Origin of the sequence: Mesorhizobium maamorense, assembly GCF_044998965.1 — a bacterium.
Taxonomy (GTDB): domain Bacteria; phylum Pseudomonadota; class Alphaproteobacteria; order Rhizobiales; family Rhizobiaceae; genus Mesorhizobium.
The window spans coordinates 2158359-2270112 of the sequence record NZ_CP173356.1 but is presented as its reverse complement, the minus strand read 5'-3'; the positions used below and the strand labels follow the sequence as shown (position 1 = coordinate 2270112).

Below are 111754 nucleotides of genomic sequence, written 5' to 3'. Positions count from 1 at the left end.
TCCAATCGAAACTCGAACATTCCCTACTCGCTACTCACTATTCCCTACTCACTAGCCCGAAGGGCCACTCCATGCTTCTCGGCCGTACCGCCAACGGGCTCTACTGGATGAACCGCTATATCGAGCGTGCGGAAAACATGGCGCGCCTGGTCGATGCGGGCCTGCGCATGGCGCTGACGCGCACGCAGAGCGCGTCGGAAGAGTGGAATTCGGTGCTGCTCAGCGCCGGCTCCGACGTCGCCTACACGCAGAAGTATCAGGACTATACGGCGGCCGATGTAGCCGACTTCCTGTTGCGCGACACGTCGAACCCGTCGAGCACGATGTCGTCGATCGAGACGGCACGCCACAATGCCCGCATGGTGCGCACCGCGCTGACGCGCGAGACCTGGGAAAGCATCAACGAGGCTTGGATGGCGCTGAAACGCATGCTGGCAAGGCGGATCGACGAGCGTGACCTGCCAAACGTGCTCGATGCGATCAAGCGCGAAACGGCACTGATCCGCGGCTCGTTCTACGGCACCATGCTGCGCAACGAGATCTTCGATTTCTCGCAGCTCGGCACCTATGTCGAGCGCGCCGACAATACGGCGCGTATCCTCGACGTGAAGTACTACGTGCTCTTGCCGTCGATCTCCTGGGTCGGCTCGACGCTCGACAATTACCAGTGGGAATCGATCCTGCGCTCGGTATCGGCGCACCGTTCCTACCGCTGGGTCTACGACGCCGACTACAAGCCGACCAACATCGCCGACTACCTGATCCTCAATGTGCGCATGCCGCGATCGCTGACCTTCTGCTATCGCTTCCTGGCCGAGCACCTGAAGTTTCTCGGCGACGACTATGGCGAGCGCCATGCCTGCCATGCGACGGCGGAAAAAACCCAGGCCATGCTGCGGGCAGGCTCGATCAAGGATATTTTCGACGCCGGCCTGCATGAATTCCTTGCCGGCTTCATTCGCGACAACACCAGGCTCGGCGACGAGATCGCGCAGGATTACAGGTTCTATTGAGGAGGCCATGCGGCTCAAGATCACCCATCGGACCGAATACCGTTACGACGCACCGGTGCAGTACCTGCTGCAGCGGCTGCGGCTGCTTCCGGTGAGCGGGCGCACGCAGACCGTGCTGTCCTGGGCCCTGAAGGTAGAAGGCGCGCGCGAGGAAGTGCGATTTGCCGACCACTACGGCAATGACACCCGATTGTTGAGCGTCGAGGGTGAGCGTGATTTCATTACGGTCGAGGCGTCAGGCGAGGTGGTGACGCGCGATACATCGGGGGTTTGTGGGCCGCATCAGGGGTTCGCGCCGCTCTGGCTGTTCGCACAGGAGACGCCTTTGACCATGATCGGCGATGGCATTCGCGCACTCGCCGAGACAGTCGGCAAGGGCACCGATATCGAAAGACTGCACCGTCTGATGGCTATCATCTCCGAGCGGGTCGCCTATGCGCCGGGCACCACCAATGCGACGACCCCGGCTGAAGAGGCCCTCGCGCTGAAAAGCGGGGTCTGCCAGGATCATAGCCATATCTTTGCCGCCACCGCCCGCGCCATGGGTTTCCCGGCACGCTATGTCAGCGGCTATCTGATGATGGACGCTGCCATCGAGCAGGCGGCAAGCCATGCCTGGGCCGAAGCGCATGTTCAGGGCCTCGGCTGGGTTGCCTTCGACCCCTCCAACGGTATCTCTCCTGATGAGCGCTATGTGAGAGTGGCGACGGGGCGCGACTATCGCGATGCGTCGCCGGTTTCGGGGATTTTGCTGGGACAGGCGCAAGAGCGGCTTGCCGTCACCGTCACGGTGGAGCAGTAATCACCCGATGCATGTCGTCCAAAACGCCACCTTGGTTTGGGGTGACGATATGCATGAAAACAAAGACTAAGCGCGTCAAATGGATCCGTTCCGACGCGACGCGGTTTTTAGGGTTCGCTGCCGGAAGAGTAAACCATGACCTATTGCGTCGGCCTCAAGATCGATCGCGGGCTCGTGTTCATGTCGGACACGCGCACCAATGCCGGCATGGACTCGATCTCCATCTTCAAGAAGATGCATGTCTGGGAAGACCCCGGTGAGCGCGTCATCGTGCTGATGTCGGCCGGCAATCTGGCGACGACGCAAGCCGTGATCAGCGTGCTTGACGAGCGCACCAAGGCGGTTGGCGACCGGCACGCGGCAGTGCTCGAAACGCCGTCGATGTACCAGACGGTGCGGCTGGTCGGCGAAACCGTCAAGGACGTCATCGCCCATTCCTCGCCCGCCGGCGACAAGGCCGATTCCTACTTCAACGCCTCCTTCATCCTGGGCGGCCAGATAAAGGGCAGCGCCCCGCGCCTGTTCATGATCTATCCCGAGGGCAATTTCATCGAATCGACGGATGACACGCCCTTTTTCCAGATCGGCGAGACCAAATACGGCAAGCCGATCATCATCCGCGCCTATGAGCGGTCTATGAGTCTCGCGGAGACCGTGAAGCTGCTTCTGGTGTCGTTCGATTCCACGCTGAAGTCGAACCTGTCGGTCGGGCTGCCGCTGGATCTGCTTTTCCTGGAAAAGGATGCCTTCCAGGTCGGGTTGGAGAAACGGATCGGTCATGACGACCCGTACTACCGCACGATCTCCGAGGGATGGTCGAGCGCCTTGAAGACGGCGTTTGCCAGTCTGCCGGATTTTCCGGGATAAGGACGCGCCGGATTTCTCCGCTGGTTGCAAACGTTTAACAGTCGTTTTTGAAAACCGGGCGAAGGGCGCCGGTGAAGCGATCATGTCGGGAGGACAGGATGAACAGTGACGATTTCCGGCAATGGTCGCGGCGGGCCGCCGACTGGGGCGCCGACTACCGTGAAACGCTGCGCCAGCGCCCGGTGCGGCCGCTGGTCGAGCCCGGCGACATATTCAGGAGCATAGAAGCGTCGCCGCCCGAAGACGCGGAGCCGATGGACAGGATCTTCGCCGATTTCGAGGAGAAGATCGTGCCGGGCATGACGCATTGGCAGCATCCCCGCTTCTTCGCCTATTTTCCGGCCAACGCGGCACCAGTTTCTGTGGTGGCTGAGTATCTGGTCTCTGCGATGGCCGCGCAGTGCATGCTGTGGCAGACGTCGCCGGCGGCGACGGAGCTCGAAACGAGGACTGTCGATTGGATGCGCCAGGCACTCGGCCTGCCGGAAGGTTTTTCTGGCGTCATCCAGGATTCTGCCTCCTCGGCGACGCTGGCGGCGGTGCTGACGATGCGCGAACGCGCGCTCGACTGGCAAGGCAACAAAAGGGGCCTGACGGGGCAGGCGCGGTTGCGCATCTATTCGTCGGATCAGGTGCATACTTCGATCGACCGGGCGATCTGGGTGGCCGGCATCGGTGAGGACAATCTCGTGCGCATTCCGGTCGCCGGCCGCTTTCGCGCCATGGACATAGCGGCCCTCGAGGCGGCGATCGTCGCTGACAAGAAGGCAGGCTTGCTGCCCGCGGGTATCATCGCCTGCGTCGGTGGCACCAGCACCGGTGGCACCGACGAGATCGCCGGCGTCGCCGCGATCGCCAAACGCCACGGGGCCCATCTTCACGTGGATGCCGCCTGGGCGGGATCGGCGATGATCTGCCCGGAATACCGGCATTTCTGGGCCGGTGTGGAGCAGGCGGATTCTATCGTCTTCAACCCGCATAAATGGCTGGGCGCGCAGTTCGACTGCTCGATCCAGTTCCTGCGCGACCCCGAAAGCCATGTCAGGACGCTCGCCATCAAGCCGGATTATCTGAAGACGCACGGTCATGACGGCATCATCAACTATTCCGAATGGTCGGTGCCGCTCGGCCGCCGCTTCCGCGCGCTGAAACTGTGGTTCCTGCTGCGTGCCTATGGACTGGAAGGCCTGCGCACGATGATCCGCAACCACGTCGCCTGGAGCGAAGGCCTGGCAGCGCGCCTGGCCGACGAGCCGGATTTCGAGATCGTCACCGAGCCGATGCTGTCGCTGTTTTCGTTCCGGCACAAGGCGGAGGGAGCCGATGCCGACGAGCACAATCTCCGGCTTGTCAATGCGATCAATGATGACGGACGCATCTACCTGACACAGACCAGGGTGAACGGGCGCGTCGCCATCCGCTTCCAGGTCGGCCAGTTCGAGGCGACCGCGGCGGATGTCGATTCGGCTTTTGCCGCCATCACCGAAATCGCGCGCGGATTAACCTGAGGCTGCTGAGTCGGAACTGCGACCAAGTTTGCCTTTGCTATCATGCGGTTTCCATTAGCCGGCTTACGCCTTTTCATTGCTTTCGTTTTCGTCTATGATCAAGAAAAACGAAAGCAAAAGGTCTTCAGATGTATCTGTCGCCGCGCCATGCCGAAATCGTCCAAATGGCCAAGGATCACGGCCGCGTTCTGGTCGACGATCTGGCCACCCACTTCAACGTCACGCCGCAGACCATCCGCAAGGACCTCAACGATCTTTGCGACCAGCGGTTGCTGTCGCGCATCCATGGCGGCGCCTTGTTTCCTTCCGGCATCGAGAACATGGAATACGAAGCCAGGCGCAAGATCGCCGCCGAGGAGAAGGAGGCGATCGGCAGCGCGGCCGCCAGGCTGATTCCGGACAACGCCTCGTTGTTCATCAATATCGGCACCACGACGGAGTCGGTCAGCAAGGCGCTGCTGGATCACAGCGGCCTCATGGTCATCACCAATAACATCAATGTTGCCAACAGGATGCGCATCTATCCTTCGATCGAGGTGGTGATCGCGGGCGGGGTGGTTCGCGGCTCGGATGGCGGCGTCGTCGGCGAGGCGGCGGTGGATTTCATCAGGCAGTTCAAAGTCGACTACGCCGTCATCGGCGCCTCGGCGATCGACCATGACGGCGCCTTGCTCGATTTCGATTTCCGCGAGGTCAAGGTCGCGCAAGCCATTATCGCCAATGCCAGGCACGTCATCCTGGTCTCCGACCGGACCAAATTCGAGCGCACGGCACCGGTTCGCATCGGCCATCTGTCGCAGGTCAACACCTTCATCACCGACCGCTGCGATATCCCCTCGGTGCGCAAGATCTGCCAGGAGGCCGAGGTTCAACTGATCGAAACCTCGCTCGATTGAGGACGTTGCAGCGCTTTCACGAGCTTGTGATATTTCGTTTGACATTCGTTATGAGTTCGAAATAATTCCGCCACGGTTTCGCAAAAGAGCCAAATGGTGCAATGCGAAATCGCTGGAGGAATTGGTGGACGCATCTTCGATCCGTGACATTTTCGTCATAGGCGGTGGCATCAATGGCTGCGGCATTGCCCGTGATGCCGCCGGCCGCGGGTTTTCGGTATTTCTGGCCGAGATGGACGATCTCGCCAGCGGAACCTCCTCAGGCTCGACCAAGCTGATCCATGGTGGCCTGCGTTATCTCGAATTCTACGAATTCCGCCTGGTGCGCGAAGCGCTGATGGAACGGGAGGTACTGTGGAAGAACGCGCCGCACATCATCTGGCCGATGCGCTTCGTGCTGCCCTATGCCAAGGGCCTGCGTCCGGCCTGGCTGATCAGGCTCGGCCTTTTCCTTTACGATCATATTGGCGGGCGCAAATTGCTGCCGGCGACCAGGACCCTGGACATGGCCACCGACCCTGCCGGCAAGCCATTGAAACCATTGTTCAAGAAGGCCTTCGAATATTCCGACGGCTGGGTCAACGATGCGCGGCTGGTGACGCTGAACGCGCGTGACGCCGCCGACCGGGGCGCGACCATCCGCACCCGCACCAAGGTGGTCGGGGCGCGCCGCGAAGGCGGGCTGTGGACGATCAGGATCGAAAATCTGCGGACCGGCGAGACCGAAGAGGTCAAGGCGCGGCTGCTGGTCAATGCCGCCGGCCCCTGGGTCGATCATGTGCTTTCCGGCGTCGTCGGCCTCAACGATGTGCACAATGTCCGTCTCGTGCAGGGCAGTCACATCGTCATCGCGAAGAAATTCGACGATCCACGCGCCTATTTCTTCCAGAACAAGGATGGCCGCATCATCTTCGCCATTCCTTACGAGGACGAGTTCACGCTGATCGGCACCACCGACCAGGACTACCCCGGCGATCCGCACGACGTGAAGATCAGCGACACCGAGATCGACTATCTCTGCGCGGCGGCAAGCGAGTATTTCGCCCAACCCGTCAAGCGCTCGGATATCGTCTGGACCTATTCGGCCGTGCGTCCGCTCTATGACGATGGCGCTTCCAAGGCGCAGGAGGCGACACGCGACTATGTGCTGAAGGCCGATGGCGGCGAGGGCACAGCCCCGATCGTCAACACGTTCGGCGGCAAGATCACCACTTATCGCCGGCTGTCGGAATCTATGCTGGAGAAGATCGAAGGCTTTCTCGGCAGGCGCGGCAAGCCGTGGACGGCAAATGCGCCGCTGCCGGGCGGCGATTTCGCGGCGACCGGTTTTGATGCGCAAGTGGCGAGGCTGAAGAGCGCCTATCCCTTTCTCGACCAGCGTTTGGCACGTCGGCTCACGCGGCTCTACGGCACGCGCGCGCAGATGTTGCTTGGCCTTGCCAAATCGAATGCCGATCTCGGCCGCAATTTCGGCGCCGACCTTTACGAGGCCGAGGTGCGCTACCTCGTCGAGAACGAATGGGCCGTCACATCGCAAGATGTGCTGTGGCGCCGGACCAAGCGCGGCCTGCATTTCAGCCGCGAGCAGACGGCGGCGTTGGATGAATTCATGCGCGGCATAAGCCGCCGCCACGTCGCGGCCGCGGAATGAAGGGCTGCTGATGCACACGGCCTGGGAGGAGGCATCATGCTGGAACTGAGGAACGTCACCAAGACGGTCGGCGCGGTGGAGCATATCCGCGACGTGTCGCTGACGCTCCAGCATGGCTCGCTGAACGTGCTGCTCGGGCCGACGCTGTCCGGCAAGACCAGCCTGATGCGGCTGATGGCCGGCCTCGACGCGCCGACTTCCGGCTCGGTCTGGTTCGACGGCAAGGACGTCACCGGACAGCCTGTTCAAAAGCGCAAGATCGCCATGGTCTACCAGCAGTTCATCAACTACCCCGCGATGAGCGTCTACGAAAACATCGCTTCGCCATTGCGGGTAGCGGGCGTCGAGAAGGCCAGGATCGACAGTCAGGTGCGGGAAGCCGCTGCCCTGCTCAAGCTGACGCCCTATTTGGACCGCACGCCGCTCAGCCTGTCCGGTGGCCAGCAACAGCGCACCGCACTGGCGCGCGCCATCGTCAAGAATGCAAGCCTGGTGCTGCTCGATGAGCCGCTCGCCAATCTCGACTACAAGCTGCGCGAGGAATTGCGCGCAGAACTGCCGAGGATCTTCGCCGCCGCCGGTACCATCTTCGTCTATGCCACGACCGAACCGCACGAGGCGCTGCTGCTCGGCGGCAATACGGCGACGCTGTCGCAAGGCCGCATCACCCAGTTCGGCCCGACCATCGAGGTGTTCCGCAAACCGGTCGACCTGGTGACGGCCAGGACCTTCGCCGATCCGCCGCTCAACACGATCGTGCTGGCCAAGAACGGGCCCGATTTCCTCCTGGAGGGCGGCGTCAAGCTGCCGGTGCCGCCGGAACTTGTCGGCATTGCCGACGGCAATTACACGATCGGCTTCCAGCCGCACCATCTGTCGCTCGAGCGGCCGGATGCGAGTGCCGTGCCGGTGCGGGCAAAGGTCACCATCACCGAGATCACCGGCTCGGAAAGTTTCATCCATCTTGATTTCGCCGACGCGCGCTGGGTGATGCTGACCCATGGCATCCGCGATTTCGAGACCGACGAAGTGGTCGAAGTGTTCATCGACCCGCGTCACATCATGGTTTTCGACCAACACGGCGTCGCCGTGGCCGCGGCAAAGCTGGCGGCCTGAGGAGAAAACGATGGCGCGCATCGACGTCAACCATGTCAGGCACTCATATCTGCCGAACCCGCGTACCGATGCGGATTTCGCACTGCGGGAGGTGCACCACACTTTCGAGGACGGTGGCGCCTATGCGCTGCTAGGCCCATCCGGCTGCGGCAAGACCACGCTGCTCAACATCATTTCCGGCCTGCTCCACCCCTCGCACGGCCAATTGCTGTTCAACGGCAGGGATGTCACGAGACTGTCGACGCAGGAGCGCAACATCGCGCAGGTGTTCCAGTTCCCGGTCATCTACGACACGATGACCGTCTACGACAACCTAGCTTTCCCGCTGCGCAACCGCGGCGTTCCGGAGGCCGACGTCGACCGCAAGGTGCGCGAGACGCTCGACATGATCGACCTGGCAGACTGGGCCAGGAAGAAGGCGAGGGGCCTGACCGCCGACCAGAAGCAGAAGATCTCGCTCGGCCGCGGACTGGTGCGCTCGGATGTCAATGCGATCCTGTTCGACGAGCCGCTGACCGTCATCGACCCGCACATGAAGTGGGTGCTGCGCTCGCAGTTGAAGCAGCTTCACCGCCGCTTCGGCTACACCATGGTCTATGTTACGCACGACCAGACAGAGGCGCTGACCTTCGCCGACCAGGTGGTGGTCATGTATGATGGCGGTATCGTGCAGATCGGCACGCCGGCCGAGCTGTTCGAGCGGCCGCGCCACACCTTCGTCGGCTACTTCATCGGCTCGCCCGGCATGAACGTCATGCCGGTAGCGATCGATGGCAAGACAGCGACGCTTGGTTCCCAGCGCATCCAATTGCCAGGCGCGCCGAAGGCCGGAAGCGGCGTCGTCGAACTCGGCATCCGTCCTGAATATGTCAGGCTCGGCCGCGATGGCATGGCCGTCCACGTCAGCAAGGTCGAGGATGTGGGCCGCCACAAGGTCGTGCGCGCCAGTCTGGAAGGCCGCGAGATCGCCGCCGTCATCGGCGAGGACGAAACCGTTCCCGCCGATCCAAAAGTGCGGTTCGACCCAGCCGGCATCAACATCTATGCCGATTCCTGGCGTGTCGAGATGGGGGCGTAAATGGAAAAGCCCTGGAACAACAAGGCCTGGTTCCTCGTGCTGCCGATGCTCGTGCTGGTGGCGTTCTCGGCCGTTATCCCGCTGATGACCGTCGTCAACTACTCGGTACAGGACACGTTCGGCAATAACGTCTTCTTCTGGGCGGGGACCGAATGGTTCGAGGAGTTGCTGCATTCCGATCGCTTCTGGGAAGCCATGGTGCGCAACCTGATCTTCTCCTTCATCATCCTGGCGATCGAAGTGCCGCTCGGCATCTTCATTGCCCTCAACATGCCCAAAAAGGGCTGGGGCGTGCCGGTCTGCCTGGTGCTGATGGCGCTGCCGCTCTTGATCCCGTGGAATGTCGTCGGCACGATCTGGCAGGTGTTCGGCCGCAACGATATCGGCCTGCTCGGCTATTACGTCAACGCGCTCGGCATCGACTACAATTACGTGCAGGATCCGTTCGACGCCTGGGTCACCGTCATCATCATGGACGTCTGGCACTGGACCAGCCTCGTCGTGCTGCTCTGCTATGCCGGCCTGGTCTCGATCCCCGACGCCTTCTACCAGGCGGCCAAGATCGATGGCGCCTCGCGCTGGGCGGTGTTCCGCTACATCCAGTTGCCGAAGATGAAGCGCGTGCTTCTGATCGCGGTGCTGCTGCGTTTCATGGACAGTTTCATGATCTACACCGAGCCCTTCGTCGTCACCGGCGGCGGTCCGGGCAATTCGACGACCTTCCTGTCGATCGACCTCGTCAAGACCGCGCTCGGACAGTTCGACCTCGGTCCGGCGGCGGCGATGTCGCTGGTCTACTTCCTGATCATCCTGTTGTTGTCGTGGGTGTTCTACACCGTGATGACCAACTACGACGCGGAACGCTGATATGGCCGGCGCCAACGAACGTACCGAGCGCAACCTGGTGAACGGGACCGCCGCTTCGGAAAGACTCGCCAGTTCGCTGTCGCAGAGCGAGCTGGACAGGCGCATGCGCCGCCGTGGCGAGGAATCGCGCTGGTGGTGGATCGTGCCGACGCTCTACATCATCGTCCTGCTGCTGCCGATCTACTGGCTCATCAATATGAGCTTCAAGACCAATGCGGAGATCGTCAATTCGCTGACGCTCTATCCGCATGCGCCGACGCTGCGCAACTACACCATCATCTTCACCGATGCGTCGTGGTATTCGGGCTACATCAATTCGATCACCTATGTGGTGATGAACATGATGATCTCGGTCGCCGTGGCGCTGCCGGCGGCCTATGCCTTTTCGCGCTACCGGTTCCTCGGTGACAAGCATCTGTTCTTCTGGTTGTTGACCAACCGCATGGCGCCGCCGGCGGTATTCGCGCTGCCGTTCTTCCAGCTTTATTCGGCATTCGGCCTCATCGATACGCATATCGCGGTGGCGCTGGCGCACTGCCTGTTCAACGTGCCGCTGGCGGTGTGGATCCTTGAGGGCTTCATGTCCGGGGTGCCGAAGGAGATCGACGAAACGGCCTACATAGACGGCTATTCGTTTCCGCGTTTCTTCGTGAAGATATTCATGCCGCTGATCGCCAGCGGCATCGGCGTCGCCTGCTTCTTCTGCTTCATGTTCTCGTGGGTGGAACTGCTCATCGCCCGCACGCTGACCACCACCGATGCCAAGCCGATCGCCGCTACCATGACCCGCACCGTGTCGGCGTCGGGAATGGACTGGGGCCTGCTCGCAGCCGCCGGCGTGCTGACGCTGATCCCCGGGGCGCTCGTCATCTGGTTCGTCCGCAACTACATCGCCAAGGGCTTCGCCCTGGGGAGGGTGTGACCATGAACCTCGACTTCTCCTGGATGGCGTGGACCTGGCCGACGGCCGCCTTCTTCGCCGTCATAGCGCTGCTGCTGGTCGGCATGGGTGTCTGGGAATATGCCTCGCCCGGCGGCGATCCGCGCATCGGCGTGCTGCGTTTCAAGACGACGCGCGGCGATCGTCTCTTCGTTTCGCTGCTTGGCAGCGCCTTCATCCATCTCGCTTGGCTGGGTCTTGTCGGACCCAGCCTGTGGTGGGCTCTCGCTCTCTCCGTGGTCTACGCCATCGGCGTCTTCCGCTACGTATAGAGGGGGGAACTGTTGGAGCGGCCGCTTGTTGGCGGCCTCTCCAGATCGCACTTGAAGTCTTTTCAAACGTGGAGGAAACACAATGCGACGGCAATTATTGACATCTACGACCGCCCTTGTCCTCTTGCTCGGCGTGGGCAACGCCTATGCCGGCATGGACGAGGCAAAAGCCTTTCTTGACAAGGAGATAGGCGATCTGTCGACGCTTTCGCGCGCCGATCAGGAAAAGGAAATGCAGTGGTTCGTCGACGCCGCCAAGCCGTTCGCCGGCATGGATATCAAGGTCGTGTCGGAAACGCTGACGACGCATCAATACGAGTCGCAGGTTCTGGCTCCGGCCTTCACCGCCATCACCGGCATCAAGGTCACGCATGACGTCATCCAGGAAGGCGACGTCGTTGAAAAGATCCAGACCCAGATGCAGACCGGCCAGAACCTCTATGACGGCTGGGTCAACGATTCCGACCTGATCGGCACCCACTGGCGTTACCAGCAGGTGCGCAATTTGACCGACTGGATGGCGGGCGAAGGCAAGGATGTCACCAATCCGAACCTCGACGTGAAGGATTTCATCGGCACCTCCTTCACCACCGCTCCGGACAAGAAGCTCTATCAGCTTCCCGACCAGCAGTTCGCCAACCTCTACTGGTTCCGCTACGACTGGTTCAACGACGAGAAGAACAAGGCCGACTTCAAGGCCAAGTACGGCTACGATCTCGGCGTTCCCGTCAACTGGTCGGCCTATGAGGACATTGCCGAGTTCTTCACCGGCCGCGACGTCGACGGCAAGAAGGTCTACGGCCATATGGACTATGGGAAGAAGGACCCGTCGCTCGGCTGGCGCTTCACCGATGCCTGGCTGTCGATGGCCGGCAATGGGGACAAGGGTATCCCGAACGGCCTGCCGGTCGACGAATGGGGCATCAAGGTCAACGAGAAATCGCAGCCGGTCGGCTCCTGCACGGCGCGGGGCGGCGACACCAACGGCCCGGCCGCTGTCTACTCGATCCAGAAATATCTCGATTGGCTGAAGGCCTACGCACCGCAGGAAGCGCAGGGCATGACCTTCTCGGAATCCGGTCCGGTTCCCGCGCAGGGCAATGTTGCCCAGCAGATCTTCTGGTACACGGCCTTCACCGCCGACATGGTCAAGCCCGGCCTGCCCGTCATGAACGACGACGGCACGCCGAAATGGCGCATGGCTCCGTCGCCGCACGGTGTCTACTGGAAGGACGGCATGAAGCTCGGCTACCAGGATGTCGGTTCGTGGACGCTGATGAAGTCGACCCCGACCGACCGTGCCAAGGCCGCCTGGCTCTACGCCCAGTTCGTCACCTCGAAGACGGTGGACGTGAAGAAGAGCCATGTCGGCCTCACCTTCATCCGCGACTCCACCATTCACGACAAGAGCTTTACGGAGCGCGCGCCGAAGCTCGGCGGCCTGATCGAGTTCTATCGCTCGCCGGCCCGCGTGCAATGGTCGCCGACCGGCACCAACGTGCCGGACTATCCGAAGCTGGCACAGCTGTGGTGGCAGGCGATCGGCGATGCCTCGTCGGGCGCAAAGAGTGCGCAGGAAGCGATGGATTCGCTTTGCGCCGAGCAGGAGAAGGTCATGGGCCGCATCGAGAGGTCCGGCGTCCAGGGCGATATCGGGCCGAAGCTCGCCGAGGAACATGATCTCGCCTACTGGAATGCCGACGCGGTCAAGGCCGGCAATCTCGCTCCTCAGCTCAAGATCGAGAACGAGAAGGAGAAGCCCCAGACCATCAACTATGACGAGCTGGTCAAGAGCTGGCAGAAGTAGGACTGACCTATGCGGGCGTTCGCGCCCGTGTAAAATTCAGGGAGGCGGCACGTTGCCGTCTCCCTTCTTTGTGTCGTGACGGAGGAAGTGCGAATGAATGGCTTTGTCCTGGCAATCGACCAAGGCACGACATCGAGCCGGTCGATTCTGTTCGACGGCGACATGAAAGTCGTCGGCAGCAGCCAGCAAGAATTCACCCAGCACTATCCTGCTTCCGGCTGGGTCGAGCATGACCCGGAAGATATCTGGGCCAGCGTCGTGGCGACCGTGAAGGGCGCATTGAAGAATGCCGGGCGGGAGGCATCGGACGTCGCCGCACTCGGCATCACCAACCAGCGCGAGACCGTCGTTATCTGGGACAGGACGACCGGCAAGCCGATCCACAACGCCATCGTCTGGCAGGACCGGCGCACCGCGCCGCTATGCCGGAAGCTGAAGAAGCAGGGATTGGAAAAGACCTTCACCAGGAAGACCGGCCTGCTGCTCGATCCGTATTTCTCCGGCACGAAGATAGCCTGGATGCTGGACAAGGTAAAAGGCGCCAGGAGACGCGCCGAGAAAGGCGAATTGCTGGCCGGCACCATCGACAGTTTCCTGATCTGGCGCCTGACCGGCGGCAGGGTGCATGCCACCGACGCCACAAACGCCTCCCGCACGCTAGTCTACAACATCGAGAAGAATGCCTGGGACGACGAGCTGCTGGCCATCCTGAACATTCCGGCAAGGATGCTCCCCGAGGTGAAGGACTGCGCCGATGATTTTGGAATCACGCAGAAAAATCTCTTTGGCGCCGAGATAAGGATCCTCGGCGTTGCCGGCGATCAGCATGCCGCGACCATCGGCCAGGCCTGTTTCGAGCCCGGCATGATGAAATCGACCTACGGCACCGGCTGTTTCGCGCTGCTCAACACCGGCGCCGATCTGGTGCGCTCGAAGAACCGGCTGTTGACCACGATTGCCTATCGGCTGAACGGCAAGACCACCTATGCGCTGGAAGGATCGATCTTCATCGCCGGCGCCGCCGTGCAGTGGTTGCGCGACGGCATCAAGGTGATCGGCAAGGCCGAACAGAGCGGCAAGCTGGCGGCCGAGGCCGATCCGACCCAGGACGTGTATCTGGTGCCGGCCTTTGTCGGGCTCGGCGCGCCCCACTGGGATGCCGAGGCGCGGGGCGCGATCTTTGGCCTGACCCGCAATTCGGGGCCGGCGGAGTTGCCCGCGCCGCGCTCGAATCCGTGGCCTACCAGACGCGCGACCTGCTCGATGCCATGCGCAAGGATTGGAAAGGTACGGCGGCCAAGACGGTGCTTCGGGTCGACGGCGGCATGGTGGCGTCCGACTGGACCATGCAACGGCTGGCCGACATTCTCGACGCCCCGGTCGACCGTCCGACCATTCTTGAGACGACCGCGCTTGGTGCCGCCTGGCTCGCCGGCTCGAAGGCGGGCGTGTGGCCTAAGGCGCGGGAGTTCGCCAAGACATGGGCGCTCGACCGCCGCTTCAGACCAGACATGGAGCCTGCGGCGCGCTCGGCCAAGCTGGCGGGGTGGCGCGATGCTGTTCGCAGGACGCTGAGCGTGTCATAATCAACAGTCAGATTGGGCGAGGGGGAAATGAAGCCAAACTGGTACTCTGCTTGGCGCGCCGAGGCTATCAAACAACTGAAGGCCAAGAATAAGCGCTTGGAGGAAGAATTCCGCATCGGCCACTGGTCGCGCTATGACTTGAGCAACGGAAAGCTCTTGTTTTCCAAGGACGGGGCGATCGAGGTGATCACCGAAATCCAGATCGCCGGTTCCACGAATGCCAAGGCACAGAACTGGCTCTGGGCGTGGGCAAATTCAAATCTGCCCGATAGTCTTCTTAGAGATGCAAAGCTGGTTCGGTTCTTCGGCGAGAAGAACGGCATTGACGAACTGGCTCAGGCTTACGTGATAGATGCGGGCAATCAGCTGGAAGTGCTGGGTTGGGAATTGACCGCCGTCATGGTTCGAATTTGCGATGCCGTCGGAGCGTACCGATCACCCCGTGGTGAAGGTGGCGGGCTTTATTATATGGTCAAGACCATCAATTGGGCCAGCTGATCACAGTCTACCTGTTGACCGCTCTCGCACCACAGAAAGCCCGCGCCATTTCCGGCACGGGCTTTGACTTTCTATCCCTCTGACGAACACTGGCGCACATCAGTACGGTGAAATGCACTGCTGGCGCGGGCCGTTATACGGCTGGAACGTGTTGTCGGATGCGCGGTACGAACGGTAACGGTCATAGCACCACTGCACGTGCGAATTGCCTTCATAGACGCGGTTCCGGTTGTTGGCGATCGCGCCGGTTATCAGCGCGCCAGTGGCGAAAGCAGCAAGCGGGAACCAGAAATCGCCGTGACGGCGATAGCCCGGGCGATATTCACGGTAGCCGCGATGGCCGTTCCAGTAGGCTCCGCGGTTGTCGCGGTAGAAGTTGCGGTTGCCGCGAAACTCGCCGCGGAAGTTACGGCGCCGCTCCCAGGGCCTGTACTGCACGGTCTGGATATCGGACGAGACCGATGCAGGCTGCGGTACATAGGCCGGTGCGGCTTCGACCGGCATGGCAGCCGCCACTGCGAAGGAAGCTGACAGTGTGGTCGCCAGCAAACCCGACAGGACTTTGTTCATGATCTTCTCCTTGAGAGGTTGACGTCCCTTGTGGCGGAGGAAACGGGCACGCTCGCGAATTGTTCCTGGAAAAAAAGGCAAGTTGCTGATTTGTAATGTTTCTCCGGTTTGGGATCGATGGAGGCCACAGGGTCTTTTGCCTGCCTGGCAAAGGTTCGGCATGTCCTTGCGGAAACGGCCGGCCGGGAGAGCCGGCACGGCGGGAACGCATGGCTTGGTGGCCCGTTTTTTCCGGTTGACCGGTCGAGGCACTCTCCCTATGTTCCGCGCAATTTCGAGGGCGCCGTTTCCAGCCCACGGGAGCGCGTAGCTCAGCCGGTAGAGCAACTGACTTTTAATCAGTAGGTCATGGGTTCGAATCCCATCGCGCTCACCACTCAGTCCCGTGTACGGCCCGGAGACATAGGTAACAGAATGTACCTAAGACATGGGTGACAACCTCGTGCCGAACGGGTTGTCGATGGTCTGCAAGGTCCTCTGTTCCAAGTCGATATATCCCAGATCATAGTGCATGAAGGAGACGAGCCAAATGCCGTCGTCGACTTCGCTGATGCCGAGCCTTTGGCCGGCGAGCACGGTGGAGATGTTTATCTTCTTCCTGTGCATGCAGATGCGGCCGCAGGCGGTGACGAGAATGTCCTTGTCATGGAAGGGATATTCCAGCCCGGGGAGGCCTTGATAGGCTCTTGAAGAGCCTCTGTAGAGCTCGGCTGGCACCTTCATGCCGATGGCCTCGTGGGGCCTCTCGTCATTGAATTCGCTCATGAAAGCATCGAACCTGGCCTGCTGCTGGAGGGTGTTCATGCCCGGCGGCCGGGTCGTTTCGGCCTTGAGCGTGCGGTGCATGCGCTCATGGCGAGCGTTCTCGTGCGGGTTGCCAGGCCGGATGCGCTCGATGGCGATGCCGAGCCTCAGCCAGAACACCGACAGCCTCGATAGATTGTAGAGGCCGTTGAGGCTTGCGAAGGGAAGGCCATTGTCGCTTCTAATCGCTTCCGGCAGGCCGCGTTCCTTGAAGAGCCGAACGAAAGCCTCGATGACTGGAACCTCCTTTGTCGCTTCAAGGGCTTCGCAGGCCAGCAGATAGCGTGAAGCCTGGTCGGTGACGGTCAGGGGGTAACAGTAGCGGCCGTTGCCGAGCTTGAACTCGCCCTTGAAATCGGCGCACCAGAGATCGTTGGGCCGCATCGCCTGTGACAGTTGCGTGCCCGCGGCCTTGTTCGCCCGGTTCCTCTTGCGGGCCTGGCTCACAAGGCCGTGGCGGTCGAGCACGGCATGAACTGTGCTCTTGGCCGGAATGCGCACGTCGCCGGCCAGTTTCCTGATCAGCAACTCCCTGATCTTCCTGGCGCCCCAGTGCGGCTTCTCTTGCTTGTTTTCCACAATCATCCGCTCGATCTGGACCGGCAGTTGGTTGGCATAGCGCACCGGCCGCCGAGAGCGGTCCGTCAGTGCCTCAAGGCCCTCATCCTTGTAGCGATTGAAGATCTTGTAGCCCGTCTTGCGCGAGATGCCGAACTCCCGGCACACATCGCTCATGCCTTCCCCGTCCAGAAGACGGGCCACGAAGCGTAGACGTTCCTCCATCACCGAACACTCTCTCCACGGCATCAACACCTCCGGCCAAAAGCCAAAAGTGTTACCCATGTGTCCGGTACAAAACGTCACCTATGTCTCGGGTCGCTCACCGTGACAAATGCACGTTCAGGACAGCGGCTTTTTTGGCGATCAGTCCTTCCAGATCCGCGTCCGATCGGGTGGTGCCGGTGCGTTGGCGCAGCAGGGAGATCATCGCGCTCATCGAAAGCGGGGCGGTTTTTTGCTGAACCAGGATCGCGTCCACCGCGCCGGCAACGTCGGGGCCTTCCGCTGGTGCTCTCATGGTCGGATCCTTTCTGTCCAGCTCCGCCTCGGTGCCGCCGACCGATCCTCTGATGCCGCGGTCAAAGACGACGGCCAACCCGTTCTTGACGGCGAGGGCTGCGACCATGTCGTCGAGTTCGTGGTCCGAAAAGCTGGGGTCGGAAGGCGTGGGTTTCAGGATTCTGTGAATCACCCTGGCGGCCTGATCCGTCGAAACATAGCCGAAGCGCTGTTTTCTAGCTTCGACATATTGTTCGATGATCATGTCAAGCCGGCGGGCTGCAATGTCCTTCGATTGCTGCATCGGAACCTCCTCGGGTCGTCGTGGCGCGCAGGAGCAGCACCTACAGAAATAGGGCCGCCCGGGAGAACATCAAACATGAGAAATGACGCATCTGCCGATGGCGGAGGAACGATCGCGCCGCTGATGCATTTTTGCCTGTGACCAGCTTATTGAGGGAACGCAGGCCAATGAAGATCGCCCATATCGCGCCGCTGTATGAATCCGTGCCGCCAAGGCTCTATGGAGGCACCGAACGCATCATCTCCTATCTCACCGAAGCTCTGGTCGGGCTCGGCCATGATGTGACGTTGTTTGCCAGCGGCGATACCAGGACCTCCGCCCGGCTGGTCGCGTGCCGGGAACGGGCGCTGCGCCTCGATCCCCGGCCGTTGAAGTCGGAGATCGCGGCGCATCTGTCGATGCTCGAGGAAGTCAGGAGACAGGCCGACGATTTCGACATTCTTCACTTCCATCTCAGCCACTTCCTGCATTTCCCGTTTTTCCGCCATATGCCGGAGCGCACGGTGACGACGCCGCATGGCAGGTTGGACTATGTGGATCTGGCACAGGCCTATGAGCGGTTCCCGCGTTTTCCGATGATTTCCATTTCACGCAGCCAGAGGACGAGGCTCGCGTCCGCCAACTGGTTGGCGACCATCCATCATGGGCTGCCGCTCGATCTCTATGGGCCGGATTTTGAAGCCGGCTCCGACGGTACATATCTGGCGTTCCTCGGCAGGATGTCGCGCGACAAGCGGCCGGACCGGGCGATCGAGATTGCCAGGCGCACGGGCCTGAGGCTCAAGCTCGCGGCCAAGGTGGGCGACGGTGACCGGGCCTATTTCGAGGAGGTCGTCCAGCCGCTGATCGATGGCGATCGCGTCGAATATGTCGGCGAGATCAGCGAGGACCAGAAGAGCAGGTTTCTCGGCAACGCCGCTGCCTTGCTGTTTCCCATCGACTGGCCCGAGCCTTTTGGTCTGGCGGTAATCGAGGCCATGGCTTGCGGAACCCCTGTCATGGCTTGGAGCTGCGGCGCCATGCCCGAGATCATCGATCACGGTGTGACCGGCTTCGTCGTCGAAACCATCGAGGACGCCGTCGCCACCATGCCGGCCCTGCTTCAGCTCGACAGGCGCCGGATAAGGGCCGTTTTCGAAGGACGGTTCTCGGCCGACCGCATGGCGCGCGACTATGTCGCCACCTATTCACAGGCGATCGACACTCAACAAATCAGGGCTTCCTAGTACAGTGCCCCGTTCAGAAACAAGCACGGGACAGTCTTCTTGACCATCACCCAACTTGACGAGCGCAAGCTTGATCCCGCAATAGCCCTGGCCTCCTTGGACGAAACCGCGCCGAGGGAACCGCACCGGCTCTTCGCACTCAAGCATGGCGACTGCTTCGCCGTCGCCGATTCCTATGGCGACATACGCGGTGTGGGCGACGGCTTCTTCCGCGACGACACGCGCGTGCTTTCCGAATTCCGCCTCGCGGTGGGCGGTCGTTCGACGTCGTTGCTGGGCGCATCGCTGAGCCAGGACAATGTCCTGTTCACCTCCAACCTGACCAATCTGCCTATAGAGAGTGCCGGCGGCCGTCCCATCCCGCAAGGAGCGATCCACATCGAGCGTGTCAGGCTGCTGTGGGAGGACCGCCTGTATGAGCGCCTGACCCTTTCCAACTACAGCCAGGAACATTCGACCGTCCTGCTTTCGCTGCGCTTCGCCGCCGATTTCCGCGACATGTTCGAAGTTCGTGGCTCGACGCGCGCCAAACGAGGCACCGCCCATACGGCCGAGATGGACCAGAACTCGGTTCTGCTTCGCTATGAAGGCCTGGACAAGGTGGTGCGTACGTCGACGATATCGTTTTCGCAGAAACCCGACGAATTGACCTCCGACCGGGCGGATTTCTTCATTGCAGTCACCAAACGCAGCCGCAAGACACTGTATGTCGAGGTCGGCAGCGAGATGGCCGATGTTCCCGACCGCGACCGGTTTCGCGCCGCAGCGGCGCGCGCGCGTTTCGGCATGCGCGCCAAGCGCCGCCATGGCGCGACGCTGCACAGTTCGGGCAGGGTGTTCAACGACTGGATGGAGCGCGCCCGGGCCGACGTGGCGCTGCTCACCACCGAACTCGCGACCGGCCCTTATCCCTATGCCGGCATTCCTTGGTTCTCGACGGCCTTCGGCAGAGACGGCGTGATCTCGGCGTTGCAGATGCTCTGGCTCAATCCCGGCCTGGCGCGCGGCGTGCTTGCCTTTCTTGCGCAACATCAGGCGACCGAAACCTCGCCCTTCAGCGACTCTCAGCCCGGCAAGATCATGCATGAAACGCGCAAGGGTGAAATGACGGCGCTGAGCGAGTTGCCGTTCGGCCGCTACTATGGCGGTGTCGATACCACCCCGCTCTACGTTCATCTCGCCTGCGCTTACGCGGACCGCACCGGCGACATGGTCTTTATCGACGGCCTATGGCAGTCGCTATGTGCAGCCGCCGAATGGATCGAGGCGGCAAGCGCTTCGACCGGATTCGTCACCTACCGGCGTGCGGCGGAGTCAGGCCTCGCCAACCAGGGATGGAAGGACAGCTTTGATTCGGTCTTTCATGCGGACGGTCGTATCCCGAAGGGCCCCATCGCGCTGGTCGAGGTGCAGGGCTACGTCTTCGCGGCGTTCCAGGGGCTGGCGAAACTGGCTCGCCGGCGAGGCGAGACAGAAAAGGCGGAAGCCTGGGAAAGGCGGGCCGAAGAGATCCGCCAGCGGGTTGAAAGCCATTTCTGGATCGAAGAGCTGGGTTATTACGCGCTGGCGCTCGATGGCGACGGCCGGCCATGCGAGGTGCGCACATCCAATGCCGGACATCTGCTCTATGTCGGACTTCCGAATCCTGATCGGGCGCGAACCGTCGCCGATCAGTTGCTGTCGGCTTCTTTCCACTCCGGCTGGGGATTGAGGACGCTCGCCGACGACGCGATATTCTTCAATCCAATGTCGTATCACAATGGCTCCATCTGGCCGCACGACACGGCGATATGCGCGGCAGGCCTTGCGCGATACGGCATTCGCGACAATGTGGTGCGGCTGATGAGCGGGACGTTCAGATCCGCCGTTCATTTCAACATGCGCCTGCCCGAACTCTTCTGCGGCTTCACCCGCGCACCGGGCGAGGCGCCGATCGCGTATCCAGTCGCTTGCCTGCCGCAGGCCTGGTCGGCAGGTTCCGCCTTCATGCTGATGCAGGCCTGTCTGGGCCTCCATATCGACGGCTGGGCCGGCGAAATCCACGTCACAAGGCCACGCCTGCCAATCGGCATCGATAGCCTGGTGATCCGCCATCTCGCGGTGGCGGGCACGGCAGTCGACCTGACGTTCCAGCGGGTAGGGGATCGTGTGGGCGCCTTTCTGGCCGACCGCCATGAAGGGTTGGCGCCTTTGATCGTGCGCAGCTAAAAACCGGAACCATCACCGGCGACGTGCGTTGCACCATCTCCCCCGCGGAGAGGCGCGACCTAGGCCGGAGCAATTCACATCGATGCCAGACAACAATTTTGACTTCCTCCACTCTGCCTCCGCTCTATGGTTCGTCATTCTTGCCAGCCTCTGCGTTTCCCTTGTTGCCTTGGTGATTTCCGCGCTGCGATCCCGCCGGACCCCGCCGGAGCCGGCGAATGCGGAGCCTCCACCGGCTCGCGTCGTATTGCGGGAGTTCGAAAAGAATGGCCATTCCGCCGACGCGGCGCTCGTCAACTGGTCGCCCTCGACGCTGCGCGAAATCCTGGCGAAGGAACTGCCGGCTGCGCAAGTGATCGTTGTCTCCAACCGCGAGCCCTACATTCACAATCTCAGGGATGACAATGTCGACCTGGTTGTGCCGGCCAGTGGACTTGTCTCGGCGCTGGAGCCGATCACCCGTGCCTGCGCGGGAACCTGGATAGCCTATGGCGGCGGCTCGGCGGATCATCTCGTCGTCGACCAGAACGACCGCATCGAGGTCCCACCTGAGAACCCGTCCTACACGTTGCGCCGTGTCTGGCTGACCGAAGAGGAACAGCAAGGCTATTATCTGGGTTTTGCCAATGAGGGTCTCTGGCCGCTGTGCCACATAGCCTTTACACGGCCCGTCTTCCGCACGTCCGACTGGGAAACATACGAAGCCGTCAATCGCAAATTCGCCGATACCGTCGTTGCCGAAGCCCGGAACGAACGCCCGATCGTCCTCGTCCAGGATTATCATTTCGCTCTGCTGCCGCGAATGATCCGGGAACGCCTGCCCGATGCGATCGTGATCACATTCTGGCACATTCCGTGGCCGAATTCGGAAGTCTTCAGCATCTGCCCCTGGCGGGAAAAGATCCTGGACGGCCTGCTGGGGAGCTCGATCATCGGCTTTCATACGCAGTTCCACTGCAACAACTTCATCGAGAGCGTCGACCGCTTCCTGGAAAGCAGGATCGAGCGCGAGGATTCGGCCATCTCCTACGGCGGCCAGACCAGCCTGGTCCACGCCTATCCGATCTCGATAGAGTGGCCGCCGGCTCAACTCGGGAAATTGCCCGCCATCGCGCAGTGCCGCGCGCGAATTCGCGAAAAATTCGGGCTGGCGGACAATGTCAGCCTCTGTGTCGGCGTCGAGCGCCTCGATTATACGAAAGGCATTCTCGACCGGTTTCACGCATTGGACGAACTGTTCAAGCAACACCCGGAGTGGATCGGCAAGGTGGCCTTCCTGCAGATCGCGGCGCCAAGCCGTGGAACCTTGCCGGCCTACCAGCAACTGCACGAGGAATGCCTGCGTTGCGCGGCGGAGCTCAACGAGCGTTATGGCCAGGACGGCTACACGCCTGTCTTGATGGTGGCTGAACACCATTCCCAGGAGCAGGTCTACGAAATCTACCGGGCCGCCGATGTCTGCATGGTGACCAGCCTGCACGACGGAATGAACCTGGTCGCCAAGGAATTTGTCGCCGCGCGCGACGACGAGCAAGGCGTGCTGATGCTCAGCATGTTTGCCGGCGCTTCAAAGGAGCTTCTCGAGGCGCTGATCGTCAATCCTTACGACGCGACGATGATGGCCGAGGCGTTGCTGCAGGCATTGACCATGGTGCCCGCCGAGCAGCGCCAGCGCATGCAGCGCATGCGCGAGATCGTCCGCGACAACAATGTCTATCGCTGGGCGGGCAGCATGCTTCTCGACGCCGCCCGCTTGCGCAAGCGAATCGCGATCGACCCCGCCGGGCCGGGCTCCGTTGCCGCGGCCAATGTGATATCGCTGCTTGATCGCAAACGGGTCGCGGCGCTGTGATGTCGGGATCGGCAAGTCTGTCCGTGCCGACCGTCCCGCAAGGCCGATGGGCACTCTTCCTGGACATTGACGGTACGCTTCTGGAACATGCCGCGCATCCCGACGCGGTGGTCGTCGGTGATGCGTTGCGAAGCATGCTGACAAGGCTGGACGGGCGTCTGGCTGGCGCTCTGGCTTTCATTACAGGAAGATCCGTTTCCGCCGTCGACCGGCTCTTCCAGCCGTTGCGCCTGCCGGCTGCGGGTCTATACGGCCTGGAGCACCGGCTTGTCCGTGACGGGCCCGTCGAGGCGGCCGACGAGCCCGCCGACATTGCCGCGCTTGCCGAGGAAATCGAGGCGGAACTGGACAATGTGGATGTCTATATCGAGCGCAAGGGCCCGATCCTGGCCATTCATACGCGTGCGGCGCCGCAGTTGCTGCAACGGGCGACGCAACTGGTCGAACAGGCACTGGAGCGGCTTCCGCGGGGATATCGGGTTCTTGCCGGCAATGCCGGGGTGGAACTGATGCCGCTCAAGGCGGCCAAGGGAGCGGCAATCAGGCGTTTCTGCGAGTTGCCGGCTTTCCGGGGGCGGATTCCCGTATTCCTCGGAGACGACACGTCGGATGAGAACGGCTTCGAAGCCGTCAATGAAATGGATGGCATTTCGGTCCGCATCAAACCGCAAGGGAAAACCGTGGCGCGCCACGCGCTGGCCGATGTCGGCGAGACCCTGGCCTGGCTTGAATCCCTATGTCACGACCAATCGGGCACTGGCCGGTTTGAGGAGGCGGTCCAGCCCACTGTCCGGCAGAGTTGAGGCCGCAAAACGCATTTTGCGCCTTTGAAGAACGGGTTTCAGGAGTTGATCAATGATCCAATTCACCAGCCTCATCCACGAGATCATGCCCGCGTGGCTCCGGCGGCGTTCGCGCCGGCGCATGCAGGACACCGAGACAACTTTCGATCCATCGCGTCCTGAAGACGCAGATGCCGTCTGGCGAAAGGCCGTCGAGAGGGACCTGTTCGGCGCAAACACGCCCGACTACACCGAGACCGAACAAAAGAAGCGCGATCACCACTGACGGAGGCTGTCAGCCTTCCGCGAAGACCAGCGAGACATTGCCGCCGGCATGCCGTTCGAGCCGGCCGGCGAGGTCGAGCTCCAGGAGCACCATGAACACCTGTGCCGGATGCAGGCCGGTGTGGCGGATGATCTCGTCGATCGCCACCGGCGTCGGGCCGAGCGCTTCGGTCACCCTGGCGCGGTCGTTTTCGCCGGGTGGCGGCGTGGCCGAGAAATCGGGGGGATCTTCAAAGGGCGGCAGTTCGGGGGCCCGCAAACCGGTCAGCGGCGCGATTGCCCTGTGAATGTCGGCGGCTTCGGTGACCAAGGTGGCACCGTCCTTGAGCAGGCCATTGGTGCCGGCGGCGCGTGGATCAAGCGGCGAGCCGGGTACGGCGAAGACCAGCCGGCCCATTTCGCCTGCGAGCCTGGCGCTGATCAGGGATCCGGAACGCTGCGCTGCCTCGACCACCACCAGACCGACTGCCGCGCCCGCGACGAGGCGGTTGCGGCGCGGAAAATCCTGGGCACGCGGCTGCCAGCCGAACGGCATCTCCGAAATGATGGCGCCGCCGCGCTCGACGATCTCGTCGCACAGGCCGGCATTCTCAGGCGGGTAGGGCAGATCGAGGCCTCCGGCCAGCACGCCGATCGTGCCGGTCGAGAGGCTGCCCTGATGTGCTGAAGTGTCGATGCCGCGCGCGAGGCCGGAGATGATGGCGTAACCGTCGCGGCCAAGGTCGGTCGCCAGCATGCGCGCCATCTTGATGCCGGCGAGCGAGGCGTTGCGGGCGCCGACGATAGCCACCGCGGGCAGCCGAAACACCGCGCCTTCGCCTTTCACCGCCAGCAGCGGCGGCGGATGGTCCATGTTTTTCAACAGGGCGGGATAGTCCGGCTCGCCGATACCGACAAAGCGGGCGCCTGCCAGCCTTGCGGCCTCCAGTTCCGCTTCGGCCTCGGCGATCGAGGGAATGCGGGCGATCCTGCTGGCGCCGCCCGAAATCATCAGTTCCGGCAGCATTTCCAGCGCGACTTCGGCCGAACCGAAGCGGTTGATCAGGTCGCGAAAGGAGGCAGGACCTACATTCTGGGTGCGGATCAGCCGCAGCCAGCTCAACCGCTGCCGGTCGCTGAGGCGCGGTCCGGCGAGCGGCTTGCTCACTCCTTCGCCCCTATTTTGCCCTCGGTGCCGGCAAGCAGGCGTGAAATGTTGGCCCGGTGCTTGATGAAGACGATCAGGCTCATCACGACGAACAATGCGGCAATCTGCGGTGTGCTCAGGAAATAAAGGGCGATCGGCACGGCGACCGCGGCCGCCAGCGCTGCAAGCGAGGAGTAGCGGAACAGGAATGCCATGGCCAGCCAGACGATGGCGAAGATCAGCGCCACCTGCCAGGCAAGGCCGATCAGCACGCCGAGATAGGTGGCCACGCCCTTGCCTCCCTTGAATCCGAGCCAGATCGGGAAGAGATGGCCGAGGAAGGCGCCAAGGCCGGCCCAAGCGCCGAGTTCGGGCGCGAAATGGCCCGCGATCAGCACCGCGGCCGTGCCCTTCAGCGCGTCGAGCAGCAGCGTGGCCGCGGCAAGGCCCTTGTTGCCGGTGCGTAGCACATTTGTCGCGCCGATGTTGCCGGAGCCGATCTGGCGCACGTCGCCAAGCCCTGCCGCACGGGTCAGCAGAAGCCCGAACGGAATCGAGCCCAAGAAATAGCCGAGCACCAGCGCCGGGATCAGGTTGTAAGTCATTGTTCCCCCCGCATTTCCCCCTGACGGGCTGAATCCGGCGCGATGCGCCGCCGCCCGCTCAGACCGAGAACACTGTGCGGCCCGCCACCAGCGTTTGCAAGACCTTGCCTTGCAGGCGCGCGCCTTCGAAACAGGTGTTCTTCGAGCGCGAGCGGATGCCGCTTTCGCTGACGATCCAGGGTTCGTCCAGATCGACAAGCGCAAGGTCCGCGAGAGCGCCGGGCTTGAGCGTGCCGCCAGGCAGGCCGAACAGCCGTGCCGGCGCCGTGGACAAGGTCTGGATCAGCCGCGGCAGCGACACGTCGCCATTGTGGTAGAGCCGCAAGGCGGCGCCCAGCAACGTTTCCAGCCCGATGGCGCCGGCTGCCGCGTCGGCGAAGGGCAGGCGCTTGGTATCGACGTCCTGCGGATCGTGCGAGGAGACGATGATGTCGATCGTGCCGTCTCTGATCGCTTCGATCATGGCCAGGCGGTCTTCCTCGGCACGCAGCGGCGGCGTCAGGCGGAAGAAGGTCCGGTATTCCCCGACATCGTTTTCGTTGAGTGACAGATTGTGGATCGATACGCCCGATGTGACGGTCGCGCCGTCGGCCTTCGCGCGCCCCACCGATGCCGCCGCCATCGCCGTCGATATCTTTGCCGCGTGGTAGGAGCCTCGCGTCAGGCGCGCCAGGGCAAGGTCGCGCTCCAGCGGGATGGTTTCGGCTTCACGCGGAATGCCGGAAAGCCCCAGCCAGCTTGCGTAAAGTCCCTCGTTCATCACACCCGACGATGCGAGATCGGCATCCTGGGTTTCGTGCACGATGGTTGCGCCGAAATCGCGGGCATAAGTCAGGGCGCGGCGCATCACCAGCGCGCTTGATATGGTGTGGCGGCCGTCGGTGAAGGCGGCGGCGCCGGCCTCGCGCAGCAGGCCGAATTCGGTCATCTCGCGGCCGTCGAGGCCCTTGGTGATGGCGGCGGCCGGGAAAATATTCACGATGGCCGTGTCCTTGGCGGTGCGCAGCACGAATTCGACCAGGGCCACATTGTCGATGACCGGATCGGTATCAGGCATCATGACGATCGAGGTGACGCCGCCGGCAGCCGCGGCGACACTTGCCGACGCGATCGTTTCGCGATGTTCGCCGCCCGGTTCGCCGATGAAGACGCGGCCGTCGATCAGGCCGGGAATCACCGCCTTGCCGGCGCAGTCGACGATGGTGGCGCCCTCGGGCGCCCCCTGGTTCAGCGCAGCCTTGCCGGCGGCGGCTATCTTCTTCCCGTCGACGATGACCGTCCCGGTCTCGTCTACGCCGCGCGAGGGGTCGATGATGCGGGCGCGCTCGAACACCGTGATGGTCATGCGCCACGGCCCTCGTGGTTGCGGCGCGGATCGAGCAGCGCTTCCATCACCGCCATGCGCACGGCGACACCCATCTCGACCTGTTCCTGGATGACGCTCTGCGGGCCGTCGGCGATTTCCGAAGCGATCTCGACGCCACGGTTCATCGGGCCCGGATGCATCACCAGCGCATCGTCTTTCGCGGCCTTCAGCTTCTCGGCGTCGAGGCCGAAATAGCGGAAATATTCGCGCACCGAAGGCACGAAGGCCCCTTCCATCCGCTCGCGCTGCAGGCGCAGCATCATCACCACGTCGGCATCTTTCAGGCCCTCGGCCATTGAGCCGGTGACGATCACGCCCATCCTGTCGATTCCCGAGGGAAGCAATGTCGAGGGCGCGACGACGCGGACCTGCGCGCCGAGCGCGTTGAGCAGCATGATATTGGAGCGGGCGACACGCGAATGCAGGATGTCGCCGCAGATCGCCACGATCAGTTTCGACAGCGGACCCTTGGCCCGGCGGATGGTCAGCGCGTCGAGCAGCGCCTGTGTGGGATGCTCGTGCGCGCCGTCCCCCGCATTGACCACGGAGCAGCCGACCTTCTGCGCCAGAAGGGCGGCCGCACCCGCCGACTGGTGGCGGATGATCAATATGTCGGGCCGCATGGCGTTCAGCGTCATGGCCGTGTCGATGAGCGTCTCGCCCTTCTTCACCGAGGAACTCGCCACCGACATGTTCATGACGTCGGCGCCGAGACGCTTTCCGGCTAGCTCGAACGACGACTGCGTCCGCGTGGAAGCCTCGTAGAACAGGTTGATCTGGGTGCGGCCGCGCAGTGTCGAGGTTTTCTTCTCGGATTGCCGCGAGATCGCGACAGCCCGGTCCGCCCTGTCGAGCAGAAGCTCGATGTCGGCGGGGGAAAGATCGCGGATGCCCAGAAGATGGCGGTGGGGATAGAGTGGCAGGGACGAAGCGTCGGTCATCTCAAGGGGCTGCTATAGGGTGGACGTTCCATGGCTGCAAGCGCCAGCTTTCGATTGCGGCTGTTCTCCCCGGTATTTTCGTCGCGCGCCTTGGGCTATATCTAGCCGATGGCTCCGGATTCGTAGCCGCCTGGCAGTAAGGATGAAGCGTGACCGACGACGTGACGAACCAGCCGCCGCCGCTGACAGGCGGCAACGCCTGGCGGGGCGATCCGTTGCTGATCCAGCTTGCCGAGCGCTTTTCCGATCCGGTGCGCAAGGATCTCGACGGGCTCGGCCGCTTCGTGCTGACGCAGGAGGCCCAGGAACTGGCCCGCCTCGCCAATGTCGAAACGCCGAGGCTCAGGACGTATGATCGCCAGGGCCGGCGCATCGATCTGGTCGAGTTTCACCCCGCCTATCACGCTTTGATGCGCCGTTCCGTAGCCAACGGGCTGCACTCCTCGGTCTGGGAGAACGGCGATGCCGAGATCGGCCGCCGCCATCAGGTGCGCGCGGCCCGGTTCTACCTGACGGCCGAACTCGAGACCGGACATCTGTGTCCCATTACCATGACCAGCGCTTCGCTGGCAGCGCTGATGGCGAGCCCGAAACTGTTCCGCGAGTGGGCGCCGCGCGTGATGACGCGCAAATACGATCAGAGCCAAAAGCCGCCGGTCGAGAAGACCGGGCTTACGCTTGGCATGGGCATGACAGAGAAACAGGGCGGCACGGACGTGCGCGCCAATGTAACGAAGGCCGAGCGCGTCGGCAGCGGCTTCTATCGCCTGACCGGCCATAAATGGTTCATGTCGGCGCCGATGTCGGATGCATTCCTGGTACTGGCGCAGGCGCCGGAGGGATTGTCGTGCTTCCTCGTGCCGCGCGTCCTTGGCGACGGCTCGGGCAACGGCTTCCGTTTCCAGCGCCTGAAGGACAAGCTCGGCAACCGGTCGAATGCGTCTTCCGAGGTGGAGTTCGTCAACGCGATCGGTGAGATGGTCGGCGAGCCGGGCGCCGGCGTGAAGACGATCATGGACATGGTGACCTTGACCCGGCTCGACTGCGCCGTGGCGTCTTCGGCGATCATGCGGGCGGGTCTGGCCGAAGCCGTTCATCACGCCCGCCATCGCCAGGTGTTCGGCACCAACCTGATCGAGCAGCCGCTGATGCAGCGCGTGCTGGCCGACATGGCGCTCGACGTCGCCGCTGCCACGGCGCTGTCGTTCCGTCTGGCGCGTTCCTTCGACGAGGCGGCGAGCGATCGCGGCGAGGCGGCCTTTGCCCGTGCCATAACGCCGGTCGTCAAATATTGGGTCTGCAAAATTGCGCCGCCGCTGCTCTACGAGGCGATGGAATGCCTCGGCGGCAACGGCTATGTCGAGGAGGCGCCGCTCGCTCGCTACTATCGCGAAGCTCCGGTCAACGCTATCTGGGAAGGATCGGGCAATGTCATGGCGCTGGATGTGCTGCGCGTGCTTGGCCGCGCGCCGGGCCTATTCGAGGAGGTGCTTGCCGGCATCGATCGCGACCTGGGCGCGGGCGGACGCGGCACCATCGGTGTGCTGAAGGCGGCGATGCAAGTCGCCGCGACCGACGAAGGCTCGGCCCGCCTGCTGACGGAGCAACTGGCGCTGTCGGCGGCGGCGGCGGAATTGCGCCGGTTGGGGGCAGGGCGGATCGCCGATGCCTTCGTCGAGACGCGGCTGGCGGGCCAGTGGCGCAACACCTACGGCATGCTCGATTCGCGCCATGATGCGCGCATGATCATCGACACGCTCTATCCGCCAACCACCTGAGCAGCAGCCATGGACCACGCCTTGGTCATTCCCCCGCGCCGTTAACCTTAACAAATGGTTTCCGTTGCGAGGGCTGGCGGCAAAGCCCACTGTCATTCCTGTCGAAGCAGGAATCACGATGCGACAGGTATTGACCTCTTTTCTCGCCTTGCACTGGACGATCGTTTTCGCCCTGCTGGCGATCATCTGCATCGATGGAAACCGCGGCGTGGCCGGGGCGCTTGGGGTGCTGGGCGTGACGATCGAGAGCGCCCGCTTCGTCGATCTCGAAAATGTCGTCGTGGTTGCGCCTCTGGCAACGGCCCTGCTTGTCGTGGCGGTGCTGTTCTTCTGGGCTTTTGTCGAGGCGCTGATCAACAATGCCAGCAATCCGGGCGCCGACAGCGTTGCCCGCATCGCCTTCATTAGCGCTTCCGGCGTGCTGTCGCTGATCCTGGTCGGAGGCGCGGCGCAAGGCATCAACGGGCTGTTCCTGGTCGTCGCCGTGCAATTGGCCGCACTTCTGGCCTCCTATGTCGCCATGCTTGCCGAGCGCCGCACCCTGGCCACATCGGATGAGGTTGAAATCCACGCCACGGCGCACAGCATGGCCAGGGCCGCAGCCCACAATTCGCTGCTTTCGCTGATATCGGGCCGACCCCAGCCGACCCGGAAGGAAGGCCGCTGATGCGTTACATCTTCGCATTGTGGGCGGCTCCGATGGCGCTTTTCTGGGGCTGGTTCTACCTGTCGCTCAACGACATGAATTTCGGCTACGTCATGCTGAGCCGGCAGTTGCATGATTTCGTCTTCCAACTCTACGGCCAGATGCTCGGCATCGACCCGACAATCATTCCCGGCATGGTGGGAAGAGCCTGCATATTCGACGGCCTGCTGCTGCTGGCGATCTGGGCGTTTCGCCGCCGTCGTGAAATCATCGGCTGGATCAGGGGGCGGGCGGCGGTTCCGGTGCAGTTCGAGCGGCTGCACCGAGCGAGCGAAGCCGGTCCAAAACTCCCTGCAGAATAAAGGCGGCTGCGGCCGAATCGATCTTGCCGGCGCGCTTGGCGCGCGAAAAATCCATCTCGATCAGCGTCCGTTCGGCGGCTACCGTCGACAGCCTCTCGTCCCATGGCAGGAAGGGAAGGTCGCTCAAGGCGGCCATGTTGCGTACGAAGGCGCGCGATTTCTGCGCGCGCGGACCTTCCGAGCCGTCCATGTTGACCGGCAGTCCAATCACCACCGCGCCGGCATTCTCCTTTTGCAGCAGATCCAGCAGCACGGCCGCGTCGAGCGAGAATTTCCGTCGGATGATGACCGGGCGCGGATGCGCGAAGGAAAAGCCACGGTCCGAAACGGCGACGCCGATGGTCTTGTCGCCGAGATCGAGCCCGGCAAGCGTCCTGCCGCCGGCCAGCCGTGCCGGCAATTCCTCGATGGTAATGATAGCCAACGGTTTTCCTTTGACCCGACAGCGCCGTCGCGGCGTTTTGAACACGCGAGGACGCCGTAACACTTTGCTCTTGAGCTGACGCCGTTCTATCCTCCGACGGAACAAAAATCGAGGAACTCGCTGATGAAACTCACTTGGTACGGACAATCCGCCTTCAAGATCGAGGTGGCGGGCGCAAGCATCCTGATGGACCCGTTCCTGAGCGGCAATCCGCTTTGGAAGAAAAGTTGGGAAGGCCCGGCCGAAGGTGTCACCCACGTGCTTTTGACGCATGGTCACGGAGACCATGTCGGCGATGCGCTGGAGATCCTGAAGAAGACCGGAGCGATGCTGGTCGCCAATCCCGAGGTCTGCGGCTATCTCGGCGGCCAGGGCGTCGACCAGAACAATATCAACCAGGGCAACACCGGTGGCACGGTGGACTGCGGCCCGTTCACGACGACTTTTGTCCAGGCATTGCATTCCTCGTCCTATGGGGACGGCATCTATATGGGCAATCCCTGCGGGCTGGTCCTGCATTTCCAGGACGACAAGACGCTCTATCACATGGGCGATACCGACATCTTCTCGGACATGGCGCTGGTCAACGAGCTGCATGAGCCGAAGATCGGCCTGGTGCCGGTCGGCGACCGCTTTACCATGGGAGGTGCTGTCGCGGCTCTCGCCTGCCGCCGCTATTTCAAGTTCGATGTCGCCGTGCCATGCCACTATGCGACTTTCGGCCTGCTCGACCAGACGCCCGACAAATTCGTCGCCGGAATGGAGGGTTCGGGCGTGAATGTCGTCGTGCCTGGGATCGGCGAGGCGATCACACTATAAATTGAAAACGGAATTAAACCATGGGCTTGAGGAACTCTCTTTGCGTTTCGATGCTGTTTGCGGCGTCGCCGGCGCTTGCCGCGGACGATTTCATTGAAGGGGTATACCTCAAGTCCGAGGAGCTCTGCGCACAGGCCAGGAAAGACACCCTGCAGACGCTGATCGATGCCGGCAACATCGTGCTGTCGGCCCATGGCCTGCAAGGGGTCGAATACAATTGCGAGTTCTTGCAGATCAGCAAGGCGACACGCTCGCCGAGCTGGGCGGTGACGGCCATTTGCCAGGAGCCGGGCTACGTTTTTCCCGACGTGCTCTCGGTGACGCAGATGAGCCCGACTCAGATCGATCTCGTCTCCGTCCGGCCCATCGAAGACGAGAGCGAGGCGAGCGGCAACAGCGGCAGCTACTATCTGTGCGAGGGCATGGCCCCGCCGTGAGGCCATTTGCCCGATTGTGGGCATGCACATGTTGCGCGCGGCGCGCGGCGCCGCTATAGGCCGGGGCTGGTTTTCCCGAGGCACAAACATGTCCGTTGACGTCAAGACAGTGAAGCGCGTCGCGCGTCTCGCCCGCATTGCGGTGAGCGAGGAAGATGCCGAACGCATGACCGGCGAGCTGAATGCCATACTGGGCTTCGTCGAACAGCTGAACGAGGTCGATGTTTCCGGGGTCGAGCCGATGACTTCGGTAACTCCGATGGGGATGAAGAAGCGCCAGGACGTCGTCACCGACGGCAACAAGGCTGCCGACATCGTCGCCAACGCGCCTGCCACGGAAGAGAACTTCTTCCTCGTGCCGAAGGTCGTGGAGTAACAGGCCGATGGCCATCGAAATCGCCATCGAGACGCCGCTGCAGGATGATGTGCGCGGCTTGGTCGCGGAGCTCAACGAGACGCTGCTCGAACTGACGCCGCCGGAACACTGCTATCACCTGACCGTCGAGCAGATGGCCGGCCCGGACACCACGGTCTTCGTCGCCCGCGACGACGGTTTTGCAATCGGTTGCGGGGCGCTGAAGCGCCATGACGGCGCCGTCGGCGAGGTCAAGCGCATGTACACGCGGCCCACGCATCGCGGCCAGAAAATCGGCGCCAGGATCGTGGAGCGTGTCGAAGCGCTGGCGCGCGAGGAAGGATTGAAGCGTCTGGTGCTGGAGACGGGCGATCGCCATCCTGCCGCCTGGGCTGTCTATGAACGTTCCGGCTTCTCGCGTTGCGGTCCGGTGCTGGATTATCCCGATTCCGAGTGGTCGGTGTTTTACGAAAAGAGCCTTGCCTGATGAGCGACCTGACCCGACTGACGATTTCGCAGGCCCGCGCCAAGCTGCGCGCCAAGGAAATCACCGCGACCGAGATCGCCGACGCCTATCTCGCTGCGATCGAGCGCGCCAATCCGGCGCTCAACGCCTATGTCGTGGTAACCGGGGACAAGGCGCGCGACATGGCCAAGGCCTCCGACGCCAGGCTGGTCAAAGGCGAGGGCGGTGCGCTGGAAGGCATTCCGCTCGGCATTAAGGACCTGTTCGGCACCGAGGGCGTGCACACCCAAGCGTGCAGCCATGTGCTCGACGGTTTCAAGCCGCATTACGAATCGACCGTCACCTCCAATCTGTGGGCCGACGGGGCGGTCATGCTGGGCAAGCTCAACATGGACGAGTTCGCCATGGGCTCGTCCAACGAGACGTCCTATTACGGGCCGGTGGTCAACCCGTGGCGGCGTTCGCGCGTCGATACGATGGTGATGCCGACCACGCATCAGGGCGATGGCGGCTTCGTTTCGGCCGGCGGCACCAGGACCGCGCGCACCCTGGACAATGCGCAGCTGGTGCCGGGTGGCTCGTCGGGCGGCTCGGCCTCCGCCGTCTCGGCTTTCCTGTGCGCGGGCGCCACGGCCACCGACACTGGCGGCTCGATCCGCCAGCCGGCCGCGTTCACCGGCACGGTCGGCATCAAGCCGACCTATGGCCGCTGCTCGCGCTGGGGTATCGTCGCCTTCGCGTCGTCGCTCGACCAGGCCGGGCCGATCGCGCGCGACGTGCGCGATGCCGCGATCCTGCTCAGATCGATGGCCTCCGTCGATCCGAAGGACACGACCTCGGTGGACCGGCCTGTGCCGGATTATGAGGCGGCGATCGGCAAGCCGATCAAGGGTATGAAGGTCGGCATTCCCCGGGAATACCGCGTCGACGGCATGCCGGAGGAGATCGAGGCCCTTTGGCAGAAGGGCATTGCCTGGCTCAGGGATGCCGGCGCCGAGATCGTCGACATCTCCTTGCCGCACACCAAATACGCGCTACCGGCCTATTACATCGTGGCGCCCGCCGAAGCCTCGTCCAACCTTGCGCGCTATGACGGCGTCCGCTACGGCCTTCGCGTCCCGGGCAAGGACATCGTCGAGATGTATGAGAAGACCCGCGCCGCCGGCTTTGGTCGCGAGGTCAAGCGCCGGATCATGATCGGCACCTATGTGCTGTCCGCGGGCTATTACGACGCCTACTATCTGCAGGCGCAGAAGGTGCGCAATCTGATCAAGCGGGACTTCGAGAACGTCTTTGCCGCCGGCGTTGATGTCATCCTGACACCGGCGACGCCATCTGCCGCCTTCGGCATTGCAGACGAGGACATGGCTTCCGATCCGGTGAAGATGTACCTGAACGACATCTTCACCGTCACCGTGAACATGGCGGGCCTGCCGGGCATTGCGGTGCCCGCCGGCCTAGACCCCAAGGGCTTGCCGCTCGGCCTGCAACTGATCGGCAGGCCGTTCGAGGAAGAGACGCTGTTCCAGACCGCTGCCGTCATCGAGCAGGCGGCCGGAACGTTCCAGCCGGAGAAGTGGTGGTAGGATCGTTTCTCATCTAAGGGGTGAGGGATGTTCTTTTATCTTTCGAAAATCTTCTGGTTCTTTATCCAGCCGCTCAACCTGACGATCTTCCTGCTGCTGGCGGGGCTGGTCGCGGCATTTTTCGGCCGCCGGCGGCTGGCAGCCACCGGCGGCGTGCTGGCGTTTTTGGTTCTGGCGCTTTCGGCCTGGACCTCACTCGGCGTATTGCTGCTCAACCCGCTGGAGGAACGCTTTCCGCGCCCGCCGCTGCCGCAAAAAGTCGATGGCATCGTTGTGCTCGGCGGCGGCTTCGAGGGCGGCATCAATCTGGTGCGCGGCGGTTATGAGCTGAACAGCGGCGGCGACCGGATGGTCGAGACGGCCGTGCTGGCGCGGCGCTTCCCCAACGCCAAGGTGGTCGCCTCCGGCGGCAATGGCGAATTGTTCCTCGACGGCGAGGGCGATGCCGCGACCGCGCCGCGCCTGCTTGGAGCGCTCGGCGTGGCGCCGGAGCGCCTGATTCTCGAGGGCAAATCGCGCAACACCTATGAAAATGCCGTCTTCACCAAGGCCTTGATAGCGCCGAAACCGGGCGAAACCTGGCTGCTGGTCACCTCGGCCTACCATATGCCGCGCGCCAAGGCGCTGTTCGACAAGGTCGGCTTCGCGACCGTCCCGTGGCCGGTCGACTATCGAACGTCGGGAGACGAAGGCATCGGCCTGTTCCGCGACAATCCTGCCGATGCGCTGCAGGCGGCCACAATGGCGATCCGCGAATGGATAGGGCTGTTCGCCTATTGGCTGTCCGGCCGTATCGATCAGCCTTTTCCCGCACCTGGCGGCTGACCGATCACGGCGCGGCGCGCCGCCGAGAAGAACTGGCGCCGCACCAGAACGGCCAGGAGCAGAAGCGTCGACAGCACAAACACCACCGGATCGACGAACCAGCCGAGATAGCCGATCGAAAAGAACACGCCGCGCAGGCCGGAATTGAAATGCTTGCCTGCCAGCATGTTCATCTGGGCTGCCCTCCACACCGCCGTTTCGGTGACCGGGTTGCGCGAGGCTTCGCCATGCGGGATCGGCACAGCACCGATCAGGATCGAGCAATAGTTGAACAGACGGTAGGCCCAGCCGAACTTGAAGAACGAAAACGCCAGGATCAGCACCAGTCCCAGCACCTTGATCTGAAAAGCCGGGCGCGACGAGGCGCCGCCCAGAGGCAGGGTGCTCAACACCTCGAGGACGCGGTCGGAGGCACCGAGCAAGGCAAAGCAGCCGCCAAGCGCGATCAGGGAACTGGAGGCGAAGAAGGCGGTGCCTTGCTGCAGGCCACCCATGATGGCTGTGTCGACGATGCGGATCTCACGCTCGGCCATCCGGTGCATCCAGGCTTGACGCTGCGTATTCATCGCCGTTGTCAGGGACATGCGGCTGACCAGCACGCCGTCCGAGGCGAGCGTATGCAGAACCCACGCAATGAGGAAGAACGCCAACGCCGCGAGATCGGCTGTCGAAAGATCGAGGAATCGCCCATTGGCGGAACCTATCACATCCAGTGCGATTGCTTCGATCGTCCGCCGGCCGCGACGGACATGTCGCTGCCGGAGCAAACAAGGTCGGCAGGCGCTGCGCCGCGCCGTTCAAAACAGCGGAAACATCGCAGGAGTTCCTATATGTAGTTATAGAGCGGCTTCGGGAGATTTTGGCGCGTGTTCCTTTCGGTTTTCGACCTGTTCAAGATCGGCATCGGACCATCGAGTTCGCACACGATGGGACCGATGACGGCCGCCCGCCGCTTCCTCGACGAGATCGCCGGAGACGACTGGCCGCGTCCGGCCGGCGCCAAGGTCGCCCGCATCGGCGCCAGCCTGCATGGTTCGCTCGCCTATACCGGCATCGGCCATGGCAGTGACCGTGCCGTCATTCTCGGCCTTGCCGGGCAGACGCCGCAGACGGTCGACCCTGACCAGGCGGACGGCATTGTCGCTCGCATCACCGCCGACAAGCTGATTTCACCGCCCGGCCACCCCTCCTACCGTTTCGATCCGGCCGGCGATCTGGTGCTCGACCGCAAGACGCCGCTCACCGGCCACGCCAACGGCATGGCGTTTTATGCCTATGACGCTGGCGACCGCCTGCTGCTCAAGCGCATCTATTATTCGATCGGCGGCGGCTTCGTGGTTTCGGAAGAAGAGCTGCAGCGCATGAAAGCCAAGGGTTCGGTGACGACCGAAGGCAAAAAAGTCCCTTATCCCTTCAAGAACGCCCTCGAGATGCTGAAGATGGCTGGCAAGAGCGGCCTTTCCATTGCCGAGATGAAGCGGGTCAACGAGGAAACACAAATGTCGCGCGATGAGCTCGACGCCGGCCTCGACGCCATCTGGGGTGCCATGAAGAGTTGCATCGAGCGCGGCCTGTCGCAGGACGGCATCATGCCGGGCGGGCTGAAGGTGCGCCGTCGGGCCAGGCAATTGCACGACAAGCTGCAGGAGCAGTGGCAGCAGAACCGGCCCAATCCGCTGCTCGCCAATGACTGGCTGTCGATCTATGCCATGGCCGTCAACGAGGAGAATGCGGCCGGCGGGCGCGTCGTCACCGCGCCGACCAACGGCGCGGCCGGCACGCTGCCTGCAGTACTGCGCTACTGGCTGCATTTCCATCCCGAGGCCGACCAGCCCAGCATTCGCGATTTCCTGCTCACGGCAGCCGCCGTCGGCGGCATCATCAAGTCCAATGCGTCCATCTCCGGCGCCGAAGTCGGCTGTCAGGGCGAGGTGGGCTCGGCTTCGGCCATGGCGGCGGCCGGCCTGTGCGCCGTCATGGGCGGCACGCCCGAACAGGTCGAGAACGCCGCCGAGATCGCGCTGGAGCACCATCTGGGCATGACCTGCGATCCGGTCGGCGGGCTGGTGCAGGTGCCCTGCATCGAGCGCAATGCGCTGGGCGCGGTCAAGGCGGTGACGGCCGCCTCGCTTGCCATCAAGGGCGACGGCACCCATTTCGTGCCGCTGGACGCCGCGATCGAAACCATGCGCCAGACCGGCCTTGACATGAACGAGAAGTACAAGGAGACCAGCCTCGGCGGGCTGGCGGTCAATGTGGTGGAGTGTTGAGCCGCTGGCACTGTGGAGAACTTGCTCAGGCCGTTGACGCATCCGTGCGACGGATTAAATCTTGGGCAATGGCTCTCAACCTCCTAAAGCTCTGCGTCGGCTGCGACAGCGTCGAGGATCTCGAAGAATGGATCGCGTTCCGCCTCGACGAACGGCGCCGTGCCGGCGAACCGGCCGAGCATTGGCACACCACCCGCATGGTGCCGACGCGCGCCGATGAGGTTACCGACGGCGGCTCGCTCTACTGGGTGATCAAGGGAAGTGTGCAATGCCGGCAGTTGATCACCGAGATCCGGCCATTCACCGATGACGAGGGCATCGGCCGCTGCCATCTGATGCTGGATCCGCAAGTGGTGCGCACCGCCTGGCAGCCGCGCCGCGCCTTTCAGGGCTGGCGCTATCTAAAGCCATCGGATGCACCTGCCGATCTCGGCAAGGGCAAGCCGGGGCAGGTCGAAATGCCGCCGAAACTCCGGCGCGAGCTCGCCGATCTCGGCCTGCTCTAAGTCACAATCGGCTTGTTCCGAGCCGCCCATTGGCTTTCTCCGAGCCGCCAGTTGGCTTGCTCCGGGGCAATCTGGCGGCATGGCCGGCCCGCATGGGCGGACTGCGGTTGCTGGCCCTCAATGTTGCTGTCCGTTGGACTTGCAAGCGTCGCGACAACGCCACATCTTGAAAATCATGAGCGATAGGAACCATCCGGTTTCGATATCTGACGCATTCGCGCCGACCACATCGCGCCGCGGCGTGGTGGGATGCGGACCATGTGTCGCGCAAGGTCATGATTTACGGCGCAGAAATAACACCCGGTGGCGGCATGCTCGTGTTCAGGAATAGTTTGGAAAACCGGCCGATCGCCGGGCATTCACGGGGCAGTGGAATATGATAGGCGCGATCATCGCTGTCGTCGCATTGCTGCTGGTGCTGATGGGCCTGGCAACGGCTTTCGTGCGGGCCGACCCGAGCAGGCTGGCAGGCGACATGAGGAAGGTTGGGCCGGTTTTGCTGGCATTGGTCGGCGGCGCCGTGCTGCTGGTCGGGCGCGGCGGTCTCGGCGGCATCATCCTGCTCGCAGCGATCGCCTGGTACGGCTCGATGCGGCTGAACCGGCGAGCCGTGATGCCGGCGCGGAGACGCTCGACCGTACGCACGGCGGCGCTGGAAATGGACCTCGATCACGATACAGGAGGCCTTGAAGGCCTTGTCCTGGCAGGCCGCCATGAAGGCAAGATGCTTGGTGCGATGGGCAAAGCCGAATTGCTGCAGCTGTTTCGCGAACTCTCCGGTGACCCGGAGAGCCGGCAACTGCTAGAGACGTATCTTGACGGCAGATTTCCCGTCTGGCGCAAAAACGCTGAGGCGCACAGTGGCGAAGGGCTGGGTATTGCGCCAGGTCCGGGCGCCATGACTAAGGAGGAGGCCTACAAGGTCCTTGGTCTTGAAGCGGGGGCCGCCGCGGCGGATGTCCGCAAGGCGCACCGCCGCCTGATGCAACGCCTGCACCCCGATATCGGCGGCACGTCTTTCCTGGCGGCGCGGATCAACGAAGCCAAGGACGTCTTGCTCTCCAATCACAACTAGTCTCCTTCGACGCAGAAATTTTCCGGGAGATATCTTCCACGCCGTCCCTACTGCTGGACGGCGTAGCACTCGATTTTCTTCTTCTTGAGGGCGGTGCAGGCCTTCCAGGCCGCGGTCTTGGAACCGAAGCCGCCGAAGCGGGCGCGGTAGTACGTGACGCCGTCCTTGTCGAAGGCGACGGTGAAGCCGGAGGCATCTGCCAGCACCTTGGGCGCCTGCTTGGTGGTCTTGTCGAGGAAGGCCTGGGCTTCGGACTGTTTCGGCGACGAGGCGACCTGAATGGCCCAACCCGACGGCACCGACGCGGTATTGACCGGGTCGACGGCCGGCGCGGGCTCGGCATAAGCGGACACCACCTGTGCCGTGGCGACCTTGGGGGCGGAGACGATAACCGTCTTCACCTTCTTTGCCGGAACAACCACTTTGGTTTCTTCGGCTGCGTTATCGTCGGCGTCCTCGCTGTCGCCCTGGGCTACCGTCGCGTCGTCGGCAACGGCCTCGTCCGCGTCATCGGCGCTGGCCACCGCCACCGGCTTCTCGTCCGGAGTCGGTGCGTCGTGCTTGGGCAACAGCACCTTGGCCAATGCCGTCACCGGGTTGCCGCTATCGGCCTTGGCGACCAGATCGCCGCCGCCTCGGGTCGATGCCCGCGGCAGATAGGTGTTGATCAGGGCCGCCATCTGATTGTCGCGGCTGCTGCCCGAGGTGCCGCCCATGACCACGCCGACAATGCGACGGTTGCCGTCCGAAACCGATGAAACCAGGTTGAAGCCCGAAGCGCGGGTGTAACCGGTCTTGATGCCGTCGACGCCCTTGATGCGTCCAAGCAGGCGGTTGTGGCCGTTGATGCGCTGGCGGCCATAGAGAAAGGAGCGCTGCGAGAAATAGCCGTAATATTGCGGGAAATGTTCGCGCAGCGCGATGCCGAGCGTTGCCATGTCGCGCGCAGTGGTGAACTGGCCGGGATCGGGCAGGCCGTTGGCGTTGCGGAAGACGGTGCCGTTCATACCGAGCTGCCGCGCCTTGGCAGTCATCATGCGGGCGAAATTGGTCTCGTTGCCGCCGAGCATTTCGCCGAGCGCGGTCGCCGAATCATTGGCCGATTTGGTCACCATCGACAGGATGGCGATCTCGACCGCGACCGAACCGCCCGGCTTCACACCGAGCTTCGTCGGCGGCTCTGCCGCGGCATGAGCCGAGAAGACGACCGGCGAGTTCCGGCTGATCTTGCCCTTGGCCAGAGCCTCGAAAGTCAAATAAAGCGTCATCATCTTGGTGAGCGAGGCGGGGTATCGCCGGGCGTTGGCATCCGAGGAGTAGAGCACCTTGCCGGTCTTGGCGTCGACCACGATGGCTGCGGACTTCGCGGCGAGCGACGAGGCCGCACCTGCAACGACGATGGTCATCGCCACGGCGATGATCATGACCGTTTTGAAAGGGGACGCGGATTTGGAAACGATGCCCGACAACGCCTGACGCACTGATAGTTCCTTTGAATTTCTTGTTGCGCTGGAGGCGGCAAAGGGATCCTGCCTCACTTCCGGGCAAGCTATCGGGGCAGCGTTACCAATCCGTTTATGGTAACCGCCGCGTTCACCATTTTCTGGTGGTTTGAGCCTCTGTTTATTCGAATTTTAGCCATTGCCCACACCGGCTGGGACGGAAGCTGGCGATTTCTTGACTTTTGTGCGCCGCACAATATATTCGAGTGCATTGCACAAGGCGCTCGGGGCAGGGCGCATCAACCGTCCAGGGAGAATTGAAATGACGCAGACCTATGAGGACTTCAGCAAATACGGCAAAGAGTTCGCCGACACCGGCTTGAAGAGCTTCGCCTCTTTGTCCAAGGGCGCGCAGGCAATTGCGGCCGAGGCCGGCGAATACACCAAGAAGAGCTTCGAAGCCGGCAGCGCCGCTTTCGAGAAGATTGTCTCGGCCAAGTCGCTCGACAAGGCGATCGAGGTCCAGTCCGACTATGCCAAGCAGTCCTATGAGGCGTTCGTCGCCGAGGCCACCAAGATCGGCGACCTCTATGCCGAACTCGCCAAGGAAGGCTACAAGCCGTTCGAATCGATCGTTGCCAAGGCGAAGTAATTCCGTTCGGCAGTACGAGATCTGGGCCCATTGGGCCAAGACAGAGCCCGGCCGCGCCAGCGTGGCCGGGTTTTTTCATGTCAATTTCCGTTCAGGGGCCTGGCACCCCTTCACGATTGCGAAAATCGGCCAAGTTGGGCACCTAGCCATATTGTCAGCTAACCAGAAGGGCTTAAAATCGTCCATCGAACACCTACATGTCGAACTCGCATGAGGATTCGAAAGAGGCAGGATTACGTGACGATCGGTTTGACTGCCACCAAGGCACGGATGCAGAACGGCAGCGGCGACGGCAATGAGGCCGGCCGCGGCACGGCGGTCATCACGCGCACAAAGACCAAGACCAAGAAACCCAGCCTCTATCGGGTCCTCATCCTGAACGACGACTACACACCGATGGAGTTCGTGGTTCACGTGCTGGAACGTTTTTTCCAGAAGGACCGCGAAGCCGCCACACGCATCATGCTTCATGTTCACAATCATGGAGTGGGCGAGTGCGGGGTCTATACATTCGAGGTGGCCGAGACCAAAGTGTCCCAGGTCATGGATTTCGCCCGACAGAATCAGCATCCGCTGCAATGCGTGATGGAGAAGAAGTGAGGTAACATGCCGGCTTTCTCCCAAGGCCTGGAAAAGGCGCTTCACCAAGCGCTGACGCTCGCCAACGAGCGGCACCATGAATATGCAACCCTTGAACATCTGCTGCTCGCCCTGATCGACGACACCGAGGCGGCCGCCGTCATGCGCGCCTGCAATGTCGACCTCGACGAGTTGAAGCACACTGTTCTCACCTATATCGACACCGAGCTCGACAATCTGGTTACCGGCTATGACGAGGATTCCAAGCCGACCGCCGGCTTCCAGCGCGTCATTCAGCGTGCGGTGATCCATGTGCAGTCGTCCGGCCGCGAAGAGGTCTCCGGCGCCAACGTGCTCGTCGCCATCTTCGCCGAGCGCGAGAGCCATGCCGCCTATTTCCTGCAGGAACAGCAGATGACCCGTTACGACGCGGTCAACTACATCTCGCACGGCATCGCCAAACGTCCGGGCGCGTCGGAGACGCGTTCGCCGCGCGGCGCCGATGACGAGCAGGGTGGCGCGAACGGCGCCGAGCCGCAAGAGGAAGGCGGCAAGAAGAAGCAGCAGCAGGACGCGCTGACCGCTTATTGCGTCAATCTCAACAACAAGGCCAAGGCCGGCAAGATCGATCCGCTGATCGGGCGCGAGTCCGAGATCAACCGCACCATCCAGGTGCTGTGCCGCCGTTCCAAGAACAATCCGCTTTATGTCGGCGATCCCGGCGTCGGCAAGACGGCGATCGCCGAAGGCCTCGCCAAGCGCATCGTCGAGGGTGATGTTCCGGAAGTCTTGCACAACGCCACCATCTTCGCGCTCGACATGGGCACGCTTTTGGCCGGCACGCGCTATCGCGGCGATTTCGAGGAGCGGCTGAAGCAGGTCGTCAAGGAGCTCGAGGATTATCCGGGCGCTGTGCTGTTCATCGACGAGATCCACACCGTCATTGGCGCCGGCGCGACGTCCGGCGGCGCCATGGATGCGTCGAACCTGTTGAAGCCGGCACTGTCTTCGGGTGCGATCCGCTGCATCGGTTCGACAACCTACAAGGAGTTCCGCCAGTTCTTTGAGAAGGACCGCGCGCTCGTACGTCGCTTCCAGAAGATCGACGTCAACGAGCCGACCATCGAGGACGCCATCGAGATCATGAAGGGCCTGAAGCCCTATTTCGAGGAGTTCCACAAGGTCCGCTACACGACGGAAGCCATCAAGGCTTCGGTTGAGCTGTCGGCGCGCTACATCAACGACCGCAAGCTGCCGGATAAGGCGATCGACGTGATCGACGAGACCGGCGCCTCGCAGATGCTGGTGCCGGAGGCCAAGCGCAAGAAGACCATCGGCATCAAGGAGATCGAAGCGACGATCGCCACCATGGCGCGCATCCCGCCGAAGACTGTTTCGGCCGATGACGAGAAGGTGCTGCAGGGGCTCGATATCGAGCTGAAGCGCGTCGTCTACGGCCAGGACACCGCGATCACCGCGCTGACCTCGGCGATCAAGCTGGCGCGTGCCGGCCTGCGGGAACCGGAGAAGCCGATCGGCTCCTATCTGTTCTCGGGTCCGACCGGCGTCGGCAAGACCGAAGTCGCCAAGCAATTGGCCGCTTCGCTCGGGGTCGAGCTGATCCGTTTCGACATGTCGGAATATATGGAACGCCACACGGTCTCTCGGTTGATCGGCGCGCCTCCCGGCTATGTCGGCTTCGATCAGGGCGGCCTTTTGACCGACGGCGTCGACCAGCATCCGCATTGCGTGCTGCTGCTGGACGAGGTCGAGAAGGCGCATCCGGACCTGTTCAACATCCTGTTGCAGGTGATGGACCATGGCAAGCTGACCGACCACAACGGCAAGCAAATCGACTTCCGCAATGTGATCCTAATCATGACCACCAATGCGGGCGCGTCGGATGCGCAGCGCGCGGCGATCGGCTTCGGTTCGACCAAGCGCGAAGGCGACGATGTCGAGGCGATCAACAGGCTGTTCACGCCGGAGTTCCGCAACCGTCTCGATGCGATCATCCCGTTCGGCTCGCTGCCGGTGCCGGTTATCCATCAGGTGGTGCAGAAGTTCGTCATGCAGCTAGAGGCCCAGCTCTCCGAGCGTGGCGTCACCTTCGACCTGTCGCCGGATGCGATCGCCTGGCTCGCCGACAAGGGCTATGACGAGCGCATGGGTGCGCGTCCGCTCGGCCGCGTCATCCAGGAGCACATCAAGAAGCCGCTGGCAGACGAAGTGCTGTTCGGCAAGCTCAAGAAGGGCGGCACGGTGCGCGTCAGCGTCGAGAAGAAGGAAACCGGCGAGACCGGCCTGAAGCTCGAATCGCTGGCAGACGAGGCACCGGTGAAGCCCAAGAAGGAAGAACCGGAAGACGCCCCCAAGCAGCGCAAGGCAGTGGCCAAGAAGCCGGCGGCCAAGAAGGCCGTCGCGCAGAAGCCCGAGCCCAAGGGCAAGGACGGCGGCAAGCGCAGCCTGGTGCCGCAACTGCCGCGCAAGAGCTGATAGTCACTCCCTCGAAAAAGCCCCGGAAACGGGGCTTTTTTGTTGGCACAAAGGGACGATCACTGAAGCGTTGCCGGCGGCCCCTGGACAGCAAGCGGCGTCGGGCGGATTTTGGCTGATTTGTCCGTCCAGGACGGTGGTGCTCCCACCTTGGCGCCGACCATGCCGGACAGGCCGGGTGCCCGGCCGAAGGCCTCGCAGGCCGCGTATTTCGGCCTACCGCCGAGGAACGATTTTATGCGTTGACCCGACGGTATCGAGATATGCAATCCCGACGGCGCCTTGCCGGTAACGAGCATGCGCGAAAAGTCGTTTCCGAAAGTAGCGCCCAGACTGTACGCATCGCCGATCTCGGAGACCATGGCCTCGTTGGTGAAGGAGTTCGCTCCGCGGGACCAGACCATGGCGGCGCGTTGGATGCCGTTCCGGTCAAGTGCCTCCATGAGATGGGGAATTTTATGTCTGAACCAGGCCAGATCATCATCCTCAACGGCGCACCGCGATCGGGGAAATCGAGCATCGTCCAGGCCGTTCAGGAGAGCTTCGAGGGCCCATGGATGAACCTGGGGGTCGACACCTATGAGCAGGTCACGCCGCTGCGCTGTCGCCCGGGGATAGGTTTGCGGCCCGGCGGCGAGCGCCCGGATATCGAGGGTCTCGTGCCGAGGTTCTACGCCGCGCTCTACGAATCGATCGCCGCCCACAGCCGAGTGGGGTTGAATGTCGTGGCCGATCTCGGTCATCACGACAGCTATTCGCGACCCCTTGATTGCCTTGTCGATTGCGCCCGGCGCCTCGCAGGCCTGCCGGTTCTGTTTGTCGGTGTCCGCTGCCCGATCGAAATCATCATGCAGAGGCGCGCCGACAGTCCGGCGGGGAGGGGATATGTGACGGGATCGCCTGACGACCCTGTACCGTTGGCGGTGCGTCTGTGGCAGGAGGAGGTACACCGGCCTGGCGTGTATGATCTGGAAGTGGACACATCGCTTCTGACGCCGGCACAATGTGCGGATGCGATCCGCGGGCGGCTCAGGCAAAATGTAGAGCCTCCGACGGCGTTTGAGAGGCTTTTGGCGTTCTCCGCAAACAAGCTGTCCTGATCGCGCGCTCAGCGGCGATGAGAATGAATCTCAGCCGCGCGGCCCGCTCCTCATCTACGGTGGGCATAATCTGATTGATGTGCTCGGCGGAACGGCGATCACGCTGATGTCCTGGCGGCTCGGATCCATGATTTTCGATGCGCAACCGCATAACCTTCCCAGACGGCCGCAGCTGCTGGGAACCACTGAAAGCCAGGCGTCAGGATAGTGGCATGGCCGCCTTTATCCGGCCGGCATTCTCGGCCAGCACCTCGGGTTTCTCCATCTGGCCCGTATGCGGCTTCAGCGCGATGCCTTCGAAGCGCGGAATGACGTGGACGTGAAGGTGATAGACGGTCTGCCCGGAGGCCGGCTCGTTGAACTGCATCACGGTGACGCCATCGGCCTTGAATGTCTTGCGGACGGCGACCGCCACCTTCTGCACGACCGTGAAAAGCGGGCCGAACGTTGCCGGATCGGCGTCGAGCAGATTACGCGACGGCGCCTTCGGCACCACCAGCGTATGGCCCGGCCCCTGCGGCATCACATCCATGAAGGCAACGACCGCTTCGTCCTCGTAGACGCGATGCGAGGGAATTTCACCGCGCAGGATCTTGGCAAAGATGTTGTCGGTGTCATAAGCGGTTTCGGCCATGGCGAACGCTCCGGATTGTGCCTCGCTGATTGGTGTAGCGAAGCCTCTCGTGGGCGGCAAGACGATCAGGCGAGATCGATGAAGCCGATCTCGACAGGCGTGCACTGCCAACCCAAGGGATGCCGAACCTGACATATGCTCCTGCCCCGCGGGATGGCCTACTCCTCCAGATCCTTGCGGAATGGCGTGTGTTCTTCGAGATATTCGCTCATGCGTTCCACCTCGCGCCGTTCGCGCCTGAGATAGTCGGCGACGGCGTTGCGCAGGCCGGGATGGGCGATGTAATGCGCGGAATGCATGGTCACCGGCCGGTAGCCGCGCGCCAGCTTGTGTTCGCCCTGTGCGCCCGCTTCGACCACCTTGAGCTTGCGCTCGATGGCGAAGTCGATGGCCTGGTGATAGCAGACCTCGAAATGCAGGAAGGGATGATCCTCGATGCAGCCCCAGTTGCGGCCGTAGAGCGCATCCGAGCCGATGAAGTTGATAGCGCCGGCAATGTAGCGGCCGTTGCGCCTGGCCATCACCAGCAGGATGTCATCGGGCATCCGCTCGCCGATCAGCGAGAAGAATTCGCGGTTCAGATAGGGCCGGCCCCATTTGCGGCTGCCGGTGTCCATGTAGAAGGCGAAGAAATCGTCCCAGGCCCGTTCTGTAAGGTCCTTGCCGGTAAGCCAGTCGATGGAGATGCCGTCGGCAAGCGCCTCGCGGCGCTCCTTCTTCATGGCCTTGCGCTTGCGGGAGGCGAGCGTGGCGAGGAAATCGTCATAGGTCGAGAAGCCCTCGTTGACGAAGTGGAACTGCTGGTCGGTGCGATGCAGGAAGCCCGCCGCCTCCAGCACGTCCACGTCGCTCTCCTGCGCGAAGGTGACATGCGCGGAAGAGACGCCGAGCTTTTCCGCCACTGCCTTCAATCCCGCGGCGAGCCCGGCCTTGACGGTGCCGGAATGCTGGCCCCTGCTCACCAGCAGGCGAGGGCCGGTGACCGGCGTGAACGGTACCGAGCATTGCAGCTTGGGATAATAACGGCCGCCGGCGCGCTCGAAGGCATCCGACCAGCCGTGATCGAACACATATTCGCCCTGGCTGTGTGACTTGAGATAGCAAGGGACCGCGCCGAGCAGCGTGCCTTGACCATTCTCCAGCCTGAGATGATGACCTTGCCAGCCAGTGCGCCGCACGGCGCAGCCGGAATCCTCGAGTGCGCTCAGGAAAGCATATGAAACGAGGGGGTTATAACCGTCTTCGGCATCACTGCGCGTGGTCCCGGCGAAACCGTCCCACTCTTCGCAGGTGAAGGCGCCAACGCCCGCCGCAATGCGGATCGCATACTCCGCATCAACCGTTTGCCCGTCGCCGTCGTCGCCCTGATCCATGAGGCTTATTTAAGCTCCATCCGGACCGCTACAAGTCACGTTCTAGGCACCCATATCAAGCGACCTTGACCAGATCGGGCTCGAACCCTTCGAACGTCATCTGGTCCGCATATTTGAATGTAAGGTCGACCGCCGGCTGGTCATGCACCGTCCAGGTGATGACCGGCATTTTGAGCCGTTCACGGACAAAGCTGACGAATGGATTCGGCAGGTCGCCCGCTGCGTAGGAGGTGAAGGCGATCTGATGCGCCAGCATGGCGAAATGCGCTTCGATCAGCCTGTCGTCCTTGCCATAGGCGGTCAATCCAGCCGGGATGCCCGGCGCATCCCTGGCGAAATCGCGGATCAGCCAGTGGTCGAACGACATGATCGCCACCTTGCCCTTGTAGCGCTTGAGCAGCCTACCGACGCTCGCCACCAGGCCATTGTCGTATCCAGCCACGCCTTTTAGTTCGACCACCAGCGGCACCCGCCCGTCGATCAGATCGAGCGCCTCGCGCAGCGTCGGCACATGATCAGACGTGCCGCCGACCTTGAGCGCTGCCAGTTCGGCCGCCGTGCGCTGCCAGACGAAACCGTCGTGCCCAGTCAGCCGCTGCAAGTCGCCATCATGCATAATGACGGGAACTCCGTCCGACGACAGGTGCACGTCGCATTCGATGGCATAGCCGCGTTCGGCCGCGGCGGCAAAGGCGGAGAGGGTGTTTTCCCAGCGTGTCTTGTTCATGTCGTGAAAGCCGCGATGGGCGACAGGCCGGGCAATCAGCCAGGAAAGGTCGGTCATGTCAGGCTCGCTCACTCGACTTCGAAGATCGCTTCGATTTCCACCGCGGCATTAAGCGGCAGCGAAGCCGTGCCGACGGCGGAACGGGCATGCTTGCCGCGCTCGCCGAGCGCCGCCACCAGGAAATCGGAGGCGCCGTTTGCGACCAGATGCTGCTCGACGAAATCCGGCGCCGAGGCGACGAAGACGGTGATCTTGACCAGCCGGCGTATCTTCTCAAGATCGCCAAGTGCCGCCTTGGCCTGCGCCAGAATGTTGATCGCGCAGTATTTTGCCGCTTCCTTGCCGGTTGCTGTGTCGACGTCGCGGCCAAGCAGGCCGCTCGCCTGCAGCTTGCCGTCCTTGAGCGGCAACTGTCCGGCGGTGAAAAGCAGGTTTCCGGTCCTGCAATGCGGCACGTAGTTGGCGGCAGGCGCCGCGGCCGCGGGAATGGTGACCCCGAGGTCGCTTAGCCGCTTTTCGATTGTTTCACTCATTGCTTTTCCCTATTGCTGGAAGGTGCCGCGCCGGCCGGGCCGAAATTGCTATTTTTGCCTCGCTTCCGCCACGACTTTTTTAAGCTGGACCATCTTTCCCTGCGGCCTGCCATCAGCCGCGATGATCGGAGCCTCTCATGCGCGCAACGCGCCTTGCATTCCATGCCGTCCTGTTGCCGGCGGTCTTTTCGATAGGTCCCGCTTTCGCCGTGCCGGCGCTGCAGGCGCATCGCGCCGTCTACGACCTTACCCTCAAGAAGGCGGACGACCGCTCCGGCATCACCGGCATTACCGGTCGCATGGTCTATGAATTCAACGGCTCGGCCTGCGAAGGCTATACGGTGAAATTCCGCTTTGTCACCCAGATCGCCACCAGCGACAACACCAAGCTTACCGACCAGCAGACGACGACGTTCGAAGACGCCGAAGGCAAGACCTTCTCGTTCGTGACCAAATCCTTCGTCGACCAGAACCTCGACAAGGAGGTCAAGGGCGTCGCCACAAAGGAAACGAAAGGGCTGAAGGTCGATATCGACAAGCCCGAGAAGAACAGCCTGGAACTTGCCGCCACCCAGTTTCCGACCCAGCATCTGGTCGAATTGATAGACAAGGCCGAGAAGGGTGAAAACTTCTATCAAACCAATCTGTTCGACGGCTCCGAGGACGCCAACAAGGTGATGTCCACCACCGTCGTCGTCGGCAAGAGGACCGATGCCGACAAGGCCGATCCGGAAGCACCGGCGCTGGCCAAGCTTGCCACCGACAAATACTGGCCGGTCGACATCGCCTATTTCGACGACAGTGCCAAGAACGGAGAAGAAACGCCGGAATACCGGATCAGCTTCAAGCTGCACGAGAACGGCATCACCCGCGATCTAACCATGGACTATGGCGATTTCTCCATGACCGGCAAGCTGGTCAATCTGTCGCTGTTCGACCAGACGAAGGCCTGCCCGACGAAATAAGCTCCGATTTGCCTCGACGCAGCGCCGTCGCGGTCCACGGCTTGAAAGCGTCGCGGCGGCTTCTCATATTCTCGAGGCCGCCGGCCGCTTCATCTTCTGTGCGAATCCGTTCTATCATCGCTCGTCGCCGGTACCGGTCGGCGGAAGAAGGAATGCGGCGAGCCTCATGGCGGTCTATGTCGACGCGGCGATCTGGAAATGGGTTGGCCATCGCTGGTGCCATCTGATGGCCGACGACACCGATGAACTGCATCGTTTCGCCGCGCAACTCGGCATCAAGCGCTCATCCTACCAGGGGCCGCCGAAGACATCGGCGCCGCATTATGACATAACCGGTTTCGAGCGCGACCGCGCGGTGCGGCTCGGTGCCATCGAGTGCAATCGTGAAGAGATCGTCGCGATCTTCCGGCGGGTGAGGGTGCCAAAGGGTAAGATAAAGCGTTGAGGGCACGCGCGGATCGCCGCAGGCGCGCCGCAATGCGTCGTTGCGCTTGCGTTTGGAGCACTTCCCCTCTATATGCGCGCTCATTCCACACACGGACTTTGGTGTCTGCCCGGGAGAAATCCGGCTGAAACCTCCGGTGGCATCGAGGACTTCGTCCGAAAATGCCTGTGTCCGTGGAGGCTAACCGGAAAGGAAAATGAGAATGGCTCTGCCTGATTTCAGCATGCGCCAGCTTTTGGAAGCTGGCATTCACTTCGGCCACCAGACCCACCGCTGGAACCCGAAGATGGCGCCCTATATCTACGGCGCCCGCAACAACATCCACATCATCGACCTCAGCCAAACGGTGCCGTTGCTGCACCAGGCGCTGAAGCAGGTTTCCGACACCGTCGCCAAGGGCGGCCGCGTGCTGTTCGTCGGCACCAAGCGCCAGGCGTCCGACATCGTCGCCGATGCCGCGCAGCGTTCGGCCCAATACTATGTCAATTCGCGTTGGCTGGGCGGCATGCTGACCAACTGGAAGACGATCTCGAACTCGATCCAGCGCCTGCGCAAGCTCGATGAGATGCTGGCCGGCGAGGCGCAAGGGTTGACCAAGAAGGAGCGTCTCAATCTCGACCGCGAGCGCGAGAAGCTCGACAAGGCTCTCGGCGGCATCAAGGACATGGGCTCGACGCCCGACCTGATGTTCGTGATCGACACCAACAAGGAAGCGATCGCCATCCTCGAGGCCAAGCGCCTTGGCATTCCGGTCGTCGCCATCATCGACTCGAACTGCGATCCGGACAAGATCGACTTCCCGATCCCCGGCAATGACGACGCCGCGCGCGCCATCCAGCTCTATTGCGACCTCGTCGCGAAGGCTGCCATCGACGGCATCGCCCGCCAGCAGGGCGCGCTGGGTGTCGACATCGGCGCTTCGGTGGAAGCTCCGGTCGAGCCGGTGCTCGGCGAAACTCCGGCGGCGGAAACTCCGGAAGCGTGATAGCGAGGGCCGGTCACGGCCTTCATCTTTCTAATATTTTGACGCGTTAAACGGACGCACCGTCGAGATCTGATGGTGCGTCGGCGCATTTGAACAAAGAGGCGACAATGAGCATTTCGGCTGCACAGGTCAAAGAACTCCGCGACTTGACCGGCGCGGGCATGATGGACTGCAAGGCGGCGTTGAACGAGACCAACGGCAACATGGAAGAAGCCGTCGACTGGCTGCGCAAGAAGGGTATCTCCAAGGCCGACAAGAAGGCAGGCCGCACCGCGGCCGAGGGCCTGATCGGCGTCGATTCCGGCGTGCGCGAGGCCGCGGTCGTCGAGGTCAATTCCGAGACCGACTTCGTAGCCCGCAACGCCGCCTTCCAGGAGATCGTCGCCAACGTCGCCAAGGTGGCGCTGGCCTATGGCACGAGCGAGGCCGTGGCTGCCGCGAAGTACCCGGGTTCGGACAAGTCGGTCACCGACACCATCAAGGACGCCGTCGGTACCATCGGCGAGAACATGGGCTTCCGCCGTTCGGCCAAGCTCACCGTTCCGCACGGCGCCGTCGCGACCTATGTTCACAACGCGGTTGCCGACGGCCTTGGTAAGCTGGGCGTCCTGGTCGCTATCGAGACCACGGGCAACGAGCACGCGGCCAATGCATTCGCCCGCCAGGTCGCCATGCATGTCGCCGCCACCAACCCGATGGCGCTGACCACCGAGGAACTCGATCCCGCGGCAGTCGAGCGCGAGAAGGCGATCTTCGCCGACCAGGCTCGCCAGTCCGGCAAGCCGGAGGCGATCATCGAGAAGATGGTCGAGGGTCGCCTGCGCAAGTTCTACGAGGAAGTCGTGCTTCTGAAGCAGGCCTTCGTGCTCAATCCCGACATCACCGTCGAGAAGGCGTTGAAGGATGCCGAGAAGGAGATCGGCGCTCCGGCCAAGATCTCGGCCTATCTGCGTTTCGCGCTCGGCGAAGGCATCGAGAAGGAAGCGACCGATTTCGCGGCGGAAGTCGCGGCGGCGGTCAAGAAATAGCCCGAAGAACAAGTAAGGCTAAACGGCTCAGGCAACTCGGCCGGGTGTCCGCATGGATGCCCGGCCGATTTCTTGTGCGGTGTCGATGAAGGCCCTCAGCTTCGGCGCCATCGACGCCCGGCGCGGAAAGTAAAGGAAAAGGCCGGGTTCCTCGATTGCCGTCTTTGGCAGGACCTGGACGAGGCGTCCTGCGGCAAGATCGACGCGCACCAGCGGCTCGAACACATAGGCGAGCCCGACCCCTGCAAGTGCAAGATCGATCGCCGCCAGCGAATCGGTCACGACGGCCGTGCCACGCGTCTCGACCCCGACCTCCTTGCCATTGTCGTTCAGATCCCAGCGATAGAACGCGCCGGAGCGGAGAAGCCTGTAGCCTATGCAATTATGGTTCGCGAGGTCGGCCACGTCGCAGGGACGGCCGTGCCTTCCGATATAGTCCGGCGAGGCGACGAGCACGGCCTTGAAGGGCTGCGTCAGCCGTATGGCGGTCATGTCCTGCGCGATCATCTCGCCCAGCCTAATGCCGGCGTCAAAACCTTCCCCGACAATATCGACCAGGGCTTGATCGGCGAAGACCTCGACCGTCACATCCGGATAGCGTTCGGCCATGGCCGCGATCACGGGCGTCACCGCCAAAGGGATAGCGATGTTGGACGCATTGATCCTGAGCAGGCCGGAGGGCCGCCCCTTGACGCCGCGGATGCGGTCCATCCGCTCCGCGATGTCCTGGAGGGCAGGGCCCGTTGTCTCCACCAGTGCCTTGCCGGCTTCGGTCAGCGAGACGCTACGTGTCGTGCGCGCAAACAGCGGCTGGCCGATGCGCTCTTCCACCAGCCGCACAGCATGGCTGACCGCCGACGGGCTCATGCCGAGCTCGGCCGCGGCAAGCGCGAAGCCGCCGCGTCGCGCCACGGCAACGATGACGGGCAGGTGGGTGAGCAGGTCCCGGTCCATTCATGAATGATATCCCATAGTCTTTGCGAACAATGCAATCTTATCGATGGCGGCGCGTTGATCCACATTGTCCTCGATACATCGTCGGCGGGCTGATTTTCCAGGAGACGAGACATGAATGCTTTGAAACACGTGACCTTCGCTGCAGGATTGGCGCTGGCGCCGATCGATGCCGGCGGAGCCGGACCGGCGGAGTGGCAGGCGCTTGCCGACGAGCGCGCGGTCATCCGCATCGCCGATGCCATCGACCGCGCCGTCGATGCACAGGACTGGAAACTTGCCCGCAGCTATTTCGCGGATCGGGTTACCGCGGATTTCAGCAGCCTGTCCGGACAGCCGGCGGCCAACATTGCCTCCGATGAGCTGATCGGCGCCTGGGCCGGCAACCTCAAGGGCAGCAAGACCAGCCTGCATCTGCGCACTAATCACCAGGTCGTTCTCGAAGCGGACACGGCGACCGTCCTGTCGAACGGCTATGCCTGGAACCGGATGGAAGGCAATGGCGAGCCGCTTTGGGAAGTCTGGGGCACATATGAGCACCACCTGACCCGCTCCGGCGCGGGTTGGAAGGTCGACGGCTTCACCTTCCGCGTGACCCATGAGCGCGGCAATCCCTGGGTCAAGACGACACCCGGCCAATAACCCAACATCAAACTCGATCGGAGAATATCATGACCATGAACTACTACACGCTTGGCAACAGCGGCTTGCGCGTCAGCCGGTTGGCGCTGGGCACCATGACCTTCGGCACCGAATTGGGCTGGGGCACTGACAGGGACACAGCCCACGCAATCTTCGACGAATATGTCGAGGCGGGCGGCAATTTCTTCGACACGGCCGATCTCTATACCGGCGGCACCGCCGAGACCTGGCTCGGCGAATTCGTCGCCGAGCGCGGATTGCGCGACAAGGCGGTGATCGCCACTAAATTCACCTTCAATTCAGAACCGGGCAATCCGAACGCCGGCGGCAATGGCCGCAAGAACATCATGCGCGCCGTGGACGCCTCTCTGAAGCGGCTCGGAACCGACTATATCGACCTCTATCTCATGCATGTGTGGGACAGGCTGACGCCGGCCGAGGAGGTGCTGCGCACGCTGGACGACCTGGTGCGCGCGGGCAAGGTGCGCCACGTCGGCCTTTCCGATGTGCCGGCCTGGTATGTCGGGCGGGCGCAGGCGATCGCAGAATTGCGCGGCTATGAGCCGATCTCAGCCCTGCAGCTCGAATATTCGCTGGCCGAACGCTCGATCGAGCATGAGTTCGTGCCTTTCGCCACGCATCATGGCGCCGGCGTCATGGTTTGGAGCCCGCTGGCCAGCGGCTTGCTCAGCGGCAAATATCGCCCGACGCAAGCCGGCAATGCCGGCCGGCTCGACGGTTTCCGCAACACCACGCATCCGAGCTTCCGGAAATTCAGCGACCGCAATTGGGCGATCGTGGCCGAGCTCGAAAAGGTGGCCGCCGAACTCGGCCGCAGCATGGCCCAGGTGGCGCTCAACTGGGTGGCGACGCAGCCCGGCGTCGCAACCGTCATCCTGGGCGCGACCAAGCTCGCGCAACTGCAGGACAACCTCGCGGCGCTGGATTTTTCGATTGCCCCCGAACTCCGCAAGCGGCTGGATTCGGTGAGCAGCATGCCGGCGCCGTTCCCGCATTCCTATTTCGGGCCCGAGATCCAGGTCAGGGTGGCCGGCGGTGTCGTGACCGGCGACAAGCCCTCCGGCTATTCGCCGCAGGTTCTGGTGGAAGGCGAGGCGGTCAGCATCAGCAGCAACTGATCGAAAAAGCCTGGGATTTTGCGCAAGGGCGCGGCGTGACATCGCCGCGCCCTTCGTGTATCGGGTCGAACCATCATGCCAGCGCCGCCAGGCGAAGCGGGGCAGTTTCGCCTCCTGATTTGCCGCGCCGAGATTTTCGAGGACCAGATGACGGTGAAGCCCCTCTACCGACGTGTCTTGCTGAAAGCGTCTGGTGAAGCGTTGATGGGCGAACAGCATTTCGGCATCGACGTCTCGGTCGTCGACCGCATCGCCGGCGACATCGCCGAAGCCCGCGCGCTCGGCATCGAGGTTGGCGTCGTCATCGGCGGCGGCAATATCTTTCGCGGTGTGGCGGTTGCCTCCAAGGGTGGCGACCGCGTCACCGGCGACCATATGGGTATGCTCGCCACCGTCATCAATTCGCTGGCGCTGCGCACCTCGCTGAACAAGATCGGCGTCGATGCGGTGGTTCTTTCCGCGATCGCCATGCCTGAGCTTTGCGAGAGCTTTTCGCAGCGCCAGGCAACCGCCTACATGAACCAGGGCAAGGTGGTGATCTTTGCCGGCGGCACCGGCAATCCGTTCTTCACCACTGATTCGGCCGCGGCACTTCGCGCCGCTGAAATCGGCGCCGACGCGCTGTTCAAGGGCACACAGGTCGACGGCGTCTATTCTGCCGACCCGAAGAAGGACCCGAACGCGACGCGTTTCGAGCGCATCAGCCATGCCGAAGTGATAAATCGCGGCCTTTCCATCATGGATACGGCAGCGATTGCACTTGCGCGCGAAAACAACATTCCGATAATCGTCTATTCGATCCACGAAAAAGGTGGTTTCGGCGATATTCTAAGGGGCGGCGGCCGCTGCACGGTCGTCGCGGACGATTGATCCGGGGCCTGATCGCGGAAAAGGCGAAAAACCGGTTTCGAAATCAGGCTCGAACACGGGGCCTTGCCCCGAAAGCAGTGAACCCGCGTCAGACGGGTCGAGGAGACTAAGATGAGTGGTGAGTACGACGATCTCAAGCGGCGCATGGATGGGGCAATCGCCGCGTTCAAGCATGACCTGGCTTCGCTGCGGACCGGTCGCGCTTCCAGCAACCTGCTCGACGCTATCCAGGTGCAGGCCTATGGCACCAGCATGCCGATCAACCAGGTGGCCAATGTCACGGTGCCTGAGCCGCGCATGATTTCGGTGTCGGTCTGGGACAAGTCGATGGTGGGCGCGGTCGATCGCGCCATCCGCGAATCCAATCTGGGCTTCAATCCTATCGTGGACGGCACCAATCTCAGGATTCCGCTTCCGGAACTCAACGAGCAGCGCCGTAAGGAACTCGTCAAGATCTCGCATGGCTACGCCGAGAACGCCCGTGTCGCAGCGCGCCATGTGCGCCGCGACGGCATGGACTTCCTGAAGAAGGCGGAGAAGGACGGCGTCATCAGCGAGGACGATCAGCGCAAGCGCTCCGACCAGGTCCAGAAGCTTACCGACGAAACGATCAGCACCATCGACCACCTGCTTTCCGACAAGGAAGCTGAAATCATGCAGGTTTAGGGTCTGGCCGGCGGCTGGCCCGAAAGCGAGATCATGGCAACGCCCGCGCATGTCGCGATCATCATGGATGGAAACGGACGCTGGGCCAAGGCGCGCGGCATGCCGCGGCTCGCCGGCCATCGCGCGGGCGTAGAAGCACTGCGCAAGACGGTGCGCGCCGCGCCCGATCTCGGCATTTCCTACCTGACTGTCTATGCCTTCTCTTCGGAAAACTGGTCGCGGCCGAAATCCGAAGTCAGCGACCTGATGGGCCTGTTGAAGCTGTTCATTCGCCGCGATCTCGCCGAACTGCACCGCAGCGGCGTGCGCGTCAGGATCATCGGCGACAGGGCAGGGCTGCAGCCCGATATCAGGCTCCTGCTCGAAGAAGCCGAAGCGCTGACGTCGGCCAACGAGGCGCTGACGCTGATCATCGCCTTCAACTACGGCGGACGCGACGAGATCGTGCGCACGGCGCGCAAGCTTGCCTCGGCCGTCGCGCGCGGCGAGCTCGACAGCGAGGCGATCACCGCCGAATCCTTTGCCGGCTGCCTCGACACGCAAGGCATTCCCGATCCCGAACTGGTCATACGCACCAGCGGTGAGCTTCGCCTTTCCAATTTTCTTCTGTGGCAGGCTGCCTATAGCGAGCTTGTGTTCCTGCCCTGCTATTGGCCCGATTTCAGCCGAGAGCATCTAGCCGAGGCCTTGCGCGAGTTCGCCGGGCGCGAACGCCGTTTTGGCGGGCTGGATCCGCAAGATGTCGCTTCGAGGCCGGCCGCGGGATGAGCAATCTCCAGCTTCGCGTTCTTTCGGCGGTCGTGCTTGCCATCGCGACGCTTGGCCTGACCTGGTTCGGCGGCCTGCCGTTCCGGCTGCTTTCAGCCGCGATTTCGGCGGTGATCTTCTACGAATGGACGCGCATGTCTCGCCCTTCCGGGACGACCGGGCTCGGTTTTTTGCCGGAAGCGCTGCTGCTGGTGTTTCTCGGCGCCCTGATCACCGGCCTGCCTGCCTTGTGGCTGCTGCTTCTGGTGGCTGCACTGGTCGCCGTCACGGCCATCGCCGCCCAACTGCGCGGGGCCGGGCAGTGGGATGCCTCCGGCCTTGCCTATGCAGCCGTCTCGGGTCTTTCCCTTGCGCTTCTGCGTGACGGCGACCATTCCGGCCTCGTCGCCATCCTGTTCCTGTTCGCGGTGGTCTGGGCGACCGACATCTTTGCCTATTTCGTCGGCCGGGCCGTCGGTGGCCCGAGGCTGGCGCCGTCCATCTCTCCCGGCAAGACGCGAAGTGGCGCGCTCGGCGGCGCCGTGGGCGGGGTCGTTGCGGGGCTCATCCTGGCCGTCGCCGCCGGTGCGGGCAACCTGCCAATGCTCGGTCTCGTCGCGCTCGCGCTTTCAATCGTCTCCCAGGCTGGCGACCTCCTGGAATCCTGGGTCAAGCGCCGCCACGGCCGCAAGGATTCGGGCGCGCTCATTCCGGGCCATGGCGGCGTCATGGACCGTGTCGACGGGCTTGTCGCGGCGGCTTTCGCCCTATACGTCATCGGCTGGATTTCGGCGGGCGCCGATCAGCCGGCACAGGGGCTGTTTCCCATTTGAACGGCATCGTTCCACGATCGATGCGGGCGCGCCTTGGATTCGCCTGGATTGATGTCACAGTCGCGGCGCAACGGTGTCGCGGAAGAACTGAGGATTTGAGTTGAACGAGATTCTTCACGCGATCTTCGGCATGGAAGGCTTCCTTCTCGGCACGCTCGTGCCCTTCCTGTTCGTGCTGACCGTGGTCGTGTTCGTCCACGAGATGGGCCACTATCTCGTTGGCCGCTGGTGCGGCATCGGCGTCAGGGCCTTTTCGATCGGTTTCGGCCCGGAACTCTTCGGCTTCAACGACAGGCACGGCACGCGCTGGAAGCTCTGCGCCATACCGCTTGGCGGCTATGTCAAATTCGTCGGCGACATGAACGCCACCTCCAGCCAGCCGTCGACGGAAGAGATCGAAACGCTGACCGACGAGGAACGCAAGGTCGCCTTTCACACCCAGCCGATCTGGAAGCGGGCGGCGACGGTGGTGGCCGGGCCGCTGTTCAATTTCCTGCTGACGATCGTCGTCTTTTCGGTGCTGTTTTCAGCCTATGGCCGCTATGTCGCGGAACCCATGGTGGCCGAGGTGACCGCCGGCAGTCCGGCGGCGAAAGCCGGCATCCTGCCCGGCGACCGATTCGTCAGCGTCGACGGCAGCAAGATCGAAACCTTCGGTGACGTCCAACGCCTGGTTTCGGGCCGGGCCGGCGACAGCATCACCTTCGTCATGCTGCGCGACGGCAAGGAAGTGACCGTGACCGCCACGCCGCAGCTGATGGAGCAGCAGGACGCGCTCGGCAACAAGGTCAAGGTGGCCGTGATCGGCGTCGTCAACAACCAGGAACTCGGCCAGCCCAGGCTGATCACCTACAGCCCCGCCGGCGCGTTGGCCGCGGCGGTGGAGGAAACCGGGCACGTCATCCAGCGCACCGGCCAGTTCCTGCAGCGTTTCGTCGTCGGGCGCGAGGACAAGTGCCAGCTCGGCGGCCCGGTGAAGATCGCGGACATGGCCGGCAAGGCGGCGAAGCTCGGCTTCGAATGGCTCGTGCAGCTCGTCGCGCTGCTGTCCGTGGGCATCGGCATCCTCAATCTTTTGCCGATTCCTCCCCTCGACGGCGGCCATCTCCTGTTCTACGGCGTGGAGGCCGTCATCCGCCGGCCGGTGTCGGAACGGATGATGGAAATGGCCTATCGGGCCGGTCTGCTTCTGGTTTTGGGCTTCATGGGTTTCGTATTCTGGAACGATCTGTTTGGATGCTGAAATCATGAAGAAATTTGGCGTCGGCATGGTCGATGTTGAGACGCCGTTTACCATGCACGGGGATATGAGTGACGCGAAAGCCACGCACCAGGGTTAAGTAAATACAAATTAACCAGAAGCCTTGCGTGTAGGGAAAATCCGGTTAATACGGTACGGGAAATTACCGCACGTCCGGTTTTCTCGCCGTGGGGACTACGAGAAAAGGTTATTAAGCCCGATGAAGGCAGCATCCAAGTTTTTGAGCGCCGCTTCCGCGGCAGCCCTGTCCGCGGCTTTGGTCGTGCCAGGTGCGCTCGCAGTGCAGTTCGTTGCCACATCGGCGGCCGAAGCCGCTGTCGTCAGCAGGGTGGAGGTGAGCGGCAACCAACGTGTCGACGCCGATACCATCCGCAATTACATCACCATCAAGCCGGGCAAATCCTTCTCCAGCTCCGACATCGACAGCGCGGTCAAGGCGCTGTTCGGAACCGGGTTGTTCTCGGATGTGCAGATCAATCAGGTCGGTTCGACGTTGGTGGTCAAGGTTTCCGAGTACCAGGTCGTCAACCAGGTGTTGTTCCAGGGCAACAAGAAGCTCAAGGACAACGCGCTTGCGGCTGCCGTGCAGTTGAAGCCGCGCGGCACGTTCTCGCAGGCGGCGCTCGACGCCGATGTAGAGTCGGTCAAGGCCGCCTACAGGCGTATCGGCCGTGACGATGCCGCCGTGACCACCGAGGTCATGCAGCTCGGCGACAACCGCGTGAACGTGGTCTTCCATGTCAATGAAGGTGATCGCACGCAGATCGCGGCGATCAATTTCGTCGGCAACAGCGCCTATTCGAGCCGCCGCCTGTCAGATGTGATCACGACCAAGCGCTCGTCCTGGGTTTCGTTCATCCTGCGCGACGACGTCTACGACGACGACAAGCTGCGCGCCGACCAGGAGCTGCTGCGGCGCTTCTACTACAATCACGGCTATGCCGACTTCCAGGTCGTGTCCGCTGTCGGCGAGCTCGACAACGCGACCAACAAGTACACGGTCACCATAACCGTCCAGGAAGGCGAGCGTTATACGTTCGGCGACATCAGCGTCGAAAGCACGATTCCGGAAGTCGACTCGAAGGCGCTGGAATCGGTGGTCGAGACCCACAAGGGCGACGTCTACAACGCCAAGAATGTCGAGGACACCATCATTGCCCTGACCGAGAAGGTGGCCGGCTCCGGCTACGCCTTCGCGCAGGTCACGCCGCGTGGCGACCGCAATTTCGAGAATCATACGATTTCAGTGGTCTACACCATCGACCAGGGCACCAAGGCCTATGTCGAGCGTATCGAGATCCGCGGCAACGACCGCACGCGCGACTATGTCATCCGCCGCGAGTTCGACGTCAGCGAAGGCGACGCGTTCAACCAGGTGCTGATCCAGCGCGCGAAGAAGCGGCTGGAAGACCTCAATTACTTTGACAAAGTCGAGGTTTCGACGGTGCCCGGGTCGGCGCCGGACCAGGTCGTGCTGGTGGTCGACGTGGTCGAAAAGTCGACCGGTGAATTCTCTGTCGGCGCCGGCTATTCGACCGGTGGCGACACCGCCGGTCCGTCCGTCGAAGGATCGATCACAGAGCGCAACTTCCTCGGCCGCGGCCAGTTCATCAAGGTGTCGGCGGGTGGCGGCAAGAACTCGCGCGATTACAGCCTTTCGTTCACGGAGCCGTATTTCCTCGGGCGCCGTATCGCCGCCGGCTTCGATATCTACAAGCGGACCAGGGAATACGACGACTACGACAGCGATACGTTGGGCGCGACGGTGCGCTTCGGCCTGCCGATCACCGACAGCATCTCGACCCAGCTGGCGTATAATATTTCCCGGGAGAAGTATGAGCTGGATGACAGTTGCGACGACAACGGGGACGGTGTTCCCGACTCAGGCTGTGATGTTTCCGAGGCTATCTTGGATGGCATCGATCAAAGCCCGTGGATCAAGTCGTCGGTCAGCCTGGGACTGGTCTACAACACCATCGACGACATGAAGAACCCGCATGAGGGTATCTATGCCACCTCCACCGTGGAAGTGGCAGGTCTCGGTGGCGATGCAAAGTTCGTAAAGGTGACGGGACGCGGCAGCGTCTATCAGACGCTGTCCGAGCAGTTCGATCTTGTCGGCCTCCTTTCGGGCGGTGCCGGCCATGTCGAAGGCTACGGAAACGACGGCGATCTGCGCATTTTCGATCATTTCCAGAGCACCGACCGCATGATCCGCGGTTTCGCCTATGGCGGCATCGGCCCGATTGCTTCCGGCACCAGCGGCGATCATCTCGGCGGCACCACCTATTTCAACGCCTCGGCGGAAGCGCAGTTTCCGCTGCCGGTCGTTCCGGAGAGTTTCGGCTTGCGCGGCGCGGTCTTTGCGGATGCCGCCACGCTCTACGGCAGCAAGATCGACGACCAGAGTTTGGTCGATCAATCGTCCACTGGCATGCAATGGCGCGCCTCGGTCGGTGTCGGCCTGATGTGGGCTTCGCCGTTCGGCCCGATCCGTATCGACTATGCGATCCCGGTCAAGAAAGAAGCAAGGGACGACGTGCAGGAATTCAACTTCGGCATATCGACCCGCTTCTGACCGGCGGATGACGATGCTCCCGGATCGTTGAGGTCCGGGAGAAAATGTTCCGATCTAGCTGGATATAGCTTCTGGAATGACCGATCCGGTGTTCTTCGCGCCATCACGCCGGTATACGGCGGGCGAAGTCGCGAATCTGACCGGCTCGGTGCTTGTCGATTCCGGCCAGTCCGGCGTTTTCATCGACGCGCTGGCGCCGGCCAACGAAGGCGGCGAGAATGCACTCGTTTTCGTCGATGGCAAACGCAATTCCTCGCTGATGCCGTCGCTGCGGGCGGCTGCGGTGCTGTGTCCTGCGGAGTTCGCCGGCAAGGCGCCTGCCGCCATCGCCGTCCTTGTGCATCCCCGTCCGCAACAGGCATTCGCGCTGGTCGGACGACTGCTGTTTCCGACAGCGGCGACCCCGGGGCCGATGACCGGTGAAACCGGTATCTCGCCGCATGCCCATATCGATCCGAGCGCACATGTCGAGGAAGGTGCCGTCGTCGAAGCCGGCGCGGTGATCGGTCCTGCGGTGTCCATAGGCGCCGGCACCGTCATCGCGCCTCACGCCGTCGTCGGCCGTTCCTGCCAGATCGGGCGTGACGGCTATATCGGCCCGGGCGCCAGCGTCCAGTATGCCTTGATCGGCAACCGCGTCATCATCCATGGCGGCGCCCGGATCGGCCAGGACGGCTTTGGCTTCGTTGCCGGCGCCAAGGGGCCGGAACGTGTTCCGCAGATCGGCCGCGTCATCATCCAGGACGATGTCGAGATCGGTTCCAATTCCACCGTCGACCGCGGCGCCATGTCCGACACGATCATCGGCCAGGGCACCAAGATCGACAATCTCGTGCAGATCGCGCATAACGTCCGCATCGGTCGCAACTGCATCGTGGCCGGACTTTCGGGTATCTCCGGTTCCGTCGTGGTGGGCGACAATGTCACCATGGGCGGCGGCGTCGGTCTTGCGGATCACCTGACCATAGGGTCGGGCGCGAAGCTTGCCGCGAGAAGCGGATTCATGAGCAATGTGCCCGCGGGCGAGATCTGGGGCGGCTATCCGGCACAGCCGATGGCGGAAGCCATGCGCGAGATAGCCATGCTGCGCAAGCTCGCCAGGACCCGCAAACAGGGCGAGGGGAGCAATGGCTGACATCACCGGGACGACGCTGGAAGCAGTCGACATATTGGGGCTGATGAAGCTCCTGCCGCATCGCTATCCGTTCCTGATGATCGACCGCATCGTCGACATTGATGGCGACGAATCCGCCACCGGCATCAAGAACGTGACCATAAACGAGCCGCATTTTCAGGGTCACTTCCCCGAGCAGCCGGTCATGCCGGGCGTGCTCATCGTCGAGGCGATGGCACAGACTGCCGGGGCCATCTGCATCCGCAGTCTTCGCACTGAAAAGCCGTCGCTGGTCTATTTCCTGACCATCGACAACGCCAAGTTCCGCAAACCGGTCGTTCCCGGCGATCAGTTGAAGATCCATGTCAAGAAAATCAAGAAACGCGGCAACCTGCTCAAATTCGCCTGTGAAGCCCTGGTCGACGGCAACAAGGCCGCCGAGGCCGAGATCTCAGCCATGATGGTCACCGGCGACTGACAATCGAATGCTTATGAAAATCAAGACATCCATCCATCCTTCCTCCGTCGTGGAGGAAGGCGCACAAATCGGCCAAGGCGTCCGCATAGGACCGCTCTGTTACGTCGGCGCAGATGCCGTGATTGGCGACGGCGTGGAACTGGTCAGCCATGTCTCGGTGATAGGCGCGACGACGATCGGCGCGTCGACCAAGGTCTATCCGATGGCGATACTGGGCGGGCCGCCGCAGAACACCAAGCACAAGGGCGGCCGCACCACGCTCGTCATCGGCGAGAACTGCACGATCCGCGAAGGCGTCACCATGCATGTGGGCACCGATACCAGCCGCGGCGAAACGACGGTCGGCGACAATGGCAATTTTCTCGCCTACGCCCACATCGCCCATGACTGCGTCGTCGGCAAGAACGCCACCTTCGCCAACGGCGCGACGCTGGGCGGACACTGCGAAATCGGCGACAACGTCTATATCGGCGGTCTCAGCGCCGTTCATCAATTCGTGCGGGTAGGCGACAACGCTTTTCTTGGCGGGTGCTCGGCTTTTGTGGGTGATGTCATTCCCTATGCCATGGCGGCGGGAAATCGGGCCAGCCTGCGCGGCCTCAACATCATCGGGCTCAAGCGCTCCGGTCTGCCAAGATCCGAGATCTATCTGCTGCGCAGGGTCTATAAGACAATATTCGACCGCTCGCGCACCGTTGGCGAGAACATCGAATTCGCCAAGGCGGAATTCGCCACGTCACCGACCGCCATGAAGATCATCGATTTCATCTCCAGTCGCGGCAAGCGGCACTATGCTGTGCCATCGCTCAAGGGGAGCGATGGCGATGACGGCGATGACGAAGACTGAGGCGGCGGCAGCGGATTTCGTTCTCTCGCCGGGGGCCAGGGTCGGCATCGTCGCCGGCGGTGGCAGCCTGCCGGTGGAAGTCGCGCAAGGCCTGGCCGCGCATGGCTACCCGCCCTTCATCCTCTTGATGGAAGGTGAGGCCGACCGCCAGCAGGAGTTGCTCCGATACGAACACGACAGCCTCGCCCTCGAGCAGATCGGTTCACTGGTGGCGACGCTGAAGCGCCACGGCATCACTCATGTGGTCCTTGCCGGCGAAATCAGACGCAGGCCCCGGCTGACCGACATCCGTCCTAGCCTCGGCTTGCTGGCGATCGTGCCGTCGGTGATCATGGCGCTGGCGCGCGGCGATGACGGACTTTTGAAGGTGGTGACACGCGGCCTGGAGAAGCGGGGCATCAAAGTGGTCGGCGCGCATGAGGTCGTTCCCGAACTGGCCGCCGGCGAAGGCACACTGACCACGGCGAAACCAAAGCAATCGGACTGGCGCGACATCGAGGCGGCCAGGCTGGCCGCCAAGGCCATCGGCGCGCTTGATATCGGGCAGGCGGCAATTGCGATCGGAGGCCGGGCCATCGCGCTGGAAGGCATTGAGGGCACGAGCGGCCTGCTCGAAAGAGCGCGCGCGCTGCGCGGCCATGGCAGGCTTGCCGGAAAGACCCGCGGAGTGCTGGTCAAATGCGCCAAACCCGGCCAGGAGCTGCGGGCCGACCTGCCGTCGATAGGGCCGCAAACGGTGGAAGCAGCGTATGCGGCGGGGCTTGCCGGCATTGCCGTCGAAGCGGGGCGCTCGCTGATCCTGGAAGGGCCGGCAACGCTGTCGCGGGCGAACGCGCTCGGTCTGTTCATCGTCGGCCTGCCAGCGGCGGAGCCGGCGCATGGCTGACAAGGCGCTGAAGATCGCAATCGTGGCCGGCGAGGAATCCGGCGACCTGCTTGGCGCCGACATCGTGCGCTCGATCAAGCAGTCGACGGGGCGCGAGGTGCAGATCGTCGGTCTCGGCGGCCGCCATCTGCAGGCGCTCGGGCTGGTTTCGCCGTTCGACGCCGGAGAGATCGCCCTCATGGGCTTCAGCGCCATCTTGCGTGACCTGCCGCGGCTGATGCGGCGGATCGGCCAGCTGGCCAGCACGGTCGCGGATGCGAAGCCCGACTGCCTCATCACCATCGACAGCCCCGACTTTTCGCTGCGCGTGGCCAGGAAAGTGCGCGCGGCCAACCCGTCCATCCCGATTATCCACTATGTCTGTCCCAGCGTCTGGGCATGGCGGCCGGGCAGGGCGGTGGCGATGAAGCCCTATGTCGACCACATCCTCTGCATCCTGCCGTTCGAGGTGAAGGAGCTAGGCAGGCTCGGCGGACCGCCAGGGACCTATGTCGGACATCGCCTCACCCATGACGCGGGCGTGCTCTCGGCAGCCAGGACGCAGGCCCAACCGCGGGATCTTTCGCCGGATCGCCTGAAGACGCTGCTCGTCCTGCCCGGCTCGCGACGCAGCGAAGTGCGGCGGCTGCTCGAGCCGTTTGGGGAGACCGTGTCGATGCTGCGGGCACGCGGGCATCGCCTGCGGCTGATGTTGCCGACCGTGCCGCATGTCGCCGATGTCGTGCGCTCGGCGGTCGCTCGCTGGGACGAGAAGCCCGAGATCATCCTCGACCCTGAGCGAAAGTGGCAGGCCTTCGGCAAGGCTGACGCGGCGCTGATCGCGTCCGGCACGGTTTCGCTTGAACTGGCGCTGTCCGATGTGCCGATGATCTCCTGCTACCGGCTTGACCCTGTTGCGCGCATCGTGGCGCCATATCTCGTTTCGGTCTGGTCGGCGCTGCTACCCAATCTGATATCGGATCGGGCGCTGATCCCGGAATTCTACAACGAGTATGTCAAGCCGAACAATCTGGCCCGCCAACTCGAAGCGCTGTTCGCCGACACAGGCATGCGCAGATGGCAGAAGGACGGGTTCGCCGAGATCGCGCGGCGCATGACAACCGCCAAGCCGTCAGGCGACATCGCCGCGCAGGTGGTGATGGGGTATATCAAGAGAGTGAGTAGTGAGTAGTGAGTAGTGAGTAGTGAGTAGTGAGTAGTGAGTAGTGAGTAGGATTACCGCTCTTTCCCTACTGACTACTGACTACTCACTTTTATTCACTTCTTCCTTTTACCGCTTCGCGATCGGCACGTAGTCTCGCTCCGGCGCGCCGGTGTAGAGCTGGCGGGGGCGGCCGATCTTCTGGCGCGGATCCTCAATCATCTCCTTCCACTGCGCGATCCAGCCGACGGTGCGGGCGACGGCGAACAGCACGGTGAACATGGTGGTGGGGAAGCCCAGCGCCTTCAGCGTGATGCCGGAATAGAAGTCGACATTGGGGTAGAGCTTCTTCTCGATGAAATAGGGATCGGTGAGTGCGATCTTCTCCAGTTCCATGGCGATGTCGAGCAGCGGATCGTCCTTGATGCCGAGTTCGCCCAGCACCTCATGCGCGGTCTTCTGCATGATCTTGGCGCGCGGATCGTAGTTCTTGTAGACGCGGTGGCCAAAGCCCATCAGCCGGAACGGATCGTCCTTGTCCTTGGCGCGGGCGATGAATTCCGGAATATGATCGACATGGCCGATCTCGCCGAGCATGTTCAGCGCCGCTTCGTTGGCGCCGCCATGCGCCGGGCCCCACAGGCAGGCGATGCCGGCGGCGATGCAGGCGAACGGATTGGCGCCAGACGAGCCGGCGAGCCGAACGGTAGAGGTCGAAGCGTTCTGCTCATGATCGGCGTGCAGGATGAAGATGCGCTCCATGGCGCGCGCCAGGACCGGGTTGATCTTGTATTCCTCGCATGGCACGGCAAAGCACATGTGCAGGAAGTTGGCGGCGAAATTCAGTTCGTTCTTCGGGTAAATGAAGGGCTGGCCGATATGGTATTTGTAGGCCATGGCCGCGATCGTCGGCATCTTGGCGATCAGCCGCATCGACGCCACCATGCGCTGGTAAGGATCCGAGATGTCGGTGGAGTCGTGATAGAAGGCCGACAGCGCGCCGACCACGCCGCACATCACCGCCATCGGATGCGCGTCGCGGCGGAAGCCGGTGAAGAAGCGCGACATCTGCTCATGCACCATGGTGTGGCGCGTCACGCGGTAATCGAAATCGTCCTTCTGCGCCTTGGTCGGCAGTTCGCCGTAGAGCAGGAGATAGCAGACTTCCAGGAAGTCGCCATGTTCGGCCAACTGGTCGATCGGATAGCCGCGATGCAGGAGAATGCCGGCGTCGCCATCGATGAACGTGATCTCGGACTCGCAGCTTGCCGTCGAGGTGAAGCCGGGATCGTAGGTGAAGGCGCCGGTGGTGCTGTACAGCGTGGCGATGTCGATGACGTCAGGCCCGACTGAACCACTTCGCACCTTGAATTCGTGCGTCTTGCCGGCGAATTCCAGCTTTGCCGTGGCTTCCTGGGTCTTGCCGCCCAGTTCCCGTCTTGTCGCAGCTTCGGTCATTGCAAACTCCTTCTTGTTTCCTCATGCCGGCAAAGGCAAATTCTGCAAAGCGACACGTCGAAGTCACCGAATGCGCGTAATCGCGACCGCATTTTAGGAAGTGCGTGCCAGATTGGGCCAAGGCTCAATGTTGCACTGCGAAACGCGCCTTTCAATGCCAATCTTCTTGGGCCAGATTGCTCCTAATCGATTTGATCGGCGATGCGCGCCAGGCTCTCCTCGCGACCAAGCACGGCGAGAACGTCGAACACGCCGGGCGAGGTGCTCTTGCCTGTCAAGGCGGCGCGCAAGGGCTGGGCGACGGCGCCGAGCTTGTAGCCGCCGGCCGTCGCATAGTCGCGGATCGCGGCTTCAGCCGAGGCCGCCGTCCAGTCGCCTGAAACCGCCTCGAGCGCGTCGTGAGCGCCACGCAGGACCTTGCGCGCATCGTCATTGAGCAGCAGGGCTGCCTTCTCATCGATCGGCAACGGCCGCGCGGCAAACAGGAAGGCAGCGCCATCGACGAGTTCGACCAGCGTCTTGGCGCGCTCCTTCAGGCCCGGCAGCGCTGCCAGCAACTGCGCCCTGTTCCGGTCGTCGAGGCGTGCGGCCATCGCCGGGCCGCCCTCGAGATAGGGCAAGGTGGCAATGAAGATATCGAACAGCTCGGCATCGCCCATGCGGCGCATGTGGACGCCGTTTAGCGCCTCCAGCTTGGCGAAATCGAAGCGGGCGGCGCCCTTGTTCACATCGCCGATGTCGAACCATGCGATCATGTCCTGGATCGACATGATCTCATCGTCGCCGTGGCTCCAGCCGAGCCGAGCCAGATAGTTCAGCAGCGCTTCGGGCAGGTAGCCCATGGCGCGGTAGGCCTCCACGCCCAGCGCGCCGTGCCGCTTCGACAGCTTGGCGCCGTCGGCGCCGTGGATCAGCGGTATGTGCGACATTGAAGGCACATCCCAGCCCATGGCGATGTAGATCACGGTCTGGCGGGCGGCATTGGTCAGGTGGTCGTCGCCACGGATGATGTGGGTGACGCCCATGTCGTGATCGTCGACGACGACGGCATGCATGTAGGTCGGATTGCCGTCCGAGCGCAGGATGATGAAGTCGTCCAGATCCTTGTTGGGAAAGCGCACGTCGCCCTGGACACGGTCATGCACCACCGTCTCGCCCTTGGTCGGCGCCTTGATGCGGATCGCGCCCTTGACGCCAGGAGGCGCCTGCGAGGGGTCGCGGTCACGCCAGCTTCCGTCATAGCGCGGCGGCAGGCCCTTGGCCCGCGCCGCGTCGCGCATTGCCTCAAGCTCGGCAGGGGTCTCGTAGCTGTAGTAAGCCTTGCCCATGCGCACCAGCTCTTCGGCCACCTCGCGATGGCGCGGCGCGCGCTCGAACTGCGAGACGGCGTCGCCGTCCCAGGTGAGGCCGAGCCAAGTCAGTCCTTCGAGAATGGCTGCTGTCGCCGCATCGGTGGAGCGCTCGCGGTCGGTGTCCTCGATGCGCAGCAGCATCGTACCGCCGGTGTGCTTGGCGTAGAGCCAGTTGAAAAGCGCCGTACGCGCGCCGCCGATGTGCAGGTAGCCGGTGGGCGAGGGGGCAAAACGGGTGACAACCTTGTCGGACATACAACTCTCGGGAAACGTCTGGAGCGGGGTGCGGATCACACGCACTTTCGCGCGTCGCGCGTTCATGTAGCATAGGGTGTCGAGGGCGCAAGGGGCAGACCCGATGGCTGGAGCGGGCCGGGGCGCGGAGGAAGGCGAGGACGTCGTTGCCGGCGTCAGCGAACGCTCTCTTTTTGCCATGCCCGCGCCCGCCTCATTGCCGCTGGCGTTGCCGCCCCTACAGCAGCCGGGCAAGTCGCCGCCGGCGGATGTTTCCACGCCGCCCGGCATTCCCGCAGCCGGCGCGGCCGTGCGTCTGCGCCGTGAGTTCGGCCGTGCTTCATGGCCTCGTCTGCGCAACGGCGTGGCCAGAGCGTCCGAGCTCGAACTCGATCGGGGCATAGCCTTCCTGCTCGTCCCGGTGTTCCTGGCATGCGGATCGATCGCCTATTTTTCGCTGGCGGCGGAGCCGGGCTTTGCCAAGCCTGTCGCGGTCGCGATCCTGATGTCGCTGTGCGCGCTCGTTTCACGCTCATGGCCGAAAACGCATCTGTGCTTCATGGCGGCGCTGTTGTGCGCGCTCGGCATGCTCGCCGGCAAAGTCGAGACGTGGCGAGCGGGAACGCGGATGCTGGGCTCGGAAATCTCCACGCAAATCACCGGCCGCGTCGTTTCGGTCGACCAGATGGAGACCGGGCGCATCCGGCTGACCATCGATGTGACATCGACCGCGCGGCCGAAACTACTCTACGCGCCGGAGCGCGTTCGCCTTTCGGCACGCAAGGTGCCGGCTGAAGTGACGGCCGGTTCGCTCGTGACCGGCTATGCCAGGCTGTTGCCGCCGACCGGACCGGTGCGGCCGGACAGCTACGACTTTTCCTTCGACAGCTACTTCGCCGGCATAGGCGCCAGCGGCTTCTTTCTCGGCAACCCCAAAATCGTCTCAGCCGATGACAGGCCGCTGTGGGCCGCCCTTTCAGCCGCCATCGAGAGTGCTCGCGAAAGCATTGCCGACCATATCAGGGGCAGCATCGGCGGTGCCGAGGGCGAGATCGCCGCGGCGCTGATCGTGGGTGTGCGCGCCGGGATCCCCGACGAGATCAATGAAGCGATGCGACGCACCGGCATCTACCACATCATCTCAATTTCCGGGCTGCACATGGCGCTGGTCGCCGGCACGGTCATGGGTCTGCTGCGTGGCGGCTTCGCGCTGTTCCCGAATTTTTCCTCCCGCCGGCCGGTCAAGAAATACGCGGCCGCGGCGGCACTTTTCTCGATCGCCGCCTACCTCGTCATTTCGGGCGTCGTTGTCGCCGCCGAACGCAGCTTCATCATGCTGGCGGTGATGCTGATCGCCGTTCTGTTCGATCGGGCGGCACTCACCATGCGCAATCTGGCTATTTCGGCGATCGCCGTCATCGTGGTGTCGCCGCACGAGGTGGTAGGGCCGAGCTTCCAGATGTCGTTCGCCGCCACCGCGGCCCTGGTCGGCGCCTATGCCGGCTGGTCGGATCGCAAAGCCGACAAAGCGCGGACCCCGCCGCCGCAACGGACCTTGCCTGGCCTGCTGACGCGAAAATTGCTGCTGGCGACAGGTGGGCTGGCGATGACCTCGATTATCGCGGGAAGCGCCACGGCGCTTTTCGCCATCTGGCATTTCCAGCGCGTGTCGCCGCTCAGCCTGTTCGCCAATCTTGCCGTCATGCCGATCGTTTCGGTCGTGATGTTCCTTGCGGTTGCCAGCGCGCTGCTGATGCCGTTCGGGTTCGATGGACCATCCCTTTATCTGATGGGCAAGGGACTGACCGCGATGATCGCCATATCAGGATGGATCTCGCAACGCTCGCCGGTCGACGCGGTCGGGTTGATTTCGCAGCAATCCGTCCTTCTGGTGGCGATCGCTCTGGTCATCGCGACGATGGCCACGACATGGCTGCGGCTGGCGGCACTTCCCTTCGCGCTCGCCGGTCTGTTGACCGTCTCGGACACGCGCACGCCGGACGTGCTGATTTCGGAGGATGCTCGCCTGGTGGCACTGCCGATCGGCGGCGGCGAGCTCGCGATCAACCGGGCGCGCCCGAACGAATTCACCGTCGATAACTGGAAACGGGCGCTGAAGTCCGAAACCATCGTTGCGCCGGAACTGTTCGACAGCGGAGACCGACAGTTCGACATCTTCGATCCCGCGCAACTTCCGGCGGGAGCGCCTTTCTATTGCTTCACGGGCCTGTGCATGGCCCGGCATACCTCGGGGGCGATCATCGCGCAGGTGGAGGATCGCAAGGACGCCTGGAGGGCCTGCTCCTATGCGGATCTGATCGTCATCAACGACCCCGCGGGCTACGACCCCTGCCACAATCCGCTGGTTCTCGTTATCACCAAGCGGCAGCTCGCTCGTAAGGGAAGTGCCGCCGTCTTCTTCGACCGGCAATCGGCGACGGCACCGGGACGGGTCAGCTTTGCCGTCGACAGGCCATATCGGCCTTGGCACGAACAGCGAAAATTCTCACGCGAGGCAAGGGGACTGCCGCCTTACCGTAAACCCGAAAAGCCCACCGCCGACCCCGCTCAGTAGCGCCTGATCAGGCCGACCAGCTTGCCTTGCACCTTGACCCTGTCCGGTCCGAAAATACGTGTTTCATAGGCCGGATTGGCAGCCTCGAGCGCAATCGAAGCACCCTTTCGGCGGAAGCGCTTCAGCGTTGCTTCCTCCTCGTCCACCAGGGCCACGATGATCTCGCCGGGACTTGCGGTGTCGGCATTGCGGATGATGACCGTGTCGCCGTCGAAAATGCCGGCCTCGATCATCGAATCGCCCTTGACCTCCAGCGCATAGTGTTCGCCGCCCATGATCATGTCAGGCGGCACTGAAATGGAATGCGTCTGATGCTGGATGGCGTCGATCGGCACACCCGCTGCGATGCGACCCATGACCGGGATCGACACCGCTGAAACCGCATCGTCGTCATTGCCGGCAGCGGGCAGACGCGAAGACGTCGCCGGCTTGATCTGCCGGCTAGGGCTGCTGCCCTGTCCGAGGCTGCCCTGGATGACGCTCGGGGAGAACTTCTTTGCCGCGTTAAGACCCGGCGCGATCGAGTCCGGCAGGCGCAGCACCTCCAGCGCGCGCGCCCGGTTGGGCAGGCGGCGAATGAAGCCGCGCTCCTCCAACGCCGTGATCAGCCGATGAATTCCCGACTTGGAGGCGAGGTCCAGCGCTTCCTTCATCTCGTCGAAGGACGGCGGAATGCCGCTTTCCTTCAGCCGTTCATGGATGAACATCAAGAGTTCATGTTGCTTGCGCGTGAGCATGGCGGCCCCCAAAGGCATTGCACGAAGGGTCTGGAACCAGAATCAGAAAACAAACCCAGAACAAACACTATCTGTTCCAGTTGTGTTCCGCAACCATTTAAAGTTTAATGAATTTGTTAAGGCGACGGAAACGAAATGCCCTCCCGCAGCCAGCATCCTGCCAGCGCGGTCCGTCGTCAATGCGCTCCCGGGCCCTTTGAGACTATTTTGGTTAATGGCCTGTGGCCCGACCGTCTCCACTCTTGGCACAAGCCTGCAAGCTGGGTGACCGGCAGGTGCGGGGTGCGTTTGGGCGGATTAAAAACCCCTGCGGCTCGTGAACGAAACGAAACCAAAATGCCAACTTCCTGCCGGAAAACGACGAGGCACCACCACTGGTCGCGATGGGCTGCGTTCGCTCGCTCCTTGCTTCCCGTTCGCTTGACGAAACCGTATAATAATGTACGGTTTTCGAAGAGGAACACCAATGACCACGCCGAAGCAGGCCGCGCGACGCGAACGGATAGAGGAGGCCGCCTATGCGGTGCTCCGGGAAACCGGCTACAAGAGCGCCTCCCTGCTTGCTATCGCCAAGCGGGCATCGGCCTCGAACGAAACCCTCTACAACTGGTACGGCAACAAGCAGACCCTGTTTCGATCCTTGATCGAAGCCAATGCGGAGAGGCAAGGAAGCTGCTGGAGGACGCCCTTCACCAGGCGCGCGATCCGCTCGAAACCCTGAACTTGCTCGGGCCAGTCCTGCTGACCCTCGTGACGGGCGACAAGGCGGTGGCGCTCAATCGCGCCGCGGCCGGCGACGTCAACGATACAGGCACGCTTGGCCAATCGATCGCGCAATTCGGCCGCAATACCATAATGCCGCTTGTTGGCGACCTGCTTCGAACCGCAAGTCGGGCCGGCCTGATCGCCTGTGACGATCCTGCCGAAGCCGCCGACATCTACATCAGTCTTTTGATCGGCGATCTCCAGGTTCGCCGGATCGTTGGGGTGCTCGAGGAACTGCCTCGGGCGGAAATCGAGCAAAGATCGAACCGGGCGTTCACCCTGTTCTTGCGCCTCTATGCGGCCAGCCCTTGCCCGGGCGGCAAAACAGCCGGCCCGTTTCCAGGGCGCTCTTCTCACCGAGGAACATCGCGACCATGAGCAAAATTCCCGATCTCGCAGCGATCGAGGCAATGGACACCGCGGATCCGCTGCGTGCCATGCGTGACCGCTTCACCTTGCCCCAGGGGGTGATCTATCTCGACGGCAATTCGCTGGGCGCCGCTTCGCCCGCCGTGTTCGGCGAGCTGCAGAAGGCCGCCACGCAGGAGTGGGCGCAGGATCTCATCCGCGCCTGGAACACCGCCGGCTGGTTCGACATGCCGGTCGAACTCGGCGACCAACTCGGGCGCCTGATCGAGGCCGCCGCCGGCCAGACGGTGGTCTGCGATACCACCTCGATCAACATCTACAAGGTGCTGCATGCGGCACTCGGGATGCGGCCGGACAGGTCAGTCATCGTCGCCGAGGGGGACAGCTTTCCGACCGATCTCTATATGGCCGAAGGCGTTGCCTCGACGCGGCCGGGCACGGTGCTGCGGCTCGAGGGTGTCGATGCACCGACCATAGAAGAACTGATCGACGAGAGGGTCGCGGTCATCCTGATCAACCACGTCAACTACAAATCCGGGCAGCTGCGCGACATGGCCGCGCTGACGCGCAGGGCACATGATGCCGGCGCGCTGATCGTCTGGGATCTCTGCCATACCGCCGGCGCCTTGCCGGTCGAGCTCGACCGTTTGAACGCCGATTTCGCCGTCGGCTGCACCTACAAATATCTCAATGGCGGCCCAGGTGCCCCGGCCTTCATCTACGCGGCCGAGCGCCACCATGGCGATGTCCGCCAGCCGCTCAGCGGCTGGTGGGGCCATGTGCGGCCTTTCGCCTTCGAACAGGGTTTTGCTGCCGACACAGGCATCCGCCGGTTTCTCTGCGGCACGCAGCCTGTGCTGTCGATGCGCGCGCTCAAAGGGGCGCTCGATGTCTGGAACGACGTCGACATGGGAGAGGTGCGCAGGAAGAGCATCGCATTGACCGATCTGTTCATCCAGCTCGTCGAGGCAAAATGCGGCGCCTACGGCCTCGAACTCGAAAGCCCGCGCGACGGCAATGAGCGCGGCAGCCAGGTTTCGTTCCTCCACCCGCATGGCTATCAGGTGATGCGGGCCTTGATCGAGCGCGGCGTGATCGGCGATTTCCGCGCGCCATCCACGATTCGCTTCGGCTTCACGCCGCTTTATGTCGGCTATGTCGATGTCTGGCAGGCGGTCGAGGTGCTGGAAGACATTTTGCGCACGGACGCCTGGCAGGAGGCGCGTTTCGCCGTCAAGGCGGCGGTGACTTAAGAGCCTCTCGCTCAGAAAAGCGCAGCGGTTTCGGGATAACGATATGCAGTCGGCAAAGCTACGTCAGAGCCGGGTGCGGACCTTCCACAGCTCCGGGAACAACTCCACCTCCAGCATCTTCTTCAGGTAGGACGCGCCCGATGTGCCGCCGGTGCCGCGCTTCATGCCGATGATGCGCTCGACCGTGGTGACGTGGTTGAAGCGCCAACGGCGGAAATAATCCTCGAAGTCGACCAGCTTCTCGGCGAGTTCGTAGAACATCCAGTAGCGCTGCGGGTCGCGGTAGATGGTCTGCCAGGCGACAAGGACCTCTTCGTTCTCGGTCCGCGTTTCGCGCCAGTCCGTACGCCTTGCGTCGGCGCCGATGTCGAAGCCGTTGCGGGCGAGCAGCAGCAGCGTCTCGTCGTAGAGCGACGGTTGCGCCAGAATCGCCTCCAGTTTCTCGCTGAGGTCCGGCCGGTGCTTGTGCGGTCCGAGCATTGCGAGATTGCGGTTGCCGGCCACGAACTCGATGGCACGGTACTGCCAGGACTGGAAGCCCGAGGACTGGCCGAGCGCATCGCGAAACTCGGTGTATTCACTGGGCGTCATGGTGCGCAGCACGTCCCAGGCATTGTTGAGCTGCTCGAAGATGCGGGCGACACGCGAAAGCATCTTGAAGCTCGGTTCGAGACGGTCTGCGCGGATGGAGCGGATTGCTGCGCCGATTTCGTGCAGCGCGAGCTTCATCCAGAGCTCCGAGGTCTGGTGCTGGATGATGAACAGCATCTCGTCATGGGCTGACGAAAGCGGCTCCTGCGCCTCGAGCACCTTTTCCAGATGCAGATAGTCGCTGTAGGACATGCGCTCCTTGAACGACATTTCCGCGCCCTCGGCGGACGGGTCGTAGGGCTTGCTCAATTGATCTTCTCCGCGCGCAGCCGGAAGCGCTGGATCTTGCCGGTCTGCGTCTTGGGCAAAGCGGCGATGAATTTTACCGAGCGCGGATATTTGTAGGGCGCGATCGTGGCCTTGACGTGATCCTGCAGACGCTTGACGGTCATTGCGTCTGGCGCCACGCCTTGCACGAGCACCACATGAGCCTCGACGATCTGGCCGCGCTCGGCATCCTCGGCGCCGACCACCGCGCATTCGGCGACATCGGCATGCGCCAGCAGCGCCGCTTCGACCTCTGGGCCGGCGATGTTGTAGCCGGCACTGACGATCATGTCGTCGGAGCGCGCTGCGAAGTGGAAAAAACCGTCCTCGTCCTGCCAGAACGTGTCGCCGGTGAGGTTCCACCCGTCGCGGACATAGTCGCTCTGCCTGGCATCGGCCATGTAGCGGCAGCCGGTCGGTCCCCGCACCGCGAGCCTGCCCGCGGTGCCGCGCGGCACTTCGCGCATTTCGTCGTCGACGACGCGCGCCTGATAGCCGCCAACGGCCTTGCCGGTGGAGGCAGGCTTCATGTCATCGAAGCGGTTGGAGATGAAAATATGCAGCATTTCCGTGGCGCCGATGCCGTCAAGGATCGGCTTTCCGGTTTTCTCAGTCCATTCCTCGAAGACCGGCGCGGGCAAGGTCTCGCCGGCCGAAACGGCGACGCGCAGCGACGATAAATCGGCCCCTTCGTCCATGGCCTTGAGCATTGCGCGATAGGCGGTGGGCGCGGTGAAGGAGATCGTCGCTTTGTAGGTTTCGATGATGTGGACCATGTTGGGCGGCGTTGCCTGTTCCAGCAGCGTCGCCGCGGCGCCGAAACGCAGCGGGAAGATGGCGAGCCCGCCAAGGCCAAAGGTGAAGGCCAGGGGCGGCGAGCCGACGAAGATGTCGTCAGGCGTCACCTGCAGGATCTCGCGGGCGTAGGCGTCGGCGATGATCAGGAGGTCGCGGTGAAAATGCATCGTCGCCTTCGGCACGCCTGTCGTGCCTGAGGTGAAGCCGAGCAGGGCGACGTCGTCACGCCCGGTCTGCACCGCGGTAAACGTCACGGGCTTGTCGAGGGCGGCGCGATCGAGTTCGGCGTCGTGGTTGGCGGTGCCGTCGAAGCCGATGACCTGCTTGAGGAACGCGCTGTCCTTGGCGCAGGCGGTCATCTCGTCCATCAGCCTGGTGTCGCACAGCGCTGTGGTGATTTCGGCCTTGTCGACGATCTTGGCGAGTTCGCCGGCGCGCAGCATCGGCATCGTGTTGACCACGACGGCGCCGACCTTGGTGGCGGCCAGCCAGCAGGCCACCATTGCGGGGTTGTTGGCCGAGCGGATCAGCACCCGGTTGCCTGGCTTGACGCCGTAATTCTCGACCAGCGCATGCGCCAGCCTGTTCGTCCAGTCGGATAATTCCTTGTAGGTGCGGCGGCGGCCGTTGCCGATCAGCGCGGTGTGGTCGCCCAACCCTTTCTCGACCAGCCTGTCGGTCAGTTCGACGCCGGCATTGAGCCGTTCGGGATAGTCGAAGCCGTCGAGCAGGAAGTCCGGCCATTGATCCGGCGGCGGCAGGTTATCGCGCGTGAACGTGTCGATATGCGCTGATGGCCCAAGCATTTTCGGCTGCCCCTGTCTGCCTCACGCCCATCGCTGAACAAGGCACAGGATCGCACCAGTCGAAATTTGTTTCAAGCCTAAAATGTTTTGCCCCCGGAGCATTGACGTTGCCGCTGTCGATCGCCATTGCTATCGGCTGAAACGATGCCGTCCGGGGGAGGGTGCCGATGCTCGAACATCGCATTGCCGATTGGGACAATGCCTACGCCAACGGCGCCAACATCGCCGGCAGCGATCGCTGGCCAGCTGCATGGGTCGAACCGGCGCAGGCATTTCGCGATGCGCTTGCTGCAAAGGGCAGGGCTCAGCTCGACATCGCCTATGGCGACAGGCCGCGCAACCGGCTCGATCTCTTCCTTCCCGCCGGGGCACCCAAGGGGCTCGTCGTGTTCATCCATGGCGGCTACTGGCTGGAGTCCGACAAGGATAGCTGGTCGCATCTCGCCAGGGGCTCGGTTGACAGCGGCTTTGCCGTGGCGATGCCGTCCTATACGCTCTGCCCCGCCATACGCATCGCCGGCATCTCCCACGAGATCGGCGCGGCGATCGGCAAGGCGGCGGCGATGGTCGGGGGACCGCTTATGCTGACCGGGCATTCGGCCGGCGGCCATCTCGCCAGCCGCATGGCGACGACATCAACGCCCCTGGCGGCCGGCGTGGCAAGGCGCGTACGCCACGTCGTTTCGATTTCGGGCCTGCATGACCTGCGTCCGCTTATGCGCACCGGCATGAACGCGGCGCTGAAAATCGATGAAGCCGAGGCGCTGACGGAAAGCCCGGCGCTGCTGCGGCCCATGGATGGCGCTCGCGTCACGTGCTGGGCCGGAGGCGGCGAGCGGTCCGAGTTCTTGCGCCAGAACGCCTTGCTGGCCAATATCTGGACAGGGCTTGGTGCCATCACGAGCGCGGTGGTCGAGCCGGACCGACATCATTACGACATTGTCGAAGGCCTGGCCGATCCGGCGCATCCGCTGACACGAGTTTTGCTAGCGGAGTCAACAATCTGATTTGTCGCTAGAATCAGCTGGTTATACGGTGAATATTCACCTCAACATGAGAACGCTGCAAGCGTCTCCCACAGCCGCGGCGGACGCAAACGGCTCGCGCACGATCAGTCCGTTGGCGTCGGCCAGCATCCTCAGCATCGAGGAATCCTGGATGCTGAAAGGGGTTGCAACCAGCATGCCGGCCTCTTGCCTGACCACCGCCCGCACATAGTCCTGGCGCAGATCATTGGCCTGCATGGCGGCGCCCAGCCTTGCCTGACGAATATCTTGCCGGAAATCGCGGCCGCCGAGGCGTGCCAGGAGCGGTTTCAGGAACAGTTGCGAGCAGACGAGGCTCGCCACCGGATTGCCGGGCAGGCCGATGCACCTGATGTCGCCGAGGCGGCCGAACATCAGCGGCTTGCCGGGACGCATGGCGATCTTCCAGAAACCGAGCGTCATGCCTTCGCCGGTCAGCACGTCATGGATCAGATCGTGGTCGCCGACCGAGGCGCCGCCAAGCGTGACGATGACATCAGCGCCGGCCGCGACCGCTTTCCTGACCAGCGCCGCGATGGCTTCCTCGCGATCAGCGGCAATGCCGAGATCAAGCGCATGCGCGCCGACCGATTGCGCGGCGGCGGCGACGCCATAGGCGTTTGACGAAATGATCTGGTCGGGGCCGAGTTCGCTGCCGGGCGGCAGCAGCTCGTCGCCGGTGGCGATGATGGCAACCAGCGGCCGCTTTACGACGCCCACCCGGGGATGGTTGGCCGAGGCGACAAGCGACAGTGCTGCCGGATCGAGCACGCGGCCTTTTTCCAGCAGAATGTCGCCCTCGGAGAAATCGAGCCCGAAGCGGCGGATGTTGCGCCCCTCGGCCGTCGGTTCGACCACCTCGATGCTGCCGCCGCCGAGGTCACGAACGTTTTCCTGGATGACGATGGTGTCTGCGCCTTGCGGCAGCGGAGCACCGGTGAAGATGCGCACGGCCTGCGCCTTGCCGACGGCGCCGTCAAAGCCGCGCCCGGCCGCCGCCACGCCCATCACCGAAAGCCGGGACGGCACGGACGCGACATCGACAGCACGGACCGCGTATCCGTCCATGGCAGAGGCGTTGAAGGGCGGTTGGGTGCGCAACGCCACCACCGGTTCCGCGAGAACGCGATCCACGGCCTCGAGGAGCGAAACGCTTTCGCTCGCAAGCGGCGCAGCACCCTCCAGCAGGCGTTCGAGCGCTGCTGCGACCGGAAGCAGCGCCATCAGGCGACCGCCCCATCTTCGCCAGCGGCTTTGTAGTCGCCCGACTTGCCGCCGGTCTTTTCGACCAACCGGATGCCGGTGATGATCATGGCACGGTCGACCGCCTTGGCCATGTCGTAAATGGTCAGGCAGGCAACCGAAGCCGCGGTGAGCGCTTCCATCTCGACGCCGGTCTTGCCGGTGACGCGCGCCAGCGCAATGATCTTCAGTCCGGGCAGGGCAGGATCGGGCTCAATGTCGACGGAGACCTTGGTCAAGAGCAGCGGATGGCAGAGCGGGATCAACTCATGCGTCTTCTTCGCTGCCATGATGCCGGCTATGCGCGCGGTGCCCAGCACATCGCCTTTCTTGGCATTGCCGGCCAGGATCATCTTCAGCGTCTCGGGCCGCATCGAGACGAAACCCTCGGCGACAGCGGTGCGCGTCGTTTCGTCCTTGCCGCCGACATCGACCATGTTGGCCTGGCCCTGCGCGCCGAGATGGGTGAGGGCGGCCGTCATCGTCAGACAGCCTCGGCCGCTGCCTTGCCGGTGAGCAGCGCGCGCGTTGCCGCGGTCACATCCTGCTGGCGCATCAAACTTTCGCCGACCAGGAAGGTGCCGATGTCGCTCTTTTGCAATCTGAGGCAGTCGTCATGAGAGAAGATGCCGCTTTCGCTGACCAGCAAGTAACCTTGCGGCACCATCGCCCGCAGTCGTTCCGAGGTTTCGAGACGGGTCTCGAATGTCCGCAGATTACGGTTGTTGATGCCGATTAATTGCGACGACAGCTTCAGTGCGCGCTCCGTCTCAGCCTCGTCGTGGACCTCGATCAGCGCATCCATGCCGAGTTCGAATGCCGTCGCTTCAAGCTCGCTCGCCAAATGGTCATCGACGCTGGCCATGATGATCAGGATGGCGTCCGCCCCCCAGGCGCGAGCTTCATGGACCTGATAAGGATCGAACAGAAAATCCTTGCGCAGCGCGGGCAGGGTGACGGCGGCTCTTGCCTTGGTGAGAAATTCCGGCGCGCCCTGGAAGGACGGTGCGTCGGTCAGCACCGAAAGACAGGCGGCGCCGCCTTTTGCATAGGCCCGTGCGAGCGCTGGCGGATCGAAGTCGGCGCGGATCAAGCCCTTGGACGGGCTTGCCTTCTTGATCTCGGCGATCAGAGCGAAGCCGCCGGATCTGCGCTTCGCCTCAAGTGCCGTGAGAAAGCCGCGCGGCGCGTCCGCATCTTTTGCCCGCGCCTTGATCTCGGCCAGCGGCACGCGCGCCTTGGCCGTCGCGATCTCGTCGCGCTTGTAGGCCTCGATCTTGCGCAGGATGTCCGACATCTGTCTAACCGTTCGAAATCTCGACCAGCCGGTCGAGCACCTGCAGCGCCCGGCCGCTGTCGATGGCTTGCACTGCCGTCGCCATGCCGTCGGCGAGCGTCGTCGCCTTGCCCGCCACCACCAAGCCGCCGCCGGCGTTCATCAGCACGGTGTCGCGAAAAGCGCCCACGGTGCCACCCAGCATAGCGCGCAACGCCTCGGCGTTGTAGGCAGCGTCGCCGCCGCGCAGTTCTTCCTTGGTGTGACGGGTCAGGCCAACCGCTTCGGGCGTCAAGGTGAAGGTGCGGATCTCGCCGCCGATCAGTTCGGCGACATGCGTTTCGCCCGTGGTGGTGATCTCGTCGTAGCCGTCACCATGAACGACCCAGGCATGCTCGGTGCCCAGCGCCTTCAGCGTCTGGGCCACCGGTATAATCCATTCCGGCATGAATACGCCGACCATCTGCCGGCGCACGTCGGCCGGGTTGGAGAGCGGACCGAGCAAGTTGAAGATGGTCCTGGTGCCGAGCTCCACGCGGGTCGGGCCGACATGCTTCATCGCCGGGTGATGTGCCGGCGCGAACATGAAGCCGACACCAGCCTCGTGGATGCAGCGGCCGATGGCCTGCGGCGTGAGGTCGATCTTGACGCCGAGCGCGGTCAGGACGTCGGCCGCACCGGTCAGCGAAGACAACCCGCGATTGCCATGCTTGGCGACCGGAACCCCGCTGGCGGCGATGACGAAAGCGGATGCCGTCGAGATGTTGACGGAGTGCGAATTGTCGCCGCCGGTGCCAACGATGTCGATGGCGCCGACAGGTGCGTCGACGCGAAGCATCTTGGCGCGCATGGTGGCGACGGCGCCCGAAATCTCGTCCACCGTCTCGCCGCGCACACGCAACGCCATCAGGAAGCCGCCGATCTGGCCGGGCGTAGCATCGCCCGACATGATGATGTCGAAGGCCTCGCGCGCCTCGTCGAAGGACAGGGCGGTGCCGGTCGCGACCTTGGCGATATGGGTTTTCAGCGCGCTCATCTTGTCGAGGCTTGGGCAACGGCAGCCTGGTCGACGCGGACGCCGTACTGCGTCTGCAACTGCGCCACCAACTGGTCGAGCAGATCGTCCGACATGCCGGAGGTGAAGGACTTGCGCGCGTCCTCGGGCACCGAACTGGCATCGGCCCCGGCGGGTTCGAACACCTCGGCGACCTTGAACAGGATTTGCGCGTCGCTGGTGGGAGAGGGGATCAGGCCGGTGCCGCCTTCGCCGACGCCGAACATCACCGCTGCACCTTCCTTGCCGAAATCGGCGTCGTCGGCTTCGCGCTTCAGGCCACGCTTGGTCTGCTTTTCCAGCTTGAGCTCGCCGGCAATGACGTCGAGCGTTGCGCCGGCCTTGAGCCGCTTTTCCAGCTCCTGCGCCTTGGCGGTCAGCCGCTTGGCCGTCTCGGCCGCGGTCCAGTCGGCAACGACCTTCTGGCGAACTTCGTCCAGCGTGCGGTCGCGGGCCGGCGTGATCGAAGCCACTTCATAGAAAATGAAGCCGTTATCGGCCGTGGTCAGCGCCTCGTTTTCAGTATTCGGTTCGGCATCGAAGGCAGCCTTGATCAGGGCCGGCGATTCCGGCAGATCCTTGACGATGGAGCCATCGGGCCGCAGGCCACTGCGATCGATCGCGTCGACAGTGACGACCTTCAGCTTCAGCTTGGCGGCGGCGTCGGCCAGCGAACTGCCGGCGGCGCGACTGTCCTCGTAATTATCATGCACGTCCAGAAGGATGCGGTTTGCCTCGCCCAGCGCCAGGTCCTTGCGGATCTGGTCCGACACTTCGGCCAGCGGCTTCACGACTTCGGGCTTGATCTCGGTGACGCGCAGCAGCACGGGACCAAAGGCACCCTGCACGACAGGGCTGACCTCATTGACGTTGAGCGCAAAAGCAGCGTCGGCGACCGCCTTGTCGGCGATCTTGTCCTTGGCGAGCGTTCCGAGCAGCGTGTCGGCCGGGGTCTTGCCTTCCGCAATGACGAGCTTGTCGAAGGTTGCGCCGGACTTCAACGAATCGAGCGCGGCCTTGGCCTCGTCCGGCGTCTTGAACACAAGCTGCTCTATGGTGCGCATCTCGGGAGTGGTGTAGCGCGCCTTGTTCTTGTTGTAGTCGTCGCTGACCTGGGCGTCGGTCACCGAGCTCGTATCCATGATGTCCTGCGGCTCGAGCCTGACATAGGAAAACTTGCGGTATTCGGGCGCGGCATAGGTCTTCTTGTTGGCCTCGAAATAGGCCTGCAGCGCGCTGTCGCTCGGCGCCTCGATGGGTTCGACCAGCGCCTTCGGCAAGGTCAGATAGTCGACCGTACGATCCTCGCCACGGTACAGGGCCACCGCCTTGAAGAAGGTGTCAGGCGCCTTGAGGCCGTCCGAAACCGCCTCGACGATCTGCTGGCGCACCGCGACCTGGGCACGATTCTTCAAATAATCCTCCGGGCGCATGCCGACCTCACGCAGCCTGTATTCGAAGGCTCTCCGGTCGAACTGTCCGCCGGGGCCCTTGAACGCCGGATCCTCGCGGGTGAGTTCGGCCAGCCGGTCCTTGGACAGGCCAAGGCCGAGCTTGCGAGCCTGTTCGTCGAGGACCGCGCCCGAAACAAGCTGCGCCAACACCTGGTTGTCGACGCCGAGCGCCTTTGCCTGTTCGTGGGTGAGGCGCTGACCGAACTGCTGCGACATGACGGCGAGCTGGCGGTCATAGGCGAGGCGGTATTCGTTGATCGACACCTTGGTGCCGCCAGCCGTGATGACGGAATCGTGGCCGGCAAGGCCACCCATCAGCCGTCCCGATACGCCCCAGACCGCAAAACTGACCACCAGCAGCGAAAGCAGTAGCTTCGCGACCCAGGTGCCCGCCGCGCTTCTCAATATACCAAGCATCGTTACTTCCGATTTATGCGCATTTTCGGATGCGCCGAGTCTGAAACAAGCGCAATAGCGCCCTTCCGGTCCACTGTCGATTGCTTTGTGGCTTGATTTTGGTAGTGAGAACGCCAGCCGAATGTCACCCGGAGAAGTAAACGATGACGCCAGGAATTCGCCCGCTCGTCGCAGGCAACTGGAAAATGAACGGTACCAGCGCCTCGCTCAACGAACTCAGGATGATCGGCAACGGTTTCATGAGCGGGCTCGACGCAGACACCGAGGCGCTGGTCTGCGTTCCCGCGACCTTGCTCGCCCATGCCGCCGAGATTCTGTCGCGTACGCCGGTTCATGCCGGCGGTGAGGATTGCCACGCCAAGGAGAGCGGCGCCTACACCGGGTGCATCTCCGCGGAGATGCTGAAGGATGCGGGCGCGACCCACGTCATCGTCGGCCACTCCGAATGCCGCGAACAGCGCGGCGAGGATGATGCGACAGTTCAGGCCAAGGCCTCCGCAGCCTGGCGCGCCGGGCTTGTAGCCATTGTCTGCATCGGCGAGACGCGGCAGGAGCGCGAAGCGGGGGCGACGCTGGACGTGTTGTCACGCCAGGTTGCCGGTTCGGTGCCGGCAAGCGCTACCGCGTCCAACACGATCGTTGCCTATGAGCCGGTGTGGGCGATCGGCACCGGCCTGACCCCGACCGTCGCCGATGTAGCCGAGGCGCATGCGCATATTCGCGAAAAACTGTCGGAGAAGCTCGGCGCCGCCGCGAGCAAGATGCGCATTCTCTATGGCGGTTCGGTCAAACCGTCCAATGCAGTGGAACTGCTTGGGGTCAGGAATGTCGACGGCGCGCTGGTTGGCGGCGCCAGCCTGAAAGCGGCCGACTTCCTAGGCATCGCGGACGCCTATCGCAGCATCTCTTGATGACTTCGCGCGGCGCCGAACCTGCCGCGGCGCACGGGAAATCGTTGTAAAGGACGCCTTGCTTCCCATATTCCGGCCACGGGCTTGGAAATGCCGTGAAAGCATTGTATTGAGCCGCCTCCAATTCCCCGGTCGTGTCCGCGGCCGGGCAGGGCATTGCCAGGATAAATTATGCAAACCGTACTGATCGTCATCCATCTCATGGTCGTTCTGGCCCTTGTCGGCGTTGTGCTGCTGCAGCGCTCCGAAGGCGGCGGCCTTGGCATTGGTGGCGGATCCGGCTTCATGACGGCGCGCGGCGCCGCCAATGCGCTGACCCGGGCGACGGCGATTCTGGCGGCCGCTTTCTTCGTGACGTCGCTGACCTTGTCGATCATTGCCCGCTACGGCGAGAAGCCGATCGACATTCTCGACCGCGTTCCCGCAACATCGGACGGCGCCGGCAAGGGCGTACTCAACCAATTGCCTGGCACGACCACCCCGACGCCGCCTTCCGGCAACGCGGCGCCGACGCCGCCTTCCGGCAACGGAGCCGCGACAACGCCTCCGGCCACGCCGCCCGCCGCCGGCTCGACGTCGCCGGCGACCAACGGCGCCAGCACCGCGCCCGCGGCCCCGCAGGTGCCGAACCAGTAATCCGGGTTCGTTCAAGGGCTATCTGACAGGGAGCGCCGGCGTGCGAACGCCGGCATTCTGCGTCGTTACAACCGAACTGCGCTCGGTTCCGGCTCTCGCTGCCGGGCCCTCGGCCCGCTCTGATCTCTTACACTCAGCCGATCTGTTGTCGTTTGACCACAGTCGCGGCAAATGCGGCGGCATCACGAAGATCTGACGGGAAGTGCAGCGGCCTCGCGCTTGAGGCGCCCGCGCTTATTCGACTATAGATTGCGCGCGGCATTTTCGGTGTCCTTGGGGGACGCCGGGCGACGCCGTGGGCAACAAATATTGAACGATCGGATCTTCGCCATGCAGCTTCGCAGCTTCATCTTCCTGGGACTTTGCGCCGCACTCGGCATGAGCTCCCCGGCTTTCGCCGGCGTGCCAGCCAATTTGGCCGCCAATCAGTCGGTCGGCAAGACCGACGCCATCAACGTCGCAGCCAAGAGCGATGCGGCGCAGTTGAGGCTTCTCAAGAAGAAGAAAAATCCGACACCGGACGATCTCGCCCAGATCAAAAAGATCGAGGCCAAGATCGTTGCCGACAAGGAAGCCGCCAAGGCCAAGGCGCTGGAAGCCAGGAAGATGGCGATGCGTGAAGCGGCGAAAGCGAAGGCCGAGGCGGAACGGCAGGCGTTCCTGGCCAAGAAAGGCAAGACTGCCCCGGCGACCGAAGTGGCCGCGGCCAAGCCGGCCAAGAATGTCACGAAGATCATCGAGCCGTTGACGCCGATCGAGCCGATTCCTTCGGCCGAACCGGAATCGGCCGAGGTGATGAACGTTGCGCTGACCGGCAATAATGGCGAATTGCGCAGCGAGCTGCCTGGCCAGAAGCAGCGCACCGGCGGCGGCCTGTTCGCCGGACTGTTTGGCGGCCAGATAGCATCGTCCTCGATCAACTATCTGCCTGAGACCCGTGCGCTGGATTCGGCGCTCGCCAGGAAAAACGCCAAGAAGCCGTTCAAGGTAAAGCCGGAGTTCGTGCCACAGGACGTGGAATTCACCGGTTACGAGGCCGGCACGATCGTCATCGATACCAGTGCCCGCCGGCTCTATCTGGTGGAATCATCGTCCACCGCCCGCCGCTACGCCATCGCGGTCGGCCGCGAAGGATTGCAGTTCAAGGGCACCGTGGCGGTCGGCGACAAGCAGGAGTGGCCACGCTGGATCCCGACGCTGGACATGCAGAAGCGCGAGCCCAAGCATTATGCCCAGTACAAGGACGGCATGCCCGGCGGCGGCCAGAATCCCCTCGGCGCCCGCGCCATCTACCTCTATGACGGCAAGAAGGACACGCATCTGCGCATCCACGGCACCATCGCGCCACAGTCGATCGGAACCAGCGCTTCCAATGGCTGTTTCCGCATGATGAACGAGCACGTCATGGACCTCTACAGCCGCGTCAAGGTCGGCACCAAGGTCGTCATCATCTGACGTTTGCAGCAGCTTGCCAAAAGGGCCGGTTCAGCCGGCCCTTTTGTTTTGCCTCGCTCTCGGTCGCGTTCCAGTGGAACGGGCCAGCCCGTTCGACATGGGCCTATCCGAAAACCGGATCCCATTTTCGGATCACGGTTCGAGCGCCTTCTTGGGAAAAAGCCTTAGCGGCGGTTTTTTCTCTGGCGGAATCAATCCGGCCGCGTTAAGCGATGACCCCATGGCGCGATATGTATTCATCACAGGCGGCGTGGTTTCCTCACTTGGAAAAGGCATTGCCGCAGCGGCCCTCGGGGCTCTCTTGCAGGCGCGGGGCTATCGCGCACGCATAAAAAAACTCGATCCCTACCTCAATGTCGATCCAGGCACGATGTCGCCGTATCAGCATGGCGAGGTGTTCGTCACAGATGACGGCGCGGAGACCGATCTCGATCTTGGCCATTACGAGCGGTTCACCGGCCGTTCCGCCAACCAGCAGGACAACATCACCACCGGCCGCATCTACAAGAACATCATCGAGCGCGAGCGGCGCGGCGACTACCTCGGCGCCACCGTGCAGGTCATCCCGCACGTCACCGACGAGATCAAGAATTTCGTCCTCGACGGCAATGACGACTATGATTTCGTGCTGTGCGAAATCGGCGGCACCGTGGGCGACATCGAGGCGATGCCTTTCCTGGAGGCGATCCGCCAGCTCGGCAACGACCTGCCGCGCAACAACGCCGTCTATGTGCATCTGACGCTGATGCCCTATATCCCGACCGCGGGCGAATTGAAGACCAAGCCGACCCAGCATTCGGTCAAGGAGCTGCGCGGTATCGGCATCGCGCCCGACATCCTGCTCGTCCGCGCCGACCGGGCCATTCCCAAGGAAGAGCGTAGAAAACTGTCGCTGTTCTGCAATGTCAGGGAAAGCGCGGTCATCCAGGCGCTCGACGTGCCGCACATCTACGACGTGCCGATGGCTTACCACAAGGAAGGGCTCGATCTGGAAGTGCTGGCCGCGTTCGGCATCGACCCCGCGCCGAAGCCGCGCATGGAGCCGTGGCAGGCCGTGTCCAACCGCATCCACAATCCGGAAGGCGAGGTGACCATCGCCATCGTCGGCAAATATACCGGCCTCAAGGACGCCTACAAATCGCTGATCGAGGCGCTGTCGCATGGCGGTCTGGCCAACCACGTCAAGGTCAAGCTCGACTGGATCGAATCGGAAATCTTTGAGAAGGAGGATCCGACGCCCTGGCTGGAAAAGGTGCATGGCATCCTTGTGCCCGGCGGTTTCGGCGAGCGCGGCTCGGAAGGCAAGATCCTGGCGGCGAAGTTCGCGCGTGAGCGCAAGGTGCCGTATTTCGGCATCTGCTTCGGCATGCAGATGGCCTGTATCGAGGCGGCGCGGTCCCTGGCCGGAGTCGATGAGGCCTCCTCGACCGAGTTCGGCCCGACCCAGGAGCCGGTCGTCGGCCTGATGACGGAGTGGCTGAAGGGCAACATGCTGGAGAAGCGCCGGGCAACCGGCGATCTCGGCGGCACGATGCGGCTCGGCGCCTATCAGGCCGAGCTCGCCAAGGGTTCCAAGATCGCCGACATTTATGGCGATACTCAGATTTCCGAGCGTCACCGCCACCGCTACGAGGTCAATATCGACTATAAGCAGCGGCTGGAGGATTGCGGCCTGGTGTTTGCCGGCATGTCGCCCGACGGCGTGCTGCCCGAAACGGTCGAATACCCCGACCATCCCTGGTTCATCGGCGTGCAATACCACCCCGAGCTGAAGAGCCGGCCGCTCGACCCGCATCCGCTGTTCGCCAGCTTCATCGAGGCGGCGGTCGAACAATCGCGCCTGGTATAGGCGCGCCAGGCGGGGTTCGGCAACCGATGCAGACCTATGTCGCCCTTCTCTACAGCATCGTCCTGGGAGAAGGGCGCCGGGTCGTGATGTCCGACCTGAGGGCGATGGCGGAAGGCCTCGGGCTGAAGAATGTCCGTACGCTCGTGGCGACGGGCAATCTTGTCTTCGAGGCGCCGGCGACGGACGTCGCCGGTCTCGAGCAGCGTCTGGAGGCCGCCTTCAAAAAAGCTTTCGGCCGACATGTCGATATCATCGTGCGCGCTGCCGAAGATTGGCTGAGGCTCGCGGCCGGCAATCCGTTTCCGGCTGAATCCGCCGAGACCGGTGACCAGGTGGCGGTCCGGATAATGCGCAAGCCCGTGCCCGATGATGCGGCGGCGGCGCTCGAGACCTATGCCGCCGCCGATGAGAAGGTGATGTCACGCGGCGGCGACATCTGGGTCGTCTTTTCGCGGGAACGACCGAGTTCACGGCTGCTCGCGGCCGCCAATCACAAACGCCTGGGCGTCGGTACGTCGCGCAACTGGAACACGGTGCGCCGGTTGGCCGAGATGGTAGGAGTAGGCAGTAGGCAGTAGGCAGTAGGGGGAAGCCGTCTGCTTTCCCTACCTTTCCTGCCTACTGCCCCATTTCAGGCCTTCGCCGTCTTGGCGCCGGCACCCACGGCGGCGGTGCGCAGCACGTAGTAGATGATGCCGGCAATCCCGACGCCGAAGAACCAGCCATAGACGCCCCACCAGGATGGCAGCCAGTTGGTGAAGTTCGGCAGGATCGAGGAGAAGACGGCGCCAATGCCGGCAGCGATGAAGGCATTGACATGCCAGCCGCCCTGGAAGCGGAACTCGCCGTCCTCGCGATAAAGCGCTTCGACGTCGACCTCGCCCTTCCGGATCAGGTAGTAATCGACCATCATGACGCCGAAGATCGGCCCCATCGTCGCGCCGATGATGTTGACGAAGGACGCAGCGCTGCCTTCCCAAGGCGCGAAGGGATAGAGCACGAGCGCGATCAGTGCCGCGATGTAGCCGCCCTTCTTGAAGTCGATCTGGCGCGGGAAGACGTTAGAGAAGTCGAAGGCCGGCGAGACGAAGTTGGCCACGACATTGATGCCGAGCGTCGCCACCGCGAAGGTCAAGGCGGCGAGCGCGGCCAGGAACCAGCTGCCGAATTTCGCCGATATCTGGTCGGGGTGCAGCAGCACCTCGTGATAAACGTCGTAAGCGGCAATGGTGGTGACGCCAGCGACCAGCGAGAACAGGATGAGATTGATCGGCAGGCCCCAGATATTGCCCTTGCGCAGCGATGCCTTGTCCGGTGCATAGCGGGCGAAATCGCAGAAGTTGAGATAGAGGGCCGAAAAATAGGTCACCCAGATCGCGGCGACGGCGAACAGCGACGTCCACGATCCCGGCGTACCTGGCACGCCCGCATCCTTGGTCTTTTCGAGCAGCACCTCCATCGGAATGTCACTGGTGAAGGCGAAGGTCCCGGCTTTGACACAGAGATAGACGGCCAGGATCAGCATCATCACCCACACGGCTGGCCCGGCCCAATCCTGGAAGCGGCGCACCGTCTCCATGCCGTTCTGGATAATCAGCAGCTGCAGCGCCCAGATGACCACGAAGCAGATTACTTCCAGCCCGGAGTGGCCGAGGAAATGGGTGTTGGCGTTGAAATCGGCGAACCATTGCGAGCGGATCAGCAGCGCGACAATGGCGCCGGAAGCGGCCGCCGTCTGTGCGCCGTACCAGAAGCAGGCGACGATGGCGCGCACCAGCGCCGGTATGTTGGCGCCCCATATGCCGAACGAGGCGCGGGCGAGCACTGGGTAAGGCACGCCGGTCTTCACGCCGGCATAACCGACCATGTTCATCAGCGCGTAGATGACGAGCGAGCCGATGCCGATGGCGATGATGAAGTTGACGAAACCGCCGCAGAACAGGAAAAGGCTGGCGGCGAGATAGTAACCCCAGAGGCTGTGCACGTCCGACGTCCAGACGTTGAAGATCGAGAATGGTCCCCAGTTTCGTATCTTGGCCGGTGCGAGATCTTCGTTATATAGATCCGGCGATGCGCCTTGTATCGTCATTGCAATTGTCCCCTTCTTGCAGCACGCGCCCTCACGCGTTGACCGTCAAGGTTACGCCTGACGCGAGGGAAGGGGCAATCGGCTGATTTGCCGGCTTTGGCCTTAAAGATATTCAATGGGGATCGCCATTGTCGCGCGGCATGATGCTTGCCCTCTGATCGGCGAGTCGGGTTCGTGGCGCTTTCAAGCGCCGGCGCGACGACATCGGAGCCGCGGCGGGCAAACCTGCCCTTTTTTTGCCAAGCGTACGTTTTTTATGGAACCAAGTGGATGATGGCGCGTTTGATGGGGTTCGGTCGAACACGTCGCGACCGAGCGGGAGGATATGATGGACTATTTGCATTTTTTTTCGCCCGTGCGGATTTCACGCGGGCAGGGACACCCTATCGAGGAAATCGACAGTGTTGCCGAGGCCATGATGTTTTTGCGTAAATGGCCGACCGGGCGACGTGGCCCTGTCTATCAATGCGCGCTGAACTGCTGCGCGGCCGCCCTGTCGGGGCAGATGTCGGCTGAAGAAGCCAGGAAGGCGTTCACCGGCTTCGCCCGGATCACGCGGCTTCTGGATGACGACATGGCCTTGTCGGTGGGCAGCGAGCCAGCTGGGCGCGTGTACGCGCTGCGGCGGTAACGTTCTGAACCGGCTGTAGTCGAAAATCGGCGCCGACCCCCGGCGCCGATCGACTGTTTGTCCGTTTGCCATGGCGTCGGCGAACGCCTAATGCGGCGCGGCCCAGGATGGCCACCATCTGCTTGTGGTCGGCAACTTCGGAAAGCAGCCAATCCTGGAAAGGCGGTCCCCCGTCTTGTTCGCCGCAGTTGAAAGACTATCGACCAGGTCGCAAAACGGCGTGCCGCTCTCCTGCGGTGTAGCAAGGGGGTGCAAGCTTCCGATTTCTTGGAGCGATTTCGCCCAGCACTCGAAAAAACGAGAAGACAGCACTTCAGGCCATAGGATTTGGCAGGCGCAGAAGGACCGCCTTCAGACTTACTGCTCGAGCGAGGGGCTGTCGGTAGCTAATCAAGTTGTCCGGTTTGGTAGCACATGATCTGTCCGCTTCTGTTTTGGCGTCGAAGCGGTTCACGCGGCTTGCCTGATGGGGCAAGTGTCTTCGATTGCGGCGCCGTCAGAGCTGTAGCGAGCGATGCGGCGCGGCCCGTGAAAGATCGCCAGGGTTCCATCCGGGTAGTGCCTGACCTTGACGGTGGCTTTGACGAAGTGATGCCGGATCGGGCTCTGCGGCAGCTGCAATCGCAGCCGCGCGAAGGCGACCGTGTTGTCGCGGGCAACGACGCGCTCCTCCTCGATGCACAGGATCTGGGCCAGTTGTTGCGGGTCTGCGGCGACAAAGGCGCTGTCCTCGACCGCGGCCGGCCTGGCGAAGCGGGCATTGTGAGCTGGTAGGTAGGTCTGTGCGATGAACCGGTTGGCGGCCTCGATGTCGGCAATTCCGGCCAGCGCCAGCTCCCTCGGCAGCCGATCCTGCAAGGTGGAGAACATCCGCTCCGAGCGGCCTCGCGCTTCAGGGGAATAGGCTGGAATATGTTCGATACCCAGCCGCTCGAGCGCCCGGCCGACCTGGGTCAGCCGGCTTTTGTCGACCGCCTCGCCGGCCTTCAGCGTCACGAAATAGTGGCTGCCGCGATCGCTGTAGAGGCTCGATGGCAATCCCTTGGCGACGAATGTCTCCAGAAGGCCCTGAAAGCTCGACGCCGTGCCTTCCTCCTCGATCAGGAAGGCCGAATAGATCGTGCTCGTCGCATCGTCCATCGTCACGATCAGGTCCAGCATCGGCTCACCCGCCAGCCATCGATGACGGCTGCCATCCTGATGCAGCATCATCCCCTCGCAAGGCTTCCTCTCCCGCTTGCGCCGGTGAGCACCGCGCCGCTTGGCCCGTTCCACAAGGCCCGCCGCGTGGAGCTGCGTCTTGATGAAGGTGTAGACCCAGCTGAAATGGTGATCGCGCAGCAGGTGCTCGTGGAAATGCTTCACATTCCAGCCGAGGTAGCGATGACGGTAAAGCTCCAGCATCTCCTCAATCGCTTCCGCCGGCACCCGACGCGTCGAAAGCTTGCCCAAGCGCCGATCCAGCAACCCTGCTTCCCCAGCCTCTTCGTACCGGTCGCGGTAGCGTCGGAATTGCCGCTCCGACATGCCAAGCAACTCCCCTGCCTCCATCATCGAAAGATCGCCACCATTCCAGCGGCTCAATACGTCCCGAAACTTTTGCATTCTCCGTTCCTGTAGCCATGCCGTCCGCTTCATCCCCAGCCTCCATCCGCTGGCGATAAAACCGGACAACTCACGTGCTACCTAATCCGGACAACTCATGTGCTTACGACACTGCTCGAGCGAGGGGCTTGCCTACTTCGCATATGTCGCCGATATGAGGATTGGTGGCCATGCCGCCCGCATCAACCAACCAATTGACGCTAAAATGTCGAGATCCCAAGAGCATAAGGTGGCAATCGCCCCGATGATGGATTGGACGGACCGCCATTGCCGGTTCTTCCATCGCCAGCTGACGCGCCGTGCGTTGCTCTATACCGAGATGGTGGTGGCGGACGCGGTCATCCAGGGCGCGCGCGAGCGCCTGCTCGGTTTCGACGATGCGGAACATCCGGTCGCGCTGCAGCTCGGCGGCTCCGATCCGGGGAAGCTGGCCGAGGCGGCGCGCATTGGCGAGGCTTTCGGCTATGACGAGATCAACCTCAATGTCGGCTGCCCGTCGGACCGCGTCCAGTCCGGTACGTTCGGCGCCTGCCTGATGAAGGCGCCTGACCTCGTCGCCGACTGTGTCGCTGCGATGAAGGCGGCTGTGGCCATTCCCGTAACCGTCAAATGCCGCATCGGCGTCGACGAGCAGGATCCCGAGCCGGCGCTGGATGCACTTGCAGACGGCGTTTTTGCTGCCGGGGCCGACGCCCTTTGGGTGCATGCGCGCAAGGCATGGCTGGAGGGGCTGAGCCCCAAGGAAAACCGCGACATCCCGCCGCTCGACTATGGCCGCGTCTATCGGCTGAAGGCGAGAAAACCGGGCGGATTCATCGGCATCAATGGCGGTATTCAATCGCTTCAAGAGGCGCGGACGCATCTCCAGCACCTCGACGGCGCCATGCTCGGCCGCGCCGCCTATCATACTCCAGGCATTCTGACCGGCGTCGATTCGATGTTTTATGGAGAGCGGCCAGGTCTCTTCGATTTCGCCGCGCTGATCGACGTCATGGCCGGCTACGCCGCACGCCATGTCGAACAGGGCGGGCGGCTCGGTCATGTCACCCGCCATATGGTCGGGTTGTTCCATGGATTGCCCGGTGCGCGGCGCTACCGCCAGATCCTCTCCACGGATGCAACGCGCCCCGGCGCTGGGCCTCAGGTGCTGAAGACGGCGTTCGCCGCGGTCGACCTCAGCGGGGCGATCGACAAGGCCGCCTGAACCGCTTTTGCCGAACGTCAATCCCGGAGGGTCATCCGGTCGCCGCGCACATCGAAGCCGGACAGCGAACTGATGAAGTTCATGCCGAGCAGGCTCTGGCCAAGCATACCGGGTGCCGCGACCATCACCGGCATATTCTTGCGCACGATGCCGCCGATGGCCAGTTCCTTGGTTTTCACAGCCGCGGCGCGCGCCGTGCCGTTGGCGGTCGAGACCGGTATGGTGAAATCGAGAGCGGCGGGATTGATCCCGGCTGCCTGGGCGTCCTGCGACGTCAACACGGTGCTGGTCGCTCCTGTGTCGACCACCGTGCGCACTGGCGCGCCGTTGATCAGGATGCGCGCCTCGAAATGGCCATTGTCGGCCTTGTCGAGCGTCACGGTGGCATGGCCGTCCTCAATGCCCAGCGCCAGCGGGCTGCCGGGAACAAGGCCAGCGGTTACCCGGTTGGCGAAATCCTGCAATTCGTAGCGATATTGATAGCCGGCGATCAGCGCGAGCGCGATCGCCGCCCACGCGCCGAGATTGCGCGCCATGGCGCTGAGCGGGCGGCCCGACCTTAGAAGGCCGGCGCCGATGAGCGCGCCGAAGGCGCCCAGCCAGATCAACCGGCCGAAATCATCTTTTTCGACGCCGAGCGTATTGCCGGCGGAATCGTCGAACATCAGCAGCACCGCGCCGACGCCGATGACGAGCATCAGGATCCAGAACAGGCGGTTCATGTCGGCAATCCGTTCACGAGAGCGCGTCGCGTTCGCGCGCCATCCGGGTGCGGCGGGTTTCGCGGCGCGGCCGGCGCTCGACCGTCTCCAGCCTCGCCGGCAGTTGGGCCATGACGTCGCGGCGCGCCTGCGCCGTCATGTCGATCCAGGCGCCGATCTCGTCCCGGGTGCGGCCGCACCCAAAACAAAAACCGGTCTTCATATCGATCGAACAGACCAGAATGCATGGGGATTCGATGGCCGTCATGGATGTTTCCTTGGCTGACTTCCACATGGTGCAACGACATGGCCTTTGCAAGCCCTCGGGAATGCGTCGCCCGCGGCCGCTTTTACATCAAGAGCGGGAGGTTGTGCCGGCGCACGAGGGCGGCTATGCCGCTGCCCATCTGCAAGGACGAATTCCACAACATGACCAGAGCACAGCCTTTCGACGATTTCCGTAACCTGCTGGCCAATCTGCCGGCGGCCGACACGACAGCGGAGGCCCGTGTGCGAACGCTGTTCGCCAAGGCGGACAAGCCAAGGAACTCGCTTGGTCGCATCGAGGATATCGCTGCCTGGCTGGCAGCATGGAGTGGCCGTGCGCCGCCGGCAGTGACGCGGCCTCTGGTCGCGGTCTTTGCCGGCAACCATGGTGTTGTCAGGCACGGCGTCTCGCCGAGAGCCGTGGCGGCGACCGCCAACGCCGTCGAACTGTGTGCGGCCGGCGGTGCAGCGATCAACCAGGTCTGCGTCGCCAACGACCTCGGGCTGAAGGTTTTCGATCTCGCCTTGCATATTCCGACAGCCGACATCACGCAGGATGCCGCACTCGACGAGCGGGGTTGCGCCGCGACCATGGCCTTCGGCATGGAGGCGATCGCCGGCGGCGCCGACCTGCTTTGCCTCGGCGATCTGGGCGTCGGCAATTCCACCGTCGCCGCGGCCCTGTTCGCGGCCGTGTTGGGCGGCAAGGGCACCGATTGGGTCGGCCCGGGCTCTGGCGCCGATGCGGCGATGCAGGCGCGCAAGGCGGAGGTGGTCGATGCGGCGCTGGCTTTCCACGCCGGCCATCTCGATGAACCGTTGGAGGTGCTGCGGCGGCTCGGTGGCCGTGAGTTCGCGGCGATAGCCGGCGCCATCCTTGCGGCACGGATGCAAAAGATCCCCGTGCTGCTCGACGGAGTTGCGGCAACGGCAGCCGCAGCGGTCCTGCATGCCGCCAATCCTGCCGCGCTGGATCATTGCCTTCTCGCCGGCCTGTCGCCGGAGCCCGCGCATGCGCAGGCCGCCGAGCGCCTTGGCCTTCGCCCCTTGCTTGACCTCGGCGTCGGCCACGGCGAGGGAGTAGGCGCGGCACTTGCCGCCGGCCTAATCAAGGCAGCGGCACTGACCAGTTCGGGCATGGCCGCGGCCGTTCGCGGCTAGGCCGAGCATTCGTCGCTCATTCCACGCATGAGGCGCGTCAACGCCGACGCGCCGCGACCGCCGCGGTCGGCAGGGCCGGGAGTTCCTCCATTACCCGGCTCAGCGGGAAGATGGCAATCGCCTCTGTGCCTTCGCGCAGCTTGGAATGAAGTTGGAATTCGCCGCCATGCATGGCGAGCAGGCCCTGCACGATCGGCAGACCAAGTCCGGTGCCCTGTTCGGCGCTCTTGATGGCGATCGAACCCTGGCCGAAGGCCGAAAGCACTACCGGGATCTCGTCTTCCGGTATGCCGGGGCCGTTGTCCCTGACCGAGATGTATTGTCCGCCGCCGGCCGTCCAGCCGACGCGCACGCGGATTTCGCCGCCGGTAGCGGTGAACTTGATCGCGTTGGACAAGAGGTTGAGGGTGATCTGGCGCACCGCGCGCTCGTCGGCGAACAGGCGCGGCAAGGCATGTTCGAAATCCTGAATGACGCGGATATCCTTGTTGCGCGCCTTCAACTCCATCATGTGGCAGCAATCCTCGACAATGCCGAGCAGCATCACCGGCTCTTCATTGAGCTGGTACCGGCCGGCCTCGATGCGCGACAGGTCGAGGATCTCGTTGATGAGGTCGAGAAGATGCTGGCCGGATTCGTGCACGTCATGGGCATAGTCGCGATAAGTGGGATTGCTCATCGGCCCCAGCACTTCGTTCGACATCACTTCGGAAAAACCGAGAATTGCGTTGAGCGGCGTGCGCAATTCATGGCTCATCGAGGCAAGAAAGCGCGATTTGGCCAGATTGGCATCTTCCGCGCGCCGCCGCGCCTCGTCCGACATCGATTTCGCGGTCTCGACTTCGGCGATCAGTGCGTCCTTTTCGGAGCGGAACGACAAAAGCATCAGGGAGGAGCGGTTGAGGTTCCGCGCGATATAGGCAAAGAAAGGCAGCGAAAGAACGAGCAGTACGGCCATGATCGCCCCGACCGGCATCCACAGCCTTATTTCGGCGTAGGCGTAAAGCGTCACCGGAACAGCGAAAGTCGCCAGCAACGCCCCGCGCAGGGATGAGGCCATGATAGCGGTTCCGGCCATGGCAAGCAGCAGCACCACGGCCTTGACCACCTGAAACTGGTCGACCGCGCAGGCACCGCAGCCGAGCCAGACGAACCAGCCCCAGCCGAGGCCGCACAGGAAATGTGCGAACAGGAATTCTCTCTGGGTTTGCAACGGGTTAAGATCGGACGCTTCCACGCGTTCGACGCGGCGCGCCATGAAAGCCAACATCGTGTAGCAGGTCAGGGTGAACAGCGCCCAGAGAATGATCTCATTGCCGATGCCGGCCAGCCGGCCAAGCGCGGCGATCGCCAGGACGAGCAGCGGAATGGCAATGGCCCCGCTGGTCATCGCGCGCGCATGGAGTCTCAGCAGTTCGCGATCGAAATCCGGATTGCCGGCCTGTTGCGAAAGACGGTCGCGCGTCTTGCGCACCGCGCGCGCGACATCGCTGTTGCGATGGCGTTTCCTGCGGTCCACAATGAATTTGTCCGCTGTGTTCGAGCGTTGCAAAGGCATGAAGACTTCAATTATGCGGGCGGCATTTCAAGGTGTTAAGCTACGTTCGAATGATTAACCAACCGTTTGCCATATGAGCCGTTCCTGGTCGCAAGGACCGCGCCGGCGGTACGCTGCGCCGCGCCCGCGAAGCCCATGGCGCAAATTGCTGGACTACGGGCTGACCGTCATTATTCTGGGGTTGCTGATCGTGCTTGCTGCGCGCCTCGATCGCGTGGAGACGCGAAAGACACAGGGCGTCGCCATCATCAATGATGGCGACTCGATCACGCTCGGCGCCGAACGCATCCGCATGCGCGGCATCGACGCGCCGGAATACACCCAGACCTGCCGCAAGAACGGCGCCGACTATTCTTGTGGCGCGCTTGCGCGCCAGTCTCTGGTGCGCCTGATCGCCGGCAGGCCCGTCATCTGCAGCGGCTGGCAGCGCGATCGTTACGGCCGGCTGCTCGGCGATTGCAGGGCCGGGGACACCGATCTCAACCGCGCACAGGTCGAGGCAGGCTGGGCGGTCGCTTTCGGCGATTACGAGAGCGAGGAAGCGATCGCGCGCGCGGCAAAGGCCGGCATCTGGGCAGGTACGTTCGACCAGCCGCAGGATTGGCGCGACAGCCACCATGGCGAGTCCGTCGAGAGAAAACATGGCACGCTCGCCTCGATCGGCGATGCCGTGCGGGAGATTTTCCGCTTCTGGTAAGCCGGCGGAAGCTGAACCCTGCCATCACCGGCAAGAACTGGAGGATCGAATGAAGCTCTTCGACGGCGGCCGAGCGCCCAACCCAAGGCGGGTTCGCGTTTTTCTGGCCGAGAAGGGAATCGCGGTTCCGCTGGTGTCCGTCGACATGGGCGCGCTGGAACACAGGCAACAGGCGGTCAGCTCGCGCAATCCACTGCGGCGACTGCCGGTGCTGGAGCTTGACGACGGCACCGTCATCACCGAGTCCGTCGCCATCTGCCGCTATTTCGAGGAACTCAATCCCGAGCCCGCACTGTTCGGTCGCGGGGCGCTCGGCAAGGCGCAGGTCGAGATGTGGCAAAGGCGGATGGAATTCAACCTGCTGACCTGCGTCGCGCAAGCTTTCCGCCACACCCATCCGGCCATGAAGGAATGGGAGATCCCGCAGATTCCCGAGTGGGGCGAGGCCAACAAGCCGAAGGCAATCGAATTCCTGCGACTTCTCGACGGCGAGCTGGGAACCCGCGAATTCGCCGCCGGCGACGCCTATTCGATCGCCGATATCACCGGGATGATCGCCATCGATTTTATGAAACCGGCGCGCATCAAGGTGCCGGACGAGTGCAGCAATGTGTTGCGCTGGTATCGGACGGTTTCGAGCCGGCCGAGTGCCGCGGCCTGAGGATGACTGCGGAACTCGAAAGCTTCGCCGCGACGGTTCGCTCCTGCCGCATCTGCGTCGACAATCCGATCGGCCGGCCACTGCCGCACGAACCGCGCCCGGTGCTGCGACCCTCGTCGAATGCCCGCATCCTGATTGCCAGCCAGGCACCGGGAACCAAGGTGCATCTGTCGGGCATGCCGTTCACCGATGCTTCGGGCGACCGGCTCAGAGACTGGCTCGGCGTCACCAGTGAGGAGTTCTACGACACCGAGAAGTTTGCCATCGTGCCGATGGGCTTCTGTTTCCCCGGCCAGGACGCCAAGGGCAGCGACTTGCCGCCAAGGCGGGAATGCGCGCCGGCCTGGCGCGCGCCGTTGATGGGGCTCATGCCGCAGATCGACCTGGTGCTGACGATCGGCATCTACGCGCAGTCCTGGCACATGGGTGCCGCGCGGCGCCCGTCCCTGACGGAAACGGTGAGGGACTGGCGCTCCATCTGGGAGAAATCCGCTGGCCAGAAGGTGCTGCCGCTGCCGCATCCGTCCTGGCGCAACACCGGCTGGCTGAAGCGGAATCCCTGGTTTGAAATGGATTTGCTGCCTTTCCTCAGGTCGGAAATCCGCTATCGCCTCGGTTAGACATTCAGCAAGAAACCACCGGCTTTTCCGCCAATCAGCAGAATTTTTTTCTTGTGAAAGGCTATAATAACGCCGATTATGGCCAATCCATTCCTTCAGGAGCTTTCAATGGACCGCCTTGACCGAAAAATTCTCCGCCTCCTGCAGGAGGACGCGACGCTCGCGGTCGCAGATGTCGCCAAGAAAGTGGGACTGTCGACGACCCCTTGCTGGCGGCGCATCCAGAAGCTCGAGGAAGAGGGCGTCATCAAGCGGCGTGTCGCCATTCTCGATCATGAAAAGGTCAATGTGCGGGTCACCGTCTTCGTCTCGATCCGCACCAATTCGCACAGCCATGAATGGCTGCGGCGTTTTTCCGAAGTCATCCAGGAATTCCCCGAGGTGGTCGAGTTCTACCGCATGAGCGGCGATGTCGACTACCTCCTGCGTGTCGTGGTGCCCGACATTGCAGCCTATGATGCCTTCTATAAGCGGCTGATCGCCAAGATCGAGATTCGCGACGTCTCGTCCTCCTTCGCCATGGAGCAGATCAAGTACACGACCGAAATCCCGCTCGATTACATGGTGCTGGACAAGGAATCGGGCGCGAACGCGGCCTGAGCGCGCGTGGCCTTGGTGCATGCAAGGTCACGCAAGCTCGCCTTGCTTAGTTCTTCTTTTTTGTTGAGGAAAGTCCAAGGCGAGTTGACCGGTAGGGTTATTGTGTCCGGCACGGTGTCGACGCCGGTCACGTCTGCCTTGCGCACGGTATAGCCCGACTGGATGACCGAGACGCCGTCCAGGATGAAAAGCTGGCTCTTCTCCATGCCTGGTTTCAGCGCGCCGGTTACGGAAACCGGCTGGTAGGCCCGCGATATTTTGTAGGGCTGAGCCGGGGTGACCAGGACGATCTGGTTGGGTGGTGGTGTCGGCATGTGGCTGCAGGCGCCGGTCCACGGCACCAGTAGGAATTGATAGACAAGATCGCCTTCGCGATCGACCGGCAACGCATAGCCGGCTATTTGTATGGTCTTGTCCTGCAGGCCGAGGGATAACGTCTCGCCGCGATCGGGCAATTTTGCCGCGATCATCGGCAGGCCAGCTTCTTCGGCAACCGCCTGGGTCGCCGGGCGCAAATCCTTCCAGAATATGTGTGTGGTCTCGGCCGAAGCGAGGGCGGCTGTAAAAGCCGACATCGCGCCCGCGAACGCTGCCATGGCTATCAGACGTTTGGTCATCGGACGTTTTCCTTTGCGTTCGAGTAAAGACACCGCCACCGGCGACGTCAACGCTCGAGCCGCATTACATGCCGGCGAGAACCGGTCATGCCGGCGTCGTGAAAGCCGCGCGCCGCAAACATGTCGCGAAACCCCATGAAACGGTAGCTCGGCGATGCCTCGCCCACCGGATAGGCCTCAATGATATGCGCCCCCTTGGCGAACGCGTGGTCAATGGCCGCATCGAGCAATGCGGAAGCAAAACCGCGGCCGCGCAAAGCCCTTGGCACATAAAAGCAGACGATTGACCATACCCCCGTCTCGCTGTCGTCCTGCTGCTTTGAAAGCCTTCGGTAGGTTTCGCGCGGCGCGACCGAACACCAGGCAACGGTCTTGCCGTCGATCTGGGCGAGGATGCCGACCGGCCTGCCGGCATCGATAAGTGCCATCATCTGGCGCTTTTTCTCATCATTCGGGATGTGCTCGCGGACGGACTGCCGCCACGCCATGCACCAGCAATATTTTGGCGCACCCGGCTGCTCGAACAATATCTCGAAGTCGCCGCGTGTTGCCGGCGTCACCTCCGTGAACCGGATATCGGCAAGATCAGCTTTTTCTGGAGGTGAGCCGTTCCAGCCTTTTGGCATCCGTTAACTCCTTCACGGCGTCCCGGCCGATCCAGCGCGCCGTCTTGTCGGATGATCCGGCCAACTTTTGCGCGAGCGCAAGGGCAGGGGCATGCAGCGCCGCCGAGCGTTTGCCAATCTGCCGCAGCGCCCAGCTGACCGCCTTCCTGACGAAATTGCGCGGATCGCCGGCATGCGCCTCGATCAACGGCAGATAGGCGAGAAACGTCGCGTCCGGCTCCTGCTTCAGATGCACTGCGCTCCACGCCACCATGGCAAAGCCGGCGCGGCGCACGAACTCGCGTTCGTCGGCAGCAAACTCCTCGATCAACTCACGCCGGAACGACGTTTCAGCAAAGAGATCCGAAACGCTGTCTACGATCTCCCAGGAGTCGAAATCGCCGGCCCAGCGGCGGCACTGCTCGGCCGTGATCCTTTTCGGCTCCCCGGTGAACGCCGCCACCAGCCGCGCCTCGCGAACACCGCTGTCCCACAGGGCAAGCGCCCGCTCGTGATTGCGCTTCAGCTTGCGCGCCAGCGGCCGCAAATCCGAATTGCCTACACCAAGCGCCGTCGCGGTGTTGATGCCGAACCGGGCCATGCCGGCGCGGTTTTCCTGCGTGCCGATCGAGCGCAGGTGAGCGACGATCTCGTCCGCGCTCCAGCTCGGGCCGGGCAGGGACATCTGCGTTCTACTTTTCCAGCCTCGCCAGCAGTGAGGATGTGTCCCAGCGCCTGCCGCCCATCGCCTGGACGTCCTTATAGAACTGGTCGACGAGCGCCGTCACGGGCAGTCTGGCCCCGTTGCGGTCGGCTTCATCAAGACAGATGCCGAGATCCTTGCGCATCCAGTCGACCGCGAAGCCGAAGTCGTATTTGCCTGCATTCATCGTCTTGTGCCGGTTCTCCATCTGCCACGAGCCCGCTGCGCCCTTGGAGATCACATCGATGACCTTCTCGATGTCGAGCCCGGCCTTCCTGCCGAAATGGATGCCTTCGGACAGTCCCTGCACCAGCCCGGCGATGCAGATTTGGTTGATCATCTTGGTGAGCTGGCCGGCGCCTGCCGGTCCCATAAGCCCGACCATCCGGGCATAGGCGTCGATGACGGGCCTGGCTTTGTCGAAGGCTGCCTGGTCGCCGCCGACCATGACGGTCAGAATGCCGTTTTCGGCGCCGGCCTGGCCGCCGGAGACCGGCGCGTCGAGGAACGAGAAGCCGCGCTCCTGTGCGGTCTCGGCCAATTCGCGCGCGACCTCGGCCGATGCCGTGGTGTTGTCGATGTAGACGGCGCCCTTTTTCATGGCCTGAAAGGCACCGTCCTTTGCCGTCGTCACCGAACGCAGATCGTCGTCATTGCCCACGCACGAGAAAACAAAGTCCTTGCCTTCGGCAGCCTGCGCCGGCGTCAGGGCGAGAGCGCCGCCATGCTGGGCGACCCATTGCTCGGCCTTTGCCCTGGTGCGGTTGTAGACGGTGACGTCGTGGCCGCCCTTGTTCTTCAGATGGGCGGCCATGGGATAGCCCATGACGCCAAGACCGAGAAATGCCACCGATGCCATGGCTTGTTCCTTCCGACGGGAGCAAAGATTGCAGTTGCGGAAGGTCTAGGCCATGCGGCGGATTCGTCAAGGCGCGCGCCGAGCCATCGACTGGCACAGATCAGGTAAGCTTACCGTTTCAGGTGAATGGTAATCCGGCGCTCGATCCATTCGACGCCGTGGCGCAGGATCTCGACCATCACCAGATAAACGATCGCCACCCAGACATAGGCCTGGAAGTCGAAGGACTTGGCGTAGGCGAGTTTCGCATTGCCCATCAGGTCGTAGACGGTGATGATGGCGACGATCGCGGAGGCCTTGATCATCAGAACGAGTTCATTGCCGTAGGGTCGCAAGGCCACGATGATCGCCTGGGGCAGAATGACCTTGCGCAGCGTCTGCAGCTTGTGCAGGCCGAGCGAAGCGGCGCCTTCCCACTGGCCCCTTGGAACGCTCTCAATGGCGCCGCGCAAGATTTCGGCCTGATAGGCGGCCGTGTTGAGCGCAAAGGCGAACACGCCGCAGTTGAAGGCGTCGCGGAAGAACCACCATAGCCCAACCGATTCGAGCTGCACGCGGAAAGAACCGACCCCGTAATAGACCAGATAGACCTGAACCAGCAGCGGCGTGCCGCGGAAGAAATAGACGTAGCAATAGGCGGGCCACGACAGCAACCGGTTGTTCGACATGCGGCCATAGGTGACGGGCAGCGACAGGATGGCGCCGGCCACCATCGACACCGCCACCAGCGACAGGGTGGTTCCAAGTCCCTGCAGATAGGCCGGCGCATATCGTGCGAAGAACTCGCCGTTCCACGCGGAGACCAGATAGGCCAGTATGCCGAAGCCGAAGAGGATCCAGAGGCCGACGAGTGCGTATCCTACGATACGGGCACGCGGCCAGCCGCGCGCCGGCGGCGGCGGCCGATCGACGGCAATGGTGTCGGTGACGCTCATCGCGCTTCCTTCTGCCCGAGCGACCGCAAGATGAAGCCGGTGGCGATCGAAGACAGGATTGCCAGGATGAGAAAGACCAGCGCCGCGACGCTGTAGAACAGGAACGAATGTTTGGTGACGCGCGCCGCGACGCCCGCATTGCGCAAGGTCTCGGCGAGGTTGACGACCGAGACCAGGGCTGTGTCCTTGAGCAGGCTGAGCCAGCAATTCTCGAGACCGGGGAAGGCGATGCGCAGCAATTGAGGCAGGATCACCTTGCGCATGGTCAGCCACTTCGACAGACCGATCGCATAGCCGCCCTCATACTGGCCCTTCGGAATGGCGCGAAAGGCCGAAAGGAATACCTCGCTGGCATAGGAAGAGAAGATCAGCGAGAGCACGATCATGCCGGCGATGAAGCTGTCGACATCGATCGTCGCCTCGGGCCTGAAGAAGCGGATGATGTATTGCAGCAGGATGGGCATGCCGAAGAAGAACAGGAAGAGCGTCACCAGCTCCGGAAGGCCGCGAAACATGGTGGTGTAAATGTTCGCGGCCAGCCGCAGCGAAGGCTCTTCGGATTGCTTTGCCCAGGCAATGAAAAAGCCGATCGTCAGGCCGATCGGAAGCGTGGCGAGCGCCAGCGCGATGGTGACCACCGCGCCATAGGCGATATCGTCAAGCCAGCCATTGGGTCCCCAACTGAGAAGTGTCCATATGCTTTGGGCTGGCATCGAGTGGTGTTATCTCCAGAGCTCCCAGATCGGGTAAGGCGGCAGGGAGACCCTGCCGCCCTTGGAGGTGATTATCAGGACTCGGCGCCGTAGACGTCGAACTTGAAGTACTTATCGTTGATTTCCTTGTATTTTCCGTTGGCCCTGATGGCGTCGATCGCGGAATTCAGCTTGTTGACCAGATCGGTCTCGCCCTTGCGCACGGCAATGCCGGCGCCAGGTCCGAAAATCTCGACCGGCTGCGGCGAGGGCTGGCCGAGGATCTTGCAGCAGGCACCGTCAGGCGAATCCAGCCACTGCTGCAGCACCACGATATCATCCTCGATGGCGTCGAGGCGGCCGTTGGCCAGATCCGCCTGTTCCTCGGGGCTGCTCGGATAACCCTTGATCGTGCTGTCGGTGTAGGTCTTCGAGGCATAGTTGAAATGGGTCGTCGTGGTGGCCACGCCGATACTCTTGCCGGCGAGGTCCTCCTTGGTCACGCCCTTCAGCGTCGAATCCTTCGGGACGGCGAGCGCCGAGGGCGTGTTGTAGTATTTGTGAGTGAAGTCGACCTTCTCGGCACGCTCCGGCGTGATCGACATCGATGCCACGATGGCGTCGAACTTGCCCGCCTGCAGCGCCGGGATGATGCCGTCCCAGTCCTGGGCAACGAAGGTGCACTTGACCTTCATCTCATCGCAGAGCGCCTGGGCGATGTCGATGTCGAAACCGACGAGCTTGCCATCGGAAGTCAGGTTGTTGAAGGGCGGATAAGCGCCCTCGGTGCCGATCCTCAGGGTCTTTTCCTGGGCCTGGGCTACGCCGAGCGTCAGCAGCGCGGCCGAAGCGGCGAGCGCGATACGCAGTGCAATACGCATAATGATCCTCTCTTTATGGTCCCGGCCGTCGTTCCGAAACGGCTCTGTGGGGGCGGTGCTTTTGACCGCCCGCTGGCCCGATACTCCCACTCTTTCCAAGAAAAAGCAACTGCAAAACCACGAAAATCGGCAATGTCCTTCTGCCGTTACGTTACTTCTCAAGCAACGAGGCCGGTCGCGCGCTCGACGAAGTCGGCTATCGATTTCACGTCGTCGAGATCGAACACCGGCAGGCTTTTGTCCTCGATGACGAAGTCGGCCGCAATGGCAACGATCCCGGGGTCACCCGCCGAAAGCGGCGTCCGGTCCTTCGCCTCCAGGCGCCGGGTTTCGATCTTGCGGTGGGCTTCGCGCTTGTAGCCTTCGACCAGCACGATGTCGGACGGCGCAAGCCGCGACAGGATCGCTTCCAGCGCCGGCTCATCCTCGCCGCGCAATTCGTGCATCAGTGCCCAGCGATTGGCGGAGACGATGGCGACTTCCATGGCTCCTGCCTGCCGGTGGCGAAAGCTGTCCGCGCCCGGCTTGTCGATGTCGAAATCATGATGGGCGTGCTTTACGGTCGAAACCGTCCAGCCGCGCCCAACGAGTTCCGCGACCAGTTTCTCAGTCAAGGTCGTCTTGCCGGAGTTCTTCCAGCCGGTGATGCCGAAGAGGCGCTTGTTCATCTCAGATGCTCTGCAGCAACCGCGCCGCCTTGGCAAGATCGTCGGGCATGTTGATGTTGATCGGCCGCCGTGGCCAGCCGCTTTCGAGCCGCAGCAAGGTCTTGTCGCCGCCGCCCCTGCGTCTGGATTGAACGCCGGCCAGCATCAATCCCGCAATATCTCTCACCATCATCGAGCCCGTGCGCCTTCGCGAAAATTCCCCGCGAGCCTCTTATATGCCGTCCGGGGCCATGGCAGGACCAGTGCTTTCCGCGACGATCCTGCGCCGGCCGACGACGCGCTCACGATAAAGCGCGTACAGGCCGGAGCCGACGATTGTGCTGGCGCCGATGATCATCGTCATGTCGGGGACATCGCCGAAGACCAGCAGGCCGAGCACAATGGACCAGAGCAGCGCCGTATAGCGGAACGGCGCTATGAAGGAAATCTCGCCCGAGCGCATCGCCATGATGATGAATTGATAGCCGATGAGCACCAGCACTGCTGCGAGCGCCAGCAGCGCAGTGGCTTTTCCCGTCATCGGTGTCCAGCCGCCCATCGGCGACAGCAGCAGCGCGCCGACCACGGTCATGGCCAGTGCCGTTGCGGTGGAGACGAGCAGCGTCGGGATAGCCTGCGGAATCCGCTTGGTGGCGAGGTCGCGCACCGCGCAGCAGGCGACGCTGGCCAGCGCCACGAGCGAAAACATGCTGAACCCCTCGAAGCCCGGGCGCACCACGACCAGCACGCCGGCAAATCCAACGGCGATCGCCAGCCAGCGGCGCCAGCCGACCGCCTCGCCGAAGACAAGGGCCGCGCCCATTGTCACGGCCAGCGGCAGTGCCTGCAGGACGGCCGAGACGCTGGCGATCGGCAAATGGGCAAGCGCGACCAGGAAGGTCACCGTCGCGCCGGCCTCGGCAAGGACGCGCAGTGCCACCAGCGGCTGCAGCATCGAGCGCGGACGGACCAGCGCGCCGCGCTGCCAGGCAAGCAGGCCGACGAAGAGCGAGGCAAATGCGCCTCTGATCAGCATGACCTGCGCCATGTTCATCGACTGCGACGAATATTTGGTGATGGCGTCATTGAGGGTGAAGCCGGCCATCGCCACCACCATGAACAACGCACCGCGAAGATTGGGAGAAAGGGGCAAGATCTCTACCGGTTCTGCTTTGAAAAAAGCCTGTAGCAGCCGAGAACGAAACAGCAATGACAAAGGGCTGGGCCACGGCCTTGATCGCGGCCCAGACTTTCAACCGCGGATGGCCGATCTTACTTCTTCGGCGTCAGCACCTCGGTGCCGTTGCCGTTCTTGCCGGCGATCGTCCACAGGCCGTGCAGCGAGCCGTCTTCCTGCATCTTGTAGACGACAAGGCCGATCTCCTTGCCCATGACATAGCCGGCCGAGAAGGCGTTGTCGTTGCGCATGCAGATGCCGTCCGAGGACGAGCCGCCGGTTTCCCAATGGATCGTGCAGGTCGTGCCGCTGGTCAGTGTGATGGTGGCTTCGCCGCCATAGGCCGAACCATCGAAATTGGTGCCGGCGACATCATAAGTGCCGCCGATGGATTGCGCCGCCGCCGGCATGGCGGCGAGGCCGAGCAAGGCAACAGAAAAGATGAACTTGCGCATAATGTTTTTCCCCACGGAGCGAAAGCCGCTACCGGATGGAAGGCTAGGCGCGAAAACGGCTGGGGTAAATCAGGCGGGCATCCGCCGGCGGAGATTTATTGCGGCATGGCCGCAATAGTCACGGTCCCTGGAGGCTGGCGGCGATGGCGCCGACCAGCGGGTGGTATTTCGACTTCACGGCCGGCGGATATTCGATCCAGACGGTGCGGATGACGCCGTCCTTGCCGAACAGGCGGCGCTCATAAAAGATGTTCCCGGCCTTCAGCCCCGAAAGCACGGCCCAGTTCTTTCCCGCCCTGCTGTAGGTGACCTTGTAACCCGCCTGGGTGCTTGTCTTCTCGGCCGCAACGAAGCTCTTCGGCGTGTCGTTGTCGATATTGAGGATGCCGGAACAGATCAGGCTGGCGCCGTCGGGCGCGAGCCATTGCTGGCCGTCGCCATTGTCCGGTTCGGGCTGGCGGTCGGTGAAAACATCATCGGGAAAGGTGCAGACCGTGCCGAATCGCTCGTTGGTGTAGGTGAAAGGAGCGGCAGCCGACGGCATTGCCGCGATCGCCGCAACGAATGCCAATACGGAGCGCGCGCACTTCATTCCATTCCTCCAGCAGTCAGCCGGAAGCGATCCTGCACCAGATCCGTGGGAAAATCAGCCGCCGGTGACGCTCATATGCCGCGACACGGAGGGGCGGCTGGTGCGACGGTCGATGATGAAATCATGCCCTTTCGGCTTGCGCCCGATCGCCTCGTCGATCGCCGCGCCGACCAGATCGTTGCCTTCGGACGCACGCAACGGCTCCCTGAGATCGGCGGCATCCTCCTGGCCCAGGCACATATAGAGCGTGCCGGTGCAGGTCAGCCGGACGCGGTTGCAGCTCTCGCAAAAATTATGGGTCATCGGCGTGATGAAGCCGAGCCGGCCACCGGTTTCCGCGACATGGACATAGCGGGCCGGACCGCCGGTCTTGAACGGGACGTCTGTCAGCGTGAACTGGCGCTCCAGCGAGGCGCGCAGCAGCGACAGCGGCAGGTACTGGTCGGTGCGGTCGGCGTCGATCTCGCCCATCGGCATGGTTTCGATGACGGTCAGGTCCATGCCGCGGCCATGCGCCCAGCGCATCATCTCAGGCAATTCGGCGTCGTTGAAATCCTTCAGCGCCACGGCGTTGAGCTTTATCTTCAGCCCCGCCGCCTGCGCCGCATCGATGCCGGCCATGACCTTGCCGAGATGGCCCCAGCGGGTGATTGCGTGGAACTTGTCGGCATCAAGCGTGTCGAGCGAAACATTGATGCGCTTAACGCCGCAATCGGCGAGCTCGGCAGCAAAACGCGAAAGCTGCGAGCCGTTGGTGGTCAGCGTCAGTTCTTCCAGCGCGCCGCTTTCGAGATGACGCGACAGCTGGCGGACCAGGTGCATGATGTTCTTGCGCACCAGCGGCTCGCCGCCGGTGAGACGCAATTTGCGCACGCCTTTTGCGATGAAGACGCTGCACAGCCGGTCGAGTTCCTCGAGCGACAGCAGGTCCTTCTTGGGCAGGAAAGCCATGTCCTCGGCCATGCAATAGGTGCAGCGGAAATCGCAGCGGTCGGTGACCGACACGCGCAGGTAGCTGATCGTGCGGCCGAAAGGATCGATCATGTCCATGCGTGAAGCGTTTCCCGTGGCTGTGAACGACGGCGTTATATATCGCTATGTGATACGATCCGGCCTGTCGTTCAAGATAGCCGCTCTCGATCTTTGGTAACATTCCCCGACCGACACCGGATGTCGGCTGCCTGGTACGGGCTTTTCCAATCCGGCGAAGCGGCGTAGGGAAGGGCGGTTCGAAACGGAAAACACCATGACGGCGCCGAAGGAACTGCGGGTCTCCAAAGACCGCAAACTGCTCTCCGTGACCTTTCCCGGCCACCAGCCATTCGAGCTGCCGGCCGAGCTGCTGCGCGTCGCCTCGCCGTCGGCCGAGGTGCAGGGCCATTCGCCGGACCAGCGGGTGACCGTTCCCGGCAAGCGCGATGTCACCATCCTCAAAATTGAACCGGTCGGCAACTACGCGGTGCGCATCACCTTCGATGATTTCCATGACACCGGTATCTTCACCTGGAATTACCTGCACACGCTGGGCCACGAGAAGGATGCGCGCTGGAATGCCTATCTTGCCGAGCTGGCACAAAAGGGTCTCAGCCGCGACGGTTAGCCGGCGGGCGTCGTCAAGATGTCATGGAGCGGGAGTAGGGTGGCGGATCGGGAGACGAGACAATGTCCATCATAACCACCGTCGAACAGCTTGAAACGCTCTATGGCCTGCCCGGCGAAGCCTCGGTGGTCAAGGAACTCGACCACGTCATTCCCGAATACGCCGCCTTCATCGAGGCCTCGCCCTTCGTCGCGCTGGCGACCAGCGGGCCGGAAGGGCTGGATTGCTCGCCGCGCGGCGATCTCGCCGGCTTCGTGCGCATCGTCGATGCGAAAACCCTGATGATGCCGGACCGGCGCGGCAACAACCGCGCCGATTCGCTGAAGAACATCATTCGCGATCCCCGCGTCGGGCTGCTGTTCCTTGTGCCGGGCTCCGGCACGACGCTGCGCATCAGCGGCCGCGCGCACATCACCACAGATGCCGCGCTTTGCGCGTCGTTCACGGTCGACGGCAGGCCGGCACGCTCGGTGACCGTCATCGATGTCGATACGGTCTATTTCCAATGCGCCCGCGCCATCGTGCGGTCGGAACTGTGGAACCCGGAAAGGCATGTCGATCCGAAGTCCCTGCCGACACCAGGAAAGATCCTGGAGATCACCAGCCGCAGGAACATCGACGGCGAAACCTATGACAAGGAATGGCTGGAGCGGGCAAAAAAGACGATGTGGTGATCCGCCGGACCGCAATGGCGGTCAGGCGTCCTTCAACACTTCGTAGATCTTGCGCATCTGCTCGCCGATCATGTCGCACTGCTCCGGCGTCGACTGGCTCATCGCTTTCTCGATCAGCGCCATGTGCAACTTCAGCGCCTGCATCAGCAGCGCCTCGCCGGCTTCGGTGAGGGCCAGCCGCAGGATGCGCTTGTCCTTCTCGTCGCCTTCGCGGCGCAGCAGGCCGCGAGCCTCAAGCTGCGGCAA

The 111754-nt window shown here is 62.9% G+C and carries 113 protein-coding genes, 1 tRNA gene and 3 pseudogenes (1 of these 117 running past the window's edge); 72 read left to right on the top strand and 45 right to left on the bottom strand.

Annotation, left to right across the window (positions count from 1 at the left end; translation table 11 throughout):
* Window positions 1-71: 71 nt before the first annotated feature.
* The 14 genes and pseudogenes from ACIU1A_RS11740 to ACIU1A_RS11675 all read left to right on the top strand — a co-directional run bounded on the left by ACIU1A_RS11740 (window position 72) and on the right by ACIU1A_RS11675 (window position 14901).
* Complete coding sequence (locus ACIU1A_RS11740; protein ID WP_404927347.1) at window positions 72-1013, top strand: alpha-E domain-containing protein; 942 nt, start codon at window positions 72-74, stop codon at window positions 1011-1013.
* Window positions 1014-1020: 7 nt separating this feature from the next.
* Window positions 1021-1815, top strand: a complete 795-nt coding sequence (locus ACIU1A_RS11735) for a transglutaminase domain-containing protein (protein ID WP_404927346.1) — start codon at window positions 1021-1023, stop codon at window positions 1813-1815.
* A gap of 135 nt (window positions 1816-1950) precedes the next feature.
* Window positions 1951-2682: a peptidase gene (locus ACIU1A_RS11730; protein ID WP_404927345.1), complete on the top strand. Its 732-nt coding sequence runs from the start codon at window positions 1951-1953 to the stop codon at window positions 2680-2682.
* Between the two features lie 98 nt (window positions 2683-2780).
* Entirely contained in the window at window positions 2781-4190 is a 1410-nt protein-coding gene (locus ACIU1A_RS11725; protein ID WP_404927344.1) for a pyridoxal phosphate-dependent decarboxylase family protein, read from the top strand.
* 128 nt (window positions 4191-4318) lie between these two features.
* Complete coding sequence (locus ACIU1A_RS11720; protein ID WP_140515319.1) at window positions 4319-5086, top strand: DeoR/GlpR family DNA-binding transcription regulator; 768 nt, start codon at window positions 4319-4321, stop codon at window positions 5084-5086.
* Between the two features lie 124 nt (window positions 5087-5210).
* Window positions 5211-6737 (top strand): glycerol-3-phosphate dehydrogenase, encoded by a 1527-nt coding sequence (glpD, locus tag ACIU1A_RS11715; protein ID WP_140498798.1) that lies wholly within the window; start codon window positions 5211-5213, stop codon window positions 6735-6737.
* A 36-nt stretch (window positions 6738-6773) separates the two neighbouring features.
* On the top strand, window positions 6774-7853 hold the full coding sequence (locus ACIU1A_RS11710; RefSeq protein ID WP_140625088.1) for an ABC transporter ATP-binding protein: 1080 nt from the start codon (window positions 6774-6776) through the stop codon (window positions 7851-7853).
* Between the two features lie 10 nt (window positions 7854-7863).
* The gene (locus ACIU1A_RS11705; protein WP_140498794.1) at window positions 7864-8931 is read left to right on the top strand and encodes an ABC transporter ATP-binding protein; all 1068 of its coding nucleotides are present in this window, start codon (window positions 7864-7866) and stop codon (window positions 8929-8931) included.
* Window positions 8932-9798: a carbohydrate ABC transporter permease gene (locus ACIU1A_RS11700; protein WP_140498792.1), complete on the top strand. Its 867-nt coding sequence runs from the start codon at window positions 8932-8934 to the stop codon at window positions 9796-9798.
* Between the two features lies 1 nt (window position 9799).
* A complete protein-coding gene (locus ACIU1A_RS11695; RefSeq protein ID WP_404927343.1) occupies window positions 9800-10720 on the top strand; it encodes a carbohydrate ABC transporter permease in 921 nt (306 codons plus the stop codon).
* A 2-nt stretch (window positions 10721-10722) separates the two neighbouring features.
* Window positions 10723-11010 (top strand): DUF2160 domain-containing protein, encoded by a 288-nt coding sequence (locus tag ACIU1A_RS11690; RefSeq protein ID WP_140498788.1) that lies wholly within the window; start codon window positions 10723-10725, stop codon window positions 11008-11010.
* Window positions 11011-11092: 82 nt separating this feature from the next.
* Window positions 11093-12817, top strand: coding sequence for an ABC transporter substrate-binding protein (locus tag ACIU1A_RS11685; protein ID WP_140498786.1), 1725 nt, complete (start codon window positions 11093-11095; stop codon window positions 12815-12817).
* A 93-nt stretch (window positions 12818-12910) separates the two neighbouring features.
* A pseudogene (gene glpK, locus ACIU1A_RS11680) lies at window positions 12911-14403 on the top strand (glycerol kinase GlpK).
* Window positions 14404-14430: 27 nt separating this feature from the next.
* Window positions 14431-14901 (top strand): DUF6882 domain-containing protein, encoded by a 471-nt coding sequence (locus ACIU1A_RS11675; RefSeq protein ID WP_404927342.1) that lies wholly within the window; start codon window positions 14431-14433, stop codon window positions 14899-14901.
* A gap of 99 nt (window positions 14902-15000) precedes the next feature.
* Here the strand turns inward: ACIU1A_RS11675 and ACIU1A_RS11670 are convergent, their stop codons facing one another.
* A complete protein-coding gene (locus ACIU1A_RS11670) occupies window positions 15001-15471 on the bottom strand; it encodes a BA14K family protein (RefSeq protein ID WP_404927341.1) in 471 nt (156 codons plus the stop codon).
* 300 nt (window positions 15472-15771) lie between these two features.
* Between ACIU1A_RS11670 and ACIU1A_RS11665 the strand changes: the two genes are divergently transcribed.
* Window positions 15772-15847 (top strand) — tRNA-Lys (locus tag ACIU1A_RS11665).
* A gap of 44 nt (window positions 15848-15891) precedes the next feature.
* Here ACIU1A_RS11665 and ACIU1A_RS11660 read toward each other — a convergent pair.
* Window positions 15892-17082: a DDE-type integrase/transposase/recombinase gene (locus ACIU1A_RS11660; protein ID WP_404927340.1), complete on the bottom strand. Its 1191-nt coding sequence runs from the start codon at window positions 17080-17082 to the stop codon at window positions 15892-15894.
* 73 nt (window positions 17083-17155) lie between these two features.
* A complete protein-coding gene (locus ACIU1A_RS11655; protein WP_404927339.1) occupies window positions 17156-17638 on the bottom strand; it encodes a hypothetical protein in 483 nt (160 codons plus the stop codon).
* Between the two features lie 167 nt (window positions 17639-17805).
* Here ACIU1A_RS11655 and ACIU1A_RS11650 point away from each other — a divergent pair, with 167 nt between their 5' ends.
* From ACIU1A_RS11650 to ACIU1A_RS11630, 5 genes are all read left to right on the top strand, one after another.
* Window positions 17806-18864: a glycosyltransferase family 4 protein gene (locus ACIU1A_RS11650; RefSeq protein ID WP_140879641.1), complete on the top strand. Its 1059-nt coding sequence runs from the start codon at window positions 17806-17808 to the stop codon at window positions 18862-18864.
* Between the two features lie 45 nt (window positions 18865-18909).
* Window positions 18910-21072, top strand: a complete 2163-nt coding sequence (locus ACIU1A_RS11645; protein WP_404927903.1) for a glycogen debranching N-terminal domain-containing protein — start codon at window positions 18910-18912, stop codon at window positions 21070-21072.
* An 82-nt stretch (window positions 21073-21154) separates the two neighbouring features.
* A complete protein-coding gene (locus tag ACIU1A_RS11640) occupies window positions 21155-22924 on the top strand; it encodes a trehalose-6-phosphate synthase (protein ID WP_404927338.1) in 1770 nt (589 codons plus the stop codon).
* Window positions 22924-23727, top strand: coding sequence for a trehalose-phosphatase (gene otsB / locus ACIU1A_RS11635; protein WP_404927337.1), 804 nt, complete (start codon window positions 22924-22926; stop codon window positions 23725-23727). Before ACIU1A_RS11640 ends, otsB begins: the two co-directional genes overlap by 1 nt.
* A gap of 52 nt (window positions 23728-23779) precedes the next feature.
* A complete protein-coding gene (locus ACIU1A_RS11630; RefSeq protein ID WP_140498769.1) occupies window positions 23780-23992 on the top strand; it encodes a hypothetical protein in 213 nt (70 codons plus the stop codon).
* Window positions 23993-24001: 9 nt separating this feature from the next.
* Here ACIU1A_RS11630 and dprA read toward each other — a convergent pair whose 3' ends face one another.
* Genes dprA through ACIU1A_RS11610 form a run of 4 tightly spaced genes read right to left on the bottom strand, consistent with a single transcriptional unit; the run spans window position 24002 to window position 28029 of the window.
* Window positions 24002-25138, bottom strand: coding sequence for a DNA-processing protein DprA (gene dprA / locus ACIU1A_RS11625; protein ID WP_140525337.1), 1137 nt, complete (start codon window positions 25136-25138; stop codon window positions 24002-24004).
* Window positions 25135-25722, bottom strand: a complete 588-nt coding sequence (gene plsY / locus ACIU1A_RS11620; protein ID WP_404927336.1) for a glycerol-3-phosphate 1-O-acyltransferase PlsY — start codon at window positions 25720-25722, stop codon at window positions 25135-25137. The genes dprA and plsY overlap by 4 nt, the downstream gene beginning before the upstream one ends.
* Window positions 25723-25780: 58 nt before the next feature.
* Window positions 25781-27067, bottom strand: a complete 1287-nt coding sequence (locus tag ACIU1A_RS11615; RefSeq protein ID WP_404927335.1) for a dihydroorotase — start codon at window positions 27065-27067, stop codon at window positions 25781-25783.
* Window positions 27064-28029 (bottom strand): aspartate carbamoyltransferase catalytic subunit, encoded by a 966-nt coding sequence (locus ACIU1A_RS11610; RefSeq protein ID WP_140515333.1) that lies wholly within the window; start codon window positions 28027-28029, stop codon window positions 27064-27066. The genes ACIU1A_RS11615 and ACIU1A_RS11610 overlap by 4 nt, the downstream gene beginning before the upstream one ends.
* Before the next feature lie 149 nt (window positions 28030-28178).
* Between ACIU1A_RS11610 and ACIU1A_RS11605 the strand changes: the two genes are divergently transcribed.
* From ACIU1A_RS11605 to ACIU1A_RS11595, 3 genes are all read left to right on the top strand, one after another.
* Entirely contained in the window at window positions 28179-29807 is a 1629-nt protein-coding gene (locus ACIU1A_RS11605) for a DNA alkylation response protein (protein WP_404927334.1), read from the top strand.
* Window positions 29808-29925: 118 nt separating this feature from the next.
* A complete protein-coding gene (locus ACIU1A_RS11600) occupies window positions 29926-30474 on the top strand; it encodes a hypothetical protein (protein WP_140498756.1) in 549 nt (182 codons plus the stop codon).
* Window positions 30474-30815 carry a DUF6105 family protein gene (locus ACIU1A_RS11595; RefSeq protein ID WP_140656324.1) on the top strand — a complete coding sequence of 114 codons (342 nt, stop codon included), beginning with the start codon at window positions 30474-30476 and terminating at the stop codon, window positions 30813-30815. Before ACIU1A_RS11600 ends, ACIU1A_RS11595 begins: the two co-directional genes overlap by 1 nt.
* Here ACIU1A_RS11595 and ruvX read toward each other — a convergent pair.
* Window positions 30733-31239 (bottom strand): Holliday junction resolvase RuvX, encoded by a 507-nt coding sequence (ruvX, locus tag ACIU1A_RS11590; RefSeq protein WP_140560937.1) that lies wholly within the window; start codon window positions 31237-31239, stop codon window positions 30733-30735. The genes ACIU1A_RS11595 and ruvX overlap by 83 nt on opposite strands.
* 123 nt (window positions 31240-31362) lie before the next feature.
* Between ruvX and ACIU1A_RS11585 the strand changes: the two genes are divergently transcribed.
* From ACIU1A_RS11585 to ACIU1A_RS11560, 6 genes are all read left to right on the top strand, one after another.
* Entirely contained in the window at window positions 31363-32058 is a 696-nt protein-coding gene (locus ACIU1A_RS11585) for a metal-dependent hydrolase (protein WP_404927333.1), read from the top strand.
* A 20-nt stretch (window positions 32059-32078) separates the two neighbouring features.
* Window positions 32079-32495, top strand: a complete 417-nt coding sequence (locus ACIU1A_RS11580; protein ID WP_140515339.1) for a hypothetical protein — start codon at window positions 32079-32081, stop codon at window positions 32493-32495.
* Window positions 32496-32583: 88 nt separating this feature from the next.
* On the top strand, window positions 32584-32871 hold the full coding sequence (gatC, locus tag ACIU1A_RS11575) for an Asp-tRNA(Asn)/Glu-tRNA(Gln) amidotransferase subunit GatC (protein WP_140498745.1): 288 nt from the start codon (window positions 32584-32586) through the stop codon (window positions 32869-32871).
* A gap of 7 nt (window positions 32872-32878) precedes the next feature.
* Entirely contained in the window at window positions 32879-33337 is a 459-nt protein-coding gene (locus ACIU1A_RS11570; RefSeq protein ID WP_140633217.1) for a GNAT family N-acetyltransferase, read from the top strand.
* Entirely contained in the window at window positions 33337-34902 is a 1566-nt protein-coding gene (locus tag ACIU1A_RS11565) for an amidase (protein WP_140525252.1), read from the top strand. Before ACIU1A_RS11570 ends, ACIU1A_RS11565 begins: the two co-directional genes overlap by 1 nt.
* A gap of 27 nt (window positions 34903-34929) precedes the next feature.
* Window positions 34930-35727: a YdcF family protein gene (locus ACIU1A_RS11560; RefSeq protein WP_404927332.1), complete on the top strand. Its 798-nt coding sequence runs from the start codon at window positions 34930-34932 to the stop codon at window positions 35725-35727.
* Here ACIU1A_RS11560 and ACIU1A_RS11555 read toward each other — a convergent pair.
* A complete protein-coding gene (locus tag ACIU1A_RS11555; RefSeq protein ID WP_404927331.1) occupies window positions 35700-36434 on the bottom strand; it encodes a DUF599 domain-containing protein in 735 nt (244 codons plus the stop codon). The two genes, ACIU1A_RS11560 and ACIU1A_RS11555, sit on opposite strands and share 28 nt — an antisense overlap.
* 159 nt (window positions 36435-36593) lie before the next feature.
* Between ACIU1A_RS11555 and ACIU1A_RS11550 the strand changes: the two genes are divergently transcribed.
* From ACIU1A_RS11550 to ACIU1A_RS11540, 3 genes are all read left to right on the top strand, one after another.
* Complete coding sequence (locus tag ACIU1A_RS11550; RefSeq protein WP_140515342.1) at window positions 36594-37997, top strand: L-serine ammonia-lyase; 1404 nt, start codon at window positions 36594-36596, stop codon at window positions 37995-37997.
* A 68-nt stretch (window positions 37998-38065) separates the two neighbouring features.
* Window positions 38066-38503 carry a DUF1489 family protein gene (locus ACIU1A_RS11545; protein WP_140729167.1) on the top strand — a complete coding sequence of 146 codons (438 nt, stop codon included), beginning with the start codon at window positions 38066-38068 and terminating at the stop codon, window positions 38501-38503.
* A gap of 376 nt (window positions 38504-38879) precedes the next feature.
* Entirely contained in the window at window positions 38880-39578 is a 699-nt protein-coding gene (locus ACIU1A_RS11540; RefSeq protein ID WP_181168628.1) for a DnaJ domain-containing protein, read from the top strand.
* A gap of 47 nt (window positions 39579-39625) precedes the next feature.
* Here ACIU1A_RS11540 and ACIU1A_RS11535 read toward each other — a convergent pair whose 3' ends face one another.
* Complete coding sequence (locus ACIU1A_RS11535; protein ID WP_404927330.1) at window positions 39626-41059, bottom strand: D-alanyl-D-alanine carboxypeptidase; 1434 nt, start codon at window positions 41057-41059, stop codon at window positions 39626-39628.
* Window positions 41060-41342: 283 nt separating this feature from the next.
* On the opposite strand from ACIU1A_RS11535, the gene ACIU1A_RS11530 reads away from it, so the two are divergent.
* From ACIU1A_RS11530 to clpA, 3 genes are all read left to right on the top strand, one after another.
* A complete protein-coding gene (locus tag ACIU1A_RS11530; protein ID WP_404927329.1) occupies window positions 41343-41672 on the top strand; it encodes a phasin family protein in 330 nt (109 codons plus the stop codon).
* 270 nt (window positions 41673-41942) lie between these two features.
* Window positions 41943-42272, top strand: coding sequence for an ATP-dependent Clp protease adapter ClpS (clpS, locus tag ACIU1A_RS11525; RefSeq protein ID WP_027051901.1), 330 nt, complete (start codon window positions 41943-41945; stop codon window positions 42270-42272).
* Window positions 42273-42278: 6 nt separating this feature from the next.
* Complete coding sequence (gene clpA, locus ACIU1A_RS11520) at window positions 42279-44747, top strand: ATP-dependent Clp protease ATP-binding subunit ClpA (protein ID WP_140498724.1); 2469 nt, start codon at window positions 42279-42281, stop codon at window positions 44745-44747.
* Between the two features lie 59 nt (window positions 44748-44806).
* Here clpA and ACIU1A_RS11515 read toward each other — a convergent pair.
* A pseudogene (locus ACIU1A_RS11515) lies at window positions 44807-45187 on the bottom strand (hypothetical protein); the annotation flags it as partial.
* An 18-nt stretch (window positions 45188-45205) separates the two neighbouring features.
* Here ACIU1A_RS11515 and ACIU1A_RS11510 point away from each other — a divergent pair.
* Window positions 45206-45847, top strand: a complete 642-nt coding sequence (locus ACIU1A_RS11510; protein ID WP_140498721.1) for a chloramphenicol phosphotransferase CPT family protein — start codon at window positions 45206-45208, stop codon at window positions 45845-45847.
* A gap of 199 nt (window positions 45848-46046) precedes the next feature.
* Here ACIU1A_RS11510 and ACIU1A_RS11505 read toward each other — a convergent pair whose 3' ends face one another.
* The 4 genes from ACIU1A_RS11505 to ACIU1A_RS11490 all read right to left on the bottom strand — a co-directional run bounded on the left by ACIU1A_RS11505 (window position 46047) and on the right by ACIU1A_RS11490 (window position 49114).
* The gene (locus tag ACIU1A_RS11505; RefSeq protein WP_404927328.1) at window positions 46047-46481 is read right to left on the bottom strand and encodes an HIT family protein; all 435 of its coding nucleotides are present in this window, start codon (window positions 46479-46481) and stop codon (window positions 46047-46049) included.
* A gap of 158 nt (window positions 46482-46639) precedes the next feature.
* Window positions 46640-47854: a GNAT family N-acetyltransferase gene (locus tag ACIU1A_RS11500; RefSeq protein ID WP_404927327.1), complete on the bottom strand. Its 1215-nt coding sequence runs from the start codon at window positions 47852-47854 to the stop codon at window positions 46640-46642.
* Window positions 47855-47909: 55 nt separating this feature from the next.
* Window positions 47910-48638, bottom strand: a complete 729-nt coding sequence (locus ACIU1A_RS11495; RefSeq protein WP_404927326.1) for a glycerophosphodiester phosphodiesterase — start codon at window positions 48636-48638, stop codon at window positions 47910-47912.
* Window positions 48639-48649: 11 nt separating this feature from the next.
* Complete coding sequence (locus ACIU1A_RS11490) at window positions 48650-49114, bottom strand: RidA family protein (protein WP_404927325.1); 465 nt, start codon at window positions 49112-49114, stop codon at window positions 48650-48652.
* Window positions 49115-49251: 137 nt separating this feature from the next.
* Between ACIU1A_RS11490 and ACIU1A_RS11485 the strand changes: the two genes are divergently transcribed.
* The 4 genes from ACIU1A_RS11485 (at window position 49252) to tsf (ending at window position 52537) form a co-directional block, all read left to right on the top strand.
* Window positions 49252-50079, top strand: a complete 828-nt coding sequence (locus ACIU1A_RS11485) for a cell envelope integrity EipB family protein (RefSeq protein WP_140525242.1) — start codon at window positions 49252-49254, stop codon at window positions 50077-50079.
* Between the two features lie 166 nt (window positions 50080-50245).
* Window positions 50246-50524: a DUF4031 domain-containing protein gene (locus ACIU1A_RS11480; RefSeq protein ID WP_140557707.1), complete on the top strand. Its 279-nt coding sequence runs from the start codon at window positions 50246-50248 to the stop codon at window positions 50522-50524.
* Window positions 50525-50726: 202 nt separating this feature from the next.
* Window positions 50727-51509 carry a 30S ribosomal protein S2 gene (gene rpsB, locus ACIU1A_RS11475; RefSeq protein WP_404927324.1) on the top strand — a complete coding sequence of 261 codons (783 nt, stop codon included), beginning with the start codon at window positions 50727-50729 and terminating at the stop codon, window positions 51507-51509.
* 107 nt (window positions 51510-51616) lie between these two features.
* On the top strand, window positions 51617-52537 hold the full coding sequence (gene tsf, locus ACIU1A_RS11470) for a translation elongation factor Ts (protein WP_140498706.1): 921 nt from the start codon (window positions 51617-51619) through the stop codon (window positions 52535-52537).
* A 27-nt stretch (window positions 52538-52564) separates the two neighbouring features.
* Here tsf and ACIU1A_RS11465 read toward each other — a convergent pair whose 3' ends face one another.
* Window positions 52565-53491 (bottom strand): LysR family transcriptional regulator, encoded by a 927-nt coding sequence (locus ACIU1A_RS11465; protein WP_404927323.1) that lies wholly within the window; start codon window positions 53489-53491, stop codon window positions 52565-52567.
* 114 nt (window positions 53492-53605) lie between these two features.
* Here ACIU1A_RS11465 and ACIU1A_RS11460 point away from each other — a divergent pair, with 114 nt between their 5' ends.
* The 13 genes from ACIU1A_RS11460 (at window position 53606) to lpxB (ending at window position 66723) form a co-directional block, all read left to right on the top strand.
* Window positions 53606-54133: a nuclear transport factor 2 family protein gene (locus ACIU1A_RS11460; RefSeq protein ID WP_404927322.1), complete on the top strand. Its 528-nt coding sequence runs from the start codon at window positions 53606-53608 to the stop codon at window positions 54131-54133.
* Between the two features lie 29 nt (window positions 54134-54162).
* A complete protein-coding gene (locus ACIU1A_RS11455; protein ID WP_224678226.1) occupies window positions 54163-55272 on the top strand; it encodes an aldo/keto reductase in 1110 nt (369 codons plus the stop codon).
* A gap of 147 nt (window positions 55273-55419) precedes the next feature.
* Entirely contained in the window at window positions 55420-56142 is a 723-nt protein-coding gene (pyrH, locus tag ACIU1A_RS11450; RefSeq protein WP_140498986.1) for a UMP kinase, read from the top strand.
* A 111-nt stretch (window positions 56143-56253) separates the two neighbouring features.
* On the top strand, window positions 56254-56808 hold the full coding sequence (frr, locus tag ACIU1A_RS11445) for a ribosome recycling factor (RefSeq protein ID WP_140498698.1): 555 nt from the start codon (window positions 56254-56256) through the stop codon (window positions 56806-56808).
* A 33-nt stretch (window positions 56809-56841) separates the two neighbouring features.
* Window positions 56842-57576 (top strand): isoprenyl transferase, encoded by a 735-nt coding sequence (locus ACIU1A_RS11440; protein WP_140515355.1) that lies wholly within the window; start codon window positions 56842-56844, stop codon window positions 57574-57576.
* The gene (locus tag ACIU1A_RS11435; protein ID WP_140498694.1) at window positions 57573-58388 is read left to right on the top strand and encodes a phosphatidate cytidylyltransferase; all 816 of its coding nucleotides are present in this window, start codon (window positions 57573-57575) and stop codon (window positions 58386-58388) included. The genes ACIU1A_RS11440 and ACIU1A_RS11435 overlap by 4 nt, the downstream gene beginning before the upstream one ends.
* Window positions 58389-58488: 100 nt before the next feature.
* The gene (gene rseP, locus ACIU1A_RS11430; protein WP_140498692.1) at window positions 58489-59631 is read left to right on the top strand and encodes an RIP metalloprotease RseP; all 1143 of its coding nucleotides are present in this window, start codon (window positions 58489-58491) and stop codon (window positions 59629-59631) included.
* Between the two features lie 217 nt (window positions 59632-59848).
* Window positions 59849-62227: an outer membrane protein assembly factor BamA gene (gene bamA, locus ACIU1A_RS11425; protein WP_404927902.1), complete on the top strand. Its 2379-nt coding sequence runs from the start codon at window positions 59849-59851 to the stop codon at window positions 62225-62227.
* A 76-nt stretch (window positions 62228-62303) separates the two neighbouring features.
* Window positions 62304-63362, top strand: a complete 1059-nt coding sequence (lpxD, locus tag ACIU1A_RS11420) for a UDP-3-O-(3-hydroxymyristoyl)glucosamine N-acyltransferase (RefSeq protein ID WP_140525234.1) — start codon at window positions 62304-62306, stop codon at window positions 63360-63362.
* The gene (fabZ, locus tag ACIU1A_RS11415; RefSeq protein ID WP_140498686.1) at window positions 63355-63819 is read left to right on the top strand and encodes a 3-hydroxyacyl-ACP dehydratase FabZ; all 465 of its coding nucleotides are present in this window, start codon (window positions 63355-63357) and stop codon (window positions 63817-63819) included. Before lpxD ends, fabZ begins: the two co-directional genes overlap by 8 nt.
* Before the next feature lie 13 nt (window positions 63820-63832).
* Window positions 63833-64666, top strand: coding sequence for an acyl-ACP--UDP-N-acetylglucosamine O-acyltransferase (gene lpxA / locus ACIU1A_RS11410; RefSeq protein WP_140498684.1), 834 nt, complete (start codon window positions 63833-63835; stop codon window positions 64664-64666).
* A complete protein-coding gene (locus tag ACIU1A_RS11405) occupies window positions 64653-65552 on the top strand; it encodes an LpxI family protein (protein WP_404927901.1) in 900 nt (299 codons plus the stop codon). The genes lpxA and ACIU1A_RS11405 overlap by 14 nt, the downstream gene beginning before the upstream one ends.
* A complete protein-coding gene (lpxB, locus tag ACIU1A_RS11400; RefSeq protein WP_140729160.1) occupies window positions 65545-66723 on the top strand; it encodes a lipid-A-disaccharide synthase in 1179 nt (392 codons plus the stop codon). Before ACIU1A_RS11405 ends, lpxB begins: the two co-directional genes overlap by 8 nt.
* 99 nt (window positions 66724-66822) lie before the next feature.
* On the opposite strand, the gene gltA is transcribed toward lpxB, so the two are convergent.
* A complete protein-coding gene (gene gltA / locus ACIU1A_RS11395; protein WP_140498678.1) occupies window positions 66823-68151 on the bottom strand; it encodes a citrate synthase in 1329 nt (442 codons plus the stop codon).
* A 182-nt stretch (window positions 68152-68333) separates the two neighbouring features.
* On the bottom strand, window positions 68334-69758 hold the full coding sequence (gene gltX / locus ACIU1A_RS11390) for a glutamate--tRNA ligase (protein WP_404927321.1): 1425 nt from the start codon (window positions 69756-69758) through the stop codon (window positions 68334-68336).
* A gap of 103 nt (window positions 69759-69861) precedes the next feature.
* On the opposite strand from gltX, the gene ACIU1A_RS11385 reads away from it, so the two are divergent.
* The gene (locus ACIU1A_RS11385) at window positions 69862-72312 is read left to right on the top strand and encodes a ComEC/Rec2 family competence protein (protein ID WP_404927320.1); all 2451 of its coding nucleotides are present in this window, start codon (window positions 69862-69864) and stop codon (window positions 72310-72312) included.
* Here ACIU1A_RS11385 and lexA read toward each other — a convergent pair.
* Window positions 72306-73049: a transcriptional repressor LexA gene (gene lexA / locus ACIU1A_RS11380; RefSeq protein WP_140498674.1), complete on the bottom strand. Its 744-nt coding sequence runs from the start codon at window positions 73047-73049 to the stop codon at window positions 72306-72308. The two genes, ACIU1A_RS11385 and lexA, sit on opposite strands and share 7 nt — an antisense overlap.
* 439 nt (window positions 73050-73488) lie before the next feature.
* Between lexA and ACIU1A_RS11375 the strand changes: the two genes are divergently transcribed.
* The 3 genes from ACIU1A_RS11375 to kynU are packed head-to-tail and all read left to right on the top strand — an operon-like array spanning window position 73489 to window position 75436.
* Window positions 73489-73770: a TetR/AcrR family transcriptional regulator gene (locus tag ACIU1A_RS11375; protein WP_404927319.1), complete on the top strand. Its 282-nt coding sequence runs from the start codon at window positions 73489-73491 to the stop codon at window positions 73768-73770.
* 29 nt (window positions 73771-73799) lie between these two features.
* Window positions 73800-74192: a TetR/AcrR family transcriptional regulator C-terminal domain-containing protein gene (locus ACIU1A_RS11370; protein ID WP_404927899.1), complete on the top strand. Its 393-nt coding sequence runs from the start codon at window positions 73800-73802 to the stop codon at window positions 74190-74192.
* Complete coding sequence (gene kynU, locus ACIU1A_RS11365) at window positions 74189-75436, top strand: kynureninase (RefSeq protein WP_404927318.1); 1248 nt, start codon at window positions 74189-74191, stop codon at window positions 75434-75436. The genes ACIU1A_RS11370 and kynU overlap by 4 nt, the downstream gene beginning before the upstream one ends.
* 63 nt (window positions 75437-75499) lie before the next feature.
* Here the strand turns inward: kynU and kynA are convergent, their stop codons facing one another.
* Together kynA and ACIU1A_RS11355 are read right to left on the bottom strand one after the other, a co-directional pair.
* On the bottom strand, window positions 75500-76336 hold the full coding sequence (kynA, locus tag ACIU1A_RS11360; protein ID WP_140729157.1) for a tryptophan 2,3-dioxygenase: 837 nt from the start codon (window positions 76334-76336) through the stop codon (window positions 75500-75502).
* Window positions 76333-77958, bottom strand: a complete 1626-nt coding sequence (locus ACIU1A_RS11355) for an AMP-binding protein (protein ID WP_140515363.1) — start codon at window positions 77956-77958, stop codon at window positions 76333-76335. The genes kynA and ACIU1A_RS11355 overlap by 4 nt, the downstream gene beginning before the upstream one ends.
* Window positions 77959-78125: 167 nt before the next feature.
* On the opposite strand from ACIU1A_RS11355, the gene ACIU1A_RS11350 reads away from it, so the two are divergent.
* Window positions 78126-78965, top strand: a complete 840-nt coding sequence (locus ACIU1A_RS11350; protein ID WP_140525227.1) for an alpha/beta hydrolase — start codon at window positions 78126-78128, stop codon at window positions 78963-78965.
* 36 nt (window positions 78966-79001) lie between these two features.
* Here ACIU1A_RS11350 and glp read toward each other — a convergent pair whose 3' ends face one another.
* The 5 genes from glp to ACIU1A_RS11325 are packed head-to-tail and all read right to left on the bottom strand — an operon-like array spanning window position 79002 to window position 84426.
* Complete coding sequence (glp, locus tag ACIU1A_RS11345; RefSeq protein WP_140525226.1) at window positions 79002-80207, bottom strand: gephyrin-like molybdotransferase Glp; 1206 nt, start codon at window positions 80205-80207, stop codon at window positions 79002-79004.
* Complete coding sequence (gene moaC, locus ACIU1A_RS11340; protein WP_404927317.1) at window positions 80207-80707, bottom strand: cyclic pyranopterin monophosphate synthase MoaC; 501 nt, start codon at window positions 80705-80707, stop codon at window positions 80207-80209. The genes glp and moaC overlap by 1 nt, the downstream gene beginning before the upstream one ends.
* A 2-nt stretch (window positions 80708-80709) precedes the next feature.
* A complete protein-coding gene (gene trpC / locus ACIU1A_RS11335; RefSeq protein WP_404927316.1) occupies window positions 80710-81522 on the bottom strand; it encodes an indole-3-glycerol phosphate synthase TrpC in 813 nt (270 codons plus the stop codon).
* A 4-nt stretch (window positions 81523-81526) separates the two neighbouring features.
* On the bottom strand, window positions 81527-82537 hold the full coding sequence (gene trpD, locus ACIU1A_RS11330) for an anthranilate phosphoribosyltransferase (protein ID WP_404927315.1): 1011 nt from the start codon (window positions 82535-82537) through the stop codon (window positions 81527-81529).
* Window positions 82534-84426 carry a SurA N-terminal domain-containing protein gene (locus ACIU1A_RS11325; RefSeq protein ID WP_404927314.1) on the bottom strand — a complete coding sequence of 631 codons (1893 nt, stop codon included), beginning with the start codon at window positions 84424-84426 and terminating at the stop codon, window positions 82534-82536. The genes trpD and ACIU1A_RS11325 overlap by 4 nt, the downstream gene beginning before the upstream one ends.
* Window positions 84427-84569: 143 nt before the next feature.
* Between ACIU1A_RS11325 and tpiA the strand changes: the two genes are divergently transcribed.
* The 5 genes from tpiA (at window position 84570) to ACIU1A_RS11300 (ending at window position 89855) form a co-directional block, all read left to right on the top strand.
* Window positions 84570-85337, top strand: a complete 768-nt coding sequence (gene tpiA / locus ACIU1A_RS11320) for a triose-phosphate isomerase (protein WP_404927313.1) — start codon at window positions 84570-84572, stop codon at window positions 85335-85337.
* Window positions 85338-85508: 171 nt separating this feature from the next.
* Window positions 85509-85973 carry a preprotein translocase subunit SecG gene (secG, locus tag ACIU1A_RS11315; RefSeq protein ID WP_140515370.1) on the top strand — a complete coding sequence of 155 codons (465 nt, stop codon included), beginning with the start codon at window positions 85509-85511 and terminating at the stop codon, window positions 85971-85973.
* A gap of 330 nt (window positions 85974-86303) precedes the next feature.
* Window positions 86304-87428 (top strand): L,D-transpeptidase, encoded by a 1125-nt coding sequence (locus tag ACIU1A_RS11310; RefSeq protein WP_404927312.1) that lies wholly within the window; start codon window positions 86304-86306, stop codon window positions 87426-87428.
* Between the two features lie 220 nt (window positions 87429-87648).
* Window positions 87649-89277, top strand: a complete 1629-nt coding sequence (locus ACIU1A_RS11305) for a CTP synthase (protein ID WP_404927311.1) — start codon at window positions 87649-87651, stop codon at window positions 89275-89277.
* Window positions 89278-89303: 26 nt separating this feature from the next.
* Window positions 89304-89855: a DUF1697 domain-containing protein gene (locus tag ACIU1A_RS11300; protein WP_140525221.1), complete on the top strand. Its 552-nt coding sequence runs from the start codon at window positions 89304-89306 to the stop codon at window positions 89853-89855.
* A gap of 53 nt (window positions 89856-89908) precedes the next feature.
* On the opposite strand, the gene ACIU1A_RS11295 is transcribed toward ACIU1A_RS11300, so the two are convergent.
* Window positions 89909-91366, bottom strand: coding sequence for an NCS1 family nucleobase:cation symporter-1 (locus tag ACIU1A_RS11295; protein WP_140498646.1), 1458 nt, complete (start codon window positions 91364-91366; stop codon window positions 89909-89911).
* A gap of 328 nt (window positions 91367-91694) precedes the next feature.
* Between ACIU1A_RS11295 and ACIU1A_RS11290 the strand changes: the two genes are divergently transcribed.
* Window positions 91695-91997, top strand: a complete 303-nt coding sequence (locus tag ACIU1A_RS11290) for a DUF982 domain-containing protein (protein WP_140498645.1) — start codon at window positions 91695-91697, stop codon at window positions 91995-91997.
* 450 nt (window positions 91998-92447) lie between these two features.
* Here the strand turns inward: ACIU1A_RS11290 and ACIU1A_RS11285 are convergent, their stop codons facing one another.
* Entirely contained in the window at window positions 92448-93602 is a 1155-nt protein-coding gene (locus ACIU1A_RS11285; RefSeq protein ID WP_404926836.1) for an ISNCY family transposase, read from the bottom strand.
* A gap of 205 nt (window positions 93603-93807) precedes the next feature.
* Between ACIU1A_RS11285 and dusA the strand changes: the two genes are divergently transcribed.
* The gene (gene dusA, locus ACIU1A_RS11280) at window positions 93808-94806 is read left to right on the top strand and encodes a tRNA dihydrouridine(20/20a) synthase DusA (RefSeq protein ID WP_404927310.1); all 999 of its coding nucleotides are present in this window, start codon (window positions 93808-93810) and stop codon (window positions 94804-94806) included.
* A gap of 17 nt (window positions 94807-94823) precedes the next feature.
* On the opposite strand, the gene ACIU1A_RS11275 is transcribed toward dusA, so the two are convergent.
* Together ACIU1A_RS11275 and ACIU1A_RS11270 are read right to left on the bottom strand one after the other, a co-directional pair.
* Complete coding sequence (locus ACIU1A_RS11275; RefSeq protein WP_404927309.1) at window positions 94824-95528, bottom strand: TIGR02281 family clan AA aspartic protease; 705 nt, start codon at window positions 95526-95528, stop codon at window positions 94824-94826.
* Between the two features lie 13 nt (window positions 95529-95541).
* Entirely contained in the window at window positions 95542-95775 is a 234-nt protein-coding gene (locus ACIU1A_RS11270; RefSeq protein ID WP_140515375.1) for a DUF1289 domain-containing protein, read from the bottom strand.
* A 161-nt stretch (window positions 95776-95936) separates the two neighbouring features.
* On the opposite strand from ACIU1A_RS11270, the gene ACIU1A_RS11265 reads away from it, so the two are divergent.
* Window positions 95937-96935: a nicotinate-nucleotide--dimethylbenzimidazole phosphoribosyltransferase gene (locus tag ACIU1A_RS11265; RefSeq protein WP_140686442.1), complete on the top strand. Its 999-nt coding sequence runs from the start codon at window positions 95937-95939 to the stop codon at window positions 96933-96935.
* Window positions 96936-96972: 37 nt separating this feature from the next.
* Here the strand turns inward: ACIU1A_RS11265 and ACIU1A_RS11260 are convergent, their stop codons facing one another.
* On the bottom strand, window positions 96973-98493 hold the full coding sequence (locus ACIU1A_RS11260; RefSeq protein ID WP_140498641.1) for a HAMP domain-containing sensor histidine kinase: 1521 nt from the start codon (window positions 98491-98493) through the stop codon (window positions 96973-96975).
* Window positions 98494-98566: 73 nt separating this feature from the next.
* On the opposite strand from ACIU1A_RS11260, the gene ACIU1A_RS11255 reads away from it, so the two are divergent.
* The 4 genes from ACIU1A_RS11255 (at window position 98567) to ACIU1A_RS11240 (ending at window position 101071) form a co-directional block, all read left to right on the top strand.
* The gene (locus ACIU1A_RS11255) at window positions 98567-99190 is read left to right on the top strand and encodes a thermonuclease family protein (protein WP_404927308.1); all 624 of its coding nucleotides are present in this window, start codon (window positions 98567-98569) and stop codon (window positions 99188-99190) included.
* Between the two features lie 49 nt (window positions 99191-99239).
* Complete coding sequence (locus ACIU1A_RS11250; RefSeq protein WP_140564538.1) at window positions 99240-99851, top strand: glutathione S-transferase; 612 nt, start codon at window positions 99240-99242, stop codon at window positions 99849-99851.
* Entirely contained in the window at window positions 99791-100471 is a 681-nt protein-coding gene (locus tag ACIU1A_RS11245) for a uracil-DNA glycosylase family protein (protein WP_140561231.1), read from the top strand. The genes ACIU1A_RS11250 and ACIU1A_RS11245 overlap by 61 nt, the downstream gene beginning before the upstream one ends.
* 108 nt (window positions 100472-100579) lie before the next feature.
* The gene (locus ACIU1A_RS11240) at window positions 100580-101071 is read left to right on the top strand and encodes an Lrp/AsnC family transcriptional regulator (RefSeq protein ID WP_006205209.1); all 492 of its coding nucleotides are present in this window, start codon (window positions 100580-100582) and stop codon (window positions 101069-101071) included.
* Here the strand turns inward: ACIU1A_RS11240 and ACIU1A_RS11235 are convergent.
* The 13 genes and pseudogenes from ACIU1A_RS11235 to moaA all read right to left on the bottom strand — a co-directional run bounded on the left by ACIU1A_RS11235 (window position 101029) and on the right by moaA (window position 110284).
* A complete protein-coding gene (locus tag ACIU1A_RS11235) occupies window positions 101029-101739 on the bottom strand; it encodes a DUF3299 domain-containing protein (protein ID WP_404927307.1) in 711 nt (236 codons plus the stop codon). The genes ACIU1A_RS11240 and ACIU1A_RS11235 overlap by 43 nt on opposite strands.
* Entirely contained in the window at window positions 101736-102314 is a 579-nt protein-coding gene (locus tag ACIU1A_RS11230; RefSeq protein WP_404927306.1) for a GNAT family N-acetyltransferase, read from the bottom strand. Before ACIU1A_RS11230 ends, ACIU1A_RS11235 begins: the two co-directional genes overlap by 4 nt.
* Window positions 102274-102978, bottom strand: a complete 705-nt coding sequence (locus ACIU1A_RS11225; protein ID WP_404927305.1) for a DNA alkylation repair protein — start codon at window positions 102976-102978, stop codon at window positions 102274-102276. Before ACIU1A_RS11225 ends, ACIU1A_RS11230 begins: the two co-directional genes overlap by 41 nt.
* Before the next feature lie 7 nt (window positions 102979-102985).
* The gene (locus tag ACIU1A_RS11220) at window positions 102986-103855 is read right to left on the bottom strand and encodes an NAD(P)-dependent oxidoreductase (RefSeq protein WP_140584429.1); all 870 of its coding nucleotides are present in this window, start codon (window positions 103853-103855) and stop codon (window positions 102986-102988) included.
* Window positions 103856-103965: 110 nt separating this feature from the next.
* Window positions 103966-104790 carry an ABC transporter permease gene (locus tag ACIU1A_RS11215; RefSeq protein ID WP_140498633.1) on the bottom strand — a complete coding sequence of 275 codons (825 nt, stop codon included), beginning with the start codon at window positions 104788-104790 and terminating at the stop codon, window positions 103966-103968.
* A complete protein-coding gene (locus ACIU1A_RS11210) occupies window positions 104787-105503 on the bottom strand; it encodes an ABC transporter permease (RefSeq protein ID WP_140498632.1) in 717 nt (238 codons plus the stop codon). The genes ACIU1A_RS11215 and ACIU1A_RS11210 overlap by 4 nt, the downstream gene beginning before the upstream one ends.
* Window positions 105504-105577: 74 nt before the next feature.
* A complete protein-coding gene (locus ACIU1A_RS11205; protein WP_140498631.1) occupies window positions 105578-106363 on the bottom strand; it encodes an ABC transporter substrate-binding protein in 786 nt (261 codons plus the stop codon).
* Between the two features lie 158 nt (window positions 106364-106521).
* A complete protein-coding gene (gene mobB, locus ACIU1A_RS11200) occupies window positions 106522-107031 on the bottom strand; it encodes a molybdopterin-guanine dinucleotide biosynthesis protein B (RefSeq protein ID WP_140498630.1) in 510 nt (169 codons plus the stop codon).
* A 76-nt stretch (window positions 107032-107107) separates the two neighbouring features.
* Window positions 107108-107200, bottom strand: a pseudogene (locus ACIU1A_RS11195) (molybdenum cofactor guanylyltransferase MobA); the annotation flags it as partial.
* A 42-nt stretch (window positions 107201-107242) separates the two neighbouring features.
* Window positions 107243-108163: a DMT family transporter gene (locus ACIU1A_RS11190; RefSeq protein WP_140557186.1), complete on the bottom strand. Its 921-nt coding sequence runs from the start codon at window positions 108161-108163 to the stop codon at window positions 107243-107245.
* Window positions 108164-108282: 119 nt separating this feature from the next.
* On the bottom strand, window positions 108283-108642 hold the full coding sequence (locus tag ACIU1A_RS11185; RefSeq protein WP_140762046.1) for a hypothetical protein: 360 nt from the start codon (window positions 108640-108642) through the stop codon (window positions 108283-108285).
* Window positions 108643-108760: 118 nt separating this feature from the next.
* Window positions 108761-109234 carry a hypothetical protein gene (locus ACIU1A_RS11180; RefSeq protein ID WP_404927304.1) on the bottom strand — a complete coding sequence of 158 codons (474 nt, stop codon included), beginning with the start codon at window positions 109232-109234 and terminating at the stop codon, window positions 108761-108763.
* Window positions 109235-109288: 54 nt separating this feature from the next.
* A complete protein-coding gene (gene moaA, locus ACIU1A_RS11175) occupies window positions 109289-110284 on the bottom strand; it encodes a GTP 3',8-cyclase MoaA (protein WP_140515385.1) in 996 nt (331 codons plus the stop codon).
* A gap of 196 nt (window positions 110285-110480) precedes the next feature.
* On the opposite strand from moaA, the gene ACIU1A_RS11170 reads away from it, so the two are divergent.
* Together ACIU1A_RS11170 and ACIU1A_RS11165 are read left to right on the top strand one after the other, a co-directional pair.
* Complete coding sequence (locus ACIU1A_RS11170; RefSeq protein ID WP_404927303.1) at window positions 110481-110834, top strand: gamma-butyrobetaine hydroxylase-like domain-containing protein; 354 nt, start codon at window positions 110481-110483, stop codon at window positions 110832-110834.
* A gap of 62 nt (window positions 110835-110896) precedes the next feature.
* A complete protein-coding gene (locus ACIU1A_RS11165; protein ID WP_404927302.1) occupies window positions 110897-111508 on the top strand; it encodes a pyridoxamine 5'-phosphate oxidase family protein in 612 nt (203 codons plus the stop codon).
* 21 nt (window positions 111509-111529) lie between these two features.
* Here ACIU1A_RS11165 and ACIU1A_RS11160 read toward each other — a convergent pair whose 3' ends face one another.
* Window positions 111530-111754, bottom strand: partial view of a MarR family winged helix-turn-helix transcriptional regulator gene (locus tag ACIU1A_RS11160; RefSeq protein ID WP_404927301.1) — the 3' portion only. Its footprint extends 228 nt past the window's final position; only the last 225 of its 453 coding nucleotides appear in the window; the start codon falls outside the window, past its right edge; the stop codon is at window positions 111530-111532.

Coding starts and splice junctions, on each gene's coding strand:
- ACIU1A_RS11740 (WP_404927347.1), top strand. CDS start 72: ATGCTTCTCGGCCGTACCGCCAACGGGCTCTACTGGATGAACCGCTAT.
- ACIU1A_RS11735 (WP_404927346.1), top strand. CDS start 1,021: ATGCGGCTCAAGATCACCCATCGGACCGAATACCGTTACGACGCACCG.
- ACIU1A_RS11730 (WP_404927345.1), top strand. CDS start 1,951: ATGACCTATTGCGTCGGCCTCAAGATCGATCGCGGGCTCGTGTTCATG.
- ACIU1A_RS11725 (WP_404927344.1), top strand. CDS start 2,781: ATGAACAGTGACGATTTCCGGCAATGGTCGCGGCGGGCCGCCGACTGG.
- ACIU1A_RS11720 (WP_140515319.1), top strand. CDS start 4,319: ATGTATCTGTCGCCGCGCCATGCCGAAATCGTCCAAATGGCCAAGGAT.
- ACIU1A_RS11710 (WP_140625088.1), top strand. CDS start 6,774: ATGCTGGAACTGAGGAACGTCACCAAGACGGTCGGCGCGGTGGAGCAT.
- ACIU1A_RS11705 (WP_140498794.1), top strand. CDS start 7,864: ATGGCGCGCATCGACGTCAACCATGTCAGGCACTCATATCTGCCGAAC.
- ACIU1A_RS11700 (WP_140498792.1), top strand. CDS start 8,932: ATGGAAAAGCCCTGGAACAACAAGGCCTGGTTCCTCGTGCTGCCGATG.
- ACIU1A_RS11695 (WP_404927343.1), top strand. CDS start 9,800: ATGGCCGGCGCCAACGAACGTACCGAGCGCAACCTGGTGAACGGGACC.
- ACIU1A_RS11690 (WP_140498788.1), top strand. CDS start 10,723: ATGAACCTCGACTTCTCCTGGATGGCGTGGACCTGGCCGACGGCCGCC.
- ACIU1A_RS11685 (WP_140498786.1), top strand. CDS start 11,093: ATGCGACGGCAATTATTGACATCTACGACCGCCCTTGTCCTCTTGCTC.
- ACIU1A_RS11675 (WP_404927342.1), top strand. CDS start 14,431: ATGAAGCCAAACTGGTACTCTGCTTGGCGCGCCGAGGCTATCAAACAA.
- ACIU1A_RS11670 (WP_404927341.1), bottom strand. CDS start 15,471: ATGAACAAAGTCCTGTCGGGTTTGCTGGCGACCACACTGTCAGCTTCC.
- ACIU1A_RS11660 (WP_404927340.1), bottom strand. CDS start 17,082: ATGCCGTGGAGAGAGTGTTCGGTGATGGAGGAACGTCTACGCTTCGTG.
- ACIU1A_RS11655 (WP_404927339.1), bottom strand. CDS start 17,638: ATGCAGCAATCGAAGGACATTGCAGCCCGCCGGCTTGACATGATCATC.
- ACIU1A_RS11650 (WP_140879641.1), top strand. CDS start 17,806: ATGAAGATCGCCCATATCGCGCCGCTGTATGAATCCGTGCCGCCAAGG.
- ACIU1A_RS11640 (WP_404927338.1), top strand. CDS start 21,155: ATGCCAGACAACAATTTTGACTTCCTCCACTCTGCCTCCGCTCTATGG.
- otsB (WP_404927337.1), top strand. CDS start 22,924: ATGTCGGGATCGGCAAGTCTGTCCGTGCCGACCGTCCCGCAAGGCCGA.
- ACIU1A_RS11630 (WP_140498769.1), top strand. CDS start 23,780: ATGATCCAATTCACCAGCCTCATCCACGAGATCATGCCCGCGTGGCTC.
- plsY (WP_404927336.1), bottom strand. CDS start 25,722: ATGACTTACAACCTGATCCCGGCGCTGGTGCTCGGCTATTTCTTGGGC.
- ACIU1A_RS11615 (WP_404927335.1), bottom strand. CDS start 27,067: ATGACCATCACGGTGTTCGAGCGCGCCCGCATCATCGACCCCTCGCGC.
- ACIU1A_RS11610 (WP_140515333.1), bottom strand. CDS start 28,029: ATGACCGACGCTTCGTCCCTGCCACTCTATCCCCACCGCCATCTTCTG.
- ACIU1A_RS11600 (WP_140498756.1), top strand. CDS start 29,926: ATGCGACAGGTATTGACCTCTTTTCTCGCCTTGCACTGGACGATCGTT.
- ACIU1A_RS11595 (WP_140656324.1), top strand. CDS start 30,474: ATGCGTTACATCTTCGCATTGTGGGCGGCTCCGATGGCGCTTTTCTGG.
- ACIU1A_RS11585 (WP_404927333.1), top strand. CDS start 31,363: ATGAAACTCACTTGGTACGGACAATCCGCCTTCAAGATCGAGGTGGCG.
- ACIU1A_RS11580 (WP_140515339.1), top strand. CDS start 32,079: ATGGGCTTGAGGAACTCTCTTTGCGTTTCGATGCTGTTTGCGGCGTCG.
- gatC (WP_140498745.1), top strand. CDS start 32,584: ATGTCCGTTGACGTCAAGACAGTGAAGCGCGTCGCGCGTCTCGCCCGC.
- ACIU1A_RS11570 (WP_140633217.1), top strand. CDS start 32,879: ATGGCCATCGAAATCGCCATCGAGACGCCGCTGCAGGATGATGTGCGC.
- ACIU1A_RS11565 (WP_140525252.1), top strand. CDS start 33,337: ATGAGCGACCTGACCCGACTGACGATTTCGCAGGCCCGCGCCAAGCTG.
- ACIU1A_RS11560 (WP_404927332.1), top strand. CDS start 34,930: ATGTTCTTTTATCTTTCGAAAATCTTCTGGTTCTTTATCCAGCCGCTC.
- ACIU1A_RS11545 (WP_140729167.1), top strand. CDS start 38,066: ATGGCTCTCAACCTCCTAAAGCTCTGCGTCGGCTGCGACAGCGTCGAG.
- ACIU1A_RS11540 (WP_181168628.1), top strand. CDS start 38,880: ATGATAGGCGCGATCATCGCTGTCGTCGCATTGCTGCTGGTGCTGATG.
- ACIU1A_RS11530 (WP_404927329.1), top strand. CDS start 41,343: ATGACGCAGACCTATGAGGACTTCAGCAAATACGGCAAAGAGTTCGCC.
- clpS (WP_027051901.1), top strand. CDS start 41,943: ATGCAGAACGGCAGCGGCGACGGCAATGAGGCCGGCCGCGGCACGGCG.
- clpA (WP_140498724.1), top strand. CDS start 42,279: ATGCCGGCTTTCTCCCAAGGCCTGGAAAAGGCGCTTCACCAAGCGCTG.
- ACIU1A_RS11510 (WP_140498721.1), top strand. CDS start 45,206: ATGTCTGAACCAGGCCAGATCATCATCCTCAACGGCGCACCGCGATCG.
- ACIU1A_RS11505 (WP_404927328.1), bottom strand. CDS start 46,481: ATGGCCGAAACCGCTTATGACACCGACAACATCTTTGCCAAGATCCTG.
- ACIU1A_RS11500 (WP_404927327.1), bottom strand. CDS start 47,854: ATGGATCAGGGCGACGACGGCGACGGGCAAACGGTTGATGCGGAGTAT.
- ACIU1A_RS11495 (WP_404927326.1), bottom strand. CDS start 48,638: ATGACCGACCTTTCCTGGCTGATTGCCCGGCCTGTCGCCCATCGCGGC.
- ACIU1A_RS11490 (WP_404927325.1), bottom strand. CDS start 49,114: ATGAGTGAAACAATCGAAAAGCGGCTAAGCGACCTCGGGGTCACCATT.
- ACIU1A_RS11485 (WP_140525242.1), top strand. CDS start 49,252: ATGCGCGCAACGCGCCTTGCATTCCATGCCGTCCTGTTGCCGGCGGTC.
- ACIU1A_RS11480 (WP_140557707.1), top strand. CDS start 50,246: ATGGCGGTCTATGTCGACGCGGCGATCTGGAAATGGGTTGGCCATCGC.
- rpsB (WP_404927324.1), top strand. CDS start 50,727: ATGGCTCTGCCTGATTTCAGCATGCGCCAGCTTTTGGAAGCTGGCATT.
- tsf (WP_140498706.1), top strand. CDS start 51,617: ATGAGCATTTCGGCTGCACAGGTCAAAGAACTCCGCGACTTGACCGGC.
- ACIU1A_RS11465 (WP_404927323.1), bottom strand. CDS start 53,491: ATGGACCGGGACCTGCTCACCCACCTGCCCGTCATCGTTGCCGTGGCG.
- ACIU1A_RS11460 (WP_404927322.1), top strand. CDS start 53,606: ATGAATGCTTTGAAACACGTGACCTTCGCTGCAGGATTGGCGCTGGCG.
- ACIU1A_RS11455 (WP_224678226.1), top strand. CDS start 54,163: ATGACCATGAACTACTACACGCTTGGCAACAGCGGCTTGCGCGTCAGC.
- pyrH (WP_140498986.1), top strand. CDS start 55,420: ATGACGGTGAAGCCCCTCTACCGACGTGTCTTGCTGAAAGCGTCTGGT.
- frr (WP_140498698.1), top strand. CDS start 56,254: ATGAGTGGTGAGTACGACGATCTCAAGCGGCGCATGGATGGGGCAATC.
- ACIU1A_RS11440 (WP_140515355.1), top strand. CDS start 56,842: ATGGCAACGCCCGCGCATGTCGCGATCATCATGGATGGAAACGGACGC.
- ACIU1A_RS11435 (WP_140498694.1), top strand. CDS start 57,573: ATGAGCAATCTCCAGCTTCGCGTTCTTTCGGCGGTCGTGCTTGCCATC.
- bamA (WP_404927902.1), top strand. CDS start 59,849: ATGAAGGCAGCATCCAAGTTTTTGAGCGCCGCTTCCGCGGCAGCCCTG.
- lpxD (WP_140525234.1), top strand. CDS start 62,304: ATGACCGATCCGGTGTTCTTCGCGCCATCACGCCGGTATACGGCGGGC.
- fabZ (WP_140498686.1), top strand. CDS start 63,355: ATGGCTGACATCACCGGGACGACGCTGGAAGCAGTCGACATATTGGGG.
- lpxA (WP_140498684.1), top strand. CDS start 63,833: ATGAAAATCAAGACATCCATCCATCCTTCCTCCGTCGTGGAGGAAGGC.
- ACIU1A_RS11405 (WP_404927901.1), top strand. CDS start 64,653: ATGACGAAGACTGAGGCGGCGGCAGCGGATTTCGTTCTCTCGCCGGGG.
- lpxB (WP_140729160.1), top strand. CDS start 65,545: ATGGCTGACAAGGCGCTGAAGATCGCAATCGTGGCCGGCGAGGAATCC.
- gltA (WP_140498678.1), bottom strand. CDS start 68,151: ATGACCGAAGCTGCGACAAGACGGGAACTGGGCGGCAAGACCCAGGAA.
- gltX (WP_404927321.1), bottom strand. CDS start 69,758: ATGTCCGACAAGGTTGTCACCCGTTTTGCCCCCTCGCCCACCGGCTAC.
- ACIU1A_RS11385 (WP_404927320.1), top strand. CDS start 69,862: ATGGCTGGAGCGGGCCGGGGCGCGGAGGAAGGCGAGGACGTCGTTGCC.
- lexA (WP_140498674.1), bottom strand. CDS start 73,049: ATGCTCACGCGCAAGCAACATGAACTCTTGATGTTCATCCATGAACGG.
- ACIU1A_RS11375 (WP_404927319.1), top strand. CDS start 73,489: ATGTACGGTTTTCGAAGAGGAACACCAATGACCACGCCGAAGCAGGCC.
- kynU (WP_404927318.1), top strand. CDS start 74,189: ATGAGCAAAATTCCCGATCTCGCAGCGATCGAGGCAATGGACACCGCG.
- ACIU1A_RS11355 (WP_140515363.1), bottom strand. CDS start 77,958: ATGCTTGGGCCATCAGCGCATATCGACACGTTCACGCGCGATAACCTG.
- ACIU1A_RS11350 (WP_140525227.1), top strand. CDS start 78,126: ATGCTCGAACATCGCATTGCCGATTGGGACAATGCCTACGCCAACGGC.
- glp (WP_140525226.1), bottom strand. CDS start 80,207: ATGGCGCTGCTTCCGGTCGCAGCAGCGCTCGAACGCCTGCTGGAGGGT.
- moaC (WP_404927317.1), bottom strand. CDS start 80,707: ATGACGGCCGCCCTCACCCATCTCGGCGCGCAGGGCCAGGCCAACATG.
- trpC (WP_404927316.1), bottom strand. CDS start 81,522: ATGTCGGACATCCTGCGCAAGATCGAGGCCTACAAGCGCGACGAGATC.
- trpD (WP_404927315.1), bottom strand. CDS start 82,537: ATGAGCGCGCTGAAAACCCATATCGCCAAGGTCGCGACCGGCACCGCC.
- ACIU1A_RS11325 (WP_404927314.1), bottom strand. CDS start 84,426: ATGCTTGGTATATTGAGAAGCGCGGCGGGCACCTGGGTCGCGAAGCTA.
- tpiA (WP_404927313.1), top strand. CDS start 84,570: ATGACGCCAGGAATTCGCCCGCTCGTCGCAGGCAACTGGAAAATGAAC.
- secG (WP_140515370.1), top strand. CDS start 85,509: ATGCAAACCGTACTGATCGTCATCCATCTCATGGTCGTTCTGGCCCTT.
- ACIU1A_RS11310 (WP_404927312.1), top strand. CDS start 86,304: ATGCAGCTTCGCAGCTTCATCTTCCTGGGACTTTGCGCCGCACTCGGC.
- ACIU1A_RS11305 (WP_404927311.1), top strand. CDS start 87,649: ATGGCGCGATATGTATTCATCACAGGCGGCGTGGTTTCCTCACTTGGA.
- ACIU1A_RS11300 (WP_140525221.1), top strand. CDS start 89,304: ATGCAGACCTATGTCGCCCTTCTCTACAGCATCGTCCTGGGAGAAGGG.
- ACIU1A_RS11295 (WP_140498646.1), bottom strand. CDS start 91,366: ATGACGATACAAGGCGCATCGCCGGATCTATATAACGAAGATCTCGCA.
- ACIU1A_RS11290 (WP_140498645.1), top strand. CDS start 91,695: ATGGACTATTTGCATTTTTTTTCGCCCGTGCGGATTTCACGCGGGCAG.
- ACIU1A_RS11285 (WP_404926836.1), bottom strand. CDS start 93,602: ATGCAAAAGTTTCGGGACGTATTGAGCCGCTGGAATGGTGGCGATCTT.
- dusA (WP_404927310.1), top strand. CDS start 93,808: ATGTCGAGATCCCAAGAGCATAAGGTGGCAATCGCCCCGATGATGGAT.
- ACIU1A_RS11275 (WP_404927309.1), bottom strand. CDS start 95,528: ATGAACCGCCTGTTCTGGATCCTGATGCTCGTCATCGGCGTCGGCGCG.
- ACIU1A_RS11270 (WP_140515375.1), bottom strand. CDS start 95,775: ATGACGGCCATCGAATCCCCATGCATTCTGGTCTGTTCGATCGATATG.
- ACIU1A_RS11265 (WP_140686442.1), top strand. CDS start 95,937: ATGACCAGAGCACAGCCTTTCGACGATTTCCGTAACCTGCTGGCCAAT.
- ACIU1A_RS11260 (WP_140498641.1), bottom strand. CDS start 98,493: ATGCCTTTGCAACGCTCGAACACAGCGGACAAATTCATTGTGGACCGC.
- ACIU1A_RS11255 (WP_404927308.1), top strand. CDS start 98,567: ATGAGCCGTTCCTGGTCGCAAGGACCGCGCCGGCGGTACGCTGCGCCG.
- ACIU1A_RS11250 (WP_140564538.1), top strand. CDS start 99,240: ATGAAGCTCTTCGACGGCGGCCGAGCGCCCAACCCAAGGCGGGTTCGC.
- ACIU1A_RS11240 (WP_006205209.1), top strand. CDS start 100,580: ATGGACCGCCTTGACCGAAAAATTCTCCGCCTCCTGCAGGAGGACGCG.
- ACIU1A_RS11230 (WP_404927306.1), bottom strand. CDS start 102,314: ATGCCAAAAGGCTGGAACGGCTCACCTCCAGAAAAAGCTGATCTTGCC.
- ACIU1A_RS11225 (WP_404927305.1), bottom strand. CDS start 102,978: ATGTCCCTGCCCGGCCCGAGCTGGAGCGCGGACGAGATCGTCGCTCAC.
- ACIU1A_RS11220 (WP_140584429.1), bottom strand. CDS start 103,855: ATGGCATCGGTGGCATTTCTCGGTCTTGGCGTCATGGGCTATCCCATG.
- ACIU1A_RS11215 (WP_140498633.1), bottom strand. CDS start 104,790: ATGAGCGTCACCGACACCATTGCCGTCGATCGGCCGCCGCCGCCGGCG.
- ACIU1A_RS11210 (WP_140498632.1), bottom strand. CDS start 105,503: ATGCCAGCCCAAAGCATATGGACACTTCTCAGTTGGGGACCCAATGGC.
- ACIU1A_RS11205 (WP_140498631.1), bottom strand. CDS start 106,363: ATGCGTATTGCACTGCGTATCGCGCTCGCCGCTTCGGCCGCGCTGCTG.
- mobB (WP_140498630.1), bottom strand. CDS start 107,031: ATGAACAAGCGCCTCTTCGGCATCACCGGCTGGAAGAACTCCGGCAAG.
- ACIU1A_RS11185 (WP_140762046.1), bottom strand. CDS start 108,642: ATGCGCAAGTTCATCTTTTCTGTTGCCTTGCTCGGCCTCGCCGCCATG.
- ACIU1A_RS11180 (WP_404927304.1), bottom strand. CDS start 109,234: ATGAAGTGCGCGCGCTCCGTATTGGCATTCGTTGCGGCGATCGCGGCA.
- moaA (WP_140515385.1), bottom strand. CDS start 110,284: ATGGACATGATCGATCCTTTCGGCCGCACGATCAGCTACCTGCGCGTG.
- ACIU1A_RS11170 (WP_404927303.1), top strand. CDS start 110,481: ATGACGGCGCCGAAGGAACTGCGGGTCTCCAAAGACCGCAAACTGCTC.
- ACIU1A_RS11165 (WP_404927302.1), top strand. CDS start 110,897: ATGTCCATCATAACCACCGTCGAACAGCTTGAAACGCTCTATGGCCTG.